At 71.4% G+C, this 114,472-nt stretch carries 106 protein-coding genes and 1 pseudogene (1 of these 107 cut by a window edge); 75 read left to right on the forward strand and 32 right to left on the reverse strand.

Translation table 11 applies throughout. The features are described 5' to 3' along the window. Window positions 1-47 precede the first annotated feature (47 nt). Window positions 48-2,393: a hypothetical protein gene (locus DEJ33_RS01435; protein WP_111194148.1), complete on the forward strand. Its 2,346-nt coding sequence runs from the start codon at window positions 48-50 to the stop codon at window positions 2,391-2,393. A gap of 36 nt (window positions 2,394-2,429) precedes the next feature. Here DEJ33_RS01435 and DEJ33_RS01440 read toward each other — a convergent pair whose 3' ends face one another. From DEJ33_RS01440 to DEJ33_RS01460, 5 genes are read right to left on the reverse strand one after another with little or no spacing between them, the layout of a single operon-like run. Next, window positions 2,430-3,266, reverse strand: a complete 837-nt coding sequence (locus DEJ33_RS01440; protein ID WP_111194149.1) for a class II fructose-bisphosphate aldolase — start codon at window positions 3,264-3,266, stop codon at window positions 2,430-2,432. Further along, window positions 3,263-4,213, reverse strand: coding sequence for a 1-phosphofructokinase family hexose kinase (locus DEJ33_RS01445; protein WP_111194150.1), 951 nt, complete (start codon window positions 4,211-4,213; stop codon window positions 3,263-3,265). The genes DEJ33_RS01440 and DEJ33_RS01445 overlap by 4 nt, the downstream gene beginning before the upstream one ends. Next, window positions 4,210-5,352 carry an N-acetylglucosamine-6-phosphate deacetylase gene (locus DEJ33_RS01450; protein ID WP_111194151.1) on the reverse strand — a complete coding sequence of 381 codons (1,143 nt, stop codon included), beginning with the start codon at window positions 5,350-5,352 and terminating at the stop codon, window positions 4,210-4,212. The genes DEJ33_RS01445 and DEJ33_RS01450 overlap by 4 nt, the downstream gene beginning before the upstream one ends. After that, complete coding sequence (locus tag DEJ33_RS01455) at window positions 5,349-6,305, reverse strand: ROK family protein (RefSeq protein WP_111194152.1); 957 nt, start codon at window positions 6,303-6,305, stop codon at window positions 5,349-5,351. Before DEJ33_RS01455 ends, DEJ33_RS01450 begins: the two co-directional genes overlap by 4 nt. Further along, window positions 6,305-7,183: an SIS domain-containing protein gene (locus DEJ33_RS01460; RefSeq protein WP_111194153.1), complete on the reverse strand. Its 879-nt coding sequence runs from the start codon at window positions 7,181-7,183 to the stop codon at window positions 6,305-6,307. The genes DEJ33_RS01455 and DEJ33_RS01460 overlap by 1 nt, the downstream gene beginning before the upstream one ends. Window positions 7,184-7,315: 132 nt before the next feature. On the opposite strand from DEJ33_RS01460, the gene DEJ33_RS01465 reads away from it, so the two are divergent. The 13 genes from DEJ33_RS01465 to DEJ33_RS01525 all read left to right on the forward strand — a co-directional run bounded on the left by DEJ33_RS01465 (window position 7,316) and on the right by DEJ33_RS01525 (window position 20,084). Continuing rightward, window positions 7,316-8,104 (forward strand): DeoR/GlpR family DNA-binding transcription regulator, encoded by a 789-nt coding sequence (locus DEJ33_RS01465; protein WP_110903618.1) that lies wholly within the window; start codon window positions 7,316-7,318, stop codon window positions 8,102-8,104. 215 nt (window positions 8,105-8,319) lie between these two features. Beyond that, entirely contained in the window at window positions 8,320-9,561 is a 1,242-nt protein-coding gene (locus DEJ33_RS01470; protein WP_110903619.1) for a Gfo/Idh/MocA family protein, read from the forward strand. Next, complete coding sequence (locus tag DEJ33_RS01475; protein ID WP_111194154.1) at window positions 9,558-10,874, forward strand: sugar ABC transporter substrate-binding protein; 1,317 nt, start codon at window positions 9,558-9,560, stop codon at window positions 10,872-10,874. The genes DEJ33_RS01470 and DEJ33_RS01475 overlap by 4 nt, the downstream gene beginning before the upstream one ends. Window positions 10,875-10,995: 121 nt before the next feature. Next, on the forward strand, window positions 10,996-11,955 hold the full coding sequence (locus DEJ33_RS01480; protein ID WP_110903621.1) for a carbohydrate ABC transporter permease: 960 nt from the start codon (window positions 10,996-10,998) through the stop codon (window positions 11,953-11,955). Continuing rightward, entirely contained in the window at window positions 11,952-12,860 is a 909-nt protein-coding gene (locus DEJ33_RS01485; RefSeq protein WP_258378060.1) for a carbohydrate ABC transporter permease, read from the forward strand. The genes DEJ33_RS01480 and DEJ33_RS01485 overlap by 4 nt, the downstream gene beginning before the upstream one ends. Then, window positions 12,857-13,654, forward strand: a complete 798-nt coding sequence (locus DEJ33_RS01490; protein ID WP_111194155.1) for a hypothetical protein — start codon at window positions 12,857-12,859, stop codon at window positions 13,652-13,654. The genes DEJ33_RS01485 and DEJ33_RS01490 overlap by 4 nt, the downstream gene beginning before the upstream one ends. Beyond that, entirely contained in the window at window positions 13,651-13,845 is a 195-nt protein-coding gene (locus tag DEJ33_RS01495; protein ID WP_110903623.1) for a multidrug transporter, read from the forward strand. Before DEJ33_RS01490 ends, DEJ33_RS01495 begins: the two co-directional genes overlap by 4 nt. Window positions 13,846-13,915: 70 nt before the next feature. Further along, on the forward strand, window positions 13,916-15,601 hold the full coding sequence (locus tag DEJ33_RS01500) for a bifunctional 3'-5' exonuclease/DNA polymerase (RefSeq protein ID WP_111194156.1): 1,686 nt from the start codon (window positions 13,916-13,918) through the stop codon (window positions 15,599-15,601). 89 nt (window positions 15,602-15,690) lie between these two features. After that, window positions 15,691-16,530 (forward strand): phosphatase PAP2 family protein, encoded by an 840-nt coding sequence (locus tag DEJ33_RS01505; RefSeq protein ID WP_111194157.1) that lies wholly within the window; start codon window positions 15,691-15,693, stop codon window positions 16,528-16,530. Window positions 16,531-16,623: 93 nt separating this feature from the next. Then, window positions 16,624-17,820: a Fic family protein gene (locus DEJ33_RS01510; protein ID WP_111194158.1), complete on the forward strand. Its 1,197-nt coding sequence runs from the start codon at window positions 16,624-16,626 to the stop codon at window positions 17,818-17,820. Window positions 17,821-17,902: 82 nt separating this feature from the next. Further along, window positions 17,903-19,525 carry a serine/threonine-protein kinase gene (locus DEJ33_RS01515; protein WP_111194159.1) on the forward strand — a complete coding sequence of 541 codons (1,623 nt, stop codon included), beginning with the start codon at window positions 17,903-17,905 and terminating at the stop codon, window positions 19,523-19,525. 43 nt (window positions 19,526-19,568) lie between these two features. Beyond that, window positions 19,569-19,838, forward strand: coding sequence for a hypothetical protein (locus DEJ33_RS01520; protein WP_111194160.1), 270 nt, complete (start codon window positions 19,569-19,571; stop codon window positions 19,836-19,838). Window positions 19,839-19,892: 54 nt separating this feature from the next. Then, complete coding sequence (locus tag DEJ33_RS01525; RefSeq protein ID WP_146244490.1) at window positions 19,893-20,084, forward strand: hypothetical protein; 192 nt, start codon at window positions 19,893-19,895, stop codon at window positions 20,082-20,084. A 39-nt stretch (window positions 20,085-20,123) separates the two neighbouring features. Here the strand turns inward: DEJ33_RS01525 and DEJ33_RS01530 are convergent, their stop codons facing one another. After that, window positions 20,124-21,062: an aldo/keto reductase family oxidoreductase gene (locus DEJ33_RS01530; protein ID WP_110903629.1), complete on the reverse strand. Its 939-nt coding sequence runs from the start codon at window positions 21,060-21,062 to the stop codon at window positions 20,124-20,126. Window positions 21,063-21,181: 119 nt separating this feature from the next. Here DEJ33_RS01530 and DEJ33_RS01535 point away from each other — a divergent pair, with 119 nt between their 5' ends. Then, complete coding sequence (locus tag DEJ33_RS01535) at window positions 21,182-22,009, forward strand: putative RNA methyltransferase (protein ID WP_111078398.1); 828 nt, start codon at window positions 21,182-21,184, stop codon at window positions 22,007-22,009. A 26-nt stretch (window positions 22,010-22,035) separates the two neighbouring features. Here the strand turns inward: DEJ33_RS01535 and DEJ33_RS01540 are convergent, their stop codons facing one another. Both DEJ33_RS01540 and DEJ33_RS01545 read right to left on the reverse strand, forming a co-directional pair. Further along, entirely contained in the window at window positions 22,036-22,740 is a 705-nt protein-coding gene (locus DEJ33_RS01540; RefSeq protein WP_111078399.1) for a hypothetical protein, read from the reverse strand. A gap of 69 nt (window positions 22,741-22,809) precedes the next feature. Beyond that, a complete protein-coding gene (locus DEJ33_RS01545; RefSeq protein WP_111078400.1) occupies window positions 22,810-23,232 on the reverse strand; it encodes a VOC family protein in 423 nt (140 codons plus the stop codon). Window positions 23,233-23,335: 103 nt separating this feature from the next. On the opposite strand from DEJ33_RS01545, the gene DEJ33_RS01550 reads away from it, so the two are divergent. The 7 genes from DEJ33_RS01550 (at window position 23,336) to kdpC (ending at window position 29,606) form a co-directional block, all read left to right on the forward strand. After that, on the forward strand, window positions 23,336-24,358 hold the full coding sequence (locus tag DEJ33_RS01550) for a YafY family protein (RefSeq protein WP_111078457.1): 1,023 nt from the start codon (window positions 23,336-23,338) through the stop codon (window positions 24,356-24,358). 97 nt (window positions 24,359-24,455) lie between these two features. Beyond that, window positions 24,456-24,839, forward strand: a complete 384-nt coding sequence (locus DEJ33_RS01555) for a cupin domain-containing protein (RefSeq protein ID WP_111078401.1) — start codon at window positions 24,456-24,458, stop codon at window positions 24,837-24,839. 58 nt (window positions 24,840-24,897) lie between these two features. Further along, the gene (locus DEJ33_RS16810; RefSeq protein WP_111236908.1) at window positions 24,898-25,089 is read left to right on the forward strand and encodes a hypothetical protein; all 192 of its coding nucleotides are present in this window, start codon (window positions 24,898-24,900) and stop codon (window positions 25,087-25,089) included. Next, window positions 25,086-25,175, forward strand: coding sequence for a potassium-transporting ATPase subunit F (locus DEJ33_RS01560; RefSeq protein ID WP_111043536.1), 90 nt, complete (start codon window positions 25,086-25,088; stop codon window positions 25,173-25,175). The genes DEJ33_RS16810 and DEJ33_RS01560 overlap by 4 nt, the downstream gene beginning before the upstream one ends. Further along, complete coding sequence (gene kdpA / locus DEJ33_RS01565; RefSeq protein ID WP_111078402.1) at window positions 25,175-26,857, forward strand: potassium-transporting ATPase subunit KdpA; 1,683 nt, start codon at window positions 25,175-25,177, stop codon at window positions 26,855-26,857. Before DEJ33_RS01560 ends, kdpA begins: the two co-directional genes overlap by 1 nt. Continuing rightward, window positions 26,857-29,004, forward strand: a complete 2,148-nt coding sequence (gene kdpB / locus DEJ33_RS01570; protein WP_111194161.1) for a potassium-transporting ATPase subunit KdpB — start codon at window positions 26,857-26,859, stop codon at window positions 29,002-29,004. The genes kdpA and kdpB overlap by 1 nt, the downstream gene beginning before the upstream one ends. Further along, window positions 29,001-29,606, forward strand: a complete 606-nt coding sequence (kdpC, locus tag DEJ33_RS01575; protein WP_111078404.1) for a potassium-transporting ATPase subunit KdpC — start codon at window positions 29,001-29,003, stop codon at window positions 29,604-29,606. The genes kdpB and kdpC overlap by 4 nt, the downstream gene beginning before the upstream one ends. An 11-nt stretch (window positions 29,607-29,617) precedes the next feature. Here the strand turns inward: kdpC and DEJ33_RS01580 are convergent, their stop codons facing one another. After that, window positions 29,618-30,385, reverse strand: coding sequence for an Abi family protein (locus tag DEJ33_RS01580; RefSeq protein WP_111078405.1), 768 nt, complete (start codon window positions 30,383-30,385; stop codon window positions 29,618-29,620). Window positions 30,386-30,577: 192 nt separating this feature from the next. Here DEJ33_RS01580 and DEJ33_RS01585 point away from each other — a divergent pair, with 192 nt between their 5' ends. Beyond that, window positions 30,578-33,070, forward strand: coding sequence for an ATP-binding protein (locus DEJ33_RS01585; RefSeq protein ID WP_111078406.1), 2,493 nt, complete (start codon window positions 30,578-30,580; stop codon window positions 33,068-33,070). After that, window positions 33,067-33,753 (forward strand): response regulator, encoded by a 687-nt coding sequence (locus DEJ33_RS01590; protein WP_111078407.1) that lies wholly within the window; start codon window positions 33,067-33,069, stop codon window positions 33,751-33,753. Before DEJ33_RS01585 ends, DEJ33_RS01590 begins: the two co-directional genes overlap by 4 nt. A 166-nt stretch (window positions 33,754-33,919) precedes the next feature. On the opposite strand, the gene DEJ33_RS01595 is transcribed toward DEJ33_RS01590, so the two are convergent. Then, window positions 33,920-34,744: a LuxR C-terminal-related transcriptional regulator gene (locus DEJ33_RS01595; protein WP_110903640.1), complete on the reverse strand. Its 825-nt coding sequence runs from the start codon at window positions 34,742-34,744 to the stop codon at window positions 33,920-33,922. A 113-nt stretch (window positions 34,745-34,857) separates the two neighbouring features. Here DEJ33_RS01595 and hxlB point away from each other — a divergent pair, with 113 nt between their 5' ends. Together hxlB and hxlA are read left to right on the forward strand one after the other, a co-directional pair. Beyond that, a complete protein-coding gene (gene hxlB, locus DEJ33_RS01600) occupies window positions 34,858-35,430 on the forward strand; it encodes a 6-phospho-3-hexuloisomerase (RefSeq protein WP_111078408.1) in 573 nt (190 codons plus the stop codon). A gap of 20 nt (window positions 35,431-35,450) precedes the next feature. Continuing rightward, window positions 35,451-36,080, forward strand: coding sequence for a 3-hexulose-6-phosphate synthase (hxlA, locus tag DEJ33_RS01605; protein ID WP_110903642.1), 630 nt, complete (start codon window positions 35,451-35,453; stop codon window positions 36,078-36,080). Window positions 36,081-36,322: 242 nt separating this feature from the next. Here hxlA and DEJ33_RS01610 read toward each other — a convergent pair whose 3' ends face one another. Next, a complete protein-coding gene (locus tag DEJ33_RS01610) occupies window positions 36,323-36,688 on the reverse strand; it encodes an SHOCT domain-containing protein (RefSeq protein WP_111078409.1) in 366 nt (121 codons plus the stop codon). A 123-nt stretch (window positions 36,689-36,811) separates the two neighbouring features. Here DEJ33_RS01610 and DEJ33_RS01615 point away from each other — a divergent pair, with 123 nt between their 5' ends. The 3 genes from DEJ33_RS01615 (at window position 36,812) to DEJ33_RS01625 (ending at window position 39,552) form a co-directional block, all read left to right on the forward strand. Further along, window positions 36,812-37,489: a response regulator transcription factor gene (locus DEJ33_RS01615; protein WP_111078410.1), complete on the forward strand. Its 678-nt coding sequence runs from the start codon at window positions 36,812-36,814 to the stop codon at window positions 37,487-37,489. Then, entirely contained in the window at window positions 37,482-38,828 is a 1,347-nt protein-coding gene (locus DEJ33_RS01620; RefSeq protein WP_111078411.1) for a HAMP domain-containing sensor histidine kinase, read from the forward strand. The genes DEJ33_RS01615 and DEJ33_RS01620 overlap by 8 nt, the downstream gene beginning before the upstream one ends. Before the next feature lie 79 nt (window positions 38,829-38,907). Next, window positions 38,908-39,552, forward strand: a complete 645-nt coding sequence (locus DEJ33_RS01625) for a PepSY domain-containing protein (RefSeq protein ID WP_111078412.1) — start codon at window positions 38,908-38,910, stop codon at window positions 39,550-39,552. A gap of 125 nt (window positions 39,553-39,677) precedes the next feature. Here DEJ33_RS01625 and DEJ33_RS01630 read toward each other — a convergent pair whose 3' ends face one another. Further along, on the reverse strand, window positions 39,678-41,030 hold the full coding sequence (locus tag DEJ33_RS01630; protein ID WP_110903646.1) for an APC family permease: 1,353 nt from the start codon (window positions 41,028-41,030) through the stop codon (window positions 39,678-39,680). A gap of 158 nt (window positions 41,031-41,188) precedes the next feature. Between DEJ33_RS01630 and DEJ33_RS01635 the strand changes: the two genes are divergently transcribed. From DEJ33_RS01635 to DEJ33_RS01645, 3 genes are all read left to right on the forward strand, one after another. Next, a complete protein-coding gene (locus tag DEJ33_RS01635) occupies window positions 41,189-41,959 on the forward strand; it encodes an HAD family phosphatase (RefSeq protein WP_111078413.1) in 771 nt (256 codons plus the stop codon). Continuing rightward, on the forward strand, window positions 41,956-44,463 hold the full coding sequence (locus DEJ33_RS01640) for a glycoside hydrolase family 65 protein (RefSeq protein ID WP_111078414.1): 2,508 nt from the start codon (window positions 41,956-41,958) through the stop codon (window positions 44,461-44,463). Before DEJ33_RS01635 ends, DEJ33_RS01640 begins: the two co-directional genes overlap by 4 nt. Before the next feature lie 146 nt (window positions 44,464-44,609). Continuing rightward, window positions 44,610-45,377, forward strand: coding sequence for an SDR family NAD(P)-dependent oxidoreductase (locus DEJ33_RS01645; protein WP_111078415.1), 768 nt, complete (start codon window positions 44,610-44,612; stop codon window positions 45,375-45,377). Between the two features lie 21 nt (window positions 45,378-45,398). Here DEJ33_RS01645 and DEJ33_RS01650 read toward each other — a convergent pair whose 3' ends face one another. Both DEJ33_RS01650 and DEJ33_RS01655 read right to left on the reverse strand, forming a co-directional pair. Beyond that, the gene (locus tag DEJ33_RS01650; protein WP_258374772.1) at window positions 45,399-45,986 is read right to left on the reverse strand and encodes a DUF1697 domain-containing protein; all 588 of its coding nucleotides are present in this window, start codon (window positions 45,984-45,986) and stop codon (window positions 45,399-45,401) included. Then, entirely contained in the window at window positions 45,983-46,246 is a 264-nt protein-coding gene (locus DEJ33_RS01655) for a hypothetical protein (RefSeq protein WP_110903650.1), read from the reverse strand. Before DEJ33_RS01655 ends, DEJ33_RS01650 begins: the two co-directional genes overlap by 4 nt. 133 nt (window positions 46,247-46,379) lie before the next feature. Between DEJ33_RS01655 and DEJ33_RS01660 the strand changes: the two genes are divergently transcribed. After that, window positions 46,380-46,835 (forward strand): hypothetical protein, encoded by a 456-nt coding sequence (locus DEJ33_RS01660; protein ID WP_111078416.1) that lies wholly within the window; start codon window positions 46,380-46,382, stop codon window positions 46,833-46,835. A 118-nt stretch (window positions 46,836-46,953) separates the two neighbouring features. Here DEJ33_RS01660 and DEJ33_RS01665 read toward each other — a convergent pair whose 3' ends face one another. Then, on the reverse strand, window positions 46,954-48,423 hold the full coding sequence (locus DEJ33_RS01665; protein WP_111078417.1) for an NCS2 family permease: 1,470 nt from the start codon (window positions 48,421-48,423) through the stop codon (window positions 46,954-46,956). Between the two features lie 154 nt (window positions 48,424-48,577). Between DEJ33_RS01665 and folE the strand changes: the two are divergent. The 5 genes and pseudogenes from folE to DEJ33_RS01690 form a co-directional block, all read left to right on the forward strand. After that, window positions 48,578-49,144, forward strand: a pseudogene (gene folE, locus DEJ33_RS01670) (GTP cyclohydrolase I FolE); the annotation flags it as partial. A 116-nt stretch (window positions 49,145-49,260) separates the two neighbouring features. Beyond that, window positions 49,261-50,202: a dihydropteroate synthase gene (gene folP, locus DEJ33_RS01675; protein ID WP_111078419.1), complete on the forward strand. Its 942-nt coding sequence runs from the start codon at window positions 49,261-49,263 to the stop codon at window positions 50,200-50,202. Next, window positions 50,199-50,945, forward strand: coding sequence for a pyrimidine reductase family protein (locus tag DEJ33_RS01680; RefSeq protein WP_111078420.1), 747 nt, complete (start codon window positions 50,199-50,201; stop codon window positions 50,943-50,945). The genes folP and DEJ33_RS01680 overlap by 4 nt, the downstream gene beginning before the upstream one ends. A 30-nt stretch (window positions 50,946-50,975) precedes the next feature. Further along, window positions 50,976-51,632, forward strand: a complete 657-nt coding sequence (locus DEJ33_RS01685; RefSeq protein WP_258374478.1) for an HAD-IA family hydrolase — start codon at window positions 50,976-50,978, stop codon at window positions 51,630-51,632. 144 nt (window positions 51,633-51,776) lie between these two features. Further along, the gene (locus DEJ33_RS01690; RefSeq protein ID WP_111194162.1) at window positions 51,777-52,325 is read left to right on the forward strand and encodes a type 1 glutamine amidotransferase domain-containing protein; all 549 of its coding nucleotides are present in this window, start codon (window positions 51,777-51,779) and stop codon (window positions 52,323-52,325) included. Window positions 52,326-52,424: 99 nt separating this feature from the next. On the opposite strand, the gene DEJ33_RS01695 is transcribed toward DEJ33_RS01690, so the two are convergent. Continuing rightward, window positions 52,425-52,985: a molybdenum cofactor biosysynthesis protein gene (locus DEJ33_RS01695; RefSeq protein ID WP_111078422.1), complete on the reverse strand. Its 561-nt coding sequence runs from the start codon at window positions 52,983-52,985 to the stop codon at window positions 52,425-52,427. 104 nt (window positions 52,986-53,089) lie between these two features. Between DEJ33_RS01695 and DEJ33_RS01700 the strand changes: the two genes are divergently transcribed. The 5 genes from DEJ33_RS01700 (at window position 53,090) to DEJ33_RS01720 (ending at window position 58,742) form a co-directional block, all read left to right on the forward strand. Next, on the forward strand, window positions 53,090-54,703 hold the full coding sequence (locus tag DEJ33_RS01700) for a DNA-3-methyladenine glycosylase 2 family protein (protein ID WP_111078423.1): 1,614 nt from the start codon (window positions 53,090-53,092) through the stop codon (window positions 54,701-54,703). After that, window positions 54,700-55,212, forward strand: a complete 513-nt coding sequence (locus tag DEJ33_RS01705) for a methylated-DNA--[protein]-cysteine S-methyltransferase (RefSeq protein WP_111078424.1) — start codon at window positions 54,700-54,702, stop codon at window positions 55,210-55,212. The genes DEJ33_RS01700 and DEJ33_RS01705 overlap by 4 nt, the downstream gene beginning before the upstream one ends. A gap of 219 nt (window positions 55,213-55,431) precedes the next feature. Further along, window positions 55,432-56,256 carry an alpha/beta fold hydrolase gene (locus DEJ33_RS01710; RefSeq protein ID WP_111078425.1) on the forward strand — a complete coding sequence of 275 codons (825 nt, stop codon included), beginning with the start codon at window positions 55,432-55,434 and terminating at the stop codon, window positions 56,254-56,256. A gap of 19 nt (window positions 56,257-56,275) precedes the next feature. Then, window positions 56,276-57,163, forward strand: a complete 888-nt coding sequence (locus DEJ33_RS01715) for a hypothetical protein (protein WP_111078426.1) — start codon at window positions 56,276-56,278, stop codon at window positions 57,161-57,163. Between the two features lie 91 nt (window positions 57,164-57,254). Next, complete coding sequence (locus DEJ33_RS01720) at window positions 57,255-58,742, forward strand: APC family permease (protein ID WP_375334703.1); 1,488 nt, start codon at window positions 57,255-57,257, stop codon at window positions 58,740-58,742. Window positions 58,743-58,932: 190 nt separating this feature from the next. Here the strand turns inward: DEJ33_RS01720 and DEJ33_RS01725 are convergent, their stop codons facing one another. Next, window positions 58,933-59,721, reverse strand: a complete 789-nt coding sequence (locus tag DEJ33_RS01725) for a LysE/ArgO family amino acid transporter (protein WP_181432741.1) — start codon at window positions 59,719-59,721, stop codon at window positions 58,933-58,935. Window positions 59,722-59,789: 68 nt separating this feature from the next. Between DEJ33_RS01725 and DEJ33_RS01730 the strand changes: the two genes are divergently transcribed. The 5 genes from DEJ33_RS01730 to DEJ33_RS01750 all read left to right on the forward strand — a co-directional run bounded on the left by DEJ33_RS01730 (window position 59,790) and on the right by DEJ33_RS01750 (window position 66,514). Next, on the forward strand, window positions 59,790-60,710 hold the full coding sequence (locus DEJ33_RS01730; RefSeq protein WP_220033961.1) for a LysR family transcriptional regulator ArgP: 921 nt from the start codon (window positions 59,790-59,792) through the stop codon (window positions 60,708-60,710). A 388-nt stretch (window positions 60,711-61,098) separates the two neighbouring features. Further along, a complete protein-coding gene (locus tag DEJ33_RS01735) occupies window positions 61,099-63,114 on the forward strand; it encodes a glycosyltransferase family 2 protein (protein WP_258378062.1) in 2,016 nt (671 codons plus the stop codon). After that, complete coding sequence (locus DEJ33_RS01740) at window positions 63,111-63,851, forward strand: HlyD family efflux transporter periplasmic adaptor subunit (protein ID WP_111078428.1); 741 nt, start codon at window positions 63,111-63,113, stop codon at window positions 63,849-63,851. Before DEJ33_RS01735 ends, DEJ33_RS01740 begins: the two co-directional genes overlap by 4 nt. A gap of 2 nt (window positions 63,852-63,853) precedes the next feature. Next, the gene (locus DEJ33_RS01745) at window positions 63,854-65,920 is read left to right on the forward strand and encodes a glycosyl hydrolase (protein ID WP_258374777.1); all 2,067 of its coding nucleotides are present in this window, start codon (window positions 63,854-63,856) and stop codon (window positions 65,918-65,920) included. A gap of 75 nt (window positions 65,921-65,995) precedes the next feature. Further along, a complete protein-coding gene (locus DEJ33_RS01750; protein WP_111078430.1) occupies window positions 65,996-66,514 on the forward strand; it encodes a hypothetical protein in 519 nt (172 codons plus the stop codon). A gap of 48 nt (window positions 66,515-66,562) precedes the next feature. On the opposite strand, the gene DEJ33_RS01755 is transcribed toward DEJ33_RS01750, so the two are convergent. Further along, entirely contained in the window at window positions 66,563-67,342 is a 780-nt protein-coding gene (locus DEJ33_RS01755) for an Fpg/Nei family DNA glycosylase (RefSeq protein ID WP_111078431.1), read from the reverse strand. A gap of 8 nt (window positions 67,343-67,350) precedes the next feature. After that, window positions 67,351-72,099, reverse strand: a complete 4,749-nt coding sequence (locus DEJ33_RS01760; RefSeq protein ID WP_111078463.1) for an ATP-dependent helicase — start codon at window positions 72,097-72,099, stop codon at window positions 67,351-67,353. Window positions 72,100-72,249: 150 nt separating this feature from the next. Here DEJ33_RS01760 and DEJ33_RS01765 point away from each other — a divergent pair, with 150 nt between their 5' ends. Then, complete coding sequence (locus tag DEJ33_RS01765) at window positions 72,250-72,942, forward strand: PadR family transcriptional regulator (RefSeq protein ID WP_111194221.1); 693 nt, start codon at window positions 72,250-72,252, stop codon at window positions 72,940-72,942. 108 nt (window positions 72,943-73,050) lie between these two features. Further along, entirely contained in the window at window positions 73,051-73,605 is a 555-nt protein-coding gene (locus DEJ33_RS01770; RefSeq protein ID WP_110903668.1) for an NUDIX hydrolase family protein, read from the forward strand. A 106-nt stretch (window positions 73,606-73,711) separates the two neighbouring features. Here DEJ33_RS01770 and DEJ33_RS01775 read toward each other — a convergent pair whose 3' ends face one another. Together DEJ33_RS01775 and DEJ33_RS01780 are read right to left on the reverse strand one after the other, a co-directional pair. Next, window positions 73,712-73,912, reverse strand: a complete 201-nt coding sequence (locus DEJ33_RS01775) for a CsbD family protein (RefSeq protein WP_110824283.1) — start codon at window positions 73,910-73,912, stop codon at window positions 73,712-73,714. A gap of 113 nt (window positions 73,913-74,025) precedes the next feature. Further along, the gene (locus tag DEJ33_RS01780) at window positions 74,026-75,660 is read right to left on the reverse strand and encodes a DEAD/DEAH box helicase (RefSeq protein WP_111194163.1); all 1,635 of its coding nucleotides are present in this window, start codon (window positions 75,658-75,660) and stop codon (window positions 74,026-74,028) included. A 408-nt stretch (window positions 75,661-76,068) separates the two neighbouring features. On the opposite strand from DEJ33_RS01780, the gene DEJ33_RS01785 reads away from it, so the two are divergent. Beyond that, a complete protein-coding gene (locus DEJ33_RS01785; RefSeq protein ID WP_111194164.1) occupies window positions 76,069-76,965 on the forward strand; it encodes an endo alpha-1,4 polygalactosaminidase in 897 nt (298 codons plus the stop codon). Between the two features lie 70 nt (window positions 76,966-77,035). Here DEJ33_RS01785 and DEJ33_RS01790 read toward each other — a convergent pair whose 3' ends face one another. The 4 genes from DEJ33_RS01790 to DEJ33_RS01805 all read right to left on the reverse strand — a co-directional run bounded on the left by DEJ33_RS01790 (window position 77,036) and on the right by DEJ33_RS01805 (window position 79,229). Further along, entirely contained in the window at window positions 77,036-77,395 is a 360-nt protein-coding gene (locus DEJ33_RS01790; RefSeq protein ID WP_110903712.1) for a GntR family transcriptional regulator, read from the reverse strand. A gap of 10 nt (window positions 77,396-77,405) precedes the next feature. Then, complete coding sequence (locus tag DEJ33_RS01795; RefSeq protein ID WP_110903671.1) at window positions 77,406-78,038, reverse strand: DUF1684 domain-containing protein; 633 nt, start codon at window positions 78,036-78,038, stop codon at window positions 77,406-77,408. A gap of 16 nt (window positions 78,039-78,054) precedes the next feature. Next, window positions 78,055-78,528: a hypothetical protein gene (locus DEJ33_RS01800; protein ID WP_111194165.1), complete on the reverse strand. Its 474-nt coding sequence runs from the start codon at window positions 78,526-78,528 to the stop codon at window positions 78,055-78,057. 68 nt (window positions 78,529-78,596) lie between these two features. After that, entirely contained in the window at window positions 78,597-79,229 is a 633-nt protein-coding gene (locus DEJ33_RS01805) for a GNAT family N-acetyltransferase (protein ID WP_111194166.1), read from the reverse strand. A 158-nt stretch (window positions 79,230-79,387) separates the two neighbouring features. Here DEJ33_RS01805 and DEJ33_RS01810 point away from each other — a divergent pair, with 158 nt between their 5' ends. After that, complete coding sequence (locus DEJ33_RS01810) at window positions 79,388-79,990, forward strand: hypothetical protein (RefSeq protein WP_111194167.1); 603 nt, start codon at window positions 79,388-79,390, stop codon at window positions 79,988-79,990. A gap of 50 nt (window positions 79,991-80,040) precedes the next feature. Then, on the forward strand, window positions 80,041-80,343 hold the full coding sequence (locus DEJ33_RS01815; RefSeq protein WP_110903675.1) for a DUF427 domain-containing protein: 303 nt from the start codon (window positions 80,041-80,043) through the stop codon (window positions 80,341-80,343). Between the two features lie 55 nt (window positions 80,344-80,398). Here DEJ33_RS01815 and DEJ33_RS01820 read toward each other — a convergent pair whose 3' ends face one another. From DEJ33_RS01820 to DEJ33_RS01845, 6 genes are all read right to left on the reverse strand, one after another. Further along, a complete protein-coding gene (locus tag DEJ33_RS01820) occupies window positions 80,399-81,649 on the reverse strand; it encodes an Nramp family divalent metal transporter (RefSeq protein ID WP_111194168.1) in 1,251 nt (416 codons plus the stop codon). A gap of 97 nt (window positions 81,650-81,746) precedes the next feature. Next, window positions 81,747-82,442 carry a CGNR zinc finger domain-containing protein gene (locus DEJ33_RS01825; protein WP_111043514.1) on the reverse strand — a complete coding sequence of 232 codons (696 nt, stop codon included), beginning with the start codon at window positions 82,440-82,442 and terminating at the stop codon, window positions 81,747-81,749. A 9-nt stretch (window positions 82,443-82,451) separates the two neighbouring features. After that, a complete protein-coding gene (locus DEJ33_RS01830; protein WP_258374474.1) occupies window positions 82,452-82,958 on the reverse strand; it encodes a SprT-like domain-containing protein in 507 nt (168 codons plus the stop codon). Further along, on the reverse strand, window positions 82,955-83,767 hold the full coding sequence (locus DEJ33_RS01835) for a hypothetical protein (RefSeq protein WP_110903678.1): 813 nt from the start codon (window positions 83,765-83,767) through the stop codon (window positions 82,955-82,957). The genes DEJ33_RS01830 and DEJ33_RS01835 overlap by 4 nt, the downstream gene beginning before the upstream one ends. Window positions 83,768-83,877: 110 nt before the next feature. Beyond that, a complete protein-coding gene (locus tag DEJ33_RS01840) occupies window positions 83,878-84,558 on the reverse strand; it encodes a DUF4064 domain-containing protein (protein ID WP_111194169.1) in 681 nt (226 codons plus the stop codon). Window positions 84,559-84,666: 108 nt separating this feature from the next. After that, window positions 84,667-85,509 (reverse strand): spermidine synthase, encoded by an 843-nt coding sequence (locus DEJ33_RS01845; protein WP_111078439.1) that lies wholly within the window; start codon window positions 85,507-85,509, stop codon window positions 84,667-84,669. A gap of 131 nt (window positions 85,510-85,640) precedes the next feature. Between DEJ33_RS01845 and DEJ33_RS01850 the strand changes: the two genes are divergently transcribed. The 6 genes from DEJ33_RS01850 to DEJ33_RS01875 all read left to right on the forward strand — a co-directional run bounded on the left by DEJ33_RS01850 (window position 85,641) and on the right by DEJ33_RS01875 (window position 96,892). Further along, entirely contained in the window at window positions 85,641-86,147 is a 507-nt protein-coding gene (locus DEJ33_RS01850) for a hypothetical protein (RefSeq protein ID WP_111194170.1), read from the forward strand. Further along, window positions 86,147-87,454 (forward strand): sensor histidine kinase, encoded by a 1,308-nt coding sequence (locus tag DEJ33_RS01855; protein ID WP_181432740.1) that lies wholly within the window; start codon window positions 86,147-86,149, stop codon window positions 87,452-87,454. Before DEJ33_RS01850 ends, DEJ33_RS01855 begins: the two co-directional genes overlap by 1 nt. Further along, complete coding sequence (locus DEJ33_RS01860; RefSeq protein WP_111078442.1) at window positions 87,451-88,125, forward strand: response regulator transcription factor; 675 nt, start codon at window positions 87,451-87,453, stop codon at window positions 88,123-88,125. Before DEJ33_RS01855 ends, DEJ33_RS01860 begins: the two co-directional genes overlap by 4 nt. Before the next feature lie 347 nt (window positions 88,126-88,472). Then, the gene (locus DEJ33_RS01865) at window positions 88,473-89,117 is read left to right on the forward strand and encodes a hypothetical protein (protein WP_111194172.1); all 645 of its coding nucleotides are present in this window, start codon (window positions 88,473-88,475) and stop codon (window positions 89,115-89,117) included. Window positions 89,118-89,477: 360 nt separating this feature from the next. Then, window positions 89,478-92,966 carry a DNA-directed RNA polymerase subunit beta gene (rpoB, locus tag DEJ33_RS01870; RefSeq protein ID WP_110903685.1) on the forward strand — a complete coding sequence of 1,163 codons (3,489 nt, stop codon included), beginning with the start codon at window positions 89,478-89,480 and terminating at the stop codon, window positions 92,964-92,966. A 44-nt stretch (window positions 92,967-93,010) separates the two neighbouring features. Further along, the gene (locus tag DEJ33_RS01875; protein WP_110903686.1) at window positions 93,011-96,892 is read left to right on the forward strand and encodes a DNA-directed RNA polymerase subunit beta'; all 3,882 of its coding nucleotides are present in this window, start codon (window positions 93,011-93,013) and stop codon (window positions 96,890-96,892) included. A gap of 131 nt (window positions 96,893-97,023) precedes the next feature. Here DEJ33_RS01875 and DEJ33_RS01880 read toward each other — a convergent pair whose 3' ends face one another. Next, entirely contained in the window at window positions 97,024-97,422 is a 399-nt protein-coding gene (locus DEJ33_RS01880) for a VOC family protein (RefSeq protein ID WP_111043506.1), read from the reverse strand. Window positions 97,423-97,478: 56 nt separating this feature from the next. Here DEJ33_RS01880 and DEJ33_RS01885 point away from each other — a divergent pair, with 56 nt between their 5' ends. From DEJ33_RS01885 to rpsL, 16 genes are all read left to right on the forward strand, one after another. After that, a complete protein-coding gene (locus tag DEJ33_RS01885) occupies window positions 97,479-98,510 on the forward strand; it encodes a GNAT family N-acetyltransferase (RefSeq protein WP_181437241.1) in 1,032 nt (343 codons plus the stop codon). Window positions 98,511-98,700: 190 nt separating this feature from the next. After that, window positions 98,701-100,368 (forward strand): GspE/PulE family protein, encoded by a 1,668-nt coding sequence (locus tag DEJ33_RS01890; protein ID WP_111194174.1) that lies wholly within the window; start codon window positions 98,701-98,703, stop codon window positions 100,366-100,368. 17 nt (window positions 100,369-100,385) lie between these two features. Further along, the gene (locus DEJ33_RS01895) at window positions 100,386-102,023 is read left to right on the forward strand and encodes a type IV pilus twitching motility protein PilT (RefSeq protein ID WP_309147111.1); all 1,638 of its coding nucleotides are present in this window, start codon (window positions 100,386-100,388) and stop codon (window positions 102,021-102,023) included. Beyond that, window positions 102,023-103,246 carry a type II secretion system F family protein gene (locus DEJ33_RS01900; RefSeq protein WP_111194175.1) on the forward strand — a complete coding sequence of 408 codons (1,224 nt, stop codon included), beginning with the start codon at window positions 102,023-102,025 and terminating at the stop codon, window positions 103,244-103,246. The genes DEJ33_RS01895 and DEJ33_RS01900 overlap by 1 nt, the downstream gene beginning before the upstream one ends. A 209-nt stretch (window positions 103,247-103,455) precedes the next feature. Beyond that, window positions 103,456-103,932 (forward strand): type II secretion system protein, encoded by a 477-nt coding sequence (locus tag DEJ33_RS17665; RefSeq protein ID WP_309146909.1) that lies wholly within the window; start codon window positions 103,456-103,458, stop codon window positions 103,930-103,932. Between the two features lie 65 nt (window positions 103,933-103,997). Further along, the gene (locus DEJ33_RS01910; RefSeq protein ID WP_146242503.1) at window positions 103,998-105,428 is read left to right on the forward strand and encodes a hypothetical protein; all 1,431 of its coding nucleotides are present in this window, start codon (window positions 103,998-104,000) and stop codon (window positions 105,426-105,428) included. Further along, complete coding sequence (locus tag DEJ33_RS01915) at window positions 105,425-106,135, forward strand: PilW family protein (RefSeq protein ID WP_111194177.1); 711 nt, start codon at window positions 105,425-105,427, stop codon at window positions 106,133-106,135. The genes DEJ33_RS01910 and DEJ33_RS01915 overlap by 4 nt, the downstream gene beginning before the upstream one ends. 65 nt (window positions 106,136-106,200) lie before the next feature. Beyond that, window positions 106,201-107,964: a hypothetical protein gene (locus tag DEJ33_RS01920; RefSeq protein ID WP_258378065.1), complete on the forward strand. Its 1,764-nt coding sequence runs from the start codon at window positions 106,201-106,203 to the stop codon at window positions 107,962-107,964. Next, the gene (locus tag DEJ33_RS01925; protein ID WP_111194179.1) at window positions 107,961-108,806 is read left to right on the forward strand and encodes an A24 family peptidase; all 846 of its coding nucleotides are present in this window, start codon (window positions 107,961-107,963) and stop codon (window positions 108,804-108,806) included. The genes DEJ33_RS01920 and DEJ33_RS01925 overlap by 4 nt, the downstream gene beginning before the upstream one ends. Continuing rightward, window positions 108,722-109,882, forward strand: coding sequence for a type IV pilus assembly protein PilM (gene pilM / locus DEJ33_RS01930; RefSeq protein ID WP_258378066.1), 1,161 nt, complete (start codon window positions 108,722-108,724; stop codon window positions 109,880-109,882). The genes DEJ33_RS01925 and pilM overlap by 85 nt, the downstream gene beginning before the upstream one ends. After that, on the forward strand, window positions 109,879-110,646 hold the full coding sequence (locus tag DEJ33_RS01935) for a PilN domain-containing protein (RefSeq protein WP_111194181.1): 768 nt from the start codon (window positions 109,879-109,881) through the stop codon (window positions 110,644-110,646). Before pilM ends, DEJ33_RS01935 begins: the two co-directional genes overlap by 4 nt. Before the next feature lie 2 nt (window positions 110,647-110,648). Further along, window positions 110,649-111,338, forward strand: coding sequence for a hypothetical protein (locus DEJ33_RS01940; RefSeq protein ID WP_111194182.1), 690 nt, complete (start codon window positions 110,649-110,651; stop codon window positions 111,336-111,338). A gap of 167 nt (window positions 111,339-111,505) precedes the next feature. Then, window positions 111,506-112,162 carry a hypothetical protein gene (locus DEJ33_RS01945; RefSeq protein WP_111194183.1) on the forward strand — a complete coding sequence of 219 codons (657 nt, stop codon included), beginning with the start codon at window positions 111,506-111,508 and terminating at the stop codon, window positions 112,160-112,162. A gap of 42 nt (window positions 112,163-112,204) precedes the next feature. Continuing rightward, complete coding sequence (locus DEJ33_RS01950; protein WP_111194184.1) at window positions 112,205-112,660, forward strand: DUF6121 family protein; 456 nt, start codon at window positions 112,205-112,207, stop codon at window positions 112,658-112,660. 75 nt (window positions 112,661-112,735) lie between these two features. Further along, on the forward strand, window positions 112,736-113,884 hold the full coding sequence (locus tag DEJ33_RS01955) for a hypothetical protein (RefSeq protein WP_111194185.1): 1,149 nt from the start codon (window positions 112,736-112,738) through the stop codon (window positions 113,882-113,884). Window positions 113,885-114,134: 250 nt separating this feature from the next. Continuing rightward, a protein-coding gene (gene rpsL, locus DEJ33_RS01960; RefSeq protein WP_058728453.1) for a 30S ribosomal protein S12 crosses the window boundary here: on the forward strand, window positions 114,135-114,472 show its 5' portion. Its footprint extends 31 nt past the window's final position; the window shows 338 of its 369 coding nt (coding positions 1-338); its start codon is at window positions 114,135-114,137; the stop codon falls past the right edge of the window.

Raw genomic sequence — 114,472 nt, forward strand, 5'->3', positions numbered from 1 at the left:
CGGCGGCCAGGGACGGTCGTCGTCTCGGATCCCGGAAGCGATCGCCGATGTCACGCGCCACCCCGACCCTCCTCGCCGTGTCCGCCGTGGTCGCGGCGCTCGCCGTCACCGGCACGGGCCTGCCGGCGCAGGCATCGGCCGCTGCCAGCGCGACCGCTGCGCCCGCGACCGCTGCACCCGCGACCGCTGCGCCGGCCGCCGGTGGCGTCCCCGCACCCACCGACCCCACGGTCGGCGCGACCCCGGGTGAGACCCCCGTCGACCTGACGCTGGTGCTCCGGCCGGTCGACCCGGCCGCGCTCGCCGCCCTGCCCGTGGCGACCACCGGGGACAGCGCCGCCCAGCGCGCGGACGCCGTGGAGGCCGTGGCCCCCGTCGACGACGCCCGGTCGCGCGCACGATCGGTCCTGACCGGCGCCGGCTTCACCGTGACCGACTCGGACACGTGGGAGGTCGAGGCGCACGGCACCGCTGCCCAGGCCGAGGCCCTGTTCCACGTGAGCCTGGTCGGCACCGGTGACGGCATGCACCCGACCACGGAGCCGGCGTTGCCGCAGTCCTTCGGCGGGTCCGTCGTCTCGGTGCTCGGGCTCGACGCCCGCCCGGCGCTCGCCCACGCGGCCGTCCCCGCCGGGTACGCGCCCGCCGACCTCGCCGGCGCGTACCGGTCCTCGGGCTCGGCCACGGCGGGGGCCGGCGCGACGATCGCCACCGTGCAGTTCTCCGGGTGGGACCGCAACGACCTCAGCGCCTCCGCCGCAGCGACGGGGCGTCCGCTGCCGGCGCTCGACCAGATCGCGGTCGCGGGAGCGGACCCACACGTCGGCGACGGTTCCCAGGGTGAGACCGAGGTCGCCCTCGACCAGCAGGCCCTGCTCGCCGTCGCGCCGGGAGCACGGCAGCGCGTGTACGTGACGGAGAACTCGTTCCGAGGCAGCTACGACGCGTACAGCCGGATCGCGGACGAGGTGCGGACGGCCGGCATCACCGCGGTGAGCATCTCCTGGGGCAGTTGCGAGACGCAGACCCCCGCGGCGGCCCGAGCCGCACTCGACGCCGCCCTGGCGCGCATCGTCGCTGCCGGTGCCACCGTCTTCGCCGCCACCGGGGACGACGGCGCGCGCTGCCCGACCGGACCGACGACGACCATCCGCGACGTGTCGTACCCGGCGTCCTCGCCCGCGGTCGTCGGCGTCGGCGGTACCTCGCTCACGAAGACGGTGACGAAGACGGGGACCACTTGGACCGAGGCGGGCTGGTCGAACTCCCTGGGTGCCGGCGGGGGCGGGACCTCGAGCGCCTACGCCAAGCCCGCGTGGCAGACCGGGACGGGCATCAGCGGAACGAAGCGCCTGCTGCCCGACGTCGCCGCACTCGCCGACCCGGCGAAGGGGCTCGGGGTGTACCTGTCGACCGCGCACGGGTTCGTGCTCGGTGGCGGGACCAGCCTGGCGTCCCCGGTGCTCGCCGGCCAGCTCGCGGTCGCGTTGACCGCCCGCGGGTGTGCCGCCGGCGTCGGTGACGTCCACCAGGCGCTCTACCGGAACCCAGCCGCGTTCCGCGACGTCGTCACCGGCGGCAACGGCACGGCGCGGGCAGCCCGCGGCTGGGACGCGGCGACCGGACTCGGATCGCCGAACTGGTCGGCCCTGGGGCGCGTGCTCCCGAAGGCCTCGGACTGCACGGCGCCGACCACGACCGCCGCCGCAGCCGGGGCGACCGCGACCTCGATCGCCTCCGGGAGCCGGACCGTGCCCGCCGGGACGTCGATCCACTCACCGTACGGGCAGTACTGGCTCGACCTGCAGGGCGACGGCTCGCTCGTCGAGTGGGGCAACGGTCGACGACTCTGGCGGAGCAGCGGAACGGCCGCGGGCGCCGGGCTCCGACTCGACGCGACGGGTCGACTCGCCGTCGTCGCCCCGTCCGGTGCGGTCCTCTGGTCGACGTCGGCCCGGACCACCTCCGGCGGCGCCCGCCTGACCGTCGACGACGCCGGCGACGTGCGACTGACCGCCCGCGACGGGAAGCTCCTCTGGCACAACGGCGCACCGGGCACCGACCAGCTGGTCCCCGGCGCCACCCTCGTCGCCGGGCAGTCGATCCGGGACGCGAGCGGGACGCGGCGCTTCGGCGTCCGGTCGAACGGGCTCCTCGTCGCGAGTTCCGGCAGCACGCGCCTCTTCCAGAAGAACGGCGGTGGTGCGGGGTCGTCCCTGCTGCTCCTGCCGAACGGCGACCTCGTGCTCGCGGGGCCCCTCGGGGCCACACGCTGGTCGACCGGCACGGGCCGGAAGGGTGGAGCCGGCGTCACCCTCCGGATGCAGTCGGACGGGAACGTCGTGCTCCGGAAGGGCACGTCGGCGATCTGGGCGAGCCACACCCGGGGGTGACCCCGGCCAGGCCCCGGTCGGGGACGACCGCCCGACCTACCCGGCGAGCAGCGTGAGCAGCCGGGCGGTCTCGGCGGCGACGGCGTCCCGGCCCGCGGCGACGTAGCGGCGCGGGTCGACCAGGTCCGGTCGTTCGTCGAGCACGTCGCGCAGCGCCCGGGTGAACAGCCCGTTCAGGTGCGTCGAGATGTTGATCTTCGTCATGCCCGCGCGGACCGCGCCGCTCAGCTCGTCGTCGGACAGCCCTGACGAGCCGTGCAGGACCAGGGGCACCGGGACGGAGGCCCGCAGCCGCTCCACGAGGTCACGGTCGACCGACGCCTCGCGCGTCTGCATCGCGTGCGACGTGCCGACGGCGACCGCCAGGGCGTCGACCCCGGTCGCCGCCACGAACGCGGCAGCGTCGGACGGGTCGGTGCGGACCCCGGGAGCGTGCACGCCGTCCTTGCCGCCGACCTCGCCGAGCTCGGCTTCGATCGCGATGCCCGCCGCGTGGCACCGGTCGGCCAGCGCCCGGGTCGCGTCGACGTTCGCGTCGTAGTCCAGGTGCGACCCGTCGTACATGATCGAGTCGACGCCGAGGTCGATGCCCGCGTGCACCAGTGCGGTGTCCTCGATGTGGTCCAGGTGCACGAGGACCTCCACGTCGGCGGCCCGCGCGACGGCCTGGGTCGCGGTCACGATCGGCGTCACCCCGCCGTGGTAGCGGATGCAGTTCTCGCTGACCTGCAACACCACGGGCAGGCCGGCCCGCTCGGCCCCGGTGACGATCGCCTCGGCGTGCTCGAGCAGGACGACGTTGAACGCGCCGACACCACGACGGGCGGTGCGTGCGGAGTCGAGGAGGCCGGTGAGGGCGAGGGCGGTGGTCATGTGGGGCTCCCGGTTCGGTCGAGCTGGGTGGTGAATCGGTCGACGGCGGCGAGGTCGACCTCGCCCGCGACGGGGCGGAGCACCGCGGCGGCGCCGTACGCGGCTGCGGAGACCAGGGCACGGTGGAGCACGTCGGGTGCGGTGACGTCGGCGGCCGTCCGGGTGCCCGGTGCGGTCAGCGCGAGGACGAGCCCGGCGGTGGCGGCGTCCCCGGCACCGGTCGGGTTGCCGTGCACGTCGGGCACCGCGGGGACGGTCACGACCGCGTCGGGCGTGTGCGCGGAGATGCCCGCCGAGCCCGCGGAGACGACGACGACCCCGGCTCCGCGTGCGAGCAGGTCGAGGGCGCCGGAGCGTTCGTCCCGGGCGCCCGTGGCGTCGAGGAGTTCCTCCCGGTTCGGCTTGCAGACCGTGGCGCCGGCTGCGGCCGCCTCGAGCAACGACGGCCCCGACAGGTCGGCGACGACGAGCAGGCCGGCGTCGACCGCGCCGCGGATCCAGGGCCGGACCACGCTCGGGTCGGTCCCGCGGGGCAGGGACCCGGACACCACGAGGGCGCTCGCAGCCGCCAGCGCGGTACGCACGGCACCCGTCACGGCGGCCCATTCGTCCGCCGTCACCGCCGGCCCGGGTTCGCCGTACATCGTCGGGTGGACGTGGTCGTCGACGACGGTGACCGTGGTCCGGGTGTCACCCGCGACCGGCACGGCGGCCGTCGCGAGGCCGTCCCGCTGCAGCGCGGCGGCGACCCACGCCCCGCTCGTCCCGCCGAGCGGCAGGACGGAGGTCGTCGGCACGCCGGCGGCGTCGAGCACCCGGGCGACGTTGACGCCCTTCCCGCCCGGACGGCGGACGACGTCCAGGACGCGCTGGGTGACCCCGACGACCTGCTCGGCGACGCGGTAGCTGACGTCGACCGCGGGGTTCGGGGTGATGACGACGATCACGCGGGGACCTCCAGGGGGGTGGGGCGGCCCTCCGGGTCGAGGACGACGAGGTCGGCGGCGCCACCGACGGTGAGGGGTGGACGCAGGCCGAGCAGGGCGGCGGCGCGCACGGACGAGGCGGCCACGGCCTCCCGGACGTCGTGACGAGCGGCGTCGTCGGGACGAGCGGCGTCGTCGGGACGAGCGGCGAGGACCCGGGCGACGGCGTCACCGACGGTGATCGTGCTGCCGGCCAGCGATGACCCGTCGGCCAGCATCGCGACCCCGCCGTCGACCACGACGTCCGATCCGGCGATCCGGTAGGGCCCGTCGGCGCAGCCGGTGGCGGCCATCGCGTCCGAGACGAACACCAGCCGGTCACCGGCAGCGCGGCGGACCAGGTCGACGGCGACCGGGTCGAGGTGGTGGCCGTCGACGATGCACTCCACGGTCAGGCGCTCGTCCGTCAGGGCTACCCCGACCGGACCGGGCTCACGGTGGTGCAGCGGCGGCATGCCGTTGAAGAGGTGGGTGACCAGGGTCGCACCGGCGTCGACCGCGCGCTGTACCTGCTCGGTGTCGGCGTCGGTGTGCCCGATCGCGGTGACGATGCCGGCATCGACCAGACGGTGGATCGTCTCGATCGCACCGGGAAGTTCGGGGGCGAGCGTGACCACCCGGAGGGCCACGCCTCCGGCGTCGACCAGGAGTTCGAACTCGGCGGGGGTCGGTGGGTGCAGCAGGGCGACCGCGTGCGCACCGCGTCGGGCGGGTGCGAGCCAGGGGCCCTCGAGGTGCAGCCCGGCGAGCGTGCCGTCGACGACGAGTGGGCGCAGCCGGTGGAGCGCGGCGACCGTGTCCGGGACCGTCCCGGTCGCGATCGACGCGACCAGGTGCGCGGTACCGCGTCCGGCGTGGTGGGCGACGGCAGCGCGGGCCTCGTCGGCCGAGCACGAGGCGAAGTCGTGGCCGAGCGCGCCGTGTGCGTGCAGGTCGACGAAGCCCGGGACGACGGTGCCGGGGGCGTCGACCACGCGGTCGTGTGCCGGTGCCGGTCCGGTGCCGACCGCGGCGACCCGACCGTCGCTGACCGCGATCCAGCCGTCGACCAGGTCGAGTTCCGCGGTGACCACCCGGGGGGCGCGGACGAGCGTCGTCACGCCGACACCGCGGTCGGGCCGTCGTCGACGCGCTGGTGACGGGCGGGGAGGTCGCGCCCCAGCAGCTCCCGTGCGAGGAGACCGGCACCGATCGCGCCCGCGGCGTCACCGTGTCGTGCGCCGACGAGGGCCGGGACCCGGACGCCCACCAGCCGGGCGCTCAGCGCCGCGGTGAGGGGGTCGAGCAGCAGCGGACCGGACTGCGCGAGTCCGCCGCCGATGACCAGCGTGTGACACCCCGCGGCGGCCGTCAGCCATGCGAGGGCGTCGGCGAGGACGTCGACGCAGTCGTCCCACACCTGGCGGGCGAGGAGCTCGCCGTCCTGGACGCGGAGCATCGCGGCGTGCGCGGTCGGCGCGTCGCTCCGGCGCGCGACGGCACCGGCCGAGGCGATCTGCTCGACCCGGAGGCCAGCGTGCGGACCGTGGGCGATGCGGACCTGGCCGATCTCGCCGGCCCAGCCGTCACCACTGACGACCCGACCGTCGACGACGAGGGCGCTCGCGAGCCCGGTCCCGACCGGGACGAACGCGACCGTGCCGTGGTCGAGCCCACCGGCCTGCACCTCGGCGAGGGCCCCGGCGCGCACGTCGTGGCCGAACGCGAGCGGCACGTCGGTGCCCGTCGCCCGGAGCGCCGCGGCGACCCGTTGGCGGACCGGCACGTCCTGCCAGCCGAGGTTCACGGACAGCACCGAGCGGCCGCCGTCCTCGTCGACCACGCCGGGGACGACGAGGCCGAGGGCGTCGAGTGCCACGCCGTGCTGTCGGGCGACCGAGCGCGCGTGCACGGCGAGCTCGGCCACGACGACGGCGAGTGCCTCGGCAGCGGGGTCGTCACGCGGGGTCGGGACGCGCTGCTCGCCGAGCAACCGTCCGTCGTCGGCGGTCAGTCGGGCCTTGATGCCCGTGCCGCCGACGTCGACCCCGAGCACTGCCCCGCGCGCGGTCATCAGGTGAGGATGACCGAACGGGTGAGCGAGCGGGGGTGGTCCGGGTCGAGACCGCGGCGCTCCGCCAGGGCGACGGCGAACCGGTGCACGACGACGAGTCCGGCGAGCGGGTCGAGGTCGTGGTGCACCAGGCGGGCTCCGGTGGCGGCGACCTCGTCGGCCAGACCGTCCGGCACCGAGCCGAGCGACCACACCAGGCGGCCGGGCTGCGCGATCGCGATCGGCCCGTGGCGGTAGTCCATCGCGGGGTACGACTCGGCCCAGAACTGTGCGGCCTCCCGGGTCTTCAGGGCGGCTTCGAACGTCAGGCCCACGGCGGCGCCACGGCCGACGAACGTGACCTGCTCGGCGTCGAGCAGGTCGTCGATCGGCAGCGTCAGCGCGGTCTCGGCCTGGACGGCGAGGGCCTCGACGTCGTCGCCGAGGGATGCGCGGAGCAGGGCGAGCGCGGTGGTGGCGAAGCGGGTCTGCACGACGGAGCGCTCGTCCGCGAACGGCAGCGCGACGACGTCGTCGGCGTCCGCTGCGGCCGGGCTGTCCGGCACGGCCGTGATCAGGACGGTTCGCTGGTCCGGCAGGGCGCGCAGGAGGTCGATGATCTCGGTGGTGGTGCCGGAGCGCGAGATGGTGACGACGCGGTCGTACTGGCGGCCGGCGGGGTACTCGGAGCCGGCGAAGGCGTCGGTCAGGCCGAGGCCCGCGGACTCACGGGCGACGGCGTAGCTCATCGCGATGAACCAGCTCGTGCCGCAGCCGATGACGGCGACGCGCTCGCCCGGCTGGGGGAGGACGTCGATGAACGAGGGCAGCAGTGCCGCGGCGGAGCGCCAGGAGGCCGGCTGCGATGCCAGCTCGTCGCCCACGAAGGTGTCGGACATGGTGTCCTTCCGGTCGGACCGATCCTTGGTGATCGGATATCGGCCAGCATGACGATCGATCGTGCTCGATGCAAGTGCAAAACGTCATTTCCGATCATGGAGGCCGCGGAGGAGCGCCCGTAGGATGACGCCATGACCCCGCAGCAGAGGCTCAACGCCCTCCTCGAGTTGGTGAGCGACCGCGGCAACGTCTCGATCACCGAGATCGGGGACGAGCTCGGGATCTCCGCGGCGACGGCCCGCCGCGACCTCGCCACGCTCGCCGACCAGCGTCTCGTCACCCGGACCCACGGCGGCGCCGCTGCCCTCGGTGCCGGGTACGAGCTGCCGCTGCAGTACAAGATCGCCCGCCAGGCCGAGGCGAAGACCGCGATCGCCCGGGCGACGGCCGCGCTCGTGGCCCCCGGGGACACGGTCGGGCTCAACGGCGGCACGACGACGACCGAGGTGGCGCGGGAACTCGGCAAGAGCGAGCGGTTCATCCGAGCCGACGGCGAGTACGGCATCACGATCGTCACGAACGCGCTGAACATCGGGTACGAGCTGTCCGTCCGCGCGAACGTCAAGATCGTCGTGACCGGCGGCGTCGCCCGTCGGCAGTCGTACGAGCTGATCGGGCCGCTGGTCCGGGACACGCTCGACGAGTTCGCCCTCGACGTCGTCGTCCTCGGCGTCGACGGTCTGACCGGGCAGTACGGCGCGACCACCATGCACGAGGGCGAAGCCGAGGTCAGCCGCCACTTCGCCTCGGTCGGCCGCAGGGTGATCGTGGTCGCCGACTCGACGAAGATCGAGCGCTCGACCTTCGCCCGGATCTGCCCGCTCGACCGCATCGACGTGCTCGTCACCGACCGGGACGTCCCGCCGCGGTTCGCCGCGGACCTGGCCGCCGCCGGCGCGGAGCTCGTCGTCGCGGACTGACCGGCACGTCCGGCGAGCACGTGCGTCGCTGCGACCGGCTCCCCCGGGGCCTGCCCGACGCTCGGGAACCCGCCGTGCGCCTCCCGGCCGAGCGCGGTCACGTTACCGGCGTGTTAAACCCTCGCATCACGCTTCCGTGAGCGATCCGTGAGCGCATATTGTGCATTCATGATCGATTTGGCATCATGGCCGTCACAATCACGCAAGGGAGCGAGATGAGCATCACGAGCACGCGCACACTCCGAGTCGGCGTGGTCGGCATCGGCCAGCGGTCGTACATCGCGAACCACGTCGCCGCCGCCGGACTCGACGCCGACGGGGTCGACGCCCGGATCGTGGCCGCCGCCGATGTCACCGAATCCGGCCGGCGACGAGCCGCCGAGGCCTGGCCGGACGCCACCGTCGTCGACGGACACCGCGCCCTGATCGGGACCGACGGTGCCCCGAACGCCGTCGACGCCGCGATCGTCACCACACCGGACTGGACCCACGCCGAGATCGCGATCGACCTGCTCCGCGCCGGCATCGCCGTCTACCTCGAGAAGCCCCTCGCCATCACGGTCGAGGACGCCGACGCCGTCCTCAACACCGCCGCCGAGACCGGCACCCCGCTCTACGTCGGCCACAACTTCCGCCACGCGGCCGTGGTGCGCCTGATGCTCGACGTGATCGCACGCGGTGAGATCGGCGAGGTCAAGGCCGTCTGGGTCCGCCACTTCGTCGGCAACGGTGGCGACTACTACTTCAAGGACTGGCACGCCGACCGCAGCCGCGTGAACTCGCTCCTGCTGCAGAAGGCCAGCCACGACCTCGACGTCGTGCACGCCCTCGCCGGGGCCTACACCAGCCGCGTCGTCGGCATGGGGTCGCTCTCGGTCTACGGAGACGTCACCGACCGTCGCGACCGCAGCGACGAGCTCATGACCGACTGGTTCTCGTTCGACAACTGGCCGCCCGCGGAGCAGACCGGTCTCAACCCCGTCGTCGACGTCGAGGACGTGTCGATGGTGATGATGACCCTCGAGAACGGGGTGCAGGCCAGCTACGAGCAGTGCCACTTCACGCCCGACTACTGGCGGAACTACACGGTCATCGGCACCCACGGGCGCCTCGAGAACATCGGGGACACCGGCGGTGGCGTGGTCAAGGTGTGGAACCACCGTCGCAACTGGGACGTCGCCGGGGACGTCGAGTACCCGATCGACGGCGTCGAGGACGGCCACGCCGACGCCGACCTGCTCACCATGACCGAGTTCCTCCGCTCGCTGGCGTTCGGGGAGCCGACCACCCTGTCCCCGATCGCGGCCCGTGCGGCCGTCGCCGCCGGCGCGCTCGCCACCCGCTCGCTCCGCAACGGCTCCGTCCCCATCGACGTGCCGCCCCTCCCCGACGCCACCCTCCGACACTTCGCGACCACTCCCGACCGCGACGACGTTCCCGAAAGGACCACCCGATGACCGCTCCAACCGCCCGTCCGGGCCGCGGCCGCCGCCGCGCACTGCTCGGTCTCGCAGCCGCCGTCAGCGCCGTCGCGCTCCTCGCCGGATGCAGCAGCCAGTCCTCCGCTGGGTCCTCGGACACCGGTTCGGGCGAGGTCGCGAAGGACACCAAGGCGAACCTGACGTACGCCGTCTGGGACCAGAACCAGGTGAAGGCCATCAAGGCCAACATCAAGGGGTTCAACGAGGAGTACCCCGACATCAAGGTGAACGTCGACGTCACGCCGTACGCCAACTACTTCACGAAGCTGCAGACGCAGGGCTCGAGCAACACGCTCCCCGACCTCTTCTGGATGAACGGCCCGAACTTCCAGCTGTACGCAGGGAACGGCAAGCTCGCCCCGATCACCGGCGAGGTGAAGTCCGGCGCGATCGACCCGGAGAACTACTCGCCAGCGCTCAACAAGCTCTACACGTACGACGGCACCCAGTACGGCGTGCCGAAGGACTTCGACACCATCGGCGTCTGGATGAACAAGGCCCTGTTCGAGAAGGCCGGCGTGGCCATGCCGTCGAAGGACTGGACCTGGGACGACTTCCAGAAGACCGGTGCCGAGCTCTCCGAGAAGCTGAAGTCGGACGGTGCGTACGGCGCCGCCGCGGGCATGGACGGCCAGACCACCTACTACGACACGATCTTCCAGGCCGGCGGCTCCGTCATCGACGGGGACGAGTCGGAGTACGGCACGAAGGCCGCGCAGGAGGGCATCGGCTTCTGGACCGACCTGATCAAGTCCGGCGCCTCGCCGACGATCAAGCAGCTGACCGACACGACCGCTGACCAGTGGTTCACCTCGGGCAAGGTCGCGATGTACCAGGGCGGCAGCTGGTTCCGCTCCGCGCTGATCGGCAGCGACATCGAGAAGGACGTCGTCGCCTACCCGCTGCCGAAGGGCAAGGAGCAGGCGACCGTCATCCACGGCGTCTCGAACGTCGTCGCGGAGGGCTCGAAGGACAAGGCCGCCGCGCAGGCACTCCAGGCCTACCTGGCCAGCAAGCCCGCCCAGCAGCAGCAGGGTGACATGGGCGCCGTCATCCCCGCCTACACCGGCACGCAGGACGCCTTCACGAAGACGATGCCCGATGCCGACCTGCAGGTCTTCCTCGACGCGGTCGACTACGCCAAGCCGCTGCCGGTGTCGAAGAACACCGCCGCGTGGAACACCCTCGAGACGAACCTGCTGCCGAGTGCGTTCGACGGTTCCGAGCCCGTCGACCAGGTGACGAAGGAACTCGCCCAGAAGATGGACGCGGCACTCGCCAAGGAGTGACGACGAGCCGGTCGGTCGGGCCCCACGCCCGACCGGCCGGCACCCGCACGTCCGCACCACCCGCTGCACCCAGCACCACCCGGACCACCCGATCCGACCGCCCTGGCCGAGGAGCGACCTGATGACGATCCACACCCAGCGACCCGATGCCGCGCAGGCGTCCCCGCCGCCCGAGACCCGCCCCGCCGACCCCTCGCGGCCGACGCGGGCCCCACGCACCGACGGCTTCTGGCCGTGGCTGTTCGTGCTGCCGCTGCTCATCGGCGTCGGGACGTTCTTCATCTGGCCGATCCTGCAGACCTTCTACTACTCGTTCACGAGCTGGGGGGTGTTCGGCGGGTCGAGCTTCACCGGGTTCGCGAACTACGCGCGTCTGCTGTCCGACCCGCAGCTGTACCAGTCGCTGTTCAACACGGTCGTCTACACGGTGATCGTGCTCCTCGGCATCCCGGTCGCGGTCTGGCTCGCGAGCCTGCTGAACACCCCGGGCCTGCGCTTCGCCCAGTTCTACCGGGTGCTGTTCTTCCTGCCGTACGTGGCGATGCCCGCCGCGATCGCGCTGGTCTGGCGCATCATGTTCAACGGTGACTTCGGCATCGTGAACTGGTTCCTCGGGCTGTTCGGCATCGACGGTCCGTACTGGATCTCGACCCCGGGCTTCGCGCTCGTCGCGGTCTCGCTGGTCGGGCTGTGGTCGTCGCTCGGCTTCTCGATGATCATCCTCGGCGCCGGGCTCAAGGACATCCCGCCGGAGCTGTACGAGGCCGCCGAACTCGACGGGGCGAGCCGGTGGCGGCAGTTCCACTCGCTCACCGTGCCGCTGCTGACACCGAGCATCTTCTTCGTGCTCATCATCACGACGATCTCGAGCTTCCAGCTGTTCGACCTGCTCTACGCCATCCTCGGCTCCACCAACCCGGTGATCCCGAAGACGATGTCCCTCGTCTTCTACTTCTACAGCGCCGGGTTCATCGACAACGACAAGGGCTTCGCGGCTGCGATCGCGATGGTGATCTTCGTGCTCATCGGGATCATCACCGTCGTGCAGTTCCGGGTCCAGCGGAAGTGGGTCCAGTCATGACCGGCATCATCGAGGCGCACGGCAGCAAGCTGACGGCCGCGACGAAGGCGGCCAGCCGCACCCGGGTCCGTGCCGACGCCCGCCCCGGTCGCCGCGGCGGCAGCCACTGGTGGATCCACGTCGTGCTCGGCATCGGCGGGTTCGTGATGGCGTTCCCGTTCCTGTGGCAGATCATCATGGCGCTCTCCACGAACGCCCAGGTGACCGCGCCCACGCCGACCTTCTGGCCGGGTGAACTGCAGTGGGGCAACTTCGTCCGCGTCTTCGACCGCCTGCCCTTCCTCAGCCAACTCGGCACATCGATCTGGGTGACCCTGATCCGTACCGCGGCGCAGATCGTGCTCTGCACCCTGGCCGGCTACGCCTTCGCCCGGATGCGGTTCCGGGGACGGGCCCTCATCCTCGGGATCGTCCTGTCGATCCTGCTGGTGCCATCGCAGGTGTACCTGATCTCGCAGTACCAGATCGTGCAGGGGCTCGGCTGGCTCGACACCCTCGCCGGCATCGTCGCCCCCGGCCTGTTCAGCGCCTTCGGCACGTTCCTGATGCGGACCGCGTTCCTCAACATGCCGGCCGAGCTCGAGGAGGCCGCGCGCATGGACGGCGCGAACCCGTTCCAGACCTTCTGGCGGATCATGCTGCCGCTCGCCCGACCGTCGATCAGCGTGCTCGCGATCACGACCGTGCTCTGGTCGTGGAACGAGCTGCTCTGGCCGCTCGTCGTCTCGACCCGCGCCGAGGACATGCCGCTCGCGGCCGGCCTGGCCACCCTGTCGAGCGACCGGACCATCGACTACCCGCTGCTGATGGCGGCGAGCCTGATGGCGATGGCGCCGGTGCTCATCATGTTCATCGTGCTCCAGCGCCGGGTGATCGACGGTCTCGCCTCCTCCGGGCTCAAGTGAGCGCGACAGACGTCGGACGGGAGGCCCGGCCCGACCCCGTCGCGCTCCTCACCGCCGCCGTCGGCTCGCCAGGCGAGCCCGCGGGCCTGGCACCGGCGCTCGAGGACGCCGTGCGACACCTCGGCCCGGAGGGTCGGGAGGCGGCTCTCCTCGCCGCCCTCCGCGCGGTGCTCCCGGTCACCGAGCAGTGGCTCGTCGCCCACGGCTGCAGCCCCGAGGACGCCGCGTCGAGCGTCGCCGACGTGGACCGCAAGATCGACCGGTACGGCCTGGACGGCACGGGTCTGGACTGGCTCGTGCAGGTGGCGACCGGTTGCGTGGTGGCCGTGGGGCGCCTCCAGTTCGAGCGGGCAGCCCACCTGCCGGACGGGACGCCGGCCTGGGGCGTGCACGTGCCGGAGGTCGGACCGCTGGACCCGGACGCATGCGACCGGTCGTTCGCGGCCGCGCCCGCGGTGCTCCGACGGCTCGACCCGGACACGACGGTGGGCACCTTCGTGTGCTCGTCGTGGTTGCTCGACCCGGAGGTCGCGGCCGTACTGGGGCCGTCGTCGAACACGGCGCGCTTCGCGGCGCGGTTCACGCTGCTGTCGGAACCGCCCGAACCGCACGGACCGGTGGAAGAGGGCGACGACTCGATGGCGAAGTTCGTCTTCGGCACCGACCTGGCGTCCGCGCGTCAGGCGATGCCCACCGGCCGACTGCAGCGTGCGGTCCAGGAGCGTTGGGCCGCCGGCGGGCACTGGTCGGAGCGCACCGGCACCGCTCCGGTCGGCGTACCGTCACGGACATGAGCGCACCCGACCGAGACCACCTGGACGACGGCGTCGACATGACCTTCGAGGAGCGTCGACACGACACGTTCCGTCGGATGTCGGGGTCCGACGAGCACGACGAGGCGCCGCGGGTCGAGGTCGAGGAGACCGAGTCCGGCGACGTCCGTATCGACATCGCCGACAGCGCCGCCGTCCGACCGGGCGACTGAGCGCCCGCCACTGCGGCCACCGGCGCGTGACGGTGCGGCGAGGACGGTGGGGCACGGCAGAATCGTCGGCGTGCACATCGTCCTCGCCCGTGCCGACGGCGGCCTCACCGCGACGCCGCTGACGGACGCGGGGACGTCGGACGGTGAGCCGGTGCGCCTGACCGAGTCGGGCCTCCCGGCCTTCGTCGCGGCACACGAGGGACCGGGCGTCCGCTGGGTCTGGTCCGACACCGCACGCTGGTACCCGGCCGTGCTGGCTGCGGGCGGTCGCGTGGCCCGATGCGTGGACCTCCGACTCGGCCACCGGCTGCTCCGCACCGCCCTCGCCACCCGCGGTTCCGCCCTCGCGCAGGCGCCGCTGAGCGCCTGGGACGCCGCCGCCGCTCTGGAGGCCCGTCCCGCGCCCGCCACGCAGGCCTCGCTCTTCGACGACGACCTGTTCACGGTCGCCCCGGCCGACGACGACCTCGACCCGGTCGCCGAGCTCCGGGCGCAGCTCGACGCGGTGGCCGGTGCGAGCGAGCCGGGAGCGCTGCGCCTGCTCCTCGCGGCGGAGTCCGCCGGCGCGCTCGTCGCCGCGGAGATCAAGTACGCCGGGTTGCCCTGGCGGACCGACGTGCACGAGCGGCTGCTCGCCGACGCCCTCGGCCCGCGGGTGCCGTACGGGGTGCGGCCCCGGAAGCTCGAGGAGCTCGCCGCGGTCCTCCGGCAGCGACTCGACGACCCCGACCTCAACCCGGATTCGCCCGCCGACGTCCTGCGCTCCCTGCGGCGGGCCGGACTCGTCGTGGACAGCACCCGGAAGTGGGAACTCGAGCGGTTGGAGCACCCGGTGATCGAACCGCTCCTGGAGTACAAACGCCTGTACCGCCTGCTCACCGCCAACGGGTGGACGTGGCTCGACGAGTGGGTGCAGGACGGCCGGTTCCACCCGGAGTACGTCGTCGGCGGGGTGGTGACCGGTCGCTGGGCAGCGAACGGCGGCGGGGCCCTGCAGCTGCCGAAGCAGGTGCGCGGAGCGGTGGTCGCCGACCCCGGCTGGGAGCTCGTCGTCGCCGACGCGGCGCAGCTCGAACCGCGGGTCCTCGCCGCGATGTCGGGCGACACCGACATGGCCGCGGCCGGGGACGGACAGGACCTCTACGACGGGGTCGTGGCCTCCGGTGCGGTGCAGACCCGACAGCAGGCGAAGATGGCGATGCTGGGCGCGATGTACGGCGCGACGCAGGGCGAGGGCGGGCGGTTCGTGCCCCGGCTGGCCCGGGCCTTCCCGCGGGCGCTCGACCTGGTCGAGCAGGCGGCCCGGGCGGGGGAGCGGGGCGAACCCGTGACGACCCGGCTCGGTCGGACGTCGCCGGTGCCGGAGCAGTCGTGGTTCGAGGCGCGGAACCGGGCGTACTCCGTGGACGGCACTCCCGCGATGCAGCGGGCCGTCGAGTCCCGGGCCCGCAGCTGGGGACGGTTCACACGGAACTTCGTGGTGCAGGGCACGGCGGCCGAGTGGGCGCTGTCCTGGATGGGCGGCCTGCGCACCCGACTGGCCGCGCGGAGCGACGGGCCTGTCACGTCCGGGCCGCACATGGTCTTCTTCGTGCACGACGAACTCGTGGTGCACGCACCGGCCGCGGACGCCGAGTGGGTGGCCGAGCAGGTCCGGGCCGCGGCGGTCGACGCCGGGCGGATCATGTTCGGTGGCTTCCCGGTCACCTTCCCGCTGACGGTCGCGGTGGTCCGGTCGTACGACCAGGCGAAGTAGCGACCCGACCGGGTCCCGGGTGCTGCCGCGGTGTTGCCCCGGTCGAGGCCGGCCGTGCCCGCACAGCCGCTGACGGGCAGGCTGGTCCGATGGAAGAGCACCACGCACCCGGCGGCCGACCACCCGTGATCGGCGGAGCCGAGCGCGAGCGCGTCGACCGCACCGTCGGCGACGTCGACCTCACCCGGTGGCGCACGCGGGTCGGCCGGAGCGTCGCCGACTCGTGGGCGGCACTCGGCCGCCGCTACGGGGCGCTCCCGCTGCTGCTGCTCACCCTGCTCGTCGGGATCGGCATCGCCGCGGTCGCGACGTGGGTGGCCTCCGAGGTCTACGACGCCGTGCGTGAGTCCGACGACGTCGCCGTGCTCGACCGGCCCGTCCTCGACTGGATGCTCACGCACCGGTCGCCCGCGCTCGACCAGGGCGTCACGTGGTGGACCGACATCGCCGGCACCATCGGGATGCCGATCGTCGCCGTGCTGTTCCTGGTCGGCCTGACGATCCAACGCAGGGCGTGGACGCCGCTCGTGCTCCTCGTCGCCGCGAGTGCCGGCTCCCTGGCCATGACGATCGCGGGCAAGGACCTGATCGGTCGAGCCCGGCCGCCGCTGTCCGACGCCGTCCCGCCGTTCGAGCACTCGCCGTCGTTCCCGTCCGGGCACACCCTGAACGCCACGGTCGTCGTCGGCACGATCGTGTACCTGCTGCTCCTCCGGCAGAGCCGCGTCGTGGCCCGGGTCTGGACGATCGTCGTCGGGACGCTGTTCGTGCTGTCGGTCGGTGTCTCGCGGGTGTTCCTCGGGCACCACTGGACCACCGACGTCCTGGCGGCGTGGGCGCTCGGGCTCGCCTGGCTGGCGCTCGTCGTCACCGCGCACCGGCTGTACCTGACCGCGCTGCACCGGGGTGCCGAGCCGACCCCGTCTTGAGAACTTGAATTACACCCATGTAATTTCAAGTTCCCGGCGATCGACTTGAACTTCGGCGGCAGCGGTTCAAGAAACGGCCTCTAAACTTGAAGGATGGACGTCGAGCGGTTCCGTCGCAGCCCAGTCGGACACCTCGTTCCCCTCGCGGGGACCGACGGGCGGACCGGCGAACGGTACGACCACTTCGGTTTCGTCCCGGACCCCCTCGGCGATCCGCCGTCGCTGTCCGGCGGGACGTGGACCGTGGTGTCCCGGGCCAACCGGTCCCTCGGTGCCCTCGAGCAGGGTGCGTCGCTCATCCCGAACCCTGGGATCCTGCGGCAACCGACCCTGCGCCGAGAAGCGCAGAGCACGTCGGCACTCGAAGGGACGTTCGCACCTCTGGACGACGTCCTCGCCGCCGAAGCCGTGGGTTCCGGAGAGCGCTCGGCGGCGCTCGCGGAGGTGCTGAACTACATCGAGTCGGCCGAGATGGGGTTCACCTGGGTCCACGACCGGCCGGTCACCACGGGGCTCCTCGAGGAGCTCCAGTCGGTCCTGGTCCGAGGCACTCGTGCGGACACGGCCCAGGCCGGCCGCGTCCGGAGCATCCCGGTCGCCATCGGATCGCACGGCGGTGCGATCGAGGACGCGCGGTTCGTGCCGATGCCGCCCGGCGTGCCGCTCCGGAGCGCTGTCGACGACCTGCTCCGGTGGGTAGCGGACGCCGACGAGATGCGCGTCGACCCTGTAGTCGCAGCGGCGATGGCGCATTACCAGTTCGAGACACTGCATCCGTTCAACGACGGCAACGGTCGCCTCGGCCGGTTGCTGATCGTCCTGCAGTTCATGCGCTCGAGGGTCCTGTCCGAACCGTTGCTCAGCGTTTCGCCGTGGTTCGAAGCGCGACGGGAGCGCTATCAGGACGCCCTCGCAGCGGTGAGTGCGGACGGGGACTGGGACTCGTGGGTAGCGCTCTTCGCGGAGGGCATCCACCGGTCGGCAGTCGACACGGGCGAGCGCCTGACTGCGTTGCTCGCGGTGCAGTCGAGCTACCGTGATCGCATCCGGGACAGTGGACTCCGCGGCATGGTCGTGGACGTGGTCGATTCGCTGATCGGCTCCCCGTTCGTGACGATCCCGATGGTGGCCAGGGCGACCGGCAAGACCTACCAAGCCGCGAGCAGCGCGGTGCAGCGCCTCCAGGACGTCGGCATCCTCGATGAGGTCGAGCGGCAGGGAGTGCGGATGTTCCGTGCCACCGACGTGGTTCGTGTGACGACCCGACCGGTGCGTCGGTCGGCACCCTGACCGCGCTGCACCGGGGTGCCGAGCCGACCCCGTCGTGACGGGGCTGCGCGCCCTCGTCAGGTCAGCCCGGTAGGTTTCCGGCATGGAAGAACGGCTGATCGGCGGCAGGTACCGGGTGACCGGCACCCTCGGGCACGGGGGGATGGCATCGGTCTACCGCGCCGTCGACGAGCAGCTCGGACGAGAGGTCGCGGTCAAGCTCTTCCGCATCGGACCCGTCGACCACGGTGAGCGTGCGCGCGCCGAGGCCGAGATCCACGTGCTCGCCGGCCTCCGCAGCCCGAACCTCGTCACCCTGTTCGACGCGGCCCTCGACGACGTCGACGGCGACTCGTTCCTCGTGATGGAGCTCGTCCCCGGCAGCGACCTCGCCACCCGTCTCCGCGAGGGTCCGCTCGACCCGACGACCACGGCCCGTGTGGGTGCGCAGGTCGCCGAGGGGCTCGCCGCCGTGCACGCCCAGGGCATCGTGCACCGTGACGTGAAGCCCGCCAACGTCCTCCTGGAGCAGGACGGCGAGCACGTGAAGCTCGCCGACTTCGGCATCGCGTTGCTCCGCGACGCCGCCCGCGTCACCGGCACCGGCACCGTCATCGGGACGGCCGCGTACCTGGCTCCCGAGCAGGTCCTCGGCCAGCCCGTCACCGGCGAGGCCGACGTGTACGCACTCGGCCTCATGCTCCTCGAGGCCCTGACCGGCAAGCAGGCGTTCCCGGGCAGCGCGGTCGAGGCCGCCACCGCCCGACTCGCCCGAGCGCCCGAGATCGACCAGCACCTGCCGACGGCGTGGCGCACGCTGCTGCACGTCATGACGGCGCAGCACCCGGAGGACCGTCCGTCCGCCGCCGAGGCTGCCGCGCGCCTCCGCGCACTCGGCAGGGACGAGGTCGCGCCTGCCACCCAGCTCCTGCCGGGAGGCCCGGGGGCAGTCACGCGCGCGGCCGCCGGTGCCGGAGTGGCCGGTGCAGCCGCCGCCGGCGCGGGTGCCGGAACCGCATCCGCGGACGAGGCGACGCGCGCGATGCCGGTGCACGGAGCCTCCCGCCCGGACGACGCCACCCGACGGCTCCCGACCCAGTCCCAGCCGGCGCGGAGTGCGGACGACGACGTGGCCACCACGGTCCTCGGGACGCCGGGAGCCGCAGCAGCCGGTCCGGGTGGTGGCGCCGGTGGTCGTGCGGGCGGGCCCGCTGGTCCGGCCCGGCCGCTGGCCACGGACCCCGACGAGCCCCGGCGGAAGCGCTGGGTGGTGCCGCTGATCGTCCTGGCGGTCCTCGTGGTCGCCGGCATCGTCGTCGCGGCCCTCGCGTTCAACCGTGACGACACCACGTCACCGAACCCCAGCGAATCGACGCAGCAGACCGCACCGGTCGACGACCAGCCGAGCTCCGAGCCGTCCGACGAGTCCAGCGAGCCCGCCCAGCAGCAGCCGAGCCAGCCGGCCGACCAGCCGTCGGAGCAGCCCTCCGAGCCGACGCAGGAACAGCCGTCCGAGGAGCCCTCGGAGCCGTCGGACGAGCCGAGCGAACCCACCGATCAGGTGCCGACGACCGCACCGGTGCCGGGCACCGACACGACGCTGCCCGTGCAGGACCCGCTGGACACCGGGGCGGACACGACCTCACAGCAGGGCCCGGCCGACAGTGGTCCGGGCGGGGCGACCGGTCCCGGGAAGTCCGGAGACGCACCGGGCCACAACAAATGACGAGGCTGACCTGCTGTCCACCTGGGCGGAGCACACTCGACCCATGTCGATGAGTGCACCGTTCGATCCCCAGCAGCAGGGCAGCGACGTTCCCCCGGACGGCTCCGACCAGGACGAGCTCGAGGTGGAGGAGTCGCGTGCGGCTCCCCCCGCTGACGAGCCGTCCGGGGCGGACGTCTCCGGCGCCGATGCGACCGGCGACCCCGGGGACTCCCCGGTCCGACACGACGACGAGGACGCGGCCGGCGGCGGCCCGGTGTTCCGGACCCCGCATCCCGGCGACCGTCTGCACCCGGGCGACCTCGGCGACTGACCAGCGCGCGTTGCGCGGACTCCCGGGTCGGTCGGGCATGCTCGTCGGATGTCGATGAGCAGTGCGTTCGACCCGTCGAAGGGTCTCGCCATCCCCGAGGAGCAGCCCAGCGGCGACGGGCTCGAGCTCGACGACGACCCGGCCGCGCTCGGGATCCGGTTCGAGGTCGTGTCCGGCGGGTCAGCGGACCCCGCGGCAGCGCTGCCTCCGCGTGAGCCCGACGAGGACGACGCGCCAGCGCCCTGAGCGCTGCGCCGACGCGTCGTCCGCGGTGGGACCGCCCACTCAGGGGACGGTGTGCCCCGCCGCCGTGAGCACGCGGTACCACTCCTCGCGGCTGAGTTCGACGTCGGACCCGGCGGCCGAGTCCCGCACACGCTGCGGGTTCGTCGTGCCGAGGACGACCTGGAAGTGCGCGGGGTGCCGGGTGATCCACGCCACCGCGATGCCGGTCGGGGTGACGCCGTGCGCCGAGGCGAGCTCCTCGAGCACGTCGTTCAGTTCGGCGTACTGCTCACGGTCGCCCAGGAAGACGCCGTCGAAGAAGCCCTTCTGGAACGGGGACCAGGCCTGCAGCGTCACGTCGTTGAGACGCGAGTAGTTGAGGATGTCGTTGTCGCGGTCGATGGACTGGTCGAGCCCGCCCATGTTCGCGGTGAGGCCCTGCGTGATGACGTTCGCGTGGGTGATGCTCAGCTGCACCTGGTTGAACGCGAGCGGCTGCCGCACGGACTTCTTCAGCAGCTCGACCTGCCCGGGGGTGTGGTTCGAGACACCGAAGTGGTGCACCTTGCCGGCGGCGTGCAGTTCGTCGAACGCACGGGCCACTTCCTCCGGCTCCACGAGTGCGTCCGGGCGGTGCAGCAGCAGCACGTCGATGTAGTCCGTGCGCAGGGCGGTGAGTGACTCCTCGACTGAGGACAGGATGTGCTCGTACGAGAAGTCGAAGTACGCGCCGTGCTCCGTCGGCCGGATGCCGACCTTCGTCTGCAGCTGGATGTCGGCCCGCTCGGAGGACGACAGCGTCACCGCGGAGCCGAAGCGCTCCTCGCAGCCGTGCCAGACGCCGTACACGGCAGCGTGGTCGAACATCGTCACGCCCGCGTCGCGCGAGGCCGTGTAGAGCGAACGGATGTCCTCGTCGCTCATGTCGTTGATCCGCATCATCCCGACGATCACGTCGGAGGCGGTGAGGTCCGTCTGTGGCAACTCCAGTGTCTTCACCCCACCGATCCTGCCAGCGGCCACCCGTGTGAGCCAGGCCCTGGCCGTACCCCCGGGGCGCTCCCCGACCGCGAGCACCGCACCGGGCCACCCGTCCCGCCGCCCCGTACCCTGGACCGGTGCGTGACGACCTGCTGCCCGTGCTCGCGTGCCCGGTGTGCACCGAGCCGCTCGCCCGCACCGCCCCGGGGCAGGCCGGTTGCCGCAACGGGCACCGGTACGACGAGGCCAAGCAGGGCCACCTGACGCTCCTGCCCGCGAAGCGCCGAGCACTCACCGCGGACACCCCGGAGATGGTCGACGCGCGGCTGCGTTTCCTCGGTCGCGGTCACTACGCGCCGGTCGAGCGGGCGCTCACGAGCGTGGTCGCCGACGCGACCGCACCCGGCGTGGTCCTCGACGTCGGTTCCGGCCCGGGCACGTACCTCGCGCACGCGCTCGACGGCACGACACATGGCGATGCTGCCAGGAGGCTCGGGGTCGCGTTGGACCTCTCGGCCGTCGCCATCCGCCGCGCGGCACGCATCCACGGGCACGTCGGTGCCGTCGTCGGGGACGTGACTGAGCGCCTCCCGGTCGTCGACCACGCCGCCGCCGTCGTGCTCGACGTCTTCGCGCCGCGCAACCAGCACGAGTACGCCCGGGTGCTGCACCCCGGAGGCGTGCTCGTCGTCGTCACGCCCCGGGTCGGACACCTGGCGGAACTCGCGGCCGCCACGATCAGCGTGGACCCGGAGAAGGAACGCCGGCTGCACGACAGCTTGACACCCGCGTTCACGCCGCGCTCGACCGAGGACCTGACCTGGACGATGGAACTCACCGCCGAGGCCGTGCACGACCTGGTGCACATGGGGCCGAGTCACCACCACGTGGCGGCGGACACGGTGTTCACGCCGGAGACGGTGACGGCGGCGGTGACCGTCAGCACCTGGACGCCCGCGCGCTGAGCGACGAGCGTCGGACTCGACCGGGGTCAGCGCGGACGGATGTCCCGCCCGGTGTCGTCGGGTGTCGGCCACGGTTCGGCGGGACCGCGCTGCGCCGGCCAGCCCTGTGCCGCAGCGCCCGCTGCGGGCCAGTTCGGCGCCGGGGTGCCTGCCCCCGCGTACGCGACCCATGCCCACGGCGCCCGCTCGGCGAGCCAGGCCTCGAGATCGGGGTAGCCGATGGCGATCGACACCGTGTCGAACAGCACGGTCCCCTCCGGGTCGCGCGCCTGGATCCCGCCGTACGGGCCGGTCCAGGGCCGGATCGACGCGATGGCGGTGTGGTGCACCTCACGTTCGGTCCGGAAGCCCTTCCGGACGATCAGCCGGTCCGGCAGCGCATCGATCCGCGTCCGTGCCAGGGCACTGGCGAGCAGGACGAACGCGACCCCGCCGAGCAGAGCGACAGTGCCCGCGATGCCCATCGGCAACGCGTCCGGGTCGTCCGTGGTCGAGGCCGCACCGAGCAGCAGCACGCCGCCGAGGACGATGACCAGGATGCCGATGGTCCGCAGGATGACCCGCTGCCACCGTCTCGGCCGCACGGTGAACAGTGCGTCCGGGGCCGCCCCGGCGAGCACGCGCTGGTGCTTCCGCTTCCGGTCCCCCCGGCGGATGGCCGACGTCACGACCACCGGGACGACGGCGGCGATGACGAAGGCGATGGTCACGGATGTGATCGTGGTCCCCATGCGGTCAGCGTACGGATCGGCGGCGGTCGCGTCCGTGCCGTACCGCCGTCGATCCGCCGCCGTCGGTCGTCAGTGCTGCTGCGCAGCCGGCACGTCGAGGGCCCACACCACACCGAAGCGGTCGCGCAGCTGGCCGGCCAGGGGGGACCACGCCGACGGCCCGAGCGGCTGTCGGACCTCGGCGCCCTCCTGCAGGCCCGCCCACACCGCCCGGATCTCGTCCTCGTCCGTGCCGCTCAGGTAGACGTACGAACTGTTCGTGCCCTGGTCGTAGGGCTGTCCCGGCCACACGTCGAAGGCCATGACCCGGACGCCGCTCGCCGAGGTCACCTGGCCCCAGACGACGCGGTCCGCCCACGCCGGATCCTCGACGGCGCCGCTCTGGCCGTACGTCACGACGACGGGCTCGGTGCCGAGGGCTGCACCCCAGAACGCCAGCGCCGCGGCGGCCTGTCCGTCGAAGTTCACGTGCGGGATGGTGGTGATGGTCATGTCGACTCCTCGTCGTCGTGCGAGCGCCGGTCGGCCTCGTCCCGAGCAGCATCGCGGCAGATGCGGTCAGATCCTGTCCGCTCCTCCTGGCATGCTCGGGGTCATGCCCGCTCCGTCCTCCCGACTGCTGTCGCTGCTGTCCCTGCTGCAGGTCCGCCGGGAGTGGTCGGGCAACGACCTCGGCAGGCGGCTGGACGTCAGCCCACGGACCGTGCGGCGGGACGTCGACCGTCTGCGGGAGCTCGGGTACCGGGTCGACGCACTCCGCGGCCCGGCCGGCGGCTACCGGCTCTCGGCCGGGTCGGACCTGCCGCCGCTCCTGTTCGACGACGACCAGGCCGTGGCGATCGCCCTCGCACTGGCCGTCGCACCGGCCTCGGGTGCCGACATCGCGGAGGCCGCAGCCCGTGCGCTCACGACCGTCCGGCAGGTGATGCCGTCCCGCCTGCGGCACCGGATCGACGCCGTCCAGGTGGTCACCACGCCCGGAGCCGTCGTCGTCGACCCCGCGGTGCTGGTCGCCGTCAGCGAGGCAGTACGGACCCGCACCGTCCTGCGCTTCGGCTACACGCCCGCCTGGCCGCCGGGAGCGGAGGACGACCGGCCACCCCGCCGGGTGGAACCACACGCACTCTTGGCACGGGCCGGCCGCTGGTACCTGCTCGCGTGGGACACCGACGCGGAGGACTGGCGCACCTACCGGGTGGACCGGATCGCGCCCAAGGTGCCCACGGGCCTCCCGTTCGTCCCCCGGGCCGTCCCGGGCGGCGACCCGGGGGCGTTCGTCGCGGCCCGCTTCCGCGGCGCGGACGGCGCGGACGGCACGGTCGGTACGGGTGGTTCGGGTGGTGGTGGCTCGGCCTGGCCGTGTGTCGGGACGGCGGTGCTGCAGGTGTCGGCACACACCATCGCGCCGTACGTGGCCGAGGACGCCGTCCTCGAGGACCTCGGCGACGGCACCTGCCGACTCACGACCGGCTCGTGGTCGTGGACTGCGCTCGCAGCGGTCTTCGCCGGCTTCGACGCCGACTTCGCCGTCACCGCGCCCGCGCCCCTGCGGGACGCGGCCGTCCGGGTGGCCGCGCGGCTCGCTGCGGCCGGGACCCGCGGAGCAGGACCGCCGTGACGGGCAGCGCGCTGCTGTCCGACTCCGCCAACCAGAGGACACCATCGCTGGGGCCGTCGACCTGCGGGACGGGCGTTCCAGGGTCGATGATCAGGTCATGACTGCTCTCCACGGGATCGACATCGCCGCTGAACTCCGACAGGTCCAGGCCCACTGGACACCGCGGGTCGTCGGGCGGGTGAACGACCAGTACGTGAAGGTCGCGAAGCTGCTCGGTGAGTTGGTCTGGCACGCCCACGACGCCGAGGACGAGATGTTCCTCGTCGTCTCCGGCCGGCTCCGCATCCAGCTGCCCGACGACCAGGAGGTCGTGCTCACGCCCGGTCAGTTCCACGTCGTCCCCCGAGGCGTCCGGCACAACCCGATCGCGGACGAGGAGGTCGAGATCGTCCTCATCGAGACCGTCACGACCGCGCACACCGGTGCCGTCGTCGTCGAGGGCACCGTCCCGGTCGAGAACCAGGTCGGCGACTTCCGCTGAGGCCGGCACGGGGCCGTTAGCGCTCCGCACGTGTCGCCCAACCGGGCGTCAGGGAACCGTGAGGACCGGCCTGGAGGCCCGCCCCCGGACGCAGCATCGGTACCGCACCACAACCGGTGCGGTCCACGGCGTCTGCCGCGGGCACCTCGATCTCCAGGAGTCCCACGTGTTCGACGTCTTCGTCGTCGCCGGTGTCCTCGCCGTGTTCGGCGTGGTGGCACTGATCGCCAAGGGGGTGGAGCGACTGTGATCGCGATCACCATCGCCGCCGCCGTCCTCGGCATCGCCGCTGTCGTGTACCTCGTCTGGGCGCTCGTCCGCCCCGAGCGGTTCTGATGGGCGCCGCGCAGACCTGGGCCGGCATCGCCCAGGTCGCCCTCCTCGTGCTGCTCCTCGTCGTGGCGCACCGGCCGCTCGGCGACTGGATGGCCCGCGTCTTCACGAGCTCCCGCCACGGCCGCGTCGAGCGAGGGGTCTACCGCCTGATCGGCGTCGACCCCGACGCCGAGCAGTCGTGGGCCGCGTACCTGCGCGGCGTGCTGCTGTTCAGCGTCGCCGGGCTGCTGCTCGTCTACCTGCTCCAGCGCATCCAGGTGGTGTTGCCGGGCGACCTCGGGCTGCCCGCCGTGGGACCGGCGCTCGCGTTCAACACGGCGGCGTCGTTCGTGGCGAACACGAACTGGCAGTCGTACTCGCCCGAGGCCACCGTCGGGTACACCGTGCAGATGGCCGGTCTGGCGGTGCAGAACTTCCTGTCCGCAGCCGTCGGTCTCGCCGTCGCGGTCGCCCTGGTCCGCGGGTTCGCCCGGCGGCGGTCCGGCACGCTCGGCAACGTCTGGGTCGACGTCGTCCGCGGCACCGGCCGGCTGCTCCTGCCGCTGGCCTTCGTCTCGGCGCTCGTGCTCGTCGCCGGCGGCGTCATCCAGTCCTGGGGCGCCGGGACCGACGTCACGACGCTCACCGGCGGCGCGCAGCACATCCCGGACGGCTTCGTCGCCTCGCAGGAGGCCATCAAGGAGCTCGGCACGAACGGCGGCGGCTACTTCAACGTCAACTCCGCGCACCCGTTCGAGAACCCGCAGGCCTGGACGAGCCTGTTCGAGGTCTTCCTCATGCTCGTCATCCCGTTCTCACTGCCCAGGACCTTCGGGAAGATGGTCGGCGACACCCGCCAGGGCACCGCCATCGTCAGCGTCATGAGCGGCATCTTCCTGGCGTCCCTGTCGGCCATGTCGCTCGCCGAACTCGCCGGTGGCGGAGCCGCGACCCACGCCGCCGGTGCCGCCATGGAGGGCAAGGAGGTCCGCTTCGGCATCCTCGGCTCGACGCTCTTCGCCACCGCGACGACCTCGACGTCCACGGGTGCCGTCAACGCCATGCACGACAGCTTCACCCCGCTCGGCGGCATGATGGCGCTGGTCAACATGATGCTCGGCGAGGTCACCCCGGGCGGTGTCGGCTCCGGCCTCTACGGCATGCTCGTGCTCGCCGTGATCACGGTCTTCATCGGCGGGCTGCTCGTCGGCCGTACGCCGGAGTACCTCGGCAAGAAGATCCGCGCCAAGGAGATGACCTTCGCCGCGCTGTACATCCTGGTCACCCCGACCGTGGTGCTCACCGGCACGGCCCTGTCGCTCCTGATCCCCGGCGTCCGCGAGCAGGTGCTCGGCACGTCGCTGTTCAACCCGGGCAACCACGGCCTGTCCGAACTGCTCTACGCGTTCACCAGCGCCGGCAACAACAACGGCTCGGCGTTCGGCGGCCTCACCGCGAACACGACGTGGATGAACTCCGCGCTCGGCGTCGCGATGCTGCTCGGTCGCTTCGTGCCGATGGTGTTCGTCCTGGCGCTCGCCGGGTCGCTCGCGTCGCAGGACAAGGTGCCGGCGACCGTCGGCACGCTGCCCACGCACCGGCCGCTGTTCATCGTGCTCCTGGGCGGCGTCGCCGTCATCGTCACCGCACTCACGTACTTCCCGGTGCTCGCACTGGGCCCGCTCGCAGAAGGACTGTCCTGATGACCACCCTGACTCCCGAGTCGGAGCAGCACACCGCTGAGCAACCGGGCCGACGCCCGTCGGCCTTCGGACCCCGTCAACTGGCGGCGGGCCTCCCGGGTGCGTTCCGGAAGCTGGACCCCCGGCTGATGTGGAAGAACCCGGTGATGTTCATCGTCGAGGTGGGAGCCGCCCTGACGACGGTCACCGCCGTCGTCGAGCCCTTCACCCGGTCGGGAGGCGCGTCCGACTCCGGCACGCCCGTCCCGTCCTCCTTCACCATCGCGATCGCCGTGTGGCTCTGGCTGACGGTCGTGTTCGCGAACCTGGCCGAGTCCGTCGCCGAGGGGCGCGGCAAGGCGCAGGCCGACACGCTGCGCAAGACCCGCTCGACGACCACGGCCCGCCGTGTCGTCGGCTACTCGGCCGCCGATCCGGCCGCGCTGTCCGCCGGCACCGAGGACGTCGCCTCGGTCGACCTGGCGAAGGGTGACCACGTGGTGGTCGTCGCCGGCGAGGTGGTCCCCGGTGACGGAGACGTCGTCGACGGCATCGCCTCGGTCGACGAGTCCGCCGTCACGGGCGAGTCGGCCCCGGTGATCCGCGAGTCCGGTGGTGACCGCAGCGCCGTCACCGGGGGTACCCGGGTGCTGTCCGACCGGATCGTGGTGCGCGTCACCTCCACCCCGGGCGAGACGTTCATCGACCGGATGATCCGCCTCGTCGAAGGTGCCGCACGGCAGAAGACGCCGAACGAGATCGCGCTGAACATCCTGCTCGCGTCACTGTCGATCGTCTTCGTGATCGTCTGCCTCACGCTGCAGCCCATCGCCGGACTCGTCGGCTCGACCGTCAGCATCACGGTGCTCATCGCGCTGCTCGTCTGCCTCATCCCGACCACCATCGGGGCGCTGCTCTCCGCGATCGGCATCGCCGGCATGGACCGGCTCGTGCAGCACAACGTCCTGGCCATGTCCGGTCGCGCGGTCGAGGCCGCCGGCGACATCACCACGCTGCTCCTCGACAAGACCGGCACGATCACGTACGGCAATCGACGGGCCTCTCGAGTCGTGCCGGTGCCGGGTGTGAGCGAGGTCTCGCTCATGGAAGCGGCAGCGCTGTCGAGCGCTGCCGACGGGACGCCCGAGGGCCGGTCGATCGTGGACCTGGCGCTCGCCGCCGGGGTCTCCACGTCCCTCCCGGCCGGTGGGGTCGAGGTGCCGTTCACCGCGCAGACCCGGATGTCCGGCGTCGACCTGCCCGACGGGTCCTCGGTGCGGAAGGGCGCCGCGGCCGCAGTGCTGGCCTGGGCGGACACCGGCGACGGCGGTGTTGCTGCCGCGATCGACGCGACCGTCGCGGAGATCTCCGACCAGGGCGGCACCCCGCTCGTCGTCGGCCGCCGCGACGCCTCGGGCACGGTCCAGCTGCTCGGCGTCGTGCACCTCAAGGACGTCGTCAAGGACGGCCTGGCCGAGCGGTTCACCGAGCTCCGCAGCATGGGCATCCGCACCGTGATGATCACCGGCGACAACCCGCGCACCGCCAAGGCCATCGCGGCCGAGGCCGGCGTCGACGACTACCTCGCCGAGGCCACCCCGGAGGACAAGCTCGCGCTGATCCGCCGGGAGCAGGAGGGCGGCAACCTCGTCGCGATGACCGGCGACGGCACGAACGACGCCCCGGCCCTGGCGCAGGCGGACGTCGGGGTGGCGATGAACACCGGGACGACCGCGGCGAAGGAGGCCGGCAACATGGTCGACCTCGACTCGGACCCGACGAAGCTCATCGACGTCGTCCGGATCGGCAAGCAGCTGCTCATCACGCGTGGTGCGCTCACCACGTTCTCGATCGCCAACGACATCGCCAAGTACTTCGCGATCATCCCGGCGATGTTCCAGCTTGCGTTCCCGGGACTGGCGGCCCTCAACATCATGGGGCTGCACTCTCCGGCGTCGGCGATCCTGTCGGCGATCATCTTCAACGCGCTCGTCATCGTGGCGCTCATCCCGCTGTCCCTGCGTGGCGTCAAGTACCGCGCAGCCTCGGCGTCGTCGATCCTCGGCCGCAACCTGCTCGTCTACGGGCTCGGCGGCGTCATCGTCCCCTTCATCGGCATCAAACTCATCGACCTCGTCGTCGGTCTCATCCCGGGGTTCTCGTCATGACTTCCACTCGCTCCTTCCTCCGTTCCAGTGGTGTGGCTGTCCGCCTCACCGTCCTCGCCACCGTCGTGCTCGGCGTCGCCTACCCGCTCGCGGTGTGGGGCGTCGGCCAGGCGGCCTTCTCCGACCAGGCGAACGGCTCGATGGTCACCGACTCCTCCGGCACGACCGTGGGCTCGTCGCTGATCGGACAGTCGTTCGCCGGGAAGGACGCGGACCGCTGGTTCCAGTCCCGCCCGTCGGCCGCCGGCGAGGACGGCTACGACGCGAACGCCTCGTCCGGGTCGAACCTCGGCCCGTCGAACCCCGACCTGACCAAGGCGGTCGAGGAGCGCCGGGCCGCGATCGCGAAGGTCGACGGGGTGCCCGCCTCCCAGGTGCCCGCGGACGCCGTGACCGCGTCGGGCTCCGGCCTCGACCCGGACATCAGCCCGGCGTACGCGCGCCTGCAGATCGCCCGAGTGGCGTCGACCCGTGGCCTGTCGGAGTCGCGCGTACGTGCCCTGGTCGCGTCGCACACCGAGGCTCGCCAGCTCGGCGTTCTCGGTGCTCCTACGGTCAACGTCCTCGAGCTGAACCTGGCCCTGGCGCGGACCGCGCCCTGATCGTGACGCGCTCACTCCGACCCCTCCTCGGCTCGCTGCTGCCCTCCCGGATGGTGGAGTCCGTGGAGGAGGTCGGGGTGACACGCCAGGAGCTCCGTCAGCCTCTGCGACCGGGAACACGGCCGCCGGGCCGTGCTGGCGAGGTGGTCGATGAGCACGACCGAGCGGTACGGACTCCGGACCGGCGCTCCGGCCAGCCGCTCCACGAGGTCTGTCGGTCGCCGGTAGTGCGGCGTCGGGACGCCGAGGGGTCGACCCCAGAGTCGGGCGTGGTGCGCGCAGCAGTTCCGGACGTGGGTGATGTGCTGCAGGGTCGCGCGGAAGGTGGGCTGCGGCATGCGGAACGACCGGGACACCTGCTCCTGGAGCCGGGGGACGACGGCGCCGGCCGTCCGGGACAACGTGCCGAGGCTGAGCTCCTCGGCCAGGACGGCGAAGGGGAGGTCGTCGAGCGGACGATCGCGCAGGTCGGCGTCGTGCGACTGCGCCAACGCGTGCGCGAACCGAGCTCGCAACGTCCCGACGGGGGCTCGTGGGCGGAACGAGCGGTGCTCGAGGTGCCAGAACGCTCCGGCCGTCTCGGTTCCGGCCTCGTCGAGGCGCCCACGGAGCGCGAGCTCGATCCGCTCGATCAGGGACAGCAGGACGGCTCGCAACTCGCCGTCGAAATCCTGGAGCCGGTCGACGTCAGCATCGGACGTGGGGAGCTCGTGAGCGCGCAACGCCTGCCGGAACTGCTCGTGTCGGTGGACCGAGACGGCGAGCGGGTGGTGCGACATGTGGCTCCTGAGGACGACGGATGATCGTGATCTCGGGCAAGCCGGCAGCAACTACAGCGCAGGGAACATCATGAGCAATGAAAAGTCCCGCCGGTTTGAGGAAGCGTGAGCTCGAGCCTTGGCGGGAACGATTGATACCAATATATCAGTGGATGGCCGTGCCGTCAACGTCGAACACGAGAGGATGAGCGCGTGAAGCGAGGGAAGCTGCGAGTGCTGCTCGGTGCGGCCCCCGGCGTGGGCAAGACCTACACGATGCTCGAAGAGGGCCGCCGGATGGCCGACCACGGCCGCGACGTGGTCGTCGCCGTCGTCGAGACCCACGGCCGCGCCGCCACCGCCGCACTGGTGGACGGGCTCGAGGTCGTCCCGCGCCGGACGGTCGAGCACCGCGGGGTCGCCCTCGACGACATGGACCTCGACGCCGTCCTCGCCCGACGCCCCGAGGTCGCCCTGGTCGACGAACTCGCGCACTCGAACGCCCCCGGCAGCCCGCACGAGAAACGGTGGCAGGACGTCGAGGCACTGCGGGCTGCGGGCATCGACGTCATCTCGACGGTGAACGTCCAGCACATGCAGTCCCTCGGCGACGTGGTGCGCGAGATCACCGGCACCGTGCAGCGTGAGACCGTCCCCGACGCCGTGGTCCGCGCCGCCGACCAGATCGAGGTCGTCGACCTGTCCCCGCAGGCCCTCCGTGACCGACTGTCCGACGGGCTCGTGTACCCGGCCGCCCGGATCGACGCGGCCCTGTCGAACTACTTCCGCCTCGGCAACCTCACCGCCCTCCGCGAGATCGCCCTGCTCTGGCTCGCCGACGAGGTCGACGACGCGCTCAAGCGCTACCGCGCCGAACACGGCATCGCGAACCGGTGGGAGACCCGGGAGCGTGTCCTCGTCGCCCTGACCGGCGGCCCCGAGGGCGAGACCCTGCTCCGCCGGGGCGCCCGCATCGCCGCCCGCTCGGCCGGCGGGGAGCTCGCCGCCGTGCACGTCACCACGAACGACGGTCTCCGCGAGCGGCATCCCGGCGCGCTCGGCAAGCAGCGCGCCCTGCTCGAACAGCTCGGCGGCACCTACCACCAGGTGGTCGGCGACGACGTGCCCACCACCCTCGTCCGGTTCGCCCGCTCCGTCGACGCCACGCAGATCGTGATCGGCATCAGCCGTCGCAGCCGACTCGTCGCCGCCCTCACCGGCCCGGGCATCGGCAGCACCGTCATCCGCGAGTCCGGCGACATCGACGTGCACGTGGTCACGCACGAGCGCGCCGGCGGTGGCCTGGCCCTGCCGAAGCTCGGCGGCAGCCTGTCCCGCTCCCGGATCGTGGCCGCGTTCCTGCTCGCCCTGGTCGCCGGACCCGTCCTGACCTGGCTCCTCAGCCTCACCGACGACCCCGACTCGATCACCGTCGACGTGCTCGCCTACCAGCTGCTGGTGCTCGTCGTCGCCCTGATCGGCGGCATGCTCCCCGCCGTGTTCGCCGCCGTGCTGTCCGGCCTGAGCCTCGACTTCTTCTTCGTCCGACCCCTGCACCAGGTCACCGTCCAGCAGCCCTGGCACCTGTTCGCGCTCGTCATGTACGTCGTCAGCGCGGTGCTCGTCAGCTTCGTCGTCGACCGGTCGGCCCGCCGCTCCCGCACCGCCCGCCGAGCCGCCGCCGAGTCCGGGCTCCTCGTCGGGATCGCCGGCAGCGTGCTCCGCGGCGACGACGCCCTCCAGGCCCTCGTCGAGCGCACCCGCGAGGCCTTCGGCTTCGCCGGCGTCCGCGTCCGCCAGGGCGACGAGGTGCCGGCCACGTCGGGGACGTTCGGGGACACGCCGGACGCGGCCACGAGCCTCCCGTCCGGAGCCGTCCTGGAGTTCGCCGGCGCACCCGACGACCCCACCCAGCGGCGGTTGCTGCGGGTCGTCGAGCAGCAGCTCGACGCCGCCCTGGAACACCGCGCGCTCACCCGCACCGCCGTCGACGCGGAGCGGATCACAGCCGTCGACCGGGTCCGGAGTGCCATCCTCGCGGCCGTCAGCCACGACGTCCGGCGACCGATCGCGGCCGCCTCCGCCGCCGTGCAGTCCCTCCGCGCGCGGGACGTCCGACTGGGCGAGGCCGACCGGGAGGCCCTGCTCGCGACCGCCGACGAGAGCCTCCGTCAGCTGGCGGTGCTGTTGGCCGACCTGCTCGACGTCAGTCGGGTGCAGGCCGGGGTGCTGGCCGCGTCCCCGGTCCCGACGTCGCTCGACACGGTCGTCGCCCCTGCACTCGACGAGCTCGAACTCGGCCCGGAGGACGTCGACCTCGACCTGCCCGCCGAACTCCCGCCCGTCCTCGCCGACCCGGTGCTCCTGCAGCGCGTCGTCGTGAACCTGCTGGCGAACGCCGTCCGGTACTCACCGGACGGGGAGCGGGTCCGGATCGCGGCGAGCGCCTTCGCCGGCGGCGTCGAGCTCCGGGTCGCGGACCGTGGGCCGGGCATCCCCGAGGACCGCCGCGAAGACGTGTTCCAACCGTTCCAGCGCCTCGGGGACACGGACAACGACACCGGACTCGGACTCGGCCTGGCGCTCGCGCGCGGGTTCACCGAGGGCATGGGCGGCACGATCGAGGTCGACGACACCCCCGGCGGTGGCCTCACCGTCGTGGTGCGTCTGCCGATCGCGGGACACCTGGGAGTGGTGGGCAGATGAAGGTCCTGATCGCGGACGACGACGTGCAGCTGGTGCGGGCGCTCGCGGTGACGCTCGGTGCCCGCGGCTACGACGTGGTCACCGCCCGCGACGGTCGTGCCGCGATCGACGCCGTCATCACCGAGCGGCCGGACATCGTGATGCTCGACCTCGGGATGCCGCGGCTGGACGGCATCGGGGTGCTCGAGGGCATCCGCGGCTGGTCGCAGGTCCCCGTGCTCGTGCTGTCCGGGCGGACGGACTCCGGCGACAAGGTCGACGCCCTGGACGCCGGGGCCGACGACTACGTGACGAAGCCGTTCCAGATGGACGAGCTCCTGGCGCGACTGCGGGCGCTCGGGCGGCGGCGGGCACCGGCGGCTGGGGAGGCCACGCCGACGATCCGGATCGGTGAGCTCGTGGTGGACCTCGTCGCCAAGCAGGTCACCGCTCCCGACGGTCCGGCGATCCGGTTGACCCCGACCGAGTGGCGGCTGCTCGAGGTCCTGGTGACGAACCCCGATCGGCTGCTGACGCGCGAGATGCTGCTGACGGAGGTGTGGGGACCGACGCACGGCAACGACTCCGGGTACCTGCGGCTGTACATGGCGCAGCTGCGGCGGAAGCTCGAGCCGGAGCCGTCGCGCCCGCGGTTCCTGGTGACCGAGTCGGGGATGGGCTACCGGTTCGCACCGGCCGGCTGATCCGACATGGCGGCGCTGCTGCTGTCTTGCCGGCACCGCGTCCGCCGGTTTCGCTGGTGCCGTTCGGCCGAGCACAACCGTGTCCTGCTCGCACCGCGGCATCCCGTGGTTCGAGCGGGTTCCTGTTGGGCTGTGACACCCAACGGTCGCGCCAGCGCGTCGCCGCTCAGCCGGCGTGGGCGTGCGCCGCGAGCTCCGCGCGGGTCCGGGCACCGTGCTTCCGGAGCAGGTTCGCCACGTGGTACTTCACCGTGTTCACGGAGATGCCGAGCCCGTCGGCGATCTCCCGGTTGCCGACGCCGGTCGCGACGAGCCGCAGCACGTCGAGTTCGCGGGGAGTCAGGTCGGAGTCCTCGGGTCCCGGAGCGGAGGCGACAGGCGGGTCGAGCGGCACCGTCACGTCGATCACGGACCCCCACCCGGGCGTCGAGTCCACCCGCATCTGCCCGGCGAGCGCCGCGACCCGTTCGGCGATCGGTCGCATCGCGTCGTCCTGCACGTCGTGCGTCCCGGCACCGTCGTCACGGAGCTGCATGAGCAGGTTCCGGCCGTCGCAGTCCCACTGGATGCGGACGCGGTTCGCCCGCCCCTCGTCGACCAGGGTCAGCACCGCGGTCCGGACCACGGCCCGGGCAGCGTGCGCGACGTCCCCGGGCAGCGCACGTCCGTTCGCGGGGGGTTCGACGAACTGCACGTCGAGGTCACCGAACCGGACGAGGGGTCGCAGGTCGGCACGGAGGCGCGAGAACGCCCCGGCGACGGGCTCCAGCAGGACCTCGCGCTGCCGGTCCGTCGACGTCCGCAGGTCCACGAGCGCGGCCGACGCGATCTCGACCGCCTCAGCCCGGGCCGCGGCGTCGCCGACCCGGGGCGAGCGGAGCACCGCCAGCACGGACTCCAGCGTGAGCGTGTGCCGGTCGGTCCGGTCGGCGAGGAGGCGAGCGTGCTCGGCTGGGGTGATCCGGGCCTCCCGGCCGTGCTGCGTGTCCATCCGGACGAACCTACCCGCCCTGCCCATCCCTGGACAGGGAGCCGTCCGAACGGGTGGGACGCCCGCCGTGTCGGGTAGCGGTGTGTCCAGCGGTCGACGCGCATGCTCGTTGCATGTCCCAACAGACGCTCGCCGCCGCGCTCGACCTCGTCAGCCACGAACTCGACGACCTCGTCGACGGGGTGGCTGAGGGCGACCAGGCGGCTTCCGCCCGTGCGCTCGACCTGCTCGACGGTGCCGAACGCGTGTTCGTGCACGGCGCCGGACGGTCCGGGCTCGCGCTGCGGATGACCGCGATGCGGCTCATGCACCTCGGCCTCGACGTGCACGTCGTCGGCGAGGTCACGGCCCCCGCGATCGAGCCGGGCGACGTCCTGCTCACCGCGAGCGGATCGGGCACCACCGGCAGCATCGTGCAGGCCGCACGGACCGCGGTGGACGTCGGCGCGAAGGTCGTCGCCGTGTCGACCACGTCCTCGTCGCCGCTCGCCGAGCTGGCCGAGGTCACCCTCGTGCTGCCGGCAGCGACGAAGACCGACCGATCCGGCACCGCATCGGCCCAGTACGCCGGCAGCCTGTTCGAGCAGGGCGTCGTCCTGCTCGGCGACGCGCTGTTCCACGCGCTCTGGCAGCGCAGCGGACACTCCGCCGACGACCTCTGGCCGCGGCACGCCAACCTCGAATGACCCCTCCGGAAGGAACCACCATGCAGCTCCAGTTCGCCATCGACACCCTCTCCACCGAGACCGCCCTCGAACTCGCCGCCGCGGCAGCCCCGCACGTCGACATCCTCGAGCTCGGCACCCCGCTCGTGAAGAGCGCCGGCGTCGCCGCCATCACGGCGATGAAGGAAGCCCACCCGGACAAGATCGTGTTCGCCGACCTCAAGACGATGGACGCCGGTGAGCTCGAGGCCGACATGGCGTTCCAGGCCGGCGCTGACCTGGTCACCGTGCTCGGTGTCGCCGGGGACAGCACCATCGTCGGCGCGGTCGCCGCGGCGAAGAAGCACGGCAAGGGCATCGTCGTCGACCTGATCGGCGTCCCCGACAAGGCCGCTCGTGCCCGCGAAGTCACCGAGCTCGGCGTCGAGTTCGTCGAGGTGCACGCCGGCCTCGACGAGCAGGCCGAAGAGGGCTTCACCTTCGACACGCTCCTCGACGAGGGCAAGGCCTCGGGCGTGCCGTTCTCGATCGCCGGCGGTGTGAAGGCCGCCACGGTCGCCTCGGTCAAGGCAGCGGGAGCCCGCGTCGCCGTCGCCGGCAGCGCGATCTACAGCGCCTCGGACGTCGGCGCTGCCGCCGCCGAGATCCGCGCCGCGATCGACGCCGCGTAGTCCTCTCCGCAACACGCAACGTGGGCGGTTCCACGCGACGGTACTCCGTTGCGTGGTGTCGCCCACGTTGCGTTCCGTGGGGCTCGGCCCTCGAGACGCCGCTCGGTCTTCGAGACGCCGCGGCATCCGGCGGCGTCTCGAGGAGAACAGGGCGTCGCGGAGAGACGGGGCGTCTCAGCAGCGGGACGATCGTCGAGGTGCCGCAGGCGCGAGTGGGGTCTCGAGCTGACCGGCGCAGGCCCCTACGGGCGCAACGCGTCCGACCGCGCCGCTCGGTGCTCCTCGTCGGTGATGACCCCGCGCCGGTGCAGGTCGTCGAGTTCCGCGAGCCGCTGCTCGAGGGTCGTCGTCGGCGCGAGCGCACGGGACCGCATCGCGGAGTGCGCGAGATCCTCCTCGATCGTGAACGGGTTCTGGCCGCGCTTCGCCATCCGGGTGCTGCGGTACACCGCGATGCCGACCGACACGACGATGCCGATCACGATCAGCACTCCGACGACGGTGATGAGCGTCGAGGCAGTCGAGAAGGTCCGCGAGAAGTCGTCGACCGGCCAGGAACCGCCATCGGTGGAGAACGCTGGGTCGAAGCCGGACGCGATGCTGATCATGGAGAGCCCCCTCGTCGTCCCGAGAGTAGCGCCCGACGGGGACGACGAGCCGCACCCCGTCCGAGGGACCCCTGTACGGCCCGGCTTCAGCCCCGGTTCAGGCCGCCCCGCCATGCTCGGACGATGCGCGTGCTGGTGGTCGACGACGAAGTCCGGCTCGCCGAGGGCATCCGCAACGGGCTGCAGGCCGAGGGCTTCGCCGTCGACGTCGCCCACGACGGGGTGGACGGGCTCTGGTACGCCCGTGAGAACCCGTACGACGCGATCGTCCTCGACCTGATGATGCCGGGCATGAGCGGCTGGAAGGTGTGCGAGACGCTCCGCGCCGAGCAGGACTGGACCCCGGTGCTCATGCTCACCGCCAAGGACGGCGAGTGGGACCAGGTCGACGCCCTCGACGCCGGCGCCGACGACTACGTCACGAAACCGTTCTCGTTCCCGGTGCTCGTCGCGCGTCTCCGTGCGCTCGTCCGGCGCGGATCCCGGGAACGCCCCACGGTCCTCCAGGCCGGCGACCTGCGTCTGGACCCGGCGGAGCGACGGGTGTGGCGGGGCGAGGTCCTGCTCGACCTGACCAGCCGGGAGTTCACCGTCCTCGAGTACCTCATGCGCCACCCCGGCCAGGTATTGTCGAAACGGGACGTCATCGCCAACGTCTGGGACGACGACTTCACCGGCGACCCGAACATCGTCGAGGTCTACGTCGGTCACCTCCGCCGCGCGGTCGACCGCCCGTTCGGCCGGAACGCCATCGAGACCGTCCGCGGGGCCGGGTACCGCCTCGACGTCGACGGTGGCTGAGCGCCCGCCCCGTCGCTCTCGCCGGCCCGTCTCCATCCGGACGCGGGCGACGGGAGGCGCGGCCCTCGTCGTCCTCGTCGCCCTCGTCATCGGGGCGGTCGCCTTCGTCGGCGTCCTCCGCACCTCGCTGTCCGACGGTGTCCAGACCGCCGCGGAGCAGACCCTCGACGGCCTGAGCACCCGTGTGGAGGCCGACGGCCCCACCGCCGTGGAGGCGGAGGACGACGACGTGCTGGCCCAACTGCAGGACGGCGACGGCCGCGTGCTGGCCCGCGCCGACGACACTCCCGCCCGGCCGCTCGACACCGCCGAGCAGTCGCGCACCCGGCACGACGGCGACCGGTGGCTGCTCGTCGCCGACGACGTCGACCTGCCGGGCGGCGGTGACGGGGTCCTGGTCGTCGGCGCTCCCCTCGAGGACGCCGACGCCGCCGTCCGGACCGTCAGCGTGCTGCTGGTGGTGGCGGTCCCGGTGGTCGTGGCACTGATGTCGCTCGTGACCTGGTTCGTCGTCGGCCGTGCGCTCCGCCCGGTCGACCGGATGCGCCGCGAGGTGGACGCCGTCGAGGGCACGAACCTGCACGCCCGGGTCGACGAACCGGGCTCCGGGGACGAGGTCGACCGGCTCGCCGCGACCATGAACCGGATGCTCGGACGGCTCGAAGCGTCGCAGCAGGCGCAGCGGCAGTTCGTCTCCGACGCCTCGCACGAACTCCGCTCCCCACTCGCGACGATCCGGCAGCACGCCGAGGTCGCCCGCGCCCACCCGGACGTCACCGGCACCGCGGACCTCGCCGACGTCGTGCTCGACGAGGGTGCGCGGCTGCAGGAGCTCGTCGAGTCGCTGCTCCTGCTCACCCGCGTCGACGAACGCGGACGCGACCGGGACCGGGCGGTGGACCTCGACGACCTCGTGTACGCCGAGGCCTCCCGACCGCGCTCGGTGCAGGGCGCGGCCGTCCGGGTCGACGTGTCCGGTGTCGCCCCGGCGCGGGTCAGCGGTGACGACCGGCTGCTCGGCCGGGTGGTCCGGAACCTGGTCGACAACGCCGTCCGGCACGCCGCGGACACGGTCGTCGTCGGTCTCCGGACCGACGGTGGTGGTGCGGTGCTCACCGTGGACGACGACGGGCACGGCGTCCCCGAGGCCGACCGGGCCCGGGTGTTCGAGCGCTTCGTACGACTCGACGAGGGCCGGGCGCGGGACGCCGGCGGATCCGGGCTGGGGCTCGCGATCGTCGACGCCGTCGTCCGCGGGCACGGCGGCAGCGTCACGGTGTCGGCGGCGCCCAGCGGGGGAGCGCGGTTCACGGTGCGGCTGCCGCTGCTGCAGGACTGAAGCGGCGACGTCCGGCTGCCCGGGCGTCGCCCCAGGTCGCTTCAGGTCTGCTTCAGTGCCCGTTGCCCAGGGTGGTCACATGCAGACCACGAAGAAGACCACCACCCGCCGCATCGCGCTCCTCACCGCACTCCCGCTCGTCGGGGCCATGGCGCTCGCCGGCTGCTCGTCCGACGACGACGACCGCGACGACGTCGCCGCACCGGCAGCCTCCGCTCCGGCAACCACCGCGACCGAGGGCAGCACCGGTGCCAGCGCCCCCGCCTCGGGCAGTGCCGCCGGGAACGACGCCCTCACCGCCGCCGCCGGGACCGCCCGGAAAGCCGTCGGCTCCGGCACCGTGACCTCGATCGAGCAGGAGGCCGGCGGTACCTCGTGGGAGGTCCTCGTCGTCACCTCCGACGGCAACGAGCAGGAGGTCCACGTCGATGCCGACGGCCAGCGCACCACCGCGGGCCCGACGAAGGAGACCTCGGACGCCGAGGACGTCACGGAGGCCAAGCGGTTCGTCGGTGCCGCCGACCTCTCCGTCGCGCAGGCCGCCTCGACACTGACGAAGACCGTCTCCGGCACCGGCACCGTCACCGAGCTCGGCCTGGACGACCACGCGGGCGCGGTCGTCTGGGAGGGCGACGTCCTCGACGGATCCGGCACGAAGCACAGCATCCGCATCGACGCCGGCAGCGGCGAGGTCGTCACGAACACGGTCGACACCGAGGACTGACCCCGGCGGCACGAGCCGGGTCGTGACCTGTACTGATCGCAACCGACGGCGCAGGTTCCGGGGCGGGCCGCGTGGCGGACGTGGAGCGGGCCTCCAGAGCGGTCGGGAGGCCCGCCCCGCCACCGTCAGCGGGCCGACGTCTCCGAATCGGTGCGTTCCCGGCCCCGCGTGGCCCGGGCGATGAAGTACAGGACCACGCCGACCGCGAGCAGCACCGCCGCGTACAGCCAGACCTGCCCGCTCTGCTGGGTGAGCAGCAGGATGCAGGACGCGACGCCGAGCACGGGCACGAACGTCCACACCCGGAAGTGCTCGTGTTCGACCCGGTCCTTGCGGAGCACGAGCACCGCGATGTTCGTGCTGATGAACACGAAGAGCAGCAGCAGGACCACCGTCTCGGCGAGTGTGCCGACGTCCCCGACGAGGGTCAGGAGCATCGCGACCACGGTCGTCGCGATGATCGCCGTCCAGGGGGTCTTCCGGTTCGGCAGGACCTTGCCGAGCAGACGCGGCAGCAGGCGCTGCTCGGCCATCCCGTAGGTGACGCGGCTCGCCATGATCATCGTGAGCAGGGCGCCGTTCGCGACGGCGACCAGGGCGATGATGCTGAACACCCACTCGGGGATCGGGACGCCGGTGGCGGCGACGACCGCCAGGAGCGGACCGCTCGAGTCGGACAGCTCCGACGCCGGCAGCGCGATCGAGCTGGCCAGCGCGACGAGCACGTACACGACACCCGCGGTGGCGAGGGAGCCGAACAGGGCACGCGGGTACACCTTGCGGGGTTCGCGGACCTCCTCGGCGACGTTCGCCGACGTCTCGAAGCCGACGAACGAGTAGTAGGCGACGATCGCGGCGCTGAGGGTCGCGAGTGCCGGGTTCGCCTCCGCGGGGAACGCGCCGACACGCGAGACGTCCCCGCCGCCGCCGCCCATCATCACGGCGACCGTGACGATGACGATGACCAGACCGGAGAGCTCGATGATCGTCATCACGACGTTGCTCCGCAGCGAGTCCGAGATGCCGCGGGCGTTGAGGCAGGCGACGAGGGCCAGGAACACGATCGCGGCCGGCACCGGCGGGACGTCGATGAACGTCCCGAGGTAGTCACCGGCGAAGGCGAGCGACAGACCCGCGGCGCTCGTGACACCGGCGGCGAGCATCGAGAACCCGACCAGGAACGACACCAGCGGCACCTTGTACGCACGCTCGGCGAACACCGCGGCGCCACCGGCCTTCGGGTACTTCGTGACGAGTTCGGCGTACGAGCCGGCGGTCAGCAGCGCCAGCAGCAGGGCGAGCACCAGCGGCGCCCAGAGCGCACCACCGACGTCCTTGGACAGGGTGCCCATCAGCGCGTAGATGCCCGCGCCGAGCACGTCGCCGAGGATGAACAGGAACAGCAGGGGACCGGTGATCGCCTGCTTGAGCTTCGATCCGGTCCCGTCCTGCGCCGGCGCTGAGGTGTCAGTGGTCATGTCGCGAGCGTCCCGGGACCCGGCTGGACGCGGGTCCAGGTCCGCGCTCCCCGGACGTGCGCGGCACGCTCCCCACCTGGAACCCGGCGCGGCGGAGCGGTCCTAGAGTTGACCCCGCAGCAACCGTGATCGACACCGCTCCCCTGGAAGGTCTGCCCATGACGTCGTCGGACCGGCGAACCCCTGCACCGCTCGCTGACCAGCGGGCGCTCCTCTTCGACCTGGACGGCGTCCTCACGCCCACGGCCGAGGTGCACATGCGTGCCTGGAGCCGCCTCTTCACGCCCTACCTCGACCACCACGGGGTTGCGCCGTACACCGAGCAGGACTACTTCGCGTACGTCGACGGCAAGCCCCGGTACGACGGAGTCCGCTCGCTCCTGCAGGCCCGCGGCATCGACCTCCCCGAGGGCACCCCCGAGGACGACGCCTCGCTCGACACCGTCTGCGGGCTCGGCAACCGGAAGAACGCTGAGTTCACCGCCGAGCTGCAGGAGCACGGTGTGGCGCCCTACCCCGGCTCGGTGCGGTTCCTCACCGCGGCGATCGACGCCGGGTACGAGGTCGCCGTCGTGTCCAGCTCCGCGAACGCGAAGCAGGTGCTCCGGACCGCGGGCATCATCGACCGCTTCGACGTCATCGTCGACGGTGCCGTCGCCCGCGCGGACGGCCTCGCCGGCAAGCCCGCGCCCGACACCTACCTGGATGCTGCGACGCGCTTCGGCCTGACCGCCGCGCAGTGCGTCGTCGTCGAGGACGCCACCAGCGGCGTCGAAGCCGGCCGCAACGGGGCGTTCGGCCTCGTGATCGGGGTCGACCGCGGCGCCGGTGCCGACTCCCTCCGCGAGCACGGCGCGGACGTCGTCGTGACGGACCTCGCCGACCTGCTCCCCGACCTGCCTCCCGTCGAACCCCGGAAGACCGCATGAACCCCATCACCTCCGACCCCCTCGACCGCGTCCGGTACCCGGTCGACGAGTGGGCGCTGATCGAGACCGAGTACGCGGACGAGCAGGGCGTCGACGAGACGAACTTCGCCGTCGGCAACGGGTACCTCGGCCTCCGCGGCAACTTCGACGAGGGCCGCGGCGGCGTGCAGTACGGCACGTACATCAACGGCTTCCACGAGACCTGGCCGATCCGGCACGCCGAGACGGCCTTCGGGTTCGCGAAGACCGGGCAGACGATCATCAACGTCCCGGACGCCAAGGTCATCCGCCTGTACGTGGACGACGAGCCGCTCGTCCTGTCCGAGGCGGACATCCTGCGGCACACCCGTCGGCTCGACTTCCGCGGGGGCTACCTGCTGCGTGAGACGGAGTGGTCGACGCCGTCCGGCAAGCGGGTGCTCATCCGCTCCCGGCGCCTGGTGTCCTTCGTCGAACGGCACCTCGCCGTCATCGACTACGAGGTCACCATGCTCGACCACGACGCCTCCGTCCTGCTGTCGAGCCAGGTGCTCAACCGCCAGGACGTCGCCGACGAGTACCACGCCGGCATGAAGGCGGCCGCGGCGGCCTTCGACCCGCGCAAGGCCGAGTCCTTCACCGACCGGGTGCTGCAGCCGCGGCTCAAGCGGAACGCGGGCTCGCGCTCCCTGCTCGGCTACCAGGCCACCAGCTCCGGCATGACGATCTGCGTCGGCGTCGAGCACCGCCTGGAGACCGAGAACAGCTGGGACGAGACCTCGAGCATCGAGGACGACCTGGCCAAGCACGTCTACCGGGTCCAGGCGAAGGCCGGGCAGCCGATCCGTCTGGTCAAGAGCGTCGTCTACCACACGTCCCGCGGCGTCCCGGCGCGTGAGCTCGCCGACCGCTGCGACCGCACCCTCGACCGCGCGAAGTACGAGAGCGTGGAGCAGGTCTTCGGGGACCAGCGCAAGTGGCTCGACGACTACTGGGCGCGCAGCGACGTCGAGATCGCCGGTCAGCCCGAGATCCAGCAGGCCGTCCGGTGGAACCTGTTCCAGCTCGCGCAGGCCACCGCCCGGACCGACGGCCACGGCATCGCAGCGAAGGGCGTCACGGGCTCCGGCTACGGCGGCCACTACTTCTGGGACATGGAGATCTACGTCCTGCCGTTCCTGTCGTACACGGCGCCGATCGTCGCCCGGAACGCGCTCCGCTTCCGCTACAACATGCTCGACGCCGCCCGGTCCCGGGCCCGCGAGCTGAACCAGCGCGGAGCCCTGTTCCCGTGGCGCACGATCAACGGCGAGGAGTCCAGCGCGTACTACGCCGCCGGCACCGCCCAGTACCACATCGACGCGGACATCGCCCACGCGCTCATGCAGTACGTGCGGGCCTCCGGCGACACCGACTTCCTGAAGCGCGGCGCGATCGACATCCTCGTCGAGACCGCCCGACTGTGGGAGGACCTGGGGTTCTGGCGCTCGAACGGCGACCAGAAGTTCCACATCGACGGCGTCACCGGCCCGGACGAGTACACGACCGTCGTCGACGACAACATGTACACGAACGTGATGGCGCGGGCGAACCTGTGGTCCGCCGTCAACGCCTGTCGGCAGCTGGCCGTCGACGACCCGGACGAGTACGCCCGCATGGTCCGTCGCACCGGGCTCGACCCGGACGAGGTCGTCAACTGGGAGCGGGCCGCCGAGTCGATGGAGATCCCCTTCGACCCGCACCGTGGCATCCACCCGCAGGACGCCCAGTTCCTCGACAAGGAACTGTGGGACCTCGAGCGCACGCCCGAGTCCAAGCGGCCGCTGCTGCTGCACTACCACCCGCTGGTCATCTACCGGTTCCAGGTGCTCAAGCAGGCCGACGTCGTGCTCGCCCTGTTCCTGCAGGGCCACGAGTTCACGCCCGCCGAGAAGCGCCGCGACTTCGACTACTACGACGCCCTGACCACCGGCGACTCCACCCTGTCCGCGGTCGTGCAGTCGATCATGGCGGCCGAGGTCGGGTACTGCGAACTCGCCGACCAGTACTTCCAGACCGCGCTGTACGTCGACCTCGCCGACCTGCACGGCAACACCACGGACGGCGTGCACATCGCGTCGACCGGCGGCATCTGGGGTGCGCTCGTCAACGGCTTTGGCGGCATGCGGGACCACGGTGGACGCCTGACGTTCAACCCGCGACTGCCCGTCGACTGGGACCGCCTGACCTACCGGATGACCGTGCACGGCTCGCGGGTCCGCGTCGACCTCGAGGAGGACTCGCTGACCTTCACCGTGGAGACCGGCGGCGGCTTCGTCGCGTGGGTGCACAACCAGCAGATCGAGGTCACCCCCGGTGAGCCGACCGTCGTGCCGCTGCCCCACCAGGGTCCCCGCATGTCCGGTCACGCGCCGACGACGAGCGACATCCAGGGCACGCTCCGCGCCGACGGCTCCGTGATCACCGCCTCCATCCCGACGATCTCGCTGGAACGCGACATGGAGCACGAGGACACCACCGCGTAGTCCGCTCTGGAGGCCCGTCCTCTGTCCGCCCCGATGCCCGCCCCCGTCTGGACCACCGTCCAGGCCGGGGCGGGCACCGTGGTCTCCCGTGTCCTCCGGGCCGACGGCGTCCCTCCACGGGGACCACCGACGCGAGAGGGAACACCATGGGCAAGCGGTTCGAGGGCAAGGTCGCGATCGTCACGGGGGCGGGGTCCGGCATCGGTGCGGCCACCGCGCGTGCGTTCGTCGCGGAGGGCGCCGGCGTCGTCCTGGTCGACAGCGTCGAGGAGAAGGTCCGCGACGTCGCCGACTCGCTGCCGACCGCCCAGGCGCTGTGGCTGCAGGCCGACGTCGCCGACCCGGACGCGTGGCAGACGGTCGTGGACGCGGCGATCGACCGCTGGGACCGCTTGGACGTGCTGGTGAACAACGCCGGCACGTTCACCTCGGGCGACATCACCGACATCTCGCCGGACGAGTGGCGCCGGGTGGTCGAGACCGACCTGTCGAGCGTGTTCTACGGCACCCGGGTCGCGCTGCCGTTCCTGCGGGAGACGAAGGGGTCGATCGTGAACACGTCATCGGTGTCCGGTGAGGCCGCGGACTGGCGGATGAGTCCCTACAACGCGGCGAAGGGCGGCGTCTCGAACTTCACCAAGGCTGCTGCCCTGGACAACGGCGGGTTCGGTGTCCGGGTGAACGCCGTCGCACCCGGCCTGATCTGGACGGACCTGACGCAGTCGCAGGCGGAGGACGAGGAGCTCAAGCGGGAGTTCTCGGAGCGCATCGCCCTCGGCCGCGGGGGCCGTTCGGAGGAGGTCGCCGCGGCGGTGCTCTTCCTGGCCAGCGACGACGCGTCGTTCATCACCGGGGCGATCCTGCCCGTCGACGGCGGCACCATGGCGAGCAACGGACAGCCGGCGCAGGCCTGACGTCGGCGCCCGCTGCTCCGGTCAGAGGAGCTTGCGGAGCGTGTTCGTGTTGCGGGCCGTCGTCGTCCGCTTGAAGCGGGCGGCACCGGCGCGCTTCGCGAAGGTGGTCGACGTGCTCGACCCCTTCGGGCACGACCAGTAGACGACACCGTCGCCCCGGGCGACCTGCTCGATCGCCGGGTCGAGGTCGAGCCCGGCGAGCAGGTCGTCGAGCGCGGCGGGCTCGGAGGCGAACACGACGTAGTCGTGGCGGTCGGCCGTCGACGCGAAGGGGAACGCCGCGACGAGGTCGGCCAGGGAGTCGTGCCGGACGAGCACGATCCAGGCGTCGTACCCGAAGCGGTCCCGGAGCGCCTGCTCGATCGAGGACCGCAGCACCGCGGGATCGACCGGGTCGGCGGCGGTGAAGACGACGTTGCCGGAGGCCAGGACCGTCCGGACGTCGGCGTGCCCCAGGGAGCGGAACAGCTCGGCGAGGTCCGCGCTCCGGATCGTGATGCCGTTCACGTTGACCCCGCGCAGCAGCGCCACCCAGTTCGTCATGCCGCGACCGTAGCGCGCGTCGGCGACCGGGTCCACGCGGGTCGTGGCCGCGTCGGTGCGGCTCACGTCCAGGTCCGGGCGACGGTCCAGCCGCCACCCTCTGGCACGATGTCGACCACCAGGGTCTCCCCGTCCTCCGCGGTGGCCTGGAAGCGCCACCCGGCGGTGCGCTCCGGCGCGTGGGTGATGGCGGTGGGCAGGTCGGCCGGGGTCGTGGTCAACCGGGTCGGGACGTCGGAGACGCGCCAGCGTCGCCCGAGCCACACCAGTCGGACGGGTGCGCCGCCGGTCCACCACACGGTGACAGCGGTGTCGACGATCATCATCAGGAGCCTCCTCGTTCGAACGTGTGTTCGAATGCTAGGTCGACCGCCCGACACCTGCAAGCGGCCCGGCGCGCCGTGTTCGTCCCCCGGAGCGCGGCGGGACAGCCGGAGGCCGGTCGTGTAGACGGGCATCATGACGAACGACGACAACCAGGGTCCCGACGCCGCACACCAGGTCCCGGACGGGGTCTCCGAAGCGACGGTGGAGGCCCTCGGCAGCCTCTCTGCGGCGATCGAGGTCATCGAGCACGCCCGCGGCCTGCTCTACGGGTTCCACCGGCTGACCGGCACCGCCGACCTGAACATCGGCGAGGCGGTGGAGCAGCTGCGGAAGGCCGGGCACACCGAACTCGCGGAGCGCATCGACACCGAGCTCGTCGGCCGCAACGTCATCGCCGGGCGGTGGACGTTCCAGATCGTCGAGGACTACGACGACGGCTACTACGCGACCGCGAAGGAGCTCGAGCGGACCGCGCGCGAGCAGCTCGTCGGCGGCAAGCGCCACCTGTTCGAGGCGGGCATGAAGGAGGACCGGCGCACGCCGGCCCAGCCCCACCACGAGGCGACACCGGCCGACCTGCCGGACTGATCCGGGCCTCCCGAACGCCGAGACGCCGAGACGCCGAGACGCCGCCAGGCTGTCGAGACGCCGCCAGTTTCGGCGGCGTCTCGACGCCATGGCGGCGTCTCGGCGTTCGGGGGCGGGGTCAGCCGACGCCGAGCAGGGCCTCCAGCGGACCGCGTGCGAAGTAGAGCAGGAAGCCGGCGGCGACGACGTAGAGCAGCCACGAGACCTGCCGGCCCTTGCCGGACAGCGCCTTGATGAGCACCCAGCTGATGAAGCCGGCGCCGATGCCGTTCGCGATCGAGTACGTCAGCGGCATCACGACGATCGTCAGGAACGCCGGCAGCGCCGACCCGAAGTCGGTCCAGTCGATGTCCGCGACCTGCGCGACCATGAGCGCACCGACGACGACGAGCCCGGCGGCGGCGACCTCGAGCGGGACGACCTGCGTCAGCGGGGTCAGGAACATCGAGGCCAGGAACAGCAGACCGGTCACGACCGAGGCCATGCCGGTCCGGGCGCCCTCACCGATGCCGGCGGCGGAGTCGATGAACACGGTGTTCGACGACACCGAGGCGCCACCACCGGCGATCGCCCCGGCACCCTCGACGACGAGCGCCGCACGGAGGCGGGGGAACGTGCCGTCCTTCTCCGCGACGCCCGCGGCCTTCGCCAGGCCGGTCATCGTGCCCATGGCGTCGAAGAAGTTCGTGAAGACCAGCGTGAAGACGAGCATCGACGCGGCGAGCGGACCGATCCGGGCGAACGCACCGAAGTCGAACTGACCGACGAGCGACAGGTCGGGCAGCGCGAACAGCGCGCTCGGCAGCCCCGGCGCGTTGAGGTTCCAGCCGGTCTTCGACTCCACCGAGGTCGGCACGTGGAACACGGCCTGCAGGATGACCGCGATGACGGTCGTCGCGATGATGCCGATGAGCAGCGCGCCCTTGACCTTCCGCGCCATGAGCGTGCCGATGATCACCAGGCCGATGAGGAACACGATCGTCGGCAGGGCCCCGACCGAGCCGTCCTCACCGAGCTGCAGCGGCGGGGACGCGAGCCCCGAGGACCGCACGAAGCCGGAGTCGACCAGCCCGATGAACGCGATGAACAGGCCGATGCCGACCGTGATCGCCGCCTTGAGCTGCGCGGGCACCGCCGTGAAGATCATCGTCCGGATACCGGTCAACGCAAGGATCACGATGATCACGCCGTTGATGACGACGAGGCCCATCGCCTCGGCCCACGTCACCTGGTGCACGACGCTGACGGCGAGGAACGAGTTGATCCCGAGGCCTGCCGCGATGCCGAACGGCAGGTTCGCGACGAGGCCCATCGCGATGGTCATCAGCCCGGCGACCAGGCCGGTGGCCGCGGCCACCTGAGCGTTCTCGAGCCATCCGCCGCTGACGTCCTTGGCGGCCTGGTCGGCACTGAAACCACCGAGGATGAGCGGGTTGAGGATGACGATGTAGGCCATCGTCACGAAGGAGACGAGACCACCACGGATCTCGCGGGGGATGGTCGATCCGCGCTTCGTGACCGAGAAGAAGCGGTCGAGGCCGGATGCGACGCGGTTCCGGGGCGGGCTGGATGTCTGCGGGGCGCTCACCGGGGGAGTTTAAAGGAACCTGGGACCGCGGGCACGTCGGGGCGGCAGGGTAGCCGTCCTGGAGGCCCGATCCTGCTGGTCGGGGTACGTCACCGCGTTCCGTGGTCAGTTGCACTACCGCTCGGCGGTGTTGGATGAGCGGGTGACGCAGCGCATGGACCGTGCCCGTGTCGAGGCCGCCGTGCGGGAGCTGCTGGCGGGCATCGGCGAAGACCCCGACCGACCCGGACTGGAGCGGACCCCGCAACGGGTCGCGGACGCGTACACGGAGTTCTTCGCCGGGCTCGACCAGGACGCCACGCAGATCGCCCGGGACGGCACCGTGCCCGCCGGTGACGGCGAACGCGGTGACCTGGTGATCGTCCGCGACATCCGGTTCCGGTCGGTGTGCGAGCACCACCTGCTCCCCTTCCTCGGCACCGCCCACCTGGCGTACGCACCGGGCGAGCGACTGATCGGCCTGGGGACGCTGGCGCGGGTGGTGGAAGCACTTGCCTCCCGTCCGCAGCTGCAGGAGCGCCTCGGCGAGCAGGTCGTCGCCGCGGTGCAGGACGGCCTCGAGGCACGGGGTGTCCTCGTGGTGCTCGACGCCCAGCACCAGTGCGTGACGACCCGGGGTGAGCGGCAGACGAGCTCCACGACCGTCACCGTCGCGGCGAGCGGGATCCTCGCTGAGGCGGCCGGGCGCGCCGAGGCGATCGCCCTCATCGGGGCCGGAGCCGGAGCCGGGGCCGGGGCCGGAGCCAGGGCCGCAGCCGGGGCCGGAGCCGGAGCCGCAGCCGGGGCCGGAGCCGCTGCCGACACCGCAGCCGGAGCCGGCGCCGGGGCGGACGCCTGATGCGCGTCGGACTCGGTACGGGCCTCCCGTCCGGTGCGGCCGGCGCGACCGGACCCGGGTGGGTGGTCCCGGACCTGGGCCAGCCGATCCGGACCATCGGCCGCCGTACCTTCGACTTCGACCACCGCATCGCCGTGATGGCGATCGTGAACCGCACCCCCGACTCGTTCCACGACAAGGGCCGCACGTTCGCCCTGGACCACGCGGTCGAAGCCGCGGTCACCGCCGCCGAGCAGGGCGCCGACTGGGTCGACATCGGCGGGGTGAAGTTCGCCCCGGGGCCGGAGTTGTCCGCGGCCGACGAGATCGAGCGCGTCCTCCCGGTCGTCGAGCAGGTCGCCGAGCAGTCCGACGTGACGATCAGCGTCGACACCTTCCGGCCCGAGGTCGCGGCCGCCGCGATCGCCGCCGGTGCCAGCGTCGTCAACGACACCACCGGCCTCGCCGACCCGCGGATGGCCGCCGTCGTCGCGGACTCGGACGCGACGATCGTCATCACGCACTCGCTCGCGGCGCCACGGCAGGAGTACCCGAAGCCGCAGTACGCCGACGTGGCGGGCGAGGTCGCGGCCTTCCTGCGGCTGCGTGTCGACCGGGCGCTCGAGGCGGGCATCTCCGAGGACCGGATCATCATCGACCCCGGGCACGACCTCAACAAGACGACCGTGCACACGCTCGAGCTGACCCGGCGCCTGCCGGAGGTCGTCGCCCTCGGCTACCCGGTCCTCGCCGCGGTGTCGAACAAGGACTTCGTGGGGGAGAGCCTCGGCCGTCCCCGCGGCGAACGGCTGTCCGGGACGCTCGCGGCCGCGACGGTGAGTGCCATGCTCGGCGCCCGCATCGTCCGGATGCACGACGTCGTCGAGTCCGTCGACGCGATGCGCATGGTCGAGACCGTCCTCGGCTGGCGAGCGCCCCTGGAAGCGAGGCACAACACGTGACGCACCTGCCCGACCCGATCTCCGACCTGTCCGACGACGAGCTGCTCGACGTCTACAGGGACGGTGCGGAGGGCACCGCTGACGGCGGCTGGCTCCGCGTCAACTTCGTCAGCTCCCTCGACGGCTCCTCGACCGCCTCCGGGAAGTCCGGCTCGCTGGGCGGGGACGACGACCTGCGCGTGTTCGACCTGCTGCGCCGGGTCGCCGACGTCGTCCTGGTCGCCGCGGGCACCGTCCGCGACGAGGGGTACGGGCCGATGGTGCTGCACGACGCCGACGTCGCCTGGCGCCGGGAGCACGGCCTGTCCGACCACCCGGTGTTCGCGATCGTGACGGGGTCACTCGGCCTCGACCCGGCATCGCGGGTGTTCACCGACGCGCCGGTCCGGCCGGTCGTCCTGACCTCGGCGTCCGCGGACCCCTCGCGGCGACACGCGCTCGAGGCCGTCGCGGACGTGGTGTCCTGCGGCGAGGACTCCGTCGACCCGGCCCAGGTCCGGGCCGCCCTGGTCGACCGGGGCTTGCCGACCATCCACTGCGAGGGCGGGCCGTCGTTCCTCGGTGCCCTGGTGGCGGCGGACCTGGTCGACGAGCTGTGCCTGTCGATCGACCCGTCGCTCGAGGGCGGCGAGGGGGGACGCATCGTGCACGGGTCGTCGCCGGAGCTGCGGTCGATGCGGCTCGCGCACGTGCTGCACGGGGCCGGGGACGTGCTGCTGACGCGGTACGTGCGTGCGCGATGACGGCGCCGGGTGGCAGGTAGGGTCGGCACCGTGATCGACGTCGTGGTGTCCGGGGTCCTGTTCGACATGGACGGGACGCTCGTCGACTCGACCGCCATCGTCGAGGGTGCGTGGGGTCGCTTCGGCGCCGACCACGACCTCGACCCGCAGACGATCCTCGGCTTCTCGCACGGCCGGCAGACGATCGACACGATCCGGCACTTCCTGCCCGACCTCGCACCCGACGAGCAGCGTCGGGTCGCACTCGAACTCGTCAACGACGAGGTCGAGAACACCGAGGGCATCATCGAGGTCCCGGGTGCCGGCGCCTTCGTCCGCCGACTGCTCGCCGCCGGCGTGCCCGTCGCGCTGGTCACCAGCGCCCCGCGGGACCTCGCCGTGAACCGGATGCGCGCCGCGGACGTGCCCGTCCCCGACGCCGTGGTCGCCGCCGACGACGTCGAGCACGGCAAGCCGCACCCGGACGGCTACCTGCGCGGTGCGGCCCTGCTCGGGGTCGCGGCCGAGGACTGCCTGGCGTTCGAGGACGCACCCGCCGGCCTGGAGGCTGCGCTCGCCTCCGGTGCGACGACCGTCGCCGTCGGGCCGCTCGCCCCCGCCGACCTGCCGGCGGACCTGGTGCGGATCACCGGGTACGACGGGGTCACGGTGACGGCCGAGGGCGACGGGTTCCGCATCCACGGCTGAGCTCAGCGCGAGCGGTGGGCCGGTCCGCGCACTCCGGTCCGCGCACTCCGGCTGGACGCCCCCGGCGCACTGCGAACGCGTCCAGCGGCGTCCGACGACCGTGGTGTGCGCAGCCGGAGACCCCGGTCTGCGGAAGGAGTGACCATGGCAGCCCTCGACGGCAAGAAGATCCTCGTCATCGCGACGAACTACGGCGTGGAGCAGGACGAGATCGTCGTCCCCACCGAGCAGCTCCGGGAGCGCGGCGCCACCGTGACCGTCGCCGCGAAGGAGTCCGGCCCGATCCAGACCCTGGTCGGTGACAAGGACCCGGGCAAAAGCGTCGACTCCGACACCACCCTCGACGGTGTCTCGGCCGGTGACTTCGACGCGCTCGTCGTCCCCGGCGGCACGATCAACGCCGACACGATCCGCCAGGAGCCCACCGCGATCGACCTCGTCAGGGCGTTCGTCGAGGCCGGCGAGCCGATCGCGGCGATCTGCCACGGCCCGTGGACCCTCGTCGAGGCCGGTGTCCTGCCGGGTCGCACGATCACCTCGTTCCCGTCGCTGCAGACGGACGTCCGCAACGCCGGTGCCGAGTGGGTCGACCAGGAGGTCCAGGTCGACGAGACCGGCAGCACGATCATCACCTCGCGGAACCCCGGCGACCTGCCGGCGTTCGTGGACGCGATCCAGGCCGCGCTCGCCTGACCCCTCGCAACACGCAACGTGGGCGGCAGCGCGCAGCGGTACTCCGTGGCGTGGTGCCGCCCGCATTGCGTTTCGCGGGCCGGCGGGCGGCGGGCCCGGTCAGGCGACGGGGACCGCAAGCGCCGTGCGGAGCACCGCGGGGCCGAGGGTGAGCACCCCGTCGGACTCCGGGTCGCACCGCACCCCGCCACGCCCGCGCATCGCCCGGAACGCTCCCGGCGCCATCTCGGTGTCCATCCACGCGCACGGGTTCGCCGGCCGGTACCCGCGGAACAGGACCGGGCCGTCGCCGGAGTCCAGGGAGAACGGCTCGCCCCGCAGCGCCTCGACGTCGACGCCGCGCAGGAACACGTTCCGCCGGGTCGCCGCCGGGTCGACCGACACCCCGAGCTCGCGGCCGACCGCCTCGAGGCCCGCGACCCCGATCAGGGTCACCGAGGCGTGCACGTGCGCCCGGGCGGCGAAGTAGCGGTCGCCGACGATGCCGAGTCCGGCGCGCAGTTCGACGCGGTCGCGGAGTTCCTCCTCGTCCGCCGGTGACGCCCCGTCCGCGGGACGCCCCTCGTAGCGGTGGCGCCGGGAGACCAGCAGCATCGTCACCTCGACGTCGCGGGCGTGCGGCAGCGCGACGGAGGCGACCGGGTCGACGACGGGAGCCATGCGGACGACGCTAGCCGTGCCTCCCGGCCGGCCCGTCCATCCGCGGTGCTGCGACGTCCGATTCCCGCCAGTCCGCTGTCGTCGGCGCATGTCAGGCTGACCACATGACCATCACCGGAGCGGATGCGCTCCACGACGAGCGGTACCGGATCGCGGCGTCCCGGGACGCCCGGTTCGACGGGCAGTTCGTCACGGCCGTGCACTCCACCGGTATCTACTGCCGCCCGAGCTGCCCCGCCCGCACACCCCGCTCGGCGGGCGTCACCTTCTACCGGACGAGTGCCGCCGCGCACCTCGCGGGGTTCCGCGCCTGCCGCCGCTGCCTGCCCGAGGCGACCCCCGGCAGCCCCGAGTGGGACCTCCGCGAGGACGTCGCGGCCCGTGCGATGCGCCTGGTCCTCGACGGTGTCGTGGAACGGGAGGGCGTCCCCGGCCTCGCGGGGCGCGTCGGCTACTCGGAGCGGCAGCTCAACCGGATCATGACCGACGAGCTCGGCGCCGGACCGAAGGCCCTGAGCCGCGCACACCGGGCGCAGACCGCGCGGACCCTGCTCACCTCGTCCGACCTGCCGATCGCGGACGTCGCCTTCGCCGCAGGGTTCGCGAGCATCCGCCAGTTCAACGACACCGTGCGCGAGGTCTTCGCGCTCACACCCACCGAGTTGCGTGCCCGACGACGGACCGCGCCGGGTGGTGACGGCGCGCTGCGCGTGCACCTGCCGGCGCGGCCGCCGTTCGACGTGCAGGGGCTCCTCGAGTGGCATGCGCTGCATGCGCTCGCCGGCATGGAGCAGGTCGGGTTCGACGCGGCGGGGCGGGTCGCCTCCTACGGGCGGGTGCTGGACCTGCCGGGAGGCCCGGGCTGGTTCCGCGCGACGGCTGCGGGTGCCGACACGGCCGGGTCCGGTGCTCGTGTCGGCCGGGTGCGGACCGGGCTGGACCTGCTCGTCCGGCTCACCGACCTGTCCGACCTGCCGACCCTCGTGGCCCGGGTGCGGGCGCTGTTCGACCTCGACGCCGATCCGGTGGCGGTGGACACCGCCCTCGCAGCCGTGCCCGAGCTCGCACCGGTCGTCGCACGCGTGCCCGGCATGCGGCTGCCGGGGGCGGTGGACCCGCACGAGGTGGTGTTCCGGACCCTGATCGGGCAGCAGGTGTCCGTCGCGGCGGCCCGGACGGCGCAGACACGACTCGTCGCGGCGTTGGGGGAGCGGGTGGCGACGGGGCTCGTGCCGGGTGTGGTCGAGGGGTCGGGTGCCTCCGATCTCGATGGGTCCCTCGTGCGGCTGTTCCCCCGCGCCGCGGTGATCGCCGAGCGCGGGCGGGAGGTCCTCCGCGGCCCCGCAGCCCGTGTCGACACGATCATGCGGGTCGCTGCGGCGCTCGCCGACGGCACGCTGGGCGTCCACGGCGGGCAGTCGCTCGACGAACTCCGCTCCGGCCTGCTCGCGGTGAAGGGCATCGGACCGTGGACGGCGGACTACGTCGCTCTGCGGGTGCGGCACCACCCCGATCTCTTCCTGCACAGCGACCTCGCCGTGCGGAACGGTGCACAGGAACTCGGGCTGCCCGGGACGGCGCGTGCACTCTCCCTATGGTCGGAACGGGTGGCCCCCTGGCGGAGCTACCTCACGATGCACTGCTGGCGGCCGATCATCGATCGCGCGATGGACCGGACCGCAGCGACCTCCACGAACCCCGGGAAGGAACCCCGATGAACGACGCCGTCCTCACCACCCTCTCCACCCCCGACGGGCCCTTCACCGTGCTCGAGGACGACCGCGGGCGGGTCCTCTCCTCGGGGTGGACCGCCGATCCCGACCGGATCCTCGCGCGCCTGGCCGAACGGCACCGGCCGACGCGGGTCCTCGACGGGCAGGTCCGCGCTGCCGACGCCGTGGACGCCTACTACGCGGGGGAACCCGAGCACGCCATGCAGGTCCCCGTCCACCAGGTCGGCACCGAGCTCTTCGCCGAGGGCTGGCGGCGTCTGCGGGACATCCCCGCCGGGTCGACCCTGACGTACACGGCCTTCGCCAGTGCGATGGGCCGGCCGGACGCGGTCCGTGCTGCCGCCAGTGTCTGCGCCCGGAACGCACCCGCACTGTTCGTCCCCTGCCACCGGGTGCTCCGTTCGGACGGGTCCCTCGGCGGGTTCGCGTGGGGACTCGACGTCAAACGGGCGCTGCTCGAACGCGAATCCGTGGCCGCCGACGCCCTCGTCTGAGCGGCCCCTCGGACAGGTGACGCGTTCACAGCGAGCACCAAGCGCTCCCCCAGGACGTGGGTGGTGACGCGGAGCCCCGGGCCTGTCAGACTCGCGACGACGGCGTGGCCCACGAACACCGTGGACCGAGAGCAGCGTCGAGCGCGATGCGTGTGGCACCTCGAGGTGCGGCACGACCGGGGACGCGCCACCCGCCGTCGAGACCGAACGAGGACGCCCATGACGACCACCGCCGACCGATCGGTGCTGTCTGCGGACGGCACGCGGATCGCGGTCTCGTCGAGCGGCGACGGGCCCGCGCTCGTGGTCGTGGGCGGGGCCTTCGATCACCGGGGCACACCGTTCGTGGACGGAGTGGTCGCCGCGTTCTCCGACCGCTACCGGGTCGTCACCTACGACCGGCGCGGACGCGGGGAGAGCGGCGACACCCGGCCGTGGTCCGTCACGCGGGAGATTGAGGACCTGGCCGCCGTGGTCGCCGACGTCGGCGCCCCCGTCGACCTGCTCGGCATCTGCGTCGGTGCCGCCGTCGTGCTGCACGCCGTCGCCACCGGGGTCCCGGTCGGCCGGGCCGTCCTCTACGAACCGCCGTACCGCGCGAGTGTCGACGCGCACGCCGACGACGTCCTGTTCGCCGACCGCCTCGACGAGATGATCGCCGGCGGACGTCGAGCCGCCGCGGTCCGTGCCTACCTCACCCGGGTGCTCGGCGTCCCGATGCTCCAGGTCTCCGCCGTGCCCCTCAAGCCGAAGCTGTGGAAGGCGCTGCTCGCTGACGCCGGTGTCCTCGGCCGCGACGTCCGCGTGCTCAGCGGGCTCGTGGTGCCGGAGCGGGCGCTCGCCGCCGTGGGCATCCCGGTGCTCGTCGCCGCGGGTACCAGCGGCCCGACCTGGACCCGGGCGGCCGCCCGCGCCGTGGTCGAGACCGTGCCGGGTTCCACGTCCGTGGTGCTCGAGGGACAGGGGCACGTGCCGGACCCCGCGGTCCTGCGGAGCACGGTCGACGGCTTCCTCCAGGCCCAGCCCAGTCCCGACCCGCACTGACCTGGGCCAGGATGGACGGGTGAACGCACCCCGCCTCGGACTCCTGCTCGACGTCGACGGCCCGATCGCCAGTCCGCTCTCGCGGACCATCGCGATCCCGAGCATCGTCGAGGACCTCGTCGCCCTGGCGGCCGAGGGCATCCCCGTGGTGTTCAACACCGGCCGCAGCGACGCCTTCATCCGAGAGCAGGTCGTCGGCCCGCTCCTCGCCGGCGGTCTCGCGGCCGGCGGCCGGGTGCACGCGGTGTGCGAGAAGGGTGCCGTCTGGTGCTCGATCGGCCCGCAGTTCCCGGACGGCATGGGTGACCTGACCGTCGCCGAGGACCTGGCGCTGCCGGAGGACTTCGCCGACGAGATGCGTGGGCTCGTCCACGACGAGTACGCCGACCTGGTGTTCTTCGACGAGACGAAGCACGCGATGGTGTCGATCGAGCAGCTGGTGGACGTCGACAACGCGGCGTACCTGGCCCGGCAGCCGGACTTCGACGCCCGGGCGATGTCCGCGCTCGAGCGTCGCGGGCTCGGCGTCCGTCGCCTGGACGACGTCCGGCCGGATGATCGGGGAGCCGTGGACTGGCGCGTCGACCCGACCATCATCTCGACCGACATCGAGTCCGACCGCAGCGGCAAGGACCTCGGGGCCGAGCGTGCGCTGGAGCTCCTGGCCGAGGACGGTGCCCTGCCGCTGGAGTGGCGCACGGTGGGCGACTCCCGGAGCGACTACGCGATGGCCGACTGGCTGCACGCGAACGGACACCGGGTCGCGCACGTGGACGTCCGACCGGCTGACGGGGTGCCCGAGACGCCGTACCCGGTGCTCACCGCGCCGGAGGGGGTCATCCACGACGAGGCCGGCGCCCGGTTCCTCCGGGCCTGGCGCGAGGGACGTTCCGACTCGGCGGTCTGACCGGACCCGCGACCGGCCCTGACCGGTCGCAGGACCTGCGGTTGCACCATCGTGCGGTATACCACTACCCTTCCGGGGTCCGCCTGCTCCGATGACGGGAACGACCATGGCCCTCCGCACCAAGTCCATCGAGGCGTCGCTCGCCGACGCCGACGAGAAGGGGCGCTCGCTCAAGCGCTCCCTGGGGACGTTCGACATCGCCGCGATGGGCATCGCCGTCGCGGTCGGTGCCGGCATCTTCTCGGTCGGCGCGAACGCCGCCGCGAACTTCGCCGGCCCGGGCGTCATCGTGTCGTTCCTGCTCGCCGCCGTCACGTGCGGCCTGGCGATCATGTGCTACGCCGAGTTCGCCTCGACCATCCCCGTCGCCGGGTCGGCGTACACGTTCACCTACGCCACGATGGGTGAGCTGCTCGCGTGGATCGTCGGCTGGGACCTCATCCTCGAGACCCTGACGGCCAGCGCCGTGATCGCGAAGTACTGGGGCATCTACCTCAGCACCGCGTTCGACGTGTTCGGCATCACGCTGCCGAGCACCATCGCGATCGGCCCGATCGGCTTCACTTGGGGCCCGGTCCTCATCGTCGGTGTGTTCACCGCGTTGCTGGCGTTCGGCACCCGACTGTCCAGCCGGGTGTCGGCCGTCATCACGGTCATCAAGGTCGCGATCGTCCTGTTCGTCATCGTGGTCGGTGCCTTCTTCGTCAAGGCCGCGAACTTCACGCCGTTCATCCCCGCTGCCGAGCCGACGAAGGGTGCCGAGGGCAGCGTCCTCACACAGTCGCTCGTCTCGTTCGTCACCGGAGCGGCGCCGGCACAGTACGGCGTCTTCGGACTGCTCGCCGCGGCGTCGCTGGTCTTCTTCGCCTTCATCGGCTTCGACGTCGTCGCCACGAGTGCGGAGGAGACCGAGAACCCCCAGAAGACCCTGCCCCGCGGCATCTTCATCGGGCTCGGCATCGTGACGCTGCTCTACGTCGGCGTGAGCATCGTCATCACGGGCATGGTGTCGTACAAGCAGCTCGCGCAGGAGGACGCTCCGTCCCTGGCCTCGGCCTTCGACATCGTCGGACTACCGTGGGCCGCCGGCATCATCGCCATCGGGTCGCTCATCGGCCTGACGACCGTCGTCATGGTGCTGCTCCTCGGCCTGTCCCGCATCGTCTTCTCGATGAGCCGCGACGGACTCCTGCCCCGCTGGTTCTCGGTCACGAACCCGAAGACGCAGACACCCGTCCGGGTGCAGCTCATCGCCGGGATCGTGGTGGCGGTGCTCGCCGGGTTCACGCCGGTCGAGAAGCTCGAGGGCCTGATCAACATCGGCACGCTGTCCGCCTTCGTGCTCGTGTCGATCGGCATCATCGTGCTCCGGAAGTCCCGCCCCGACGCACCTCGCGCCTTCCGGGTGCCGTGGTCGCCCGTGATCCCGATCCTGTCCGCGGTGCTCTGCTTCTGGCTGATGCTCAACCTCGAGGTCGAGACCTGGATCCGGTTCGTCATCTGGCTGGTCATCGGCTTCGCGATCTACTTCGGCTACAGCCGCCGCAACAGCCGCGTCGGCAAGGCCATGCGCGAGTAACCACCGTCGCCGCCGCGCGGTACGCCCCGCGCCCCGCGGTACCGTTCGGATCAGCACAACAGAAGACGGCTCGCGCCACCGGATCCAGTGGCGCGAGCCGTCTTCTGTTGTGCGACGCCAGACGACGCCGGCAGGCCGGGCGACGTCGGACGACGCCGGCAGGCCGGGCGACGCCGGGGCGGGCCAGCCCTCAGGCGCCGAGGAGCAGCGCCGAGCCGAAGGCCAGCATCACGACGGCGACCAGGGCGTCGAAGACCCGCCACGTCATCGGTCGCGCGAACAGCGGCCGCAGCAGTCGGCCGCCGAAACCGAGCGCACCGAACCACAGGCAGCTCGCCGCGACGGCTCCCACGGTCCACCACCAGCGGTCGTCGACACCCTGCTGGTTCGCGACCGACCCGAGGAACACCAGGGTGTCCAGGTACACGTGCGGGTTCGCCCATGTGAAGACGAGCATGGTCAGGACCGCGGCACGCATCGTCGGTCCACCGTGGTCGCCGCCCGGACGCCACTCGCCCGGACGCCGGTCGCCCAGGCCGGCCCGGCCGGGAGGCTCGCCCGCACCCCGCGACGTCGGTGCAGCCTCCAGGCCATCGGTCCCAGGGCCCGCACCCGCCACGACGGGCACCCCGTCCTCGGCGGCCCGCTCGTCGAGACGGATGGCCTCGCCCGAGGGCCGCAGCGCCCGCCGGGCCGCGAGCACCCCGTACGTCAGCAGGAACGCCGCCCCGACGAAGCGGATGACCAGCAGTGCTGCCGGCACCCGCTCGACGACGGCCCCGACGCCGAGCACGCCGGCGGTGATGAGCGCCGCGTCCGACAGCGCACACACCGCGACGGCGACGGCGACCACCGCCAGTCGTGCGCTCACCGCGAGCCGGAGCAGGTAGGTGTTCTGGACGCCGATCGCGACGATGAGGGCCAGCCCGGTGCCCAGGCCGGAGAGGGCGGGGAGCAGGGCGTCGAGCGGCGTGGTCACAGGGGAACCGTAGGCCGTGCTCGAGCTGCAGGCCAGCTCAGGTTCCTGGTGCGCCGTAAGCTGCGCTGATGGTGCAGTTCCAGCGTGACCACCTCGAGACCCTCCTGGCCGCCGTCGACGCGGGGACGTTCGACGCCGCCGCCCGCGAGCTGTCGATCACCCCGTCGGCGGTGTCGCAGCGGGTGAAGGCGATGGAGCAGCTCGTCGGCCGGGTGCTGCTGCAGCGGACCACGCCGATAATGCCGACCCCGGACGGCGAGGTCGTCCTCCGGCACGCGCGACAGGTGCGGCTGCTCGACGAGGAGACGTCGCGTGCCCTCGACGTCCCAGACTCCGACGTCCCCGGTCGGACACCGTCGATCCCGCTGGCGGTGAACGCGGACTCGCTCGCGACGTGGTTCCTCGACGCCCTCGCGATCGTCCGGGACGACACCGAGGTGGTCTTCGACCTGCACCGCGAGGACCAGGACCGCACCGCCGAGCTCCTCCGTGCCGGCACGGTGATGGCGGCGGTCACCGCCGAGGCGGAACCGGTGCAGGGCTGCTCGTCCGTCCCGCTCGGGGTGGACCGGTACCGGGCCGTCGCTGCGCCGTCGTTCGTCCGGCGGTACCTCGACGGTGCGGACACCGAGCGGCGGATGACGACCCGTCTCGACCGCGTGCCGCTCGTGGACTACGACCGTGACGACGACCTGCAGCAGGGGTTCCTCCGGCGGGTGCTCGGGCACGCTCCCCGCGGTCCGCGGCACTTCGTCCCGAACTCGGCGGACTTCGCCCGGGCGGTACAGCTCGGCTTCGGGTGGGGGTTGCTGCCCGAAGCGCAGTGTCTCGAGGCGCTCGAGCGGGGCGACTTGGTCGAGCTCACGCCCGGGCGCCGGGCGGACGTGGCGCTCTGGTGGCAGCGGTGGAACCTGGCGTCGCCGCTGCTCGAACGCGTGACCGATGCCGTGCGCACCGTTGCTGCGGAACGGCTGCACCAGCCGGGCTGACCGGGCGTGGGCGCGCCGCCCGCCTGTGACTGTCCCCAGAACGCACGACCCGCCGGGCGACAGGCCCGTGCCCCCTGCTCAGGGGGCATGTTCACGCGATCGTCACATGAGGAGCGCGGACCGTGACGTACGATCGCTCCACCGACGGCACGGGTCGTCGGCACACATCCGAACACACACCGAACACCGGTCCCGTCTCCCGAGGGCGGACCGCTCCGGTGCACGCCGCACCCTCGGCGGGCACCGTGCCACGGACGAGGAACCCTAGCCTCCGTCCGCGCCGGACCACCGCGTCCGGGTCCTGTCGCCACCGTCGCCGACGCCGTCGTCCGTCATGCCCCCGTGGGCCCGGCGGGCGACATCTCCGACACCCGACAGGAGAACGCGCATGTCCGCACCCACGGACGTCCGGCGACCCCGGACGACCCCAGAACCCCCGAAGGACCCGGCCGAACAGGTCGTGATCGACGTCCCCGCGAACGAGCGGGGCGGCGAGCGACCCGGCACCGGAGCGGCGTCCGACCCCCGCGGCCGTGCCGCCACCCGCCGCTCCGTCCGCCGTGTCGGCGAGCAGCGCGACCGTGACCAGCGCGGCCGTGACGAGCGCGACCAGCGCGACCGCGAGCAGCTCCAGCGCCTGACCGGCACCGCCGCCACCGGTCGGTCCCGCGCCGACACCCGGGCCCACAGCCCCGTGATGGTGCTGATCGTGCTGCTGGCGACGCTCGGCGTCGTCACCTACGCGGTGTTCCTGCTCAACCCCGCGAACCGCGGCGACTTCCTGCCCTACGGCCTGGTCATCGTGGCGGAGAGCGTCCTCGTCGGGCAGTCGCTGCTGTCGATGTGGACGATCCTGTCCGGTGGCTCGGACCCTCGCGACTTCGCGTTCCACAACACCCAGGACACGATGTTCGACCTGGACGAGATCGACCGCGAGGGGCTCACGAACCGCAGCCACCTGTGGCCCATGCGGGTCCGTGGCAAGCGTGTCGTCGTCGACGTGTTCATCACGGTCTACGGCGAGGAGCTGACGAAGATCGCGGCCACCGTCGCCGCCGCCGTCGCGATGCGCGGCGAGCACCACACCTGGATCCTCGACGACGGCCGGAGCGACGACGTGCGGGCCCTGGCGGACCGCCTCGGCGCGCGGTACGTCCGGCGCCTGTCCTCGAACGGCGCGAAGGCGGGCAACATCAACCACGCCCTGACCCTGGCGAAGGGCGACTACTTCGCGGTCTTCGACGCCGACTTCGTGCCGGGCAAGGACTTCCTGTTCGAGACCGTGCCGTTCTTCGCGGACGGTTCGATCGCCTTCGTGCAGACGCCGCAGACCTACGGCAACCTGCACAACCTCGTCTCCCGCGGTGCCGGCTACATGCAGACGGTGTTCTACCGCTTCATCCAGCCCGGCCGGAACCGCTTCAACGCGGCGTTCTGCGTCGGCACGAACGTCATCTTCCGTCGCGCCGCGATCGACGACGTCGGTGGCATCCACACCGACTCGAAGTCCGAGGACGTCTGGACGAGCCTGCACCTGCACGAGCGCGGCTGGAAGTCGGTCTTCATCCCGATGACCCTCGCGGTCGGTGACGCCCCCGAGACGATCGAGGCGTACAGCAAGCAGCAGCTCCGCTGGGCGACCGGTGGATTCGAGATCCTGCTCACGCACTTCCCGTTCAACCCGAAGCGCAAGCTGACGATGGACCAGCGCCTGCAGTACTTCGTGACGGCGAGCTTCTACCTGACCGGCATCGTGCCCGGACTGCTGCTCCTGGTCCCGCCGCTGGAGATCTTCTTCGACCTCCGACCGATGAACATGTCGATCGGCGTGGGCGAGTGGGTGCTCTTCTACCTGGGCTTCTACCTCATGCAGGTCGTCCTGGCGTTCTACGCGCTGGGGTCCTTCCGGTACGAGACGCTGCTGCTGGCCGCCGTGTCGTTCCCGATCTACGCCCGTGCGCTGTGGAACGTCATCTGCGGGAAGGAGCAGGCGTGGCACGTCACCGGAGCCGGTCGAGGCCGGGCCCCGTCGCCGTTCAACTTCATCGTGCCGCAGGTGCTCGTCTTCGTGTTCCTGTCCCTGACGAGCGTCGTCGCGATCTGGCGTGACGTCTCGAACGGTCAACTGACCCTGGCGACCGCGTGGAACATCACGAACTCGCTCATCTTCGGCGCGTTCATCATCACCGCGTTCCGTGAGCAGTCGGCGAACCGTCGGGCGGCCCGCCAGGAGCGCGACGCCGACACCGCGCCGGTGCTCGTGCTCGCCGCCGCTGCCGGGCTCGAGCCCGCACCGGCCCTCCGGACCCAGGTGGTCCGACCCGACTCGCTGCAGCCCGCACGCGACGTGATCACCGCGAGTGCCGCCTCCGGCACCCCGACCCCCGTGGAGGTCGCCTCGTGACCTGGACCAACCGACTCCGTCTGTACGGCGGCATCCTCGTGGTGCTCGTCGTCGTGGCGGCGTGCACGCTCGTCTTCAACCAGCGGCAGAGCGCCGTCGCAAGCACCTCGGCCGCGATCACCGCGCAGGAGTACGCCGTCGGCACCGACTACGGCGGGACCGTCACCGAGGAGTACGTCGAAGAGGGCGACACCGTCCAGGAGGGCGAGAAGCTGATGCAGGTCCAGAGCCTGCAGCTCGCCCAGGACATCCGGAAGGGCGTCGTCGGCGCGAACACGAAGACGAGCGCGTACGAGATCGCCCCGGACGGCCTCATCACGTTCAAGGCCGAGGTCTCCGGCACCGTCGCGAAGCTCGACGTGAAGGCCGGCGGCTACGTCCAGGCCGGTTCCGAGCTGGGGACCATCCACAAGTCGCAGAGCCTGTTCGTGACGTCGGAGTTCCTCGTCAGCCCCCGCGACTACGGCCGGATCGCCGACGGCGCGACCGTCGACCTGCTCCTGCCGAACGACCGCTCGCTCGAGGGCAAGGTCAAGAACGTCAGCGTCGTCACCGACGGTGACGGCCAGGCGAAGACGACCGTGTCGGTGGAGAGTCCGGAGCTGTCTGCCTCGCCGTCCTCCGGTGTCACCAGCCCGGGCACGCCGGTCGACGCGACCCTGCACCTCCGCGACGACGGTCGCCTGTCCGGCGTCACCGACGGCTTCCGCGACTTCCTCCGGCAGATCGGCCTGTGACGATGCGGTTCCGCGTCGGCGCCGTCGCCCTGGTGGCCGCGTCAGCACTCGTGCTCACCGCCTGCACCGGCACCGGCGGTGAGACCGGGACGGGAGGCTCCGACCGGGCCACCGGGACGGCGTCACCCTCCGTGGACGGTGCGGCCCAGCAGCGGGCCGTCCGGGCGCTCGGCTCGGTCGCGAAGACCACCGCGGGCACGATGCGTCTCGCCGACGGCCTGGTCCCGCCCACGAACCGGTGGTTCTCCGGCCTCGTCCACGGCCCAGCACCACAGCCCGTCTTCCCGACGCCGATCTCGTGGCAGGTGACCGACGACGGGTTCGCCGCCGGCCTGCCCGTCGTCAGCGCGACCGAGAAGACGATCGCCGGCGGTGCCGTGCAGCAGGTCGGCCTGCACCTCGGCGCCGACCGCACCCTGGTGTCGGCGTACGACCAGGTGTCCGTCACGGTCGAGCACCGGAAGGGCTCCACCGTCCTCGGCCACACCGTGCTCGCGCAGGGCTCACCCCTCGTCTCGTACACGGCGGAGGGCGCGCAGTCCGTCACCGCCACGGGGACGGTCTCCGAGACGACCGACGGTCCGGACGGCACGACGACGGGCACCATCACCGCCGACGGCCGCACCTGGGGCGTCGTCACCACCGGTGACGTCAGCGGCAGTGGCATCCGCCTGGCCGCCGGCGGCTCGGTCGTGCTCTTCCCGGTGCCGGACGACGCCACCGCGAAGCAGGTCCGGGCGCTGTCCGCGGCCGCCGCGTCGCCCCTGACCGGGGTCACGATGGCCCGTTCGTCCACCGGCACCGCATCCGACGGGGAGCAGCGGACCGCGCTCGGCTACCGCACCGCCGCGAGGGGGAAGACCCTCATCGTGCCGCAACCCGGCCAGGGGACCACGGGTCTGAGCTGCACCGGACTGCACTACGCGACCATCACCGGGGACGCGCCCGTCTGCATCGGTGACGTGTTGCGGATCGCGGCACCGAGCCTCCCGGCCGCCGACCGGCTCGACCTGTCGGGCCTGACGTCGGCGCAGCGTGCCACCCTCGTCGCCCAGGTCCGCGCGGACGCCGGCGGGGTGTCCGAGGCGTCCTTCGGCGCCGACAGCTACGGCGGCGGCAAGGACCTGTACCGGGTGGCGAACCTGTACCGGCTCGCCACGCAGCTCGACCTGGACGACGTCGCCGCCGGCCTGCAGCAGCAACTCGTCACCCAGATCGACCAGTGGACCGACCCCGACGGGTGTGGCGTGAGCGGCACCCGGTGCTTCGCGTACGACGACACCGTGAAGGGGCTCGTCGGACAGGCGCCCTCGTTCGGCTCGGACGAGTTCAACGACCACCACTTCCACTACGGGTACCTGCTGTCCGCAGCCGCCATCGTGGCGGACGGGTCGGACGACCTCGTCGCGAAGTGGAAGCCGGTCCTCGACCTGGTGGCGGACGACATCGCGTCCCCCGAGGCGACGAAGTCGTTCCCGGAGCTCCGCGTGTACGACCCGTACGCACAGCACTCGTGGGCCTCCGGGTACTCGCCGTTCGCGGACGGGAACAACCAGGAGTCGTCGTCCGAGGCGGTGTCGGCCTGGAACGGGCTCGCCCGCTGGGGACAGGTCTCCGGCTCCCGAGCCACCGAACGACTCGGCGACTGGCTGCTGGCGAACGAGGCTGCATCAGCGCGGCGCGACGTCCTCGACCCGGACCTCCGGACCTTCCCCGGGTTCCAGCACACCGTCGTGTCCCTGAACTGGGGCGGCAAGCGCGACCACGCCACGTGGTTCAGCGCGGACCCGGCGGCACCGGCCGGCATCGAGCTCATCCCGATGCCCGCCGTCGCCGCGGACTACGTGGCCGTCGGGGGCAAGCAGCAGATCGCGAAGGTGCTCGACGAGGCCGTCCCGGAGGGCGACTACGCGGTGCAGTTCGGTGACTACCTGCTGATGTACCGGGCGCTGGCGTCCGGCAGTCAGGCGAAGGCGGCGCTCGCCGTCGCCCGGGACCTGCCGGCGGAGGACATCGACACCGGCAACACCCGGTCGTACCTGCTCGCCTGGATCATGTCGCACGAGTAGCGCGAGTCGGCGTGCCGGAGCCACAGGACGCACTCCTGGGCTCCGGCACACCTGCGTCGGCCTACCGTCCACGGCATGACCATGCGCGCGAAGACCACTGCCACCCTCGTCGGCCTCGCCACCATCGGCATGCTGCTCGGCGGCTGCTCGAACGCCGGCGCCCAGAACGGTGACCCGGTGGCGAAGGTGCCCGGCTCGGAGGAGTCCGCCACCCGCACGGACCCGGGTCAGCGCAACAGCGCCCCGTGCCAGGTCGCCTCGAGCGCTGCCGTCGACGCTGTGGACAAGGCCGTGGGGCCGCACGACAACACGGACGTCGCGAGCGTCACGAAGGGCGATGCCGGCTGGTACCTCGGCGTCTCGGTCGCCCCGAACCAGAGCGACGACCCCAACGACGACGAGGTCGCGATCTTCGGAACCGAGTCCGACCCCACCGCCGAGGACTTCGACGGCATGGTCGTGCCGGTGAACAAGGTCGCCGAGGACGTCGTCGCCGACGAGAGCACCGCGACCGCCGCGCCGTCCGACTTCTCCGAGACCTCGGACGCCGCGAAGCAGGTCCAGAGCTGCATCATCGAGGCCGTCGACCACTGACGCACCGACGGGGCCCGGACCAGACCGGGCTGTTCCATCCGGGCCGCGTCAGGTCTGGCAGCGCGGGCACCAGTAGGTGTCCCGCAGGGTGAGTTCCGACTCGCCCAGATCGCCTGACCGCACCCGGGTCCCGCAGCGCAGGCACGGCTTGCCGGCCCGGTTGTAGACCCAGAAGCGCTGTCCCGGCCGGTCGACACCCGTGGTCACCCGGTTGCTCCGGTCGCGGTTCGCGACGATCAGCCGGGAGGCCATGGTCACCATCCGCGCCGGGTCCCGCACCTCGCTGACCGGCCGGGTGGGCAGCACGCCCCGCAGGAAGCAGAGCTCGTTGCGGTACACGTTGCCGAGCCCCGCCATCACCCGCTGGTCGAGGAGCGCCAGACCGACGGGTCGGTCCGGCTCCGCGGTGAGGTTCGCGAGGGCCACCTCGGCGTCCCAGTCCGGCCCGAGCAGGTCCGGTCCGAGGTGCCCGACCACTTCGGACTCCCGGTCGCGCGGTACGACCTCCAGGACACCGAGGGTGAAGCCGACGGTCGAGACGTCGGCGGCATCGAGGACGACCCGTGCCTGGAACGCCGGCCGCCGCCAGCGCTCACCGGGGGCGTAGACGTCCCACCGGCCCTCCATCTTGAGGTGCGAGTGCACGGTCAGGTCGCCGATCCGGTGCAGCAGGTGCTTGCCGCGCGGGACGACCTCGTCCACGGTGCGGCCGACCAGGTCGAGCGTGGCGAACGCCGGCACCCGGAAGTCGCTGCGGGTGAGGACCTTGCCGGCCAGCGCCGTGTGCAGCCGTGCCGCGGCGCGGAAGACGGTGTCGCCCTCAGGCACGGATCACCTCAGGCACGGAGTCGCAGCCCCTGCGGGGTGGCGGTGAAGCCGGCGGTGCGGAGGGCGTCGCCGAGCGGGGCCTCGAGCACGAAGACCCCGTCGACCCGTTCGACGGACAGCTTGCCGAGTCCGCTCCGGACGGTCGCCGCGATCGAGGTGGCCGCTGCCGCCAGGTCGGCCGGGTCCTCCGTGAAGGTCAACACGCTCTTGCCGCCGCGTTCGACGTAGACGGCCAGCCGCCCGTCGACGAGCACGACGAGCGCACCGGCCTTGCGACCCGGACGGTGTCCGCGGGCACCGCCGTTCGCGGGGGCGGTGCTCACGCTGGTCTGTGCCACCGGCCCGACACCGGCGGCGGTGGGGTCGGCTGCGGTGGGGTCGTCGGGGTCGACCGCTGCGGCGTCGTGCGGCCAGGGCAGGGCCGCACCGAAGGGGTTCGCCGGGTCGGTGGCCGACAGCGTCAGGGCTTCGCGTGCCCGGTCGGGGTCGGCGCGCTCCTCGTCGTCCAGGTCGCGGGCGTACGTGCGGAGGCGGTCGACGGTCGGCCCGGTGGCGAACTGCGCGGCGCCGAGCCCCTCGACGAAGTACCCGCGTCGGGCACGGCCGGACTCCTCGAACTTCGCCAGGACGCGGTAGACCCCGGCGAAGCCGCCCCGGACGCCCTCGACCTGGACGGCACCACGGGTGACGACGCCGTACCGCTCCAGCAGCAGTTCGGCGGTCGCCGCCGCCCGGACGGTGGCGTCGGGTTCGGCGAGCGGCAGCAACGACCAGCGTCCGCCGACGTTCGGCGGACCGGACTGGGTCGGCAGCGTCGGGCGGCGCCGCCCGCGGTAGGCGCGGGTGCGCGGCGCGCTGGAGGTGCGGGCCTTGCCGCCGAGCATCGCCCGGAGTGGTGCGAACGTGTCGTTGGTGATCTGGCCGGCCCAGACCAGGTCCCACAGCGCGGTGGTCAGGGCGGAGTCGTCGGTGCTGCCGACGGCCTGGCCGAGCTGCCGGAAGAAGTACGCGCCACCGCCGGCCAGGGCGCCGAGGACGTCCCGCTGCAGCTCGGTGGTCTCGTCGCCCGCGGCCTCGGCGAGGGTGGTCGCGGCGGTCTCCGCGAGGTGCAGCCGGACCCAGCCGTCGTTGCCGGGCAGGGTGCCACCGCCGGACCAGAGCACCTCGCCGGTGGCGGTCAGCTCGTCGAGCATGCTCGGGGCGTAGTCGGAGACGCGGGAGGGCAGCACGAGCGACTCCCACGAACTCGCCGGCAGGGCGACCCCGGAGAGCTGGTCGACGACCTGCAGCACGCCGTCGATGCCGCGCAGGCCGCCGCGCGCCCCGGGTACGCGGACGTGCTGCCACGCGGGCAGGAAGCGGGCCAGGGCGTCCGGGGCGACCGGCTCGACCTCGTGCCGGAGTGCCGCGAGGGACTTCGTGCGGATCCGTCGGAGCACCTCGGAGTCGCACCACTCGGCGCCCTGGCGGTCCGGACGGAACTCGCCCTCGACCAGGCGACGGTCGGCGGTCAGTCGGCGCAGCGTGTCCTGCACGACGGCGACGCCCAGGCCGAGGCGTGCTGCGGCCTCGTCCGCGCCGAACGGGCCGTGGCTGCGGGCGTACCGGCCGACCAGGTCCCCGAGCGGGTCCGCGACCGGCTCGACGAAGGCGGTGGGCACGCCGATCGGCAGCGGCACCCCGAGGGCGTCGCGGAGCCGGGAGGCGTCCTCGATCACGGCCCAGCGCATGGCCCCGGCGTGCGAGAACGCCAGGACCCGGCGGTCGCGCTCCAGTCCTCCGAGCGCCGTCCGGAGCGTTGCCTGGGCGTCGGCTCGGTCGGCGGCCTCGGCCAGCCAGCTCCGGTCGACCAGCTCGTCGAGGTCCAGCGCACCGACGAGCCGGAGCACGTCGACCATGCCCTCGACATCGCGGGCACGGCGGTCCGGGGAGAGCCGCTGCAGGTCGCGTTCGACGCCGTCGATGACGGCCGGGTCGAGGAGCTCGCGGAGCTCCGCCCGACCGAGCAGTTCGCTGAGCAGGGTCGAGTCGAGCGACAGTGCGGCGGCCCGGCGTTCGGCGAGCGGGGAGTCGCCCTCGTACATGAACGCGGCGACGTACCCGAACAGCAGGGTGCGGGCGAACGGCGAGGGCTGCTCGGTCTCGCTCTCGACCAGGCGGATCCGTCGTCGGGCGATCTCGTCCGCGATGCCGAGCAGGGCGGGGACGTCGTACACGTCCTGCAGCACTTCGCGCACGGTCTCGAGCAGGATCGGGAACGTCGGGTACTTCTGCGCCACCTCGAGCAGCTGGGACGCCCGCTGCCGCTGCTGCCAGAGCGGCGATCGGCGTCCGGGGTCACGGCGGGGGAGCAGGAGCGCGCGCGCGGCGCACTCGCGGAAGCGTGCGGCGAACAGCGCGGAACCCCCGACCTCGTCGGTGACGATCGTCTCGAGGTCGTCCCGCTCGAAGACGAACAGTTCCGCCCCGGGGGGCTCGGCGTCCGTCTCCGGGATCCGCACGACGATGCCGTCGTCCGCAGCCATGGCACCGCCGTCGATCCCGTGCCGCTCCCGCAGTCGGGCAGCGACCGCGAGGGCCCACGGCGCGTGCACGGTCATGCCGTAGGGGGAGTGCAGGATGAGCCGCCAGTCGCCGAGTTCGTCGCGGAAGCGCTCGACGACGAGCGTGGTGTCGCTCGGCACGTGCCCCGTGGCGGCGCGCTGGTCGCGGAGGAAGGTGATGAGGTTCGTCACGGCACGCTCGTCCAGCCCGCCGGCGGCCACGCGGGTGCGGGCGTCCTCATCGGACGCGGACTCCACTTCACGGACGAAGGCGCCGGTGGCACGACCGAGCTCGGCCGGTCGACCCAACCCGTCGCCCTTCCAGAACGGCACGCGGCCGGGCTGCCCGAACGCAGGGCTGACGAGGACGCGGTCGTGGGTGATCTCCTCGATCCGCCAGCTGGTGGCACCGAGGGCGAAGACGTCGCCGACGCGCGACTCGTAGACCATCTCCTCGTCGAGTTCACCGACGCGGGAGGCCCGTTCACCGACCATGAAGACGCCGAACATGCCGCGGTCCGGGATCGTGCCGCCGCTCGTCACCGCCAGGCGCTGGGCCCCCGGACGTCCGGTGAGGGTGCCGTGCACGCGGTCCCAGACCAGGCGCGGCCGGAGTTCGGCGAACTCGTCGCTCGGGTAGCGGCCGGTGACCAGGTCGAGCGTGGCCTCGAACGCCGACCGGGGCAGGCTGCTGAACGGGGCACTGCGGCGGACGAGCTCGAACCAGTGCTCGACGTCGACGGTGTCGATGGCCCCGGCGGCGACGGTGTGCTGCGCGAGGACGTCGAGCGGGTTCGCGGGGACCGAGATCGACTCGATCTGCCCGGCGACCATGCGCTCGACGGTGACGGCGCTGTTGACCAGGTCGGCCCGGTGCTTCGGGAAGAGCACGCCGCGCGAGATCTCGCCGACCTGGTGCCCGGCGCGGCCGACGCGCTGCAGGCCGCTGGCGACCGAGGGCGGTGCCTCGACCTGGATGACGAGGTCGACCTCGCCCATGTCGATGCCGAGTTCGAGCGAACTGGTGGCGACCACGCACCGGAGTCGCCCGGACTTCAGGTCGTCCTCGATGATCGCGCGCTGGTCCTTCGACACCGAGCCGTGGTGCGCACGGGCGAGCACCGGGACGGTCCGGTCGGAGCCACCGCCGTCGGTCTGGCCGGACCCACCGATCAGCTGCGCGGGCGGACGCGTCGGGGCCGGTCGCGCCGCTGGTCGGGCAGCGGGCAGGTCGTCGTCCTCGGGCACGACCCCCGCGGGGACCAGGACCCCGTCGCTGGCTGCGGCCAGGGCCCGTTCCTCGTGGATCTCGTTGAGTCGAGCGGTCAGCCGTTCGGCGAGCCGCCGGGAGTTGGCGAAGACGATCGTCGACCGGTGCTGTTCGACCAGGTCGACGACGGATTCCTCGACGTGCGGCCAGATCGATCCGTTCGTCGGTCCGGACGTCGCGTCCGCCCCGACCGGCGGAGCGCCGAGCTCGGTCATGTCGTCGACCGGGACGACCACGCGCAGGTCGAAGGTCTTCTGCGCGGGCGGGGCGATGATCTGCACGGGAGCCCGACCGCCGAGGAACCGGGCGACCTCTTCGGCGGGGCGGACCGTCGCGGACAGTCCGATGCGCTGTACGGGCTTCTCGAGCAGGTCGTCGAGGCGCTCGAGGGAGACGGCGAGGTGGGCGCCGCGCTTCGACGCCGCGACCGCGTGCACCTCGTCCACGATGACGGTGTCCACGTTCACCAGGGTCTCGCGCGCCTTCGACGTCAGCATCAGGTAGAGGGACTCGGGCGTGGTGATGAGGATGTCCGGCGGCAGTCGGAGCAGCTTCTGCCGGTCGGACGAGGGGGTGTCACCGCTCCGGACGCCGACGGTGACGTCCGGCGGTTCGAGGCCGAGCCGCTTGGCCGTCTGGGTGATCCCGACGAGCGGCGAGCGCAGGTTCCGCTCGACGTCGACGCCGAGCGCCTTGAGTGGTGAGACGTAGAGCACCCGGGTGCGCTGCTTGGCGGGCGGGGTGTCCGACGCCGAGATGAGCCGGTCGATCGACCACAGGAACGAGGCCAGGGTCTTGCCGGAGCCCGTCGGGGCGATGACCAGCGCGTGCTGCCCCGTGGAGATGGCGTCCCACGCCCCGGCCTGCGCTGCCGTCGGTTCGCGGAAGGCCCCCCGGAACCACTCGGCGGTGGCGGGGGAGAAGCGCTCGAAGACGTCCGTCATGGTCCGCTCCATCCTGCTCCTGACCACCGACAGGAGGCCGTGCGGATCGATGCTTGACAACGAGAACATTAGCGATCTATCGTTACAGCATCGCGAGCGGTCCTGAACCCATCGCCAACCAACTTCACGAAAGGAGTCGTCATGCACCCCATGAACGACGAGAACAGCTCCACGTCCCCCCGTGACCCCTTCGGTCGCGGCTCCCGCGGGCCCCGCTTCGGCAGCGCCCGCCAGCACCACGGTGCCGGGTTCCCCGGCCGTGACCACGGTGACCACGAACACGGCCGTGGTGGCCGCGGCGGGCGGGGCTTCGGTCCCGGCTTCGGTGGCCCGGGGTTCGGCGGACCGGGCTTCGGCCCCGGGTTCGGCGGCGGCTTCGGTCCGGGCTTCGGCCCCGGCCGCGAGCGCCGTCGCCGCGGCGACGTCCGCCTCGCCATCCTCGGGCTCCTCGCCGAGGGCCCGCAGAACGGCTACGCCGTCATCAAGACGATCGCCGAGCGCACCGGCGGCGCCTGGAAGCCCAGTCCCGGCTCGGTCTACCCGACGCTCCAGCAGCTCGTCGACGAAGAGCTCGTGGTCTCCACGGGCGACGGTCGGAAGACCCTGTTCGAGCTCACCGACGCCGGTCGGGCCGAGGCCGAGGCCAAGGCCGACGAGATCGCCGCCGCGTGGGAGTCCACGCCCGGCATGCCGGACTCGCAGCGCGAGTTCTTCGAGGCCCTCCGGAAGCTCGTGGGCGTGGTCCACGTGTTCCGCACGAGCGCGACCGAGGAGCAGACGCAGGCCGCCACCGAGAAGATCGACGGCCTGCGCCGCGACCTGCTCCAGGTCCTCAGCGACTGAGCGGCCCGCACCGCAGCACCACAGTCCGTCCGTTCGTCGCGAGCGGTCGGTGTCCACAGAAGCCGCGCCGGGGGCCGTTTCCGCGACCGGGCCTGGTAGGAACGGTGCATGTCCTCGCTGCGCACCCCCGATCCCGATCCCGACTCCGGCTCCGGCTGGCTGTCGGACGAGGAACTCGCGTCCGTCCGCCGTCGTCTCCCGATCACCTACGTCGAGGCGGTGCCGGTGCGCCTGGACGGCCTCGGGGTCGTGACCGAGGTCGGGGTGCTGCTGCGGGTGTCGCCGAGCGGGTCGATCGCCCGGACGCTGGTCTCCGGTCGCGTGATGTACGGCGAGTCGATCCGCACCGCACTGTTCCGCCACCTCGAGAAGGACCTCGGGCCGATGGCGTTCCCGCAGCTGCCGGCGAGCCCGAACCCCTTCACGGTCGCCGAGTACTTCCCGTTGCCCGGAGCCTCGGTCTACACGGACGAGCGGCAGCACGCGATCTCCCTGGCGTACGTCGTCCCCGTCACCGGGACGTGCGAGCCGCGGCAGGACGCCCTCGAGCTCACCTGGATGAGCCCGATGGAGGCCGCGTCCGACGCTGTCGCGGACGAGATGGAGGGCGGTCGCGGCACGCTCCTCCGCGCCGGCCTCGCCTCGGTCGGCGCGCTGCACTGACCGCTGGGACGCGTTCGGGCCCATGAACGACGAAGCCCATGAACGACGAAGCCCCCGGATCCGATCGGATCCGGGGGCTTCGCAGCGCGGTACGAGACCGGCTTCGTTACTTGTCGTTCTTGAAGCTGTCAGCGACGCCGTGGGCTGCGTCCTTCACGTCCGTGACGCCCTGCTTGGCCGAGGCCTTGCCCTGGTCGGTCTGACCCTCGGCCTTCAGGCGGTCGTTGTCCGTGGCGTTGCCGAAGCCTTCCTTGGCCTTGCCAGCCGCCTTCTCAGCGGCGTTCTTGATGTCTTCGATCCCAGCCATGTGCGCTCCTCTCGACAGCGGAAAGTTCCCCGACGGCTGCTCGCGCACCCGCCGGTGACCAGAACCGTACGCGCGCGATCCGCGCGCTTCGGAGGAAGCGTCCAGGACCGGGGTCAGCGGCCGGAGCCGGCCGGACGGGAGGCGCGGCGCGAGCCACCACGACGGCCTGCGGGAGCAGCGTCGTCGCGCGGGGCACGGCCGGCGCTGTAGCCGCCGTCCGAGGACCAGACCGACGCCGAGCCACCGCGGGTGGTGTCGGAACCGGCACGGCGCGGGGCACCGCCACGCTGACCGGCCGAGGCGCCACGACGGTCGTCACGACCGGCGCCCTCGGCGCGACCGCCACGGCGTGCGCCGGAACCGGTCGACTCGGAACCGGCGGCGGAACGACCGGCGGAGGACGAGCCTCCAGACCGGCCACCGGTGCCACCGGCGGGGGCGCCACGACCACGCGAGCGGCCACGGCCCTGGCCGGCGGCGTCACCGGACGACTGGCGGCGCGGCTGCTGCTGCTGCTGGGGCGCCGGGGTGGTGTCCTCGCGGTACGGGGCGACCTCGCCGACGAGCTCGGTGACGGCCGCGGAGGTCGCGGTGACGTGCTGCGGGGTGACCTTGATCGCGGCGGCACGCATCATCTGCGCGACGTCGCGACGCTCGGCGGGCATCGTCACGGTGACGACGTCACCTGACGAACCGGCACGGGCGGTGCGGCCGGAGCGGTGCAGGTACGCCTTGTGCTCGGTCGGCGGGTCGACGTGCACGACGAGCTCGACGGCGTCGACGTGCACACCGCGGGCGGCCACGTCGGTCGCGACGAGGACCAGCGCGTCGCCGGAGGAGAACCGGGCGAGGTTCCGCTCGCGGGCACCCTGCGACAGGTTGCCCTGCAGGTCGACGGCCGGGATGCCCTGGCTGGAGAGCTGCTTGGCGAGGCGCTTGGCGTGGTGCTTCGTGCGCATGAAGAGGATGCGACGGCCGGTGCCGGAGGCGAGGGCCTTGACCAGGTCCTTCTTGGCGTCGGCGTCCGCGACCTCGAAGAGGTGGTGGGTCATCGCCTCGACGGGGCTGTTCTCGTCGTCGACCGAGTGCATCACCGGGTCGTGCAGGAACTTCTTGACGAGCTTGTCCACGCCGTTGTCGAGCGTGGCGGAGAACAGCAGACGCTGGCCCTTGACCGGGGTCGCCTGCATGATCTTGGTGACGCCGGGCAGGAAGCCCATGTCCGCCATGTGGTCGGCCTCGTCGAGGACGGTGACCTCGATGGCGTCCAGATGCACGTGGCCCTGCTGCATGAGGTCCGCCAGGCGGCCCGGGCAGGCCACGACGATGTCGACGCCGCGGTTCAGTGCCTCGACCTGACGGCCCTGACCCACACCACCGAAGATGGTCGTCGTGTTCAGGCCCATCGCCTTGGCGAGGGGGGCGAGGGTCGCGTCGATCTGCGTCGCGAGCTCGCGGGTCGGTGCGAGCACGAGGGCGCGGGGGCGACCGGCGCGACGGTTGCGGGCCGACGCGGCGAGACGGGCGGCGAGGGGGATCGCGAAGGCGATCGTCTTGCCGGAACCCGTGCGGCCGCGGCCGAGCACGTCCTTGCCCTTGAGGGAGTCGGGCAGGGTGTCGACCTGGATCGGGAAGGCGTTCTCCTTGCCCTGGGCGACGAGGACGTCGACCATCGGCGTGGGGACACCGAGGTCGGCGAACCGGACGTCGGTGCTGTCAGCACTCTGGGTGGTGTTCTGGGTGGTCATGGTGACCTCTCGGGCCCGTGAGGGCCGGAAGGGCGCGCGGTCGAGGCCGGCGCGGGCGGGAGCGCATCCGCTCAGCGGTCCGGGTCCGGGAGGACGCCGCGCTGGAGTGCGGGTGCTGTCGCCGCAGCAGAGAGCCTGGCACCGGGATCTGCGCCACCGGACGGGTTCCGGGGCGAGGGTGGTGCACGATACACATCGGTGTCGGTTCCGCGGGAGTCACGTGGACTCGTGCGGGACACCGGGAGGTTTCGGGGGCGTCCGTACGACGCACGAGGCGATCGGTGCCTCGAGTGGTCCCAGCATAGCGGGCTCGGGCGCCGGAACGGGAGGGGTGTTCGCGTCGAGCGTGGCGATGCGGCCTCCTGCACGGTGGCACGAGCGGGTCACGACGACGTGCGAGGATGCCTCGTGCTCTCCCGCAGGTCCCTCGTCACCACCGCCCTGCTCGCAGTCGCCGTCACCGGCTTGACGGGTTGCGCCGCCGGTACCGGCGGCGCGGACACCACGCCCGGCGCACACCGCACCGTCGACGACGCCGGGACGGGAGGCGCGACCGCAGGTGTCGACGTCGCCGCACGTGCACTGCCCACCGGCGGCATCCCCGACTACCAGCTCGGCGGGTCGTACACGCCACCCGCCGGGGTGACGATCGTCGAGCGGGACAGCACGGCGAAGCCCGCTGCCGACGTGTACGGCATCTGTTACGTCAACGGGTTCCAGACGCAGCCGGAGGACCGGGCCTCCTGGCTGTCCGAGCACCCGGGAGCGGTCCTCCGCACGGCGGCCGGCAAGCCCGTCATCGACCCGGGCTGGCCGGACGAGCTCATCCTCGACACCCGGACCGCGAACGCCCGGGCCACGATCACCTCGGTGTTGACGCGGTCGATCGCCCGGTGCGCCGATCGCGGGTTCGACGCCGTCGAGTTCGACAACCTGGACTCGTGGACCCGCTCCGGTGGACGTCTGACCCGCTCGGGGAACCTCGCACTGGCGACGTCGCTCGTCCGGGTCGCCCACCAGCACGGCCTGGCCGCCGCACAGAAGAACACCCCGCAACTCGGCGTCGCCGGACGGGAGCGCACCGGGTTCGACTTCGCCGTCGCCGAGGAGTGCGTGCAGTACGACGAGTGCGCCGCTTACACGGACGTGTACGGGGCGCGGGTGATCGACGTCGAGTACGCGGACACGCTGCAGGGGAAGTGGTCCGCCGTCTGCTCGATGACCGACCGCCCGCGGATGACGATCCTCCGCGACCGGGAACTCGTCGCTGCCGGCGAGGACGGGTACGTCTTCCGCCACTGCTGAGCGGACCCGGACGGCCCCCGGGCGCCCCGGGGAGGCCTCGTGTCCAGCGCGGATGCGGTGGTGTGCGGGGCTACGCGGGCCAGGCGTCGTGCAGCGCGGCCGCCGTCTGGTCAGCCGACAGACCGGCCTCGCGGGCGGCCGTGACCAGGGCGGCCGCGGCGTGCGTCACCGAGTCGGGAACGGCGGCGGGGCGCACCACCCGGGTCCCCGCGCCGCGCGCGGTCTGCACGAGCCCCGCTTCCTCGAGCAGCTGATAGGCCTTCGCGACCGTCCCGGCGGCGAGCCCGAGTTCGGCGGCCAGTCCGCGGACGCTGGGCAGGCGCTCGCCGTCGACCAGGTACCCGGCGGCGATCTGGGCGGCGAGCTGCGAGCGGACCTGCTCGAAGGGCGGCACGCGGCCACCGGCGTCGATCGCGACGAATCCCGACATGCGGTCCACCCTAGGAGCCGTACCGCTCGCCGACGGGGACCGCCACGGGCAGGGTGTTGCCGGGAGGCGCGAGCGGGCACGCCCACGCCGGGTCGTACGCGCACGACGGGTTGTACGCGAAGTTGAAGTCGAGGACCAGCACGCCGTCGTCGCCACCCAGGTCGGAGCCCTTGATGGTGTCGATGAGGTAGCGCCCGCCGCCGTACGTGCCGCCCGGCTTGCCGGCGCTCGCGTCCTTCACGGGGACGAACAGCCCGCCCGCGTACCCGCCGTGCGCCCAGACGTCGAGCGAGCCCACGCCGGGGACCTGCACCACGCCGAGTCGGTCGAAGTGCACGATGCCGTCGGTGCCGGTCTCGACGTCGAGCACCCGTGGCTCGGCCTCCTCGATCCGGACGTGGAAGCGCCAGGCGGGGTCGTACGCCGGGAAGGGGAGCGAGGTGAACCCTGCGGCGTCCTCGGGGAGCAGCGGACTGGCCGGGTGTCCGGCGAACATCGCGTCGCGGCCCTCGCGCCACAGCGTGTGCGCCGCCTCGGGCTCGGGCGTGGCCCGGACCCGGCGGAAGAGGTCGAACGTCTCGCGACGCCAGTCAGCGGTGGCGAGGGCGGTGCGGACGCGGTCGGCGGTCTCCGTCTGGGTCACGTCGTCGAGCGTACGCTCACGCCCGCCAGGTGGGGGCGAGTGCGCGCATCCGGAACGCCCGCCACTGCCAGATGACCCACATGCCGGGCCAGAGCGCGACGCCGAGGAGCGCGGGGTGCGTGCGGTAGGTCAGGCGGTCGCGGAACAGGGTCCGGCCGTCGGGGAGCGCGGAGACGGCCATCCGGTGCCGCATGTCCATCCGGGCGAACAGGCCGCTCGTGCCGCCACCGCGGTCGACCTGGACCGGGACCCCGTCGGTCTGGTGCAGGTCGATGTCGACGTGGCTCGACCCACTCGGCACCAGGCCGAACGTCGACGCGCTGATCGGGTGCGGCTGATGCGGGGTCCAGTGCTCGGGGAACCCGGCGGGGTCGAGCGAGCGGTAGACGAGGAACGGCTTCGTGACGGCGACCATCACGGACGGCCGGAGGAGGGCGTCCCGGACGGCGTCGACGGGAGCGTCCAGGACGATGCGGAGACCGACGTGCATGCGGCGGACGCTACGCGGACGGGCTGGGGTCCGGCCGCGCACTCCCGCGGTGAGGGACGGGCCCGGGGTCAGGCGTGACGAGCCGAGCGGCGGCGCGCGCCCTCCGCCCGGTCGTGGCTGCGCAGACGTTCAGACAACGACAGCCGCACGGTCGGCCACTCCGACTGGATCACGGAGAACACCACGGTGTCACGAATGCTGCCGTCCCGCCCGATCGAGTGGTTCCGGATGATGCCGTCCTGCTTCGCGCCGAGCCCGCTGATCGCCGCACGGGACCGGGTGTTGTGCCAGTGCGTCCGGAACTCGACCGCGATGCACTGCCAGGTCTCGAACGCGTGCGAGAGGAGCAGCAGCTTCGCCTCGGTGTTGATGCCGGTGCGCTGTGACGACGCGGCGAGGAAGGTCCCCCCGACCTCGACCCGGCGGTTCTCACGGTCGAGGTCGAGGAACGTGGTGGCGCCGACGACCCGGCCCGTCGGGCGGTCCCGCACGGCGAAGGGCAGCATCCGGCCGGCGGCCTGCTCGGACAGGCGTCGAGCGATCTCGGTGTCCACCTGCGACGGCGCGGGGACGGACGTGTACCAGGCGCGCCAGAGGTCCCCGTCCGCGACCGCTGCCCGGAGGTCGTCCGCGTGCTCGAGCGACAGGGGCTCGAGCGTGACGCGGTCGCCGGTGAGGGTGGGCGCGGGGTCGGTCTCCATGGCATCGGATCGTACCGGCCGGCGCGGACACCGAGGCTGCGTGCGGGCCATCACATCCCGTGTGCACGCGACACACGGGATGCACGGTGCATCCAGCGACCGCCGCGCACCCGGGACGAGACGGCGGGCGCCCGCTCCCGTCTCGGTATCGTGTCGGGGTGCAGGAACGAGGGCAGCGGAGGTACCAGGTCCGGTTCGGCTGGGGTGCGGCGGGAGCGGCACGGATCGCCCCGGACGCGCACCTCCTCGTCTGGGTCGACGTCCTCCCGACCCTCGCAGCAGCAGCGGCACCGGACGGACACCGCGCGCCCCTCACGCAGCTGCCGGTCGGGCCGGAGGTCGTGCTCGGCCACCTGGGGAACGTGACGGCCGTCGCGGAACGGGTGCTGCGCCTCCAGGTCGACCGCGGCGACCGCTGCGTCGTGGCGGTCGTCGCTGCCGGTCACCTCGACGAGCCCGTCGGCGGCGGTGCGGCGGACGACGCCGGCGAGTTCCCCGACGTGCCCGCGGTGCCGGAGTTCGCGGTCGAGGACCTGCTCGCGGCGGGCGCCGTCGTCGACGCGCTCGTGACCACCGGGATCGACCACACCTCACCCGAGGCGGCGGCTGCCTGCGCGGCGTGGACGGGCCTCCGGCGGGCCGCGAGACACCTGGTGACCGCCTCCGAGTCGGCAGACGTACTCGGTGTCGAGCGGGTCCACGCGGCGCTCGCCGTCGGTCCGGAGCTCGTCACGCTACGGCCGTCCACCGAGCGGGCGTAACGTCCCGGTTCGATGCCGTCCCACCGACGGCGAAGAACGAGGAGTGAGCCATGCAGGCACTGATCGGTGACACCGTCATCGCGGAGGCCCCGGAGACGGACCTCATCCAGATCGAGGGCAACTGGTACTTCCCGCCGGCGAGCGTGAAGACCGAGCTCTTCAGCGAGAGCCCCACCCAGTACCACTGCCCGTGGAAGGGCGACACGCAGTACTGGACCGTGACCGTCGACGGGCAGCAGCACGTCGACAACGCATGGTCCTACCCGGAGCCGATCCCGACGTCGTTCGACCGTGTCGGCAAGGACTACAGCGGGTACGTGGCGTTCTGGAAGGACGTCGAGGTCTCCGAGTGAGCACCCGCGGCCGCACCGCACGTTCGTGCGGCGCGGCCGCGGCACCCTGGTCGCGTCACCCCGTGACGGTGAGCACGATCAGCGCGACGTTCAGCGCGACGATCACCGCCGCGATGAGCCACGCGAGCACCCGCGTCCCGACCGCGTTGACGTCGTCGCCCATGACGCTCCGCCGTGACGTGTAGGCCACCAGGGGCACGATCGCGAAGGCGATCCCGAAGCTCAGCACCACCTGGCTGATCACCAGCAGCTGCGTCGCGTCGTACTGCAGCGCCAGCAGGACGATCGCCGGTACGAGCGTCACGAGCCGCCGCACGACGAGCGGGACCCGGATGTGCAGCAGGCCGTGCATGATCTCCGCTCCGGCCATGCAGCCGACCGAGGTCGACGCGAGCCCGGACGCCAGCAGACCGATCGAGAAGAGCACCCCGACGACGGGGCCGACGTTCTCGGCGATGGCGTGCTGCGCTCCCGGGATCGAGTCGGTGCCCGACACCCCCTGCAGTGTGGCGGCGGCGAGGACGAGCATGCTGATGTTCACCCCGCCGGCGAGGACGAGCGCCAGCGCCACGTCCCACCGCGTGGCGAGCAGCACCCGTCGGCGTTCCGGACCCACCGGGGTGTCGCCGTGCCGGTCGCGGGCCAACGCCGAGTGCAGGTAGACGGCGTGCGGCATCACCGTCGCACCGAGCATCGACGCCGCGAGCAACACCGAGCCGGAGTCGGCGAACCGCGGCGCGATGCCCGCGAGCAGCGCCCCGGGGGAGACCTGCGCGAACAGCAGTCCCGCGCAGAACCCGATCGTCAGGACCGCGAGCATCGCCGTGACGACGGCCTCGAAGGTCCGGGCACCGCGGTGGTGCTGCAGCAGCAGGATCGCCATCGAGACCACGCCGGTGATCACGCCGCCGACCACGAGCGGGACGCCGAAGAGCAGGTGCAGGGCGAGGGCGCCGCCGATCACCTCGGCGACGTCGGTCGCGGCGGCGACGATCTCGGCCTGCGCCCAGAACAGCAGCCGGGGTGCGCGGCGCATCCGCAGACCGAGCAGTTCCGGCAGCGACTTCCCCGTGACGATGCCGAGCTTGGCGGAGAGGTACTGGACGACGACGGCACTCGCGTTCGCGGCGATCAGGACCCAGAGCAGCAGGTACCCGTAGCGGGCGCCGGCTGTCAGGTTCGCGGCGACGTTGCCGGGGTCGACGTAGGCGATCGCCGCGACGAACGCCGGGCCGAGGAGTCCGAGTCCGGTGGCACGACGACCGGGCGGGCGGTGGCCCACGACCGGGGCAGCGGTGTCCGTCATGCACCCACCATGCCAGAGCTTTCGGTTCGCCGAATCCAGACTTTCGACGTGCCGTCCGATCTCCGCGGATCTTCGGGGAGCGGGCCCCGAGCTCCGCTCAGACGGCCGCGCGCCGGGCCCGGTGGGCCCGGACCTTCGCGCGGTTGCCGCAGCGCTGCATCGAGCACCAGCGGCGCGTGCCGCCACGCGAGGAGTCGTAGAACACGAGGCCGCAGTCCGGCGCCGAACAGCGGCTCAGGCGTGCCGGCCGGCCGTCGGCCTCGACGTCGTCGAAACCGACCTCGGTGAGCAGGGCGACGGCGTCGCGCGCGACGCTCGACAGTGCCTGCGCCAGCCGCACCCGGTTCGCCCCGGCACGGCGTCGGCCACCCGGGAGGCTCGGGGGCACGTCCGGCAGGGCGGCGAACAGGTTCACCGTGTCGATGTCGTCCGGCACCGGCCGGGTCCGTCCGGTCCCGGCACGGAGGCCCGCCGCGACCGCGGTCCGTTCGGCGGCGGAGTCGGCGGGTGCCGGAGCGGCGGCGGTGGCCAGGCGGGCGATCGCGGCCCGGAGCGCGCGGGCGTCCTGCAGCTCACGGGCGGTCGCCCCGACGTCGATCGGTTCGGTGTGCAACCCGAGCCACTCGTCGAGGTCAGCGGGTGTAGCCAGCAGCTCGCCGAGGTGACCGCGGGGGCGTCGACGGTCCGGGTCGTCAGCGAACCCACCGGTGTGGGCGAAGTCCAGGGCGATCCGACCGGCGTCGAAGAACCACGAGGACCCGGCATCGGTCCGGATGTCCTGCCCTGTTCGCATCCGCCCAGGCTAACGGGTGCGCGGCGCGCCTCCGACACGATCTCCCGAAGCTGGGCTAGCCGTTCCGTTCCGGCGGTGCCAGGTGATGACGTTCCGCTCGTCGAACCGCCGACCGCAGCGCGCGCACGCCAGCGGGCGGGTGGGTGTGCGGTACCGGAAGTGCTCGTGCCCCGCGGGGCAGGTCCCCACCCACGGGGCCAGTTCGCTGGCGATCGGGCCGTCGTGCAGCCGCGAGCCCGTGTACCCGAGGCCCTGGGCCGTCCGCCGCCACGTGGGACCGTGCCCGGCGCGCGGCCCGCTCAGCGCGTGTGCGATCTCGTGCAGCAGCACCTGCTCGACGTCCTCCGGGGTGGAGCGGACCGCGAGGTGGCGGCTCACCGTGATCCGGCGTCGCGCGAAGTCGCACTGGCCGGCACGGGTCTTCGCGTTGTCGAACGCGAAGGCCCACGAGCCGTCGGGCAGGTGGTGCCCCATCAGCTCGGCGGCGCGGTTCCGCACGTGGTCGAGCGGGGTCACTCGTCCCGGTCCGTGCGGGACGGACGCGCCAGCCGACCCCAGAGCGAGTCGCCCTCGGTCCGCGCCGCGTCCGGGGCGCCGAGCACCCGACGCGGGGCCGGTGGGACCTGCGGCGCGGTCTCGGCCGGACGAGGTGCGGGCTCGGAGTCGGTGCGCACCGCGAAGTCGCGGGCGGTCCGCGGGCGTTCGGCCTCCGGTTCGACCGCGGGCTGCGTCATGGAGGCCCGGAGCGCGGCCTCGACGGCGGTCCGGAGCGCCTCGGTGCGCTCCGCCGGGGCGCCGGCAGCGCGGAACGCGTCGTACGACCGGCTGAGGACGGCGCGGGCCTCCTCGAAGCGGGACAGCTCGTAGAGGGACCAGCCCTCGAGTTCGGCGGCGGCGCCCTCGAGCTCCGGCCACTCCTCGGTCGCGGCGGTGTCCCGCGCCATCGAGGCCTCGGTCGCCGCACGTTCGTACCGTCCGAGGTCGTGCAGGATGTGGGCGCGGCGGATCCGGGCGGCCACCTTGTCCTGGCGTTCCCCGGTGAACATCGTCAGCCGGAACACCTCTTCGGCGACGGTCAGCGCCTCGTCCAGCCGTCCGAGCAGGCGGAGCAGCTCGGCGCGTTCGGCCAGGGCGTCGGTGCTGCGGCTCTGCCCGAGGTCGCGCAGGCGGTCCTGCACGGCCTGGACGTCGACGGCCGGGCGGAGGCTGACCGGCGCGAAGGTGCTGCCGGGGCTGACCCCGGCGGTCACCGGAGCGGCATGACGGGGCTCCCGGGCCTGGTCGGCACGGTCGTGGTCTCGGCGTTCTTCGGGCGGGAGGGACATCACGGTCGAGGGTATCCGCGTCGCCCCGGGAGGTGTCCGTGCCACGCGCACGAACGCGGACGGCCCGCCCCGGATGCACCGGGACGGGCCGTGCTCGGGAGTGCTGCTGGTCACATCCCGTTGAAGGAGCTGGCGGCGACGGCGATGTACACGGCACCGGCCACGACGGAGGCCAGGACGGCGAGGACGATCGCCAGGACACCCCAGAGCCGACCGCGCTTCGCGACGACCGCGACGATGCCCTGCACGATCGCCCACAGGCCGAAGACCGACCCGACGAGCATGAGGACGGCGCCGGTGCCGAGTCCTGCCATCGCCTCCGGGTCCTGCATGAGTTGACGCTGGAGCTCCTGCGAGTCGGCGGGGTTGCCGGATCCGCCGTTCTGCGCGTAGTCCTGCAGCAGCTGACTGCTCGACAGGGCGGTACCGAGCATGACGCCGCCGATCACGCCGATCACGAGCGCGATGACGGCTGCGGCGAACGCGATGAGGCCGACGGTCTTCTTCTTCTTCGCGGGCTCCTCGTACGAGTGCCAGGCGGGCGCCCCGCCGTGCTGCTGCTGGTTGCCGTACTGCTGCGGCTGCCCGTACTGCTGCTGCCCGTACTGCTGGTCCTGCGGCTGCCCGTACTGCTGCTGCCCGTGCTGTGTCGGCTGGCCCCACTGCGGTGCCGACTGCTGCTGCCCGTACTGCTGTGTCGGCTGGTCCTCGTACCGCGGCGCTCCGCCCTGCTCCGGGCTGACACGCTCGCCGTAGCGCGGCTGCTGGTCGTTGCGATCGTCGTTGGTCATCGGCGGCCTCCTCGTGGTGTGCGGTCGCGCGCTGGCGCGGCGTGCTCAGCCCATCTTGGCAGCGTCCCCCGCGCGGGGTACGGCCAGGAGGTGATCCGCAGCCGGGGCTCAGGCGCCGAAGACCGACCGGTTCGGTTCGGGCGACCCGACGGCCGTGGTGTCGGTGACGATGGGTGCCCCCGCGATGAAGGACCGCAGCTCGTCACCGTGGACGACCTTGCTCGGCAGCGGATCGGACGAGTACCGCCGGGGCATGTCGGCGATCGGCAACTCGCCGGGGGAGCCGAGCAGCACGATGTTGCCGAAGCGTCGACCCTTCAGCATCCCGGTGTCCGCGACCGCCGCCACCGCGGGCAACACCGACTGCAGCGTCGCCGCCTGCCCGCGGGCGAACGCCAGTCCGGCACCGTCCGCGACGTTCACCGCGACCATGCCGGTCGGCGACAGGAACGACGCCACGGAGCGGTAGAACTCCACGCTCGTGACGTGCGCGGGCGTGCGTGCTCCCGAGAACACGTCCACGACGGCCAGGTCCACCGTGCCGCGGAGCCCGGCGGGCAGCTTCTCGAGCACCTCGCGGGCGTCGCCGTACCGCACCCGGATCGACGCACCGCGGGGGAAGGGCAGGGCGTCCCGGACGTGGTCGACCAGGTCCCGTTCGAGCTCGATGACCTGCTGCCGGGAACCCGGCCGGGTCACCGCCACGTACCGGGGGAGCGTCAGCGCGCCGGCGCCCAGGTGCAGCGCCGTCACCGGCCCCGGCGGCAGCAGGTCGATCGCGTGCCCGATCCGCCGGATGTACTCGAACGCCAGGTGCGTCGGGTCCTCGAGGTCGACGTGCGACTGCGGCGTCCCGTCCACCACCAGGGTGAACGACCCCGGACGGTGTCGGTCCGGTTCGACGACCGCGTACCCCGCACCCACCCGGAACCCGTCGAACGCATCAGCCATGCGTCCATGGAACACCACCCGGACCCCTGCCCGGTCCCCACCCGTGGGTGGTGGGCCGGCGGACGCGGCCTCGCGACGATGGGACCACCGGCAGGGAACACCCCGCCGGACACGACCGGGAGGCTCACCCCATGTCCGTCCAGCTCCTCACGAACACCGTCATCGGACTCGCACTCGTCGGGTACCTCGCCTGGAAGCAGGCCACCTGGCGGTACCTCGACCCGGCACGGATCTGGCGCGGCCCGGTCGTGATGGCCGGCATCGGCATCGTGGTCCTCGCCCAGAGCGCCGCCACGATCGACAGCCAGGACGTCGTCTTCCTCGGCATCGAGGCGCTGCTCTCCGTCGGCATCGGCCTCGCGATGGGCAGCCGCACCCGCTTCCGGACCGTCGGCACCCCCGACGGGAAGGGACGCACCCTGCAGTCCCGCACCGGCTGGGTCGGTGCCGGCCTCTGGATCGCCCTCATCGTCGTCCGGATCGGCCTCGACGTCGTCGGAGCCCGCCTCGGCGCACACCTGCTCACCTCGACCGGCGTCATCCTCCTCATGCTCGCCGTCAACCGCGCCGCACGGGCCCTGGTCGTCGACCAGCGCCTCCAGCACGACGCCCGCACCGCCCGCGGCATGATGGTGTGATGAGCGACCTCCGCGGCCCCGAGGGGCGTGACGCCGGGACCGACTCCGCACGGGGCCGGTCCCGCGCCGGGCTGTCCGTCGGGCTCACCGCGATCGGCATCGTCGTCGTCGCCTTCTGGTTCGTCCGGAACGGCGTCGCCCAGGAACTCCCCGTCTGGGTCTGGGGTGGCGGTGCCGTGGCGCTCGCCGCGTGGGCGGTCCGCGAGTACGGCCCACCCCGCGTCGTCGTGCCCTCGGCCGTGCTGATGGTCGCCGCGGGGTCGCTCGCGGTCGTCCACACCGACGGACTCCTGCTCGTCCCGGTCATCATCGGGCTCGTGGTCCTCGGAGCCGCGCCGACCCTCCCCGGCTGGGCTGCCGTCCTCGCCGCACTCGCCGCCGTGGTCGTCGTCGCCGGGATCGCGACGGTCGTCGGCACATCGATCGCCCTGGTCCTCGGTGTCGCCCTCGGCCTGGCACTCGGCGTCGTGATCGGCATGAGCCGCCGACAGCTCCGGATTGCGGAGGAACAGACGCGCGTCCTCGAGGAGCAGGCCCGCCAGGCCGACCGCGACCAGCAGCGTGCCCGCCTGCTCGCCGACCGGGCGCGGGTCGCCCGGGACGTGCACGACGTCCTCGCGCACTCGCTCGGCGGACTCGTCCTGCAGCTCGACGCGGTGGAGGCCCTGCTCGAGGTCGGCCGGGTCGACGACGCCCGACGGCGCGCGACCGATGCCCGCGCGCTCGCCGCCGACGGGCTCGCCGAGGCACGTCGGGCCGTCCGCGCCCTCCGCGACGACCTGCCCGACGCCGACGCCGACGTCGACGTCGACGCCGACACGGACACGGAGACCGCCGTCGCCCAGGGTGACCCCTCGTCCGACGAGAGCAGTGCGCCGGAGTCGGCACGGGCCTCCCGGCCGGCCGGCGACGGCATCGCCGCCCTGGTCGACGCGCACCGCTCCTTCGGTGGCACCGCGGTCGTGCAGGGCGACCTGGACCTGCCCGACGTCGACGAGCGCACCCGCGCGGTCGTCGTGGCCGGCGTCCGGGAGGCCCTCAGCAACGCCCGCAGGCACGCTCCCGGCCGCCCCGTGTCCCTGTCCGTCATCCGGGACGGCGACGCCGTGGACGTCGTGGTCGCGAACCCGGTCGCCGCGGACGGACACGGCCTGCTCGGGATGCGCGAGCGCTTCGAAGAGCTCGGCACCGACGCGACCGTCGAGGCGGAGCGGTCCGACGGCGAGTTCGTCGTCGCGATGCACGTGCCCGTCGCCCAGGTCGCCGACCCGCCCGGCGTCGACGGAACGACCGGCCGGACCTCGTGACGATCCGGGTCCTCGTCGCCGACGACCAGGCGATCGTCCGCGACGGACTGGTGACGGTGCTCTCGCTCGTCGACGACCTGGACGTCGTGGGCGAAGCCGAGGACGGCGCGGCCGCCGTCGCGATGGTCGAGGCGCTCACGCCGGACGTCGTGCTCATGGACCTGCGGATGCCCGTCCTCGACGGGGCGGCGGCGACCGGGCGGATCACCGCAGGACACCCGCAGGTCGCGGTCCTCGTGCTGACCACGCACGCGGACGACGACTCGATCCTCACCGCACTCGCCGCAGGGGCCCGCGGGTACCTGACGAAGGATGCCGGCCGCGCCGAGATCGCCACCGCGATCCGTTCGGTGGCCTCCGGGCAGACCACGTTCGACGCGACCGTCGGGGCGAAGGTGCTGGCGCGGCTCGCCGCTGGTGCGGCCGGTGTCGGTGCTGCTGCCGAGGCAGACGACGGTGCCGGTGCGTGGCGGGACCTCCGGCAGCGGTTCCCGGGGCTGACCCCGCGCGAGGCCGACGTGCTGAGCCGGATCGCCGACGGCCGGACGAACCCGGAGATCGCCGCCGAGCTGTTCCTGACCGTGCCGACCGTGAAGTCCTACGTCAACCAGGTCTTCGCGAAGCTCGGCGTCCGGACCCGGGCGGAGGCGGTCGCCCGCGTCCTGCGCTGACCGGCCGGGCTCGTCGTACCGCGCTTTTCGATGCTTCTGCATCGACTGACAGGGGACGTCAAGCCTCGCGACGTACCGTGGTGCGGTCCTCACGACGACGAGCGACGCGACCGCGGGTCCCCACCGACCGGTCGTGCCCGTCGTCCCGGTCCCTCGGGCGTCCCCGCAGGGGTCCGACCCGGACGCCTGCCCGACGACGAGCCCCGCTCCCGTCGCGGGTCTCGACGACGTGCTCCGCGTCCACCCGTACCGCTGCACCGCGCACCGCTGCACCGAGCGTTGCACCACGCACCGCTGCAGACGCACCGCCGCACGACGTCCGGGCCCCGCGCCCGAAGGAGCACCCCATGACCGCCGACACCATGTCCGTCCCCGTCCGACCGAGCCGACCGGACCGGTCGCCGACGTCCGCTCGGGACCAGGTGCGGAGCACGGCGGGGCCGAGCCGTGCCTCCCGTCCGCTCGTCGACGACCACCAGGGTGCGCCGGCCTGGATGCGCGTCGTCGGCGGGGTCGTCCTGGCCGCCGGGCTGGCGCTCACCGCAGCCGTCCTCGGCTGGCCCGGGGACGCGCCGGAGTCGGCGCTCGTGATCCCCGGCCTCGTCGCGGTCGTCGTCGGGGTCCTGGCGCTGGTCGCCCGGGCCGGCCTGACCGTCACCGAGGACGCCGTCGTCCTGCACTTCCGCCCGCTCCCGCGGCGGCGCATCGCCCGGCGCAGCATCACGGCCGTCCGGGTGATCGAGGCGGACGCGCACACCTACGGCGGCCTCGGGTTGCGGATCGGTCGTCGTCGCCGGGCCCTCGTGCTCACGCCGGGACCCGGTGTGGAGATCACCGATGTTTCGGGACGGACGACGTTCGTGCGGAGCGACCGGCCGCAGGAGGCGGTGCGGGCGCTGGACGGCGCCGCTGTCGACAGCACTGTCGACGGCGCTGCCACGGGTCCTGGTGGCCGTCCCGGCGGGCCTGCAAGGCCCTCTACCGGGGAATGAGACCGGTCGCCCGGGGCTTATACACGTCGGACTCGATCTCGGTCAAGCCAGGGACTGGACAGCGCACTGTCGAGCCACCTATGATGACAGTTCGCGCTCCCTGGCATCCGTGTCGTCATATTGCGGTCGACCGAGTTCCACGAAGACGCCTCTCAGCAGGTGCTTCGCTGAACACGCCTGGTGATGCCGGTCCCGTATATGGCGGCGGGACCCGCTCACCGATCATCCCACACGCGGCTCCGGACCCGGAGCACACCGTACTCGTGTCCTGATCACCGGGTTGCGCCGAGCGATCAATCCACTCACCTACACACTGCTTCGTCAGTGTCGGCCCGACGGGGCCTACCGGAGGTCACACCCTTGGCTGCTGCGCCCAACGCATCCACCAACCCCAAGAACGGTCGCAACCACTCGCGACTCTCGTTCGCCAAGATCACGGACACCCTCACGGTTCCTGATCTGCTCGCCCTCCAGACGGAGAGCTTCGACTGGCTCGTCGGCAACGACGCATGGAAGGCCCGCCTCGCCGAAGGGCAGGAGCAGGGTCGTACCGACCTCGCGCTGCACTCCGGCCTCGAGGAGATCTTCGAGGAGATCTCCCCGATCGAGGACCTCGGCGAGACCATGCAGCTCTCGTTCACGTCCCCGGAGCTCGAGGACCCGAAGTACTCCATCGACGACTGCAAGGAGCGTGGCAAGACCTACGCTGCTCCGCTCTACGTCAACGCCGAGTTCATGAACCACATGACCGGTGAGATCAAGACGCAGACGGTCTTCATGGGTGACTTCCCGCTCATGACCGAGCGCGGCACCTTCATCATCAACGGCACCGAGCGTGTCGTCGTCTCGCAGCTCGTCCGCTCGCCGGGCGTGTACTTCGAGCGCCAGCAGGAGAAGACGTCCGACAAGGACATCTACTCGGCTCGTATCATCCCCTCCCGTGGCGCCTGGCTCGAGTTCGAGATCGACAAGCGCGACCAGGTGGGCGTGCGCATCGACCGCAAGCGCAAGCAGTCCGTGACCGTCTTCCTCAAGGCCCTCGGCCTGACGAGCGAAGAGATCATGGAGGAGTTCCAGGGCTTCGCGTCCATGGAGTCGACCCTCGAGAAGGACGCCGTCCTCACGAAGGAAGAGGCGCTCAAGGACATCTACCGCAAGCTGCGTCCGGGCGAGCAGGTCGCTGCCGAGGCCGCGCGTGCGCTCCTCGACAACTTCTACTTCAACTCGAAGCGCTACGACCTGGCCAAGGTCGGTCGCTACAAGCTCGACCGCAAGCTCGGCATCGACGCCCCGCTGTCCGACTCGGTGCTCACCGTGCAGGACATCGTCGCGACGATCAAGTACCTGGTGTCCCTGCACGCGGAGCGCACCCACATGGACGGCGTCCGTGACGGTGAGCCGGTCCAGCTCCGCCTCGACGTGGACGACATCGACCACTTCGGCAACCGTCGCATCCGCGCGGTCGGCGAGCTGATCCAGAACCAGGTCCGCACCGGTCTGTCCCGCATGGAGCGCGTCGTCCGCGAGCGCATGACCACGCAGGACATCGAGGCCATCACGCCGCAGACGCTCATCAACGTGCGTCCCGTCGTCGCCGCGATCAAGGAGTTCTTCGGGACGTCCCAGCTGTCGCAGTTCATGGACCAGAACAACCCGCTCGCGGGTCTGACGCACAAGCGTCGCCTCTCGGCCCTCGGCCCGGGTGGTCTGTCCCGTGAGCGTGCCGGCGTCGAGGTCCGCGACGTCCACCCGTCGCACTACGGCCGCATGTGCCCGATCGAGACCCCGGAAGGCCCGAACATCGGCCTGATCGGTTCACTCGCGTCGTTCGGTCGGATCAACTCGTTCGGTTTCATCGAGACCCCGTACCGTCGCGTCGTCGACGGCGAGGTCACGAAGACCATCGACTACCTGACCGCTTCGGAAGAGGACGAGTTCGTCGTCGCGCAGGCCAACGCCCCGCTGACGAACGACTTCCACTTCGCCGACGACAAGGTGCTCGTCCGCAAGAAGGGCGGAGAGGTCGAACTCGTCGCCCGCGACGAGGTCGACTACATGGACGTCTCGCCGCGCCAGATGGTGTCGGTCGCGACCTCGCTCATCCCGTTCCTCGAGCACGACGACGCGAACCGCGCCCTCATGGGTGCGAACATGCAGCGCCAGGCCGTGCCGCTCCTCCGCTCCGAGTCGCCGCTCGTCGGTACCGGCATGGAGGGCTACACCGCCATCGACGCCGGTGACGTCGTCACCGCCGACAAGGCCGGTGTCGTCTCCGAGGTCTCGGCCGACGCCGTGACCCTGCAGCTCGACGAGGGTGGCACGCAGACCTTCTACCTGCGCAAGTTCGACCGCTCGAACCAGGGCACCAGCTACAACCACCGCGTGATCGTCAGCGCCGGTGAGCGTGTGGAGCAGGGCGAGGTCATCGCCGACGGCCCCGCGACGGAGAACGGCGAGCTCGCGCTCGGCAAGAACCTCCTCGTCGCGTTCATGCCGTGGGAGGGCTACAACTACGAGGACGCGATGATCCTGTCGCAGAACCTCGTGAAGGACGACACGCTCTCCTCGATCCACATCGAGGAGTACGAGGTCGACGCCCGCGACACGAAGCTCGGCAAGGAAGAGATCACCCGCGACCTGCCGAACGTCAGCCCGGACCTCCTGGCCGACCTCGACGAGCGCGGCATCATCCGGATCGGTGCCGAGGTCCGCCCCGGCGACATCCTGGTCGGCAAGGTCACGCCGAAGGGCGAGACCGAGCTGTCCGCGGAAGAGCGCCTGCTCCGTGCCATCTTCAACGAGAAGTCGCGCGAAGTCCGCGACACCTCGCTCAAGGTGCCCCACGGTGAAGAGGGCACGATCATCGGCGTCAAGGTGTTCGACTCGCAGGACGGCGACGACGAGCTCGGCTCGGGCGTCAACCAGCGCGTGGTCGTCTACATCGCCCAGAAGCGCAAGATCACCGCGGGCGACAAGCTCGCCGGCCGCCACGGCAACAAGGGCGTCATCTCGACGATCCTGCCCGTGGAGGACATGCCGTTCCTCGCGGACGGCACCCCGGTGGACATCGTCCTCAACCCGCTCGGCGTCCCCGGTCGCATGAACTTCGGCCAGGTCCTGGAGATCCACCTCGGGTGGCTCGCCAAGCAGGGCTGGCAGGTCGAGGGCATCCAGGAGTGGGCCGAGAACCTGCCGGAAGCCGCGCACAGCGCAGCCCCCGGCACGAAGGTCGCCACGCCGGTGTTCGACGGTGCGTACGAGCGCGAGATCGAGGGCCTCCTCGACTCCACGCTCCCGAACCGTGACGGCGAGCGCCTGATCGGTTCCTCGGGCAAAGCACAGCTCTTCGACGGCCGCTCCGGCGAGCCGTTCCCGGAGCCCGTGTCGGTCGGCTACATGTACATCCTGAAGCTGCACCACCTGGTCGACGACAAGATCCACGCTCGTTCGACCGGCCCGTACTCGATGATCACGCAGCAGCCGCTGGGTGGGAAGGCGCAGTTCGGTGGACAGCGCTTCGGCGAGATGGAGGTGTGGGCGCTCGAGGCATACGGTGCCGCGTACGCCCTCCAGGAGCTCCTGACGATCAAGTCCGACGACATCCTCGGCCGCGTGAAGGTCTACGAGGCGATCGTCAAGGGCGAGAACATCCAGGAGCCCGGCATCCCGGAGTCGTTCAAGGTCCTCATGAAGGAGATGCAGTCGCTCTGCCTGAACGTCGAGGTCCTCTCGGCGGACGGCCAGGCGGTCAGCCTGCGCGACACGGACGACGAGGTCTTCCGTGCCGCTGAAGAGCTCGGCATCAACATCTCCTCGCGGTTCGAGTCGTCGTCCGTCGACGACATCTGATCCCGCCCGCTGAACACGTTTCGAACCAGCAAGAGAGAAGAACATTGCTCGAAGCAACTTCCTTTGACGCCATTCGGATCGGCCTCGCTACCGCCGAGGACATCCGCCAGTGGTCGTACGGCGAGGTCAAGAAGCCGGAGACGATCAACTACCGCACCCTGAAGCCCGAGAAGGACGGTCTGTTCGGCGAACAGATCTTCGGTCCGTCCCGCGACTGGGAGTGCGCCTGCGGCAAGTACAAGCGAGTCCGGTTCAAGGGCATCGTCTGCGAGCGCTGCGGCGTCGAGGTCACCAAGTCCTCGGTCCGTCGTGAGCGCATGGGCCACATCGAGCTCGCCGCACCCGTCACGCACATCTGGTACTTCAAGGGCGTCCCGTCGCGCTTGGGCTACCTGCTGGACATGGCCCCGAAGGACCTCGAGAAGGTCATCTACTTCGCGGCGTACATGATCATCAGCATCGACGAGGAGGGCCGTCACGCTGACATGCCCGGCCTCGAGAACGAGATGCGCCTCGAGATCAAGAACCTCGAGAACCAGCGCGACTCGATCATCGCCGACCGCCTCAAGAAGCTCGAGGACGACCTCGCAGCGCTCGAGGAAGAAGGCGCCAAGGCCGACGTGAAGCGTCGGACCAAGGACACCGCCGAGAAGGAGATGTCCCAGGTCCGCAAGTCCTTCGACGAGGACATCACCCGTCTCGAGCGTGTGTGGGAGGACTTCCGCAACCTCAAGGTGGGCGACCTCAAGCCCGAGGACGCCGTCTTCCACGAGCTGCAGGACCGCTTCGGGATCTACTTCGACGCCTACATGGGTGCCGAGGCGATCAAGCTGCGGCTCGAGGCCTTCGACCTGGCCGCCGAGGCCGAGGCGCTGCGTCTGCAGATCGCCGAGGGCAAGGGCCAGAAGAAGATCCGTGCGATCAAGCGTCTGCGCGTCGTCAGCTCCTTCCTCGCCACCGGCAACTCGCCGGCAGCGATGGTGCTCGACGTCGTGCCGGTCATCCCGCCGGAACTGCGCCCGATGGTGCAGCTCGACGGTGGCCGCTTCGCCACGTCGGACCTCAACGACCTCTACCGTCGTGTGATCAACCGCAACAACCGTCTCCGCCGCCTGCTCGACCTCGGTGCTCCCGAGATCATCGTGAACAACGAGAAGCGCATGCTGCAGGAAGCGGTCGACGCGCTGTTCGACAACGGTCGTCGTGGGCGCCCCGTCACGGGTACCGGCAACCGCGCCCTCAAGTCCCTGAGCGACATGCTCAAGGGCAAGCAGGGTCGTTTCCGCCAGAACCTGCTCGGCAAGCGCGTCGACTACTCGGGTCGTTCGGTCATCATCGTCGGCCCGCAGCTCAAGCTCCACCAGTGCGGTCTGCCCAAGCAGATGGCGCTCGAGCTGTTCAAGCCGTTCGTCATCAAGCGCCTGATCGACCTGTCGCACGCGCAGAACATCAAGTCGGCCAAGCGCATGGTCGAGCGTTCGCGTGCCCAGGTCTGGGACGTGCTCGAGGAGATCATCCGCGAGCGCCCCGTGCTGCTGAACCGTGCGCCCACGCTGCACCGTCTCGGCATCCAGGCGTTCGAGCCGCAGCTCGTCGAGGGCAAGGCCATCCAGCTCCACCCGCTGGTCTGTGCCGCGTTCAACGCCGACTTCGACGGTGACCAGATGGCCGTGCACCTGCCGCTGTCGGTCGAGGCCCAGGCCGAGGCCCGCATCCTGATGCTCGCCTCGAACAACATCCTCAAGCCGTCCGACGGCCGTCCGGTGACCCTGCCCGCACAGGACATGATCATCGGTCTGCACCACCTCACGACCGTCCGCGAGGGCGCCGTGGGTGAGGGCCGTTCGTTCTCCTCGGTCGCCGAGGCGATCATGGCGAAGGACCAGAACACGCTGCACCTCAACGCGATGGTGAAGATCCGCATGTCGGGTGTCCACTTCGCCGAGGGTGAAGCACCCGAGGGCTACGAGGTCGGTCAGTCGATCCTCCTCGAGACCACCCTCGGCCGTGCGCTCTTCAACGAGACCCTCCCGACGGACTACCCGTTCGTCCAGAAGGTCACCGACAAGGGCACGCTCTCCGCGATCGTCAACGACCTCGCCGAGCGCTACTCCAAGACCGAGACGGCCGCCGCGCTCGACCGGATCAAGGACGCCGGCTTCTACTGGGGCACCCGCTCCGGTGTGACCGTCGCCCTCTCGGACGTCGTGACGCCTCCTCGCAAGAAGGAGATCATCGCGGGCTACGAGATCCAGGCCGCCAAGGTCCAGGGTGAGTTCGACAAGGGTCTGATCACCGACGCGGAACGTCGCGCCGACCTGATCAAGATCTGGACCGAGGCCACCAACGAGATCGCGCAGGAGATGCGGGACAACTTCCCCATCGACAACACCATCAACCGCATGGTGTCCTCGGGTGCTCGTGGTAACTGGCTGCAGGTGCGCAACATCGCCGGTATGCGTGGTCTGGTGAGCAACCCGAAGGGTGACATCATCGCCCGCCCGATCATCAACTCGTACCGCGAGGGCCTGACCGTGGCGGAGTACTTCATCGCCACGCACGGTGCTCGCAAGGGTCTGGCGGACACGGCTCTCCGTACCGCCGACTCGGGGTACCTGACCCGTCGTCTCGTGGACGTGTCGCAGGACGTCATCATCCGTGAGGACGACTGCGGGACGACCCGTGGCCTCGAGCTGCCGATCGCGACGATGGGTGCCGACGGCAAGCTCGTCCGCGACCCGCGCGTCGAGAACACCGTCTACTCGCGCACCCTCGCGACCGAGGCCGTCGACGCCTCGGGCACCGTGGTGGCCGAGGGCGGCGAGGACGTCGGTGACGTCCTCCTCGACAAGCTGCTGGCCGCCGGGGTCGAGAGCATCAAGGTGCGCTCGGTCCTGACCTGCGAGTCGGCCGTCGGTGTCTGCGCGCAGTGCTACGGCCGGTCGCTCGCCACGGGCAACCTGGTCGACATCGGTGAGGCTGTGGGCATCATCGCCGCCCAGTCCATCGGTGAGCCCGGTACCCAGCTGACGATGCGTACCTTCCACACGGGTGGTTCGGCCTCGGCCGACGACATCACGCAGGGTCTGCCCCGCGTGACCGAGCTCTTCGAGGCTCGCACCCCGAAGGGCGCGTCCCCGATCGCCGAGGCCCCCGGCCGCGCCACGATCGAGGACACGGACAAGGGTCGTCGGATCATCCTCACGCCGGACAACGGCGACGAGCCGTTCATCTACCCGGTGCTCAAGCGTGCGACCCTCCTCATCGAGGACGGCCAGCACGTCGAGCTCGGCGAGCAGTTCATCGCCGGCACCGTCGACCCGAAGGAAGTCCTGCGGGTCAAGGGTGTCCGAGAGGTCCAGAAGCACCTGGTCAACGGTGTGCAGGACGTCTACGGCTCGCAGGGTGTGCCGATCCACGACAAGCACATCGAGGTCATCGTCCGCCAGATGCTCCGCAAGGTCACCGTCGTCGACCACGCCGACACCGACCTGCTGCCGGGCGAGCTCGTCGACCGGTCGCGCTACAACGCGATCAACCGGGCGGCGCTGCAGGAGGGTCGCAAGACCGCCTCGGCTCGCCAGGAGGTCATGGGCATCACCAAGGCGTCCCTCGCGACCGAGTCGTGGCTGTCCGCCGCGTCCTTCCAGGAGACCACCCGCGTCCTGACGCAGGCGGCCATGGAGGGCAAGCAGGACCAGCTCGTCGGCCTCAAGGAGAACGTCATCATCGGTAAGCTCATCCCCGCCGGGACGGGCCTCAGCCGGTACCGCGACGTCGACGTGAACGCGACGGAAGAAGCGAAGGCGGAGCGGTACCCGAACCGCATCTTCGCGGACGACTCGTCGTTCTCGGACGCCGACCTGAGCTTCGTCGACTTCGACAGCTTCTCGTCGGACGACTTCACGCCGGGTACGTACAACTGAACCGAGTGAGTCCCTGAGGAGGGCCCCGCATCCAGTCGGATGCGGGGCCCTTCCGCTGTCGCGGGGGAGACGCCGGACGGGAGGCACGGGGCGGGCCCGCCACGGGCCTCCCGTCCGGATCCGGCCCGGTCCTAGACGGAGCGACCGGCGTCGCTGTCGCGCCCGCCGGAACCACGGCCGCTCTCGTCGGCGAGCGAGTACAGGCTCAGGACGTTGCCGTCGGGGTCGCGGGCGTCGAACCAGTCGACGGCTCCGTCGACGCACTCGACCGGTCCGACGTCGATCCCGAGGGCTGCGATCCGGGCGTGCTGCGCCACGACGTCGTCGACGCCGAAGCGGACGATGACGGGGTTGTCGTCGGCGTCCGGGTCCTCGAGGAGCTGGATCCAGATGCCGCCGACCTCGTACTCGGCGACGCCCTCGGTGGGCTCGAGATCGGGCTCGACCCGTTCGAACACCGCGCCGTACCAGAGGCAGGAGGCCTCCAGGTCGGTGACGGGCAACCCCACGGTCACGCTCGTGATGTCCATGTCTCATCATGGTCCGTCGATGCCCGGTGCGTCGAGGGGTAGGGCATGCTGTGAGGATGGCGACGCTGCGCGAACGGGTCACGGCTCCGGCTCACCTCGATGTCCCGACCCCGGTCGGTGGCCTGACGTTCCGGCCGGCCACGATGGCCGACCTGCCGGAGGTGCACGGCATCGCCCTCGAGTCGGCTGCGGTCGACGAGCCGCACGCGCATCCCTCCACGGAGGACTTCGTGCACCGGCTGTCCACAGAAGGGCTCGACCCCGAGCGTGACACGGTGGTCGGCATCGATGCTGAGGGGCATGTGCACGCCTACGCCATCGTCATCCCGGTCCCGACGCGGGACACCGCCGCCCGGGTCATCCTCGGCGGTTCGGTGCGCCCCGCGCACCGCGGACGGGGGATCGGCCGACGGTTGCTCGCGTGGCAGACCGGGCGGGCACGGCAGCACCTCGCCGGGCTCGACCTCGACCTGCCCGGTGCCATCGACCTCACCGCTCCGAAGGGATCGTCGACACTCGCGCTCGCTGCGCACGCCGGACTGCACCCGGTGCGGACGTGGCTCGACATGCAGGTCGTCCTGGACGACGCGGATGCGCCCTGGCGGCAGTCCGTGCCGCCGCTGCCCGAGGGGCTCGTACTGCGCGCGGCGACGGTGGCCGACGTCGAGCCGATGCGCGCGGCCAAGAACGACGCCTTCCGCGACCACTGGGGCTCACAGCCGATGGTGGAAGCGGACTGGCGCGGGTACCTCACGGCGGAGAAGAGCCGGTTGGACCTGTCGCGCGTCGTGGTGGACGAGCACGGGGACGTCCTGGCCTTCACCGTCGTCGAGTCCGACCCCGGCGCCTTCGCTGCCCGCGGTCGGAGCTTCGGGTACCTCCACTGGGTCGGTGTCGTCCGTCGCGCACGCGGTCGTGGCCTCGCCCCGCTGGTGCTCGGGGCGACCCTCGACGCCGTCCGTGACGCCGGCCTCTCCGCAGCGTCGCTCGAGGTCGACGCCGAGAACCCGAGCGGTGCCGTCGCGCTGTACGAACGGTTCGGCTTCGTCGCGGGGACCGCGACCATCACGACCTCGATGGCCCTCTAACAACCGAGCTCGGAACTCGATACCCGCGGGTACCCCTGTTCTGGGTCCAGTCAGGACCCCGCCGCCCCCTCCTTCTGGGACTGCTCTGCGCAGCGACACCGGACGTACCGTGGTCGAGCGCCGCAACCCTGGCGGCGCCCACCGAACCACGCCGATCCGTCGCGCGCGCAAGCAAGGAGGTACAGGGCACATGGCAACCCTGTCCGAGATCCTGATCCTCAACGGCGCCCTCCCGATCGAGTACCTCGACGCGATGACCGGTCACGAAGACGTCGACGAGCAGGCGATCCGCTCACTCGTCGAGCAGGGCGTCGTGAGCGAGGCGCAGTACATCACCGCGCGTGCGGCGTCGCACAACTCGAAGACGGTCCCGTTGACCGACTACCCGGTCGACGGCACGGCCGTCTCGGTCCTGCCCGCTCCGCTCTGCCGTCGGCACTCGGTGCTCGGCATCGGCTTCGAGGGCGAGACCCTCGTGCTCGCAATGGTCAACCCGGCCAACGTCCTGGCGATCGACGACGCACGCACCGCCTCGGGCCGGCCGATCAAGCCGCTGCAGGTCGACGAACGTGACCTGCAGTCCGCCTTCGAACGCTACCTGCGCGCCGACGACGAGCTCAACGACCTCACCTCCTCGCTCGAAGAAGAGGCGCGCACCACCGAGCAGCAGGCCGACATCGGCGACGGCTCACTCGACGACGTCCCGATCGTCCGGTTCGTCAACCTGCTCGTGTCGCAGGCGATCCAGGACCACGCGTCCGACATCCACATCGAGCCCGGCGAGCACGAGGTCCGGGTCCGCTACCGCATCGACGGCGTCCTGCACGAGATGAGCCCGGCGCCGAAGAACATCCAGAACGGCGTCATCAGCCGTCTCAAGATCATGAGCGACATCGACATCGCCGAGCGACGGAAGCCCCAGGACGGCCGCATGTCCGTCCGGCACGGTGGCCGCCAGATCGACCTCCGAGTGGCGACGCTGCCGACGGTGTGGGGCGAGAAGGTCGTCATGCGGATCCTCGACAACACGAACACGTCGTTGACCCTCAAGGACCTCAACCTGCTCGACCGGAACGCCGCGGCCTACCAGCGCTCCTACTCGAAGCCGTACGGCATGATCCTGGTCACCGGCCCGACCGGCTCCGGAAAGTCGACCACGCTCTACACGACGCTCAACGCCGTCGCGAAGCCCGAGATCAACGTCATCACCGTCGAGGACCCGGTCGAGTACCGGATGGCGGGGGTCAACCAGGTGCAGGTCAACCCGAAGGCCGGGCTGACCTTCGCCTCGGCGCTCCGCAGCATCCTCCGCTCCGACCCCGACGTCGTCCTGCTCGGTGAGATCCGCGACCACGAGACCGCCCAGATCGCGATCGAAGCGTCCCTCACCGGGCACCTCGTGCTCTCCACCCTGCACACGAACGACGCCCCCTCGGCGATCACCCGTCTCACCGAGATGGACATCGAGCCGTTCCTCGTCGGGTCGGCGCTCGACTGCGTCGTCGCCCAGCGGCTCGCCCGCAAGCTCTGTGACCGGTGCAAGGTCCCGGCGTTCTACGAGGCCGAGCAGCTCCACGCGCTCGGGTTCCTCGACAGCGCCGACGCCCCCGTGCCCGACTTCTTCGCCCCGATCGGCTGCTCGGTCTGCTCGAACACCGGGTACCGGGGACGCATCGCACTGCACGAGGTGATGACCGTGACCGAGGAGATCGAGCGCCTCGCCGTGTCCCGGGCCTCGAGCGCCGAGATCAGCCGGGTCGCCCAGGCGCAGGGCATGCTCACCCTCCGCATGGACGGGTGGGAGAAGGTCAAGCTCGGCCTGACGAGCGTCGACGAGATCCTGCGCGTGGTCGCGTAGCCGTGGGAGACGAACAGATGACCGACTCCGTGTACGACCTGAGCCCAGCCGGGGACGAACCCGTCGACGGCTGGCACCCCGGCACCCCCGGTCTCGAGGTCGGTGGACGCCGTGCTGCGCGCCTCGCGCAGGCCGCGCAGCAGTCCCCGGCACCATCCGGGGCACCCGTCGTCCCTGCCGCATCAGCGGCACCAGCCGCACCAGCCACCCCCGTCTACGACCTCAGCGACGACCTCGCCGGCTGGGCCGCCCCGAGTGGCGTGCCGGTCGCGGTCCCCGTCGCGCAGCCGTACGCCGTACCGGCCACACCTCCCGCCGCGGTGCCGCCGTCGACCGCGAGCTACGGGTACGAACCGGACCCGGCTCTCGGGTACCAGGTGACCGAACGGCTGCCGGTGGTGCCTGCGGTCGCCACCACGAACCTCCAGACCGTCGCCGCCCCGCCGGTGCAGATGGTCGCCCCGACGGGCAGCGCCGAGATCAACTTCACGCGCCACGCCCGCGAAGACGCCGACTCCGACCTCGTGACCGCCCTGGCCCAGGTCGTCTACCAGGGGGCATCCGACCTGCACGTCACCGCCGACGCACCGCCGACCGTGCGCGTCGACGGCTCGCTGCGTCCCGCCGTGCCGGGAGGCCCGTGGGCGCGCAACAAGGTCATCGCCGCCCTCAAGACGCTCATGTCCGCCGAGCAGGCCGCACAGTTCGACCAGGAACAGGAACTCGACTTCGCGTACTCGCTGTCGCCCGAGTTCCGCTTCCGCGTGAACTACTACCAGCAGCGTGGCAACTGGGGAGCGGCCTTCCGCATCATCCCCACCAAGATCAAGACCCTCAAGCAGCTCGGCATCCCCGAGTACGTGGGGGACTTCGCCAAGCTGCCGCGCGGCCTCGTGCTCGTCACCGGACCCACCGGCTCCGGCAAGTCGACCACCCTGGCCGCGCTCATCGACCTGGTCAACGAGACCCGGGCCGACCACATCGTGACGGTCGAGGACCCGATCGAGTTCATGCACGAGCACAAGAAGGCGATCATCAACCAGCGCGAGGTCGGCGCGGACACGCACTCGTTCGCCCGAGCGTTGAAGCACGTGCTCCGTCAGGACCCGGACGTCATCCTCATCGGTGAGCTCCGCGACCTCGAGACGATCTCCGTCGCGCTCACCGCCGCCGAGACCGGCCACCTGGTGTTCGCCACCCTGCACACGCAGAGCGCCCCCGGCACCATCGACCGCGTCATCGACGTCTTCCCGCCGCACCAGCAGGGGCAGATCCGCACCCAGCTGGCGGCCACCCTCGAAGGCGTCGTCTGTCAGACCCTCGTCCCCAAGGCCAACGGCACCGGGCGCATCGTGTCCACCGAGATCATGAAGACCACCCCGGCCATCGGCAACCTCATCCGTGAGGGCAAGACGTACCAGATCACCTCGGCCATGCAGGCCGGGCGTGACGCGGGCATGCACACGATGGACCAGGACCTCGCCGAACTGGTCAACGTCGGCACCATCACCCGCAAGGCGGCGCTCGAGAAGGTCCACGACCTCGAGGGCTTCGACCGGCTCGTGCAGCGCGTCGAGTCCCCGTCCGACGCGTCCGCCGACGCCATCGCCGCGAGCGGGATCGACTTCGGCGACAAGTTCTCCGGAGGCTACTGATGTCCCTCGCATTCGACTACCGCGGGCGGGACGGGGCGGGGAAGCTCGTCAAGGGGCGCGTCGACGCCGCGTCCGAAGGTGCCGTCGTCCAGCGCCTGCGTGGCATGGGCGTCTCGCCGATCGCCATCACCGAAGCCAAGGCCGGCACCGGCCTGCAAACCGAGATCAAGATCCCGGGCTTCGAGAAGGGCGTCGGGCTCAAGGACCTGGCGATCATGTCGCGGCAGGCCTCGACGATGTTGTCGTCGGGGCTGTCGCTGCTGCGTGCGCTGACGATCTTGGCCGATCAGACCGAGAGCAAGAAGCTGAAGGACATCCTGGGCAAGGTGCGCGACGAGGTCGAGCAGGGCGTCTCGTTCTCCGATGCCGTGGCGAAGTTCCCGATCGAGTTCCCGCCGATCATGATCAACATGATCCGCGCGGGGGAGACCGGCGGGTTCCTCGACCAGGCCATGGACTCGATCGCGACGAACTTCGAGAAGGAGCACAAGCTCCGGTCGACGATCAAGTCGGCGATGACCTACCCGGTCGTGGTGCTGTGCATGTCGCTGATCGCCGTCGTCATCATGCTGGTGTTCATCGTCCCGATCTTCCAGGACATGTTCTCGTCGCTCGGCGGCAAGCTCCCGCTCCCGACGATGATGCTCGTCTACCTCTCGCACTCCATGGTGTACGTCCTCCCGGTACTGGCGGTCGTCATCGTGGTGACGACTGTCTGGTGGCGCGCGAACAAGAACACCGACCGTGTCCGGGCTTTCATCGACCCGGTGAAGCTCAAGATGCCGGTGTTCGGAGCGCTGAACCAGAAGATCGTCATCGCGCGATTCGCCAGGAACTTCTCGAACATGATCGGCGCGGGTGTACCGATCTTGCCGGCATTGCAGATCGTCGGACAAGTGTCGAACAACTTCGTCGTTCAGAAAGCCCTGGAACGCGTCGCCGAGAGTGTGCGAAAAGGCGAATCCATAGCGGGTCCGCTCGGTTCTGAGAAAGTATTTCCGACAATGGTGTCGCAGATGGTGGCGGTCGGCGAGGACGCCGGTTCGATGGAAATCATGCTGGAGAAGATCGCTGCCTTCTACGACGACGAAGTCCAGGCGACGACCGAAGCCCTGACCTCGCTCATCGAGCCGCTCCTCATCGCGTTCCTCGGGGTCGTCGTCGGCGGCATGATCGTCGCTCTCTACCTCCCGATCTTCCAGATCACGAGTCTGATCAAGTAGCCGGTTCGATGCTTTCTACCCCTCGGTCGGGGGCGAACAGCCGAGTGGGTGTCCCTGATTCTGGGGGCATTTTGCTGCGGTGTGACCCCCGTTCTCGGGATTATGACCGGAAACTCCTGTCAATACGCTTGTCCGCGGCGGCACCGCACAGCCCCCGATCAATTCCTATCGCCATCCCAGAGAATGGAAGAGCAATGTACTTTGCGCTCATGGGCAAGCTGAACGCTCGCCGGCAGAACCTCACCGAGGACAAGGAGAAGGGCTTCACGCTCATCGAACTCCTGGTCGTCGTCATCATCATCGGCATCCTTGCCGCGATCGCCATCCCCGTGTACCTCGGCGTTCAGAAGTCCTCGAAGGACGCCGGCGTGAAGTCGGACCTCGCCAACGCGAAGACCGCGGTGATCGCGTACATGACCGACAACGACAACAAGGTGCCTGCTGGCGCGAAGCTGACGGCCGACAACACGACCGGTCTCGGCAAGTACGGCTTCACCAAGGGTGGCGACACTGGTGACTTCAGCTACGCCCCGACGAACCTGGCTGCCGACACCGCAGCAACGACCTTCTGCATCAAGGTCCCCGCAGCCAGCGACGGGGCGAAGTTCTTCTGGGTGACGGACACGCAGGGTGTGTCGAAGGCGGCCTCCACGGCGGTCCCGACCGGTTACTCGAGCTGCTCCTGATCTGACACGAGGGGCGGGGCGTCATCGACGCCCCGCCCCTTCTCGACTCTGAGGAGACGCTGACGATGATCAGCTGGACGGCGGCGCGGTTGCGCCGAGATGGTGATGACGAGGGCTTGACGCTCGTCGAGGTCATCGTCGCGCTCCTGGTGTTCGCCACGATCATCGCTGGCTCCATCGCCGCGGTCGGGACCGTCCTGTCGATGACGGCCGACAACCGGGAACGGGAAGTCGCATCGAACCTCGCGCAGCAGGCGATCGACGTCGCCAGGGACGAGGCAGTGACGAACATCGTCGACCAGGACGAGAACGTCAGCTCGCCCGTCGTCAACGACGTCAAGTTCACGGTGCGGAGCGTCGTTGCATGGGTCACCACCAAGGGCATCGACACGAAGTGCACTGTTCCGGCGACCAGCGGGAACGGGGCCTTGTTGTTCCGTCGTGTCTCGGTGACGGTGACCTGGGACGGCATGCGCGGCACGACGAAGCCCGTCCGCGCGGACACCGTCGTTTCTCCGACGAGCAAGATCAACGACCCGACCCTCGGCACGGTGCTCATCTCGGTGCAGTCGGTGCGGGGGACCGGCGGTGTCGGCGGAGTGACAGCGTCCATCGCGCCGGACACCACCGTCTCGCCGAACACGGCCACCGTGGTGCCCGCCGCGGGCCAGCCCGGTCGCACGAACAACGACGGCTGCACCGTGGCGACGAAACTCAGTCCCGGCTCGTACACCGTGACGCTCTCTCCGCCCGCGGGCAGCCAGTACCGCGATCCTCTCCAGGCACCGAACCCCGTGAAGCGTTCGATCACGGTGGCCGCGGGCGACTCCTCTGGCGCATCGTTCACCTACGACCCCGCGATGGACGCGCAACCCTCCTACGCCAGCAACCTGTCCGGCGGATTCGCGATCCCGAAGGACCTCACCACCTCATTCGTCAGTTCCTACGGCGCGACGACCATCACCCCACCGGCGAGCGATGTGTACCTGTCGCCCGTTCCGTCCGGGTACCAGGTCTACGCCGGTCTCTACGCTCCTGCTGGGACCGTCTCCCCGACCACGGGCGCGGACACGAGTTGCCTCTCCACCGACCCCACGACGTGGCCCGCGAAGCCGGGAACGACGTTGACCGCGCCGGGTACCGCGGTGGTGGATGCCGCCAACCCGACCTCACCGGCGCCGGCACCCGTCAACATGGGAGGCACGACCGTGACGATCCCGAAGGGCGACACGATCATCCAAGCGGTCACGACCACCCCGGCCAACGGGGACCCGGGCTGCAAAGCGACACAGACCCTCACGATCACCAGGACCGGTAACTCGGGTACGGGTACCGCTGACGTGAAGATCGCCCTGCCGTACGGGACGTGGGGAGTCCGGAGCGGAACGAGCTTGGCGAACCTCCGAGCAGTCTCGTTGAAGGACGTGATCGGCGGCCTGCTCGGCACCGGCACATCCACGAACGTCGTGACGATCGACCCGAGGCTCGCATCATGATCACGCGCATTCGTCGTCGACTGTCCTCGACGGGGTGCCCGGACTCCGGCATCTCGCTCTCTGAGCTGATCGTGGCGATGATGATCTTCGGGATCGTGCTCACCGTCGTCGGTTCCGTGTTCGGGACCATGACGAAGGCGACGACCTACGCGAACGCGACGGACCAGAACGTCCGGAACGCGTCCAACGGCATGAACGGATTGACCCGGATGTTCCGCTCGGCCCAGAACCTGCCGCAGGTGAACACCACGGACCGCCCGGCTTTCAGCGTCGCCCAGTCCGAGTCGGCGACCTTCGTGACGGCGGTCAACCTCGACCCGTCCACCGCGGACGACACCACTCCGCTCGAGGTGAGTTTCTCCGTCGACGTGAGCCGGAACCTCCGTGAGACCACGCGGAAGGCGGTGCATCCGGCACCGACGAGCCCGTACTGGGTCTTCGACGCAACCTCTCCGACGACGTCGCGGACGCTGACCAGCCCGGTCTCGACGACGCCGTCAGGTCAGAACCCGCTGTTCCGCTACTTCGACGCCAACGGCGCGGAACTCGTCCCCGCAGCCGGCTCGTCGTTGTCCGGCGACGCACTGGACGACATCGCGTCGGTGGCGATCACGCTCCGGCAGGCGAACACGAAGTCCACCCTCGACAACGGCGTGACGCTCGTCAACACCGTGATGCTCGAGAACCTCCGGAAGGGGAACGGCTGATGCGTCGTCTACGACGTGTGCTCCATCTCGACGGGCTTCGCGATGACCGCGGTATGGCGATGGCGATGGTGATCATCTTCGGCATGGTCATCGTCGTGATGGTCACGACCTCATTGACGGTGGCGACCTCCGGTCTCCGGAAAGCCGACAACGACCAGGACTGGAACGGGGCACTCAGCGCTGCGTACGCAGGGATCCAGGACTACCAGGCGCGTCTCGCGAACGACACCGGCTACACGCAGTACGGCAACCCCGATGCGCAGTACACCACCAAGAACGCCAGTGCGGGAACGGTCCGTCTGCCGACCGAGGCGAACCCCGCGTTCGGCACCGGCGTGTCCGGCACATGGGCGACCGTGCCCTCCAGTGGCGACAGCGCCAAGTACCGGTACGAGGTCGACAACCACCGGTACCTCGTGGACGGCACCATCAAGATCCGTGCAACGGGGAAGGTCGGGAACTCAGTCCGATCCGTCACCGCGAGTGTTCGACAGCAGGGGTTCATCGACTTCCTGTACTTCTCGGACTACGAGATCCAGGATCCACAGCTCTCGGGCAAGAGCGCGACGACGTGTGCTCGGTACGCGTACGCCGGTCGTCCTGCAACGGGCTGCAACGAGATCGCCTTCGGATCGGGAGACGTCATCGCCGGGCCCGCCCACTCGAACGACACGATGCGGATCTGTCAAGCGACCTTCTCCACCTCGGTCACGACCTCCTGGAAGCCGGCCAGCGGGAAGACGTACGCCGCGGTCGACTCGAACAACAACTCGTGCACGGGACAGCAGTTCCCCACCGGGACGACGCAACCAGGCTTCGAGTCCTCCATCGACATGCCCGCGACGAACGCGCAGCAGAAGCGCGAGACGCGAACCGACCTCCGCACGGACGTCCCCCGACCCGGCTGCCTCTACACGGGGCCGACCGACGTCCAGTTCACCGTGGTCGACGGTGTGGGGAAGATGATCGTCAAGTCGCCCTACACACGGCAGACCCGCTGGGCCGGTGACGACGCCAGTGCCATCGCGTCCACGCAGTCGACGGACCAGCCTTGTGGCGAACCCGGCACCGGAACCGGGAAGCTCGGTTCCGCCAACGGCGCGACCGTCCCGGTCCCGGACAACAACCTGATCTACGTCCAGAACGTCCCGTCCGCGAAGACCGACCAGAACTACACGAGCACGAGTGCGCTCCCCGCCACGTGCAACCAGGGCAACGGCGTGGGGTACCCGCTCGCGGGTGAGACCGCACCGACGTTCGCCTCCTCTTCTGCTCCGTGTGCGTACGGATCTCGGAACGGAGACGCCTTCGTGAAGGGGAAACTCCAGGGGAAGCTCACCATCGCTTCCGAGAACTACCTCTACGCAACCGGGAACATCACGTACAACGACGCCAGCTCGGACGTCCTGGGCCTCACAGCCACCAACGCGGTGTGGGTCTGGAACCCGGTGGGCACGTCGACGACGAGCTACGACTGCGGTTCCTACTGGTACCCGCGTACCTGCACTTCGACCACGAACGGCGCACTCCTCGGGGACACGAACCGAGAGATCGACGCAGCTGTCATCTCGGTCGCGCACACGTTCGGAGTACAGAACTACGACAAGGGCGGGCTCCGAGGCACCTTGACGGTCAAGGGGGCGATCGCTCAGAAGTTCCGCGGCATCGTGTCGAGCGGCGACAACGGGTACATCAAGAAGTACCAGTACGACTCCCGACTCAAGTACCTCTCACCGCCGAAGTTCCTCAACCCCGTGACGACCACCTACGGGATCACCACCGTCGGAGAGGTCGCCGCGGCCTACCGGGCGGACGGAGGCAACCGATGAACGCGACGGGCTTCTTCCTCGCGTACTTCGTCTGTCTGACCGCCGTACTCGGGCTCATCATCGGTTCGTTCCTCAACGTCGTCGTCCACCGAGTTCCAGCTGGTGTCTCGGTCGTACGCCCGAGGAGTGCCTGCCCCCGGTGCGCGCACGAGATCCGTGCCCGGGACAACGTCCCGGTCGTCTCATGGCTCGTGCTCCGCGGGAGATGTCGTGACTGTGCTGCTCCGATCTCAGGCCGGTACCCCGCCGTGGAGCTCCTCACCGCCACGGCCTTCGCGGTCGTCGGGGCGCACGTCATCCCGGACATCGTCCGAGGGGCCGACGGACGTGCCGTCACAGCGCGGACGCTCATGCTCGTGGCCTTGCTGTTCCTGGCGGCGATCAGCGTCGCGTTGGCGTTGATCGACCTCGACACCCACCGACTCCCGGATGCGTTGGTCCTGCCGTCGTTGGCCGTCGTCGTCGCTCTCGGTGTCGTGACGTCGCTCGTGAGTGGCGACTGGGCAGCATCTTCCCGGGGCGTCATCGGGTCACTCGGTCTTGGAGCCTTCTACCTGGCGCTTGCGCTGGCAGTCCCCAGGGGAATGGGTCTGGGAGACGTGAAACTGGCGCTCGTCCTCGGGTTCGTCCTCGCGTACCTCGGTTGGGGGCCCCTCGCAGTGGGAGCTTTCGCCGCGTTCTTCCTCGGAGGTACCGTCTCGATCGTCCTCTTGCTCCTCCGACGTGTCGGTCGGAAGAGTGGGATCCCCTTCGGCCCGTGGATGCTGGCCGGTGCCTGGTGCGGAATCTTCTTCGGCGACCCCCTGTTCGGGGCGTACCTCTCTCTCATCGGTCTCTCCTGAGACTCAGAACGGAACTGACACTCATGGCCAAGACCGTCGTCGGCCTCGACTTCTCCGGCTCAGCGATCCGAGCTGTCGAGGTCGCGGACGCCAACCGTGCTCGGCCGACGATCGTCCGGTTCGCAGAGGTACCCACTCCGCAGGACTCGGTCCATCGAGGTGAGGTGCTCGAGCCGAACACGGTCGCTACTGCGTTGAAAGAGCTGTGGGCGCTCGGTCGGTTCCGCAGCAAGAACGTCGTCATCGGCATGGGCAACCAACGAGTTCTCTCCCGCGACCTCACGGTGCCTCGTGCGCCGCTTGCTCAGATCCGCGAGTCTCTCCCGTTCCAAGTTCAGGAAATGCTCCCGGTTCCCGTCGGCGACGCGATCCTCGACTTCTACCCGACGGCCGAAGGGCAGTCGGAGACCGGACCGGTGTTGCACGGGCTGTTGATCGCAGCCGTCAAGGACGCGGTGCTCAACAACGTCCGCGCGTTACAACTCGCAGGACTGAACCCATCCGGCGTCGACCTCATCCCGTTCGCCCTGAGCCGTGTGCTCGTTCGACGACCCGAGCGGAACGGCACGATCGCGCTCGTCGAACTCGGCGCAGAGACCACCAGCGTCGTCATCCTCGTCGACGGCGTTCCACAGTTCGTCCGCATCATCCCCGTCGGCGGAGAGGACTTCACGAAGACCCTTGCTGGCCGCTTGGAGATCGATCGCGAGGCAGCCGAACTCGTGAAGCGACACCTCGGGCTCGACGGCAGTGCTCGAACTGCCGACGACGCTCGCGCGCTCGCTGTGTTGCACGAGTCGACCGCGGAACTGCTCGCCAGCATCCGCAACACGCTCAACTACTTCGTTAACACACGTCCTGGGCAGTCGGTCACGCAGGTCGTCCTGTCGGGCGGCGGAGCGCGGCTCAGCGGGATCGCTGCGGAGATCGAGTCTTCCAACCGCATCCCGACCGTGGTCGGCGATCCCTTCTCGGGAGTGGCAGTCGCGCGCTCGATCTCCTTGGAGTCTGTCCGTCATCGCGCAACCTCCATCGCCACCGCGTTCGGCCTGGCTGTCGGGAGCGCTGCAGCATGACCACCGTCCACGAGCCGACCGTCACCGCACTGGGGAAGTCCGGCGGGGGCCCCGAAGCGCGCGCCTCTGTGAAGAAGGCGGCCGCTTCGAGCAAGCCGTCGCGCGGATCCAAGTCGACGGCAGCCCTCGTCGGCGCGACTCCACGCGTCGACCTCCTCCCGGGCGAGGTCCACGTCCATCGCCGGCAGCGAGCCGGAGTCCGACGCGCTTGGCTGGGCGTTCTCGTCCTCGCGTTCGTCACGGTCGTCGCCATCATCGGGGTCAGTGCGTTGAACCTCCAGTCGGCCTCCGAACTCTCTGCGGCCCAAAGCGAGACAGCTGCCCTGCTTGCACAGAAGCGGGAGTTCTCCGACCTCCAGTCCACAGTCAAGGACACCGCCCGTTCGAGTGCCGCCCAGCGTGTCGGCGGGTCCACGGAGATCGACTGGTCGGCTTACCTCGACGCTGTTCAAAAGTCGCTTCCGGTAGGAGTGAGCATCACGACCGTCACTGCGGATTCGGCCACGGCGACGTCCCCGTACCCGCAGGGCACATCTGCGCTGCAGGGCGCCCGTGTCGCGACCCTCACGTTCACCGCGAGCAGCCCGACACTCCCGCAGGTGCCGGATTGGTTGGACTCGCTCCGGAGCCTGCCCGGGTTCGTGGACGGAACGGCGAATTCGGTGACCCTCTCCGAGGAGACGGGTACTGCCTACACGGCGAGTCTCACCCTCCACGTCGATGAAGGCGCGTACGACAACCGGTACAAGGGCAAGGGGAACTGATCGTGAGCAGAAACCGGCTCTTCCTCGTGGTCGCCTTGCTGGCCGCGATCGTTGTGGTCGCTGGCGGGTTCTTCCTCGGCGTCCAACCGCAACTCACAGCGGCGTCGGACAATGACGGGCAGCGTGTTGCCATCGAGCAGCGGAATCAGCAGTCTCGTCTGGAGCTGGCCAAGCTCCGCGAGGAGAACAAGACGCTCGACGCGCAGAAGCAGGCCCTGGCTGTGCTCCACGCCTCTGTTCCGTCCACTGTGTCCACGGCCGGCTTCTACCGGGAGCTGAACGCCGTGGCGGCGGCATCGGGCGTGACCATCTCGTCCATCACCACGGCGGATCCGGTCGCCTACACGAGCCCCGAGAGCTCCGCGGACGACGCGAGTGCTTCCGCTGGCAACGACGCCGCTCCCATGCCGGCCACCGACGCGACCGTGACCGCGGCCAACTTCAGCACCATCGCTGTCTCGGTCGGCGTGACCGGCTCCTTCGACCAGGCCCGCGCGTTCCTCAAGGGCGTGCAGACCGGCGAGCGTCTGTTCCTCGTCACGAACATCACGTCATCGGCGGAGACCTCCGGAGAGGAGTCCAGCGCGGCGACCTGGACGTTCGGAGGAACGATCTACGTCCTGTCCGGTGATCCCGCAGCGGTCCCCACGACAGCGCCCAGTCCGTCCAGCTCACCCGACACCGAGGGTTAGTCGGTCTCGGAGCCCCCCCACACCGGGGCCACCCCGCCACGCCGCTCCCACTTCCGCCGCGCCGTCGGCTCCCTTTACGATGCTGCTCGGGCCCGCGCTCGCGGCTGCCCATCTCCCTCTCGGACGCCCCTCGAAACGGGCGCTCCTCGTCGTGCCCGGAGTCGCGCGTGTTCGTCGGTGTCATCGAGTTCCTCGGATGGTTCGGAGCAGTGACCGTTCTTGCTGGTTACCTGCTCTTCTCGCTCGGCAAGATCCCGAACGGCCCGGTGTACCAGCTGTTCAACCTGGTCGGAGGAGTCTCCGTGGCGGTCAACGTCGCCGCGCACCACGCCGTGCCGTCGACGATCGTCAACAGCATCTGGGCGGTCGTCGCGGCCGTCGTCCTGGTCCGGATGGGTCTGCGTCGAGCCCACGGCCGCCGCGATACCGGGCCGTCCGAGAACCGGCTCCCCGACCTCCACTCCGAACTGCCGGCGACCACTGCGGTCCTCCCCGTCATCGGTCCCGCGCTCCGCGACCACGACGGCGACGTGACAACCGTCGCCGACGCGGCCCCGAGCCTCCCGGCCGTGGCCGTGCCCGTGCCCGGAGCCGGAGCCGGAGTCGGAGCCAGCACCGGAACCGGAACCGGCACGGATGCCCCCGCCCCGATGACGGAGTCCGTCCCCGTCATCACCGCGACGATCGCCCTCGCCCTCGTCCGAGCCGCGACCCAACAGCACGCGACCCAGCAGCACGCGACCCAGCAGCACCGGACCGGGCACGACACGACCCCGCGGCCCGCCGACCACGCCCCCGAGCCGGAACGCGCCGACGCCCCGTAGCCACGTCGCTGCCCGTCAGCAGGGGAGGGCTACGATCGGCCCATGTCCCGGTGGTTGGTGGCGACGATGACGTCCGTCCTCTTCATCGCGCTCGTCATCGCGGTGGCGGGCTTCGAAGCCCTGCTCGCCGATGCCGAGGCGATCCGCCAGCCCGACGCGACCCCGTACCTCGGCCCGGCGATGGTCGTCGGTGCCGCGCTCGTCGTGTTCCTCTCGACCGCGATGGGTTCCCGGGAGGGCAACCCCGGCGTCACCGGTCTGGTCGCCGCCGCGACCACCTACCTGGTCATGCTCGGGGTCGGCGCGGTGGGCTACGCCCTGGTCCGGTCCGACGTCGCGGAGCTCCTGGTGTTCCCCGCGGGCTACGCCCTCAGTCCCTTCGTGGTGGGTGCGGTCGTCGTCGCCCTCCTGACCGTCGTCGGCGGCATCTCCGCGGTGCGCTGGCAGGCGAGTCATCCACAGGGGTCACAGCGGCCGCCGGTCCGTCCACAGGACTGACGGGAGGCGCGGCCCACCCCCGCCCCGGCCGGTACGATTCCGGGGAAGCGCTGACCGATGCACCATGGGGGACCGATGACCGACCGAGCTGACCGTACGCCGGGCTGGGAGTCGGTGCCGGACGACGAGTCGTTGCACGGCGACCGTGTGCTGCCGCCCGCCATGACCGTCACCCAGTCGTCGCCGACCTCGAGCGGCGGGCGTCGACCGATGCGCCGTGGCGTGGTCGTCGGGATCGTGGCCGGTGTCGCAGCAGTGGTCCTGCTCGTCGTCGCCGGGGGCATCGGGTGGTCCGTCGGATCGGACAGCCACTCGGCCGAGCGGCCCGTGGAGTCCTTCCTGGACGACGTCGAGCACGGTCACCTCGCCGACGCCCTCCGGACCGCCGGCATCGACCGCGGCCGCGACGACGTGCTCCTCACGGACGCGGCCTACGCGCGCGCCGGGGACAAGATCACGGCGCACCGGATCACCTCCGTCCAGCAGGGGTCGGACCGGGCGACCGTCCAGGCCGTGCTGACCCAGGCGGGCCGGATCGTCCCGGCGACGTTCGAACTCGAGCGGTCGGGCACCGACTGGGGTGTCTTCCCCGTCTGGTCGCTGCGGGCGCCGGCGCTGGGGTCGGTGCAGGTCGTCGTGCAGGGGCCGCCACGCAGCACCGTGCAGGTCGCGGGCGTCGACGTCCGGACCGACGCTTCCGGTGCTGCTGACCTCCGCGCGTTCCCGGGCTCGTACGGGGTGCACCTCGACGGGGGCAAGTGGTTCACGGCGACGGACTCGACCGCGGCGGTCCCCGGCTTCGGCGCTGCCGGCACCCCGGTCGTGGTGGCGACGACCCTGACCGACGCGGGGGTGCAGGCGGCGTCGAAGGCCGTGGACGCGTGGGTGGACGCCTGTGTTGCCTCGACCTCCGCGGCTCCCGACGGCTGCAGCTTCTACGCCTACGGCGAGGACCCGGCGAACACCTACTCCGGCCAGGAATGGACGCTCGATGCGCGACCGTCGGTCGCCGTCGGGGGTTGGGCGTCGAAGGGATGGGCGGTCGAGACCCGTTCGGCGGGCTCGGCGACGTTCCGGGCGCAGTTCACGGGTCCGGCCGGCCGAGGCACCGCCACCGCCGGGCCGATCACGGTGAACGCCTCGGGGTGGATCACCGCGTTCAGCGACGACGGCGCGACCTTCGTGTCGGCCGTCGGCAACGGCCAGTCCGACTCCGGGTCCTGACGTCGACGACCCCGGTCACGCCCACAGCGGACGCGCCGGTGTCCGACCTACCACGGATTGACCTCGTCTGTCGCGACGGCTAGGCTCTTCCGGGTGTGCGCCTTCGGGCGCGCCCAGATCTTGCAGGCCTCTGGCCTCCCGATCACTCCATCCCCCATCTCCCTCCGCCGTCAGGCGTTGGTCCGCGTGGGATGAGGAAGCCGACGGACCGCGTCGGCCAGAGAGCACGAGCGAAGAACCAGGAGAACAGTTGCCTACCATCCAGCAGCTCGTTCGCAAGGGTCGTACGCCGAAGGTCGTCAAGACCAAGGCGCCGGCACTGAAGGCGAACCCCCAGCAGCGTGGCGTGTGCACCCGCGTCTACACCACCACCCCGAAGAAGCCGAACTCCGCCCTGCGCAAGGTCGCTCGTGTGAAGCTCTCGAACGGCACCGAGGTCACGGCCTACATCCCCGGTGAGGGCCACAACCTCCAGGAGCACTCGATGGTGCTCGTCCGCGGCGGTCGTGTGAAGGACCTCCCGGGTGTGCGTTACAAGATCATCCGCGGTGCCCTGGACACCCAGGCCGTCAAGAACCGTAAGCAGGC

It is taken from the genome of Curtobacterium sp. MCPF17_047, assembly GCF_003234045.1.
In the GTDB taxonomy this organism is placed as follows: domain Bacteria; phylum Actinomycetota; class Actinomycetes; order Actinomycetales; family Microbacteriaceae; genus Curtobacterium.

Coding starts and splice junctions, on each gene's coding strand:
- DEJ33_RS01645 (WP_111078415.1), top strand. CDS start 44,610: ATGGGCAAGCGGTTCGAGGGCAAGGTCGCGATCGTCACGGGGGCGGGG.
- DEJ33_RS01735 (WP_258378062.1), top strand. CDS start 61,099: ATGTCCGCACCCACGGACGTCCGGCGACCCCGGACGACCCCAGAACCC.
- DEJ33_RS01455 (WP_111194152.1), bottom strand. CDS start 6,305: ATGACCGCGCGCGGGGCAGTGCTCGGGGTCGACGTCGGCGGCACGGGC.
- DEJ33_RS01730 (WP_220033961.1), top strand. CDS start 59,790: ATGGTGCAGTTCCAGCGTGACCACCTCGAGACCCTCCTGGCCGCCGTC.
- DEJ33_RS01955 (WP_111194185.1), top strand. CDS start 112,736: ATGACCGACCGAGCTGACCGTACGCCGGGCTGGGAGTCGGTGCCGGAC.
- DEJ33_RS01765 (WP_111194221.1), top strand. CDS start 72,250: ATGAACGACGAGAACAGCTCCACGTCCCCCCGTGACCCCTTCGGTCGC.
- kdpA (WP_111078402.1), top strand. CDS start 25,175: ATGGGCGCCGCGCAGACCTGGGCCGGCATCGCCCAGGTCGCCCTCCTC.
- DEJ33_RS01880 (WP_111043506.1), bottom strand. CDS start 97,422: ATGGACATCACGAGCGTGACCGTGGGGTTGCCCGTCACCGACCTGGAG.
- DEJ33_RS01790 (WP_110903712.1), bottom strand. CDS start 77,395: ATGTCGGGATTCGTCGCGATCGACGCCGGTGGCCGCGTGCCGCCCTTC.
- DEJ33_RS01690 (WP_111194162.1), top strand. CDS start 51,777: ATGGCAGCCCTCGACGGCAAGAAGATCCTCGTCATCGCGACGAACTAC.
- DEJ33_RS17665 (WP_309146909.1), top strand. CDS start 103,456: ATGGGCAAGCTGAACGCTCGCCGGCAGAACCTCACCGAGGACAAGGAG.
- DEJ33_RS01515 (WP_111194159.1), top strand. CDS start 17,903: ATGGAAGAACGGCTGATCGGCGGCAGGTACCGGGTGACCGGCACCCTC.
- DEJ33_RS01910 (WP_146242503.1), top strand. CDS start 103,998: ATGATCAGCTGGACGGCGGCGCGGTTGCGCCGAGATGGTGATGACGAG.
- DEJ33_RS01865 (WP_111194172.1), top strand. CDS start 88,473: ATGACCGCCGACACCATGTCCGTCCCCGTCCGACCGAGCCGACCGGAC.
- DEJ33_RS01635 (WP_111078413.1), top strand. CDS start 41,189: ATGACGTCGTCGGACCGGCGAACCCCTGCACCGCTCGCTGACCAGCGG.
- DEJ33_RS01700 (WP_111078423.1), top strand. CDS start 53,090: ATGACCATCACCGGAGCGGATGCGCTCCACGACGAGCGGTACCGGATC.
- DEJ33_RS01615 (WP_111078410.1), top strand. CDS start 36,812: ATGCGCGTGCTGGTGGTCGACGACGAAGTCCGGCTCGCCGAGGGCATC.
- DEJ33_RS01545 (WP_111078400.1), bottom strand. CDS start 23,232: ATGACCATCACCACCATCCCGCACGTGAACTTCGACGGACAGGCCGCC.
- DEJ33_RS01825 (WP_111043514.1), bottom strand. CDS start 82,442: ATGCGAACAGGGCAGGACATCCGGACCGATGCCGGGTCCTCGTGGTTC.
- DEJ33_RS01900 (WP_111194175.1), top strand. CDS start 102,023: ATGTCCCTCGCATTCGACTACCGCGGGCGGGACGGGGCGGGGAAGCTC.
- DEJ33_RS01435 (WP_111194148.1), top strand. CDS start 48: ATGTCACGCGCCACCCCGACCCTCCTCGCCGTGTCCGCCGTGGTCGCG.
- DEJ33_RS01440 (WP_111194149.1), bottom strand. CDS start 3,266: ATGACCACCGCCCTCGCCCTCACCGGCCTCCTCGACTCCGCACGCACC.
- hxlA (WP_110903642.1), top strand. CDS start 35,451: ATGCAGCTCCAGTTCGCCATCGACACCCTCTCCACCGAGACCGCCCTC.
- DEJ33_RS01540 (WP_111078399.1), bottom strand. CDS start 22,740: ATGGGGACCACGATCACATCCGTGACCATCGCCTTCGTCATCGCCGCC.
- DEJ33_RS01720 (WP_375334703.1), top strand. CDS start 57,255: ATGACGGGAACGACCATGGCCCTCCGCACCAAGTCCATCGAGGCGTCG.
- DEJ33_RS01890 (WP_111194174.1), top strand. CDS start 98,701: ATGGCAACCCTGTCCGAGATCCTGATCCTCAACGGCGCCCTCCCGATC.
- DEJ33_RS01480 (WP_110903621.1), top strand. CDS start 10,996: ATGACGATCCACACCCAGCGACCCGATGCCGCGCAGGCGTCCCCGCCG.
- DEJ33_RS01695 (WP_111078422.1), bottom strand. CDS start 52,985: ATGGCTCCCGTCGTCGACCCGGTCGCCTCCGTCGCGCTGCCGCACGCC.
- DEJ33_RS01885 (WP_181437241.1), top strand. CDS start 97,479: ATGGCGACGCTGCGCGAACGGGTCACGGCTCCGGCTCACCTCGATGTC.
- kdpC (WP_111078404.1), top strand. CDS start 29,001: ATGACTTCCACTCGCTCCTTCCTCCGTTCCAGTGGTGTGGCTGTCCGC.
- DEJ33_RS01460 (WP_111194153.1), bottom strand. CDS start 7,183: ATGTCCGACACCTTCGTGGGCGACGAGCTGGCATCGCAGCCGGCCTCC.
- DEJ33_RS01660 (WP_111078416.1), top strand. CDS start 46,380: ATGACGAACGACGACAACCAGGGTCCCGACGCCGCACACCAGGTCCCG.
- DEJ33_RS01580 (WP_111078405.1), bottom strand. CDS start 30,385: ATGTCGCACCACCCGCTCGCCGTCTCGGTCCACCGACACGAGCAGTTC.
- kdpB (WP_111194161.1), top strand. CDS start 26,857: ATGACCACCCTGACTCCCGAGTCGGAGCAGCACACCGCTGAGCAACCG.
- DEJ33_RS01520 (WP_111194160.1), top strand. CDS start 19,569: ATGTCGATGAGTGCACCGTTCGATCCCCAGCAGCAGGGCAGCGACGTT.
- DEJ33_RS01760 (WP_111078463.1), bottom strand. CDS start 72,099: ATGACGGACGTCTTCGAGCGCTTCTCCCCCGCCACCGCCGAGTGGTTC.
- DEJ33_RS01640 (WP_111078414.1), top strand. CDS start 41,956: ATGAACCCCATCACCTCCGACCCCCTCGACCGCGTCCGGTACCCGGTC.
- DEJ33_RS01525 (WP_146244490.1), top strand. CDS start 19,893: ATGAGCAGTGCGTTCGACCCGTCGAAGGGTCTCGCCATCCCCGAGGAG.
- DEJ33_RS01495 (WP_110903623.1), top strand. CDS start 13,651: ATGAGCGCACCCGACCGAGACCACCTGGACGACGGCGTCGACATGACC.
- DEJ33_RS01705 (WP_111078424.1), top strand. CDS start 54,700: ATGAACGACGCCGTCCTCACCACCCTCTCCACCCCCGACGGGCCCTTC.
- DEJ33_RS01950 (WP_111194184.1), top strand. CDS start 112,205: ATGTCCCGGTGGTTGGTGGCGACGATGACGTCCGTCCTCTTCATCGCG.
- DEJ33_RS01555 (WP_111078401.1), top strand. CDS start 24,456: ATGACTGCTCTCCACGGGATCGACATCGCCGCTGAACTCCGACAGGTC.
- DEJ33_RS01595 (WP_110903640.1), bottom strand. CDS start 34,744: ATGGACACGCAGCACGGCCGGGAGGCCCGGATCACCCCAGCCGAGCAC.
- DEJ33_RS01745 (WP_258374777.1), top strand. CDS start 63,854: ATGCGGTTCCGCGTCGGCGCCGTCGCCCTGGTGGCCGCGTCAGCACTC.
- DEJ33_RS01775 (WP_110824283.1), bottom strand. CDS start 73,912: ATGGCTGGGATCGAAGACATCAAGAACGCCGCTGAGAAGGCGGCTGGC.
- DEJ33_RS01465 (WP_110903618.1), top strand. CDS start 7,316: ATGACCCCGCAGCAGAGGCTCAACGCCCTCCTCGAGTTGGTGAGCGAC.
- DEJ33_RS01630 (WP_110903646.1), bottom strand. CDS start 41,030: ATGACCACTGACACCTCAGCGCCGGCGCAGGACGGGACCGGATCGAAG.
- DEJ33_RS01590 (WP_111078407.1), top strand. CDS start 33,067: ATGAAGGTCCTGATCGCGGACGACGACGTGCAGCTGGTGCGGGCGCTC.
- DEJ33_RS01915 (WP_111194177.1), top strand. CDS start 105,425: ATGATCACGCGCATTCGTCGTCGACTGTCCTCGACGGGGTGCCCGGAC.
- DEJ33_RS01625 (WP_111078412.1), top strand. CDS start 38,908: ATGCAGACCACGAAGAAGACCACCACCCGCCGCATCGCGCTCCTCACC.
- hxlB (WP_111078408.1), top strand. CDS start 34,858: ATGTCCCAACAGACGCTCGCCGCCGCGCTCGACCTCGTCAGCCACGAA.
- DEJ33_RS01710 (WP_111078425.1), top strand. CDS start 55,432: ATGACGACCACCGCCGACCGATCGGTGCTGTCTGCGGACGGCACGCGG.
- DEJ33_RS01750 (WP_111078430.1), top strand. CDS start 65,996: ATGACCATGCGCGCGAAGACCACTGCCACCCTCGTCGGCCTCGCCACC.
- DEJ33_RS01845 (WP_111078439.1), bottom strand. CDS start 85,509: ATGGCTGATGCGTTCGACGGGTTCCGGGTGGGTGCGGGGTACGCGGTC.
- DEJ33_RS01935 (WP_111194181.1), top strand. CDS start 109,879: ATGACCACCGTCCACGAGCCGACCGTCACCGCACTGGGGAAGTCCGGC.
- folP (WP_111078419.1), top strand. CDS start 49,261: ATGCGCGTCGGACTCGGTACGGGCCTCCCGTCCGGTGCGGCCGGCGCG.
- DEJ33_RS01835 (WP_110903678.1), bottom strand. CDS start 83,767: ATGTCCCTCCCGCCCGAAGAACGCCGAGACCACGACCGTGCCGACCAG.
- DEJ33_RS01815 (WP_110903675.1), top strand. CDS start 80,041: ATGCAGGCACTGATCGGTGACACCGTCATCGCGGAGGCCCCGGAGACG.
- DEJ33_RS01895 (WP_309147111.1), top strand. CDS start 100,386: ATGACCGACTCCGTGTACGACCTGAGCCCAGCCGGGGACGAACCCGTC.
- DEJ33_RS01840 (WP_111194169.1), bottom strand. CDS start 84,558: ATGACCAACGACGATCGCAACGACCAGCAGCCGCGCTACGGCGAGCGT.
- DEJ33_RS01655 (WP_110903650.1), bottom strand. CDS start 46,246: ATGATGATCGTCGACACCGCTGTCACCGTGTGGTGGACCGGCGGCGCA.
- DEJ33_RS01855 (WP_181432740.1), top strand. CDS start 86,147: ATGAGCGACCTCCGCGGCCCCGAGGGGCGTGACGCCGGGACCGACTCC.
- DEJ33_RS01780 (WP_111194163.1), bottom strand. CDS start 75,660: ATGACCACCCAGAACACCACCCAGAGTGCTGACAGCACCGACGTCCGG.
- DEJ33_RS01920 (WP_258378065.1), top strand. CDS start 106,201: ATGGTGATCATCTTCGGCATGGTCATCGTCGTGATGGTCACGACCTCA.
- DEJ33_RS01550 (WP_111078457.1), top strand. CDS start 23,336: ATGCCCGCTCCGTCCTCCCGACTGCTGTCGCTGCTGTCCCTGCTGCAG.
- DEJ33_RS01475 (WP_111194154.1), top strand. CDS start 9,558: ATGACCGCTCCAACCGCCCGTCCGGGCCGCGGCCGCCGCCGCGCACTG.
- DEJ33_RS01610 (WP_111078409.1), bottom strand. CDS start 36,688: ATGATCAGCATCGCGTCCGGCTTCGACCCAGCGTTCTCCACCGATGGC.
- DEJ33_RS01805 (WP_111194166.1), bottom strand. CDS start 79,229: ATGGAGACCGACCCCGCGCCCACCCTCACCGGCGACCGCGTCACGCTC.
- DEJ33_RS01485 (WP_258378060.1), top strand. CDS start 11,952: ATGACCGGCATCATCGAGGCGCACGGCAGCAAGCTGACGGCCGCGACG.
- DEJ33_RS01820 (WP_111194168.1), bottom strand. CDS start 81,649: ATGACGGACACCGCTGCCCCGGTCGTGGGCCACCGCCCGCCCGGTCGT.
- DEJ33_RS01470 (WP_110903619.1), top strand. CDS start 8,320: ATGAGCATCACGAGCACGCGCACACTCCGAGTCGGCGTGGTCGGCATC.
- DEJ33_RS01770 (WP_110903668.1), top strand. CDS start 73,051: ATGTCCTCGCTGCGCACCCCCGATCCCGATCCCGACTCCGGCTCCGGC.
- DEJ33_RS01510 (WP_111194158.1), top strand. CDS start 16,624: ATGGACGTCGAGCGGTTCCGTCGCAGCCCAGTCGGACACCTCGTTCCC.
- DEJ33_RS01850 (WP_111194170.1), top strand. CDS start 85,641: ATGTCCGTCCAGCTCCTCACGAACACCGTCATCGGACTCGCACTCGTC.
- DEJ33_RS01925 (WP_111194179.1), top strand. CDS start 107,961: ATGAACGCGACGGGCTTCTTCCTCGCGTACTTCGTCTGTCTGACCGCC.
- DEJ33_RS01505 (WP_111194157.1), top strand. CDS start 15,691: ATGGAAGAGCACCACGCACCCGGCGGCCGACCACCCGTGATCGGCGGA.
- DEJ33_RS01800 (WP_111194165.1), bottom strand. CDS start 78,528: ATGCACGTCGGTCTCCGCATCGTCCTGGACGCTCCCGTCGACGCCGTC.